This window comes from Collimonas antrihumi (assembly GCF_018304965.1).
In the GTDB taxonomy this organism is placed as follows: domain Bacteria; phylum Pseudomonadota; class Gammaproteobacteria; order Burkholderiales; family Burkholderiaceae_D; genus Collimonas; species Collimonas antrihumi.
This window is the reverse complement of the sequence record NZ_JAGQED010000015.1, coordinates 1-106,442: the sequence shown is the minus strand read 5'-3', so window position 1 is coordinate 106,442 and position 106,442 is coordinate 1. Positions and strand designations below refer to the sequence as shown.

The window sequence follows — 106,442 nt, the reverse complement described above, 5'->3', positions numbered from 1 at the left end:
TGTCGTTGTTTGCTTGCCTTGAGCAATGGACAGAAATGCGCAATTTACTGCGAGAACCTTCGCGAAAGAAACGTCATTATCAGCAGGATCAATTCAGAGGAGGAAAGTTTGGTTAGCGCGTATGGGGCTACCCCCGGCGCACGTACCCACGGAGTAGCTAGCGTTTTAATTAGCGACGAACCCTTGTCACATGCCACGAAACGTACTCCGTGGTCCGTCAATTGGGGTCAGAGTAATTTACGACGATAGGACTGTCGTAAAAAAACTCTGACCCCAAATGACTACATTAGAAGTAGCTTAGGCCTAGGGCTGCCTTGACTTCGTCGGCGGTTTTGGCTGCTACTTCACGCGCCTTGGCTGTGCCGTCTTTGAGGATCTGCATGACATGGCCTTTGTCCTTGGCCAGCTCTTCGCGACGAGCGCGAATCGGCGCCAGCAAGTCCTGCAGACAGGCTTCCAAACGCGCCTTCACCAAACTGTCGCCCAGACCACCGCGCACATAATGCGCCTTCATCTCCGCCAACCCATCCTTATCAAGATCAAACGCATCCAGATAAAGGAAAGCCACATTACCCTCCAGATGCCCAGGATCCTGCACCCGCAAATGCAAAGGATCGGTATACACCTGCTTCACAGCCGCCCGAATCTCATCCGCGGTAGCGCCCAGGTTAATCGTATTACCCAATGATTTACTCATCTTGGCCTTGCCATCAATACCTGGCAAACGACCAATCTCCGGCACCAAAGCCTTAGCCTCAACCAGCACATCACGCCCGACAGTACGATTAAACCGCCGTACAATCTCATTGGTTTGCTCAATCATCGGAATCTGATCCTCACCCACCGGCACCAGCGCCGCCTTGAACGCCGTGATATCAGCCGCCTGGCTAGCCGGATAAGTCAGGAAGCCCGCCGGAATATCCCGCTCAAACCCCCGCAACCGGATTTCTTCCTTAACCGTAGGATTACGCTCCAGCCGCGCCACGGTAACCAGATTCAGATAATAGAACGTCAACTCCGCCAGCTCAGGAATCTGCGACTGAATCAGGATCGTCGACAAGGACGGATCGATGCCAACCGCCAGGTAATCCAGCGCAACTTCCACCACATTCCGGTGCACCTTGTCGGTGTCCTCCATATTGTCAGTCAGCGCCTGGGCATCGGCCAGCATGATGAATTGCCGGTAAGTGTGCTGATAAGCAACCCGATTCCGCAAGCTGCCGACAAAATGACCCAGATGCAAAGGACCGGTCGGACGATCGCCGGTCAAAATCACGGCGGAATCCGGGGCGGTTGTTGGCAAACCTGCAGACAAACTCGTTGGCAAACTCATTAACATTCCTTTAGCAATATCCTGAAAACCCCGTATTGTGCCATTAGTAGTGCGAATCAAAAGAAAAAGCCGCCGGCAATTTCTCACCGGCGGCTTTTAAACATCTTACTGAGCTACAACTACCCAAAGGCTAGATTCAGGCGTTTTGTTCCACTTGCTCGATCCCTGCCAATATCCAACCGCCCTGACCTGCGGTTGGCTTGGACAAGTTCCAGATCTCGGCAAACGGCGCAGCAGCAGAAGCGTCGTCTTCCTTGATCATGCCGGTAAACTTCACGCTGGCCAGATAATCGCCATCGACAGTGTCGATCCCCAGCAATTCAGCATCCAGCGTCACGACATCGGTATGGTTATCCGATGCGCCACGCTCTTGCAACTGCATACGCAACTCGGCAAACATCTCCGGCGTGGTGAATTCACGGATATCGTTGCTATCAGCCTTATCCCACGCCGCTTGCAGACGCAGGAAATAAGTCTTGGAATGACGCAAGAAACCGACAGTATCAAAGTCCGCAGGCACACCCCAGCCACCAACGCCGGCAGCACCAGCCCCGGCACCCATCGCCGCCGCTGCAGGCGCAGCGTCAAACGCCGTACGTTGCATCGGCTGATCGATACGCGAAGCGATTTCCGGCGTGAAGCTGGAAGGCGCCGAGGTAGCAAACGCAGGCCGCATGCCGTTGTTGCCAGCGGTACCGTTACCCATCTTGCGGCGGACCAGCTTGTAAATGAACATGGCGGCAAACGCGAACAAGGCGATCATGATCATGTTGCTGATCATGCCGGCCATCGCACCGCCCAGACCCATGCTGGACAGCAACGCGCCCAGGCCCAAGCCCAGCAAAGCGCCGCCCAGCATGCCTTTCCACATGCTAGGTTTGGCGGCTGCAGCAGCGGCCGGTGCAGCAGCCGCCGCGGCTGGCTTGGCGGCATTGGCGGCTTGATTCTGCGCCGGCGCAGCTTGGCGATTCATGCTTTGCGATTTTTTGCCGAATGAACCGCCGCCGCCCATGCGCTTGGCTTCAACGGTCGACATCCCAGCTGACAACGTCATGGCTACGACGATCAGCGCCACGAATAATTTCTTCATACTTTCTCCTGAGATTTGATGCAATCACGGGCATATGTGGTCATACGCACCGCTCAATTTTGAAACTTCGCAGCCATCCCATGATGCTAAACGACCCGGAATTAAGACCAGATGCAAGATGCGCATCAGTCTGCCGATCAGCATCGTGGATGGATGGAATCGCCGGGAGCTTGCCCGGCAGATAGGAAGGCACCCGCCGCCAGCTGCTAAACAATGGCGGCGTAAAGGCGCTTAGGCTCTCGGCGGAGGTCCGGCCGGAGGCAAGAACGGAGGTTGGCGCGCTTTGTCGTTACTTAGCGCCGGTGTTGAAGCAATTGCCGCAGCGGCAAATATAAGGGGAAAAGCAGGTACCGTTTCATCGCCAAGATCGACATGCATCTCGATGTCGTCCACACCGCTATCCTGTGAATTGCAATCGCTGTCAGCGCTGCAGGCCGGCGTATGCTGCTGAACATCTTGGTAATCATCTTGCTGAACCGCGTATGCCAGCGTCGCCGCCAGGTTTGCCTGAGTGTTTGCTTTAAATTCGGACATGCCTGCAAAGACTTGCATAGGCAGCAGAAACATCAGCAAAAGAATCAGTAAACGTCGCATCAAAGTAGGAAAGCGGATCCAGGCCAGATTAGGTGGCAATGATTATACCAAACAGAAGCGCTAATTTTGCAACCGACCTTGCCGCAAAGAATGAAACGCCATAGACTACAACTAGAACCTTCCACTCACCGTATACGGAAACACCACTATCATGCGCATTTTGCTTGCCGAAGACGACAGTGTTTTAGCCGATGGACTGACGCGTTCGCTGCGCCAGTCGGGTTATGCCACCGACTGCGTGATGAACGGGATGGAAGCGGATTCGGCCTTGTCGACCCAGGATTTCGATTTACTGATCCTCGACCTGGGCCTGCCAAAAATGACCGGCCTGGAAGTGCTGCGCCGCCTGCGCGCCCGTAACTCGCGGTTGCCGGTACTGATCCTGACCGCCGCCGATTCACTCGAACAGCGGGTAAAAGGGCTCGATCTGGGCGCCGACGATTACATGGCCAAGCCATTTGAACTGTCCGAACTGGAAGCACGGGTACGCGCATTGACCCGGCGCGGCGCCGGCGGCGGCCCTACTGTCATCAAGCACGGCCCGCTCAGTTACGACCAGGTCGGACGGATCGCCTATATCAACGAACAGATGCTCGACCTGTCGGCGCGTGAACTCGGCTTGCTCGAAGTATTGCTGCAGCGCACTGGCCGTCTGGTCTCCAAGGAACAACTGGTCGATCACCTGTGCGAATGGGGCGAAGAAGTCAGCAATAACGCCATCGAAGTGTATGTCCATCGTTTGCGCAAGAAAATCGAAATCGGCGGTGTGCGGATTGCCACGGTGCGCGGTCTTGGCTACTGCCTGGAAAAAATCAGCGAACCGCAAATCAGTTCCGCAATTTCCGCAGCGCCGCTGTCCCCGGTGGATTCGTCCAGCCGCCGCTAATACTTGTCCATGCGCGACACTCAATCCCTGGCCGCGCAGCCAAGCCCGACCACTCCATCATCTGCACCAACCGAAGAACGGGTACAGCGCTCGCTGTTCGGTGAAATCCTGGACTGGATGCTGGTGCCGCTGTTGCTGCTATGGCCGATCAGCATCGCGATTACCTATGTCGTCGCAAAGTCGATCGCCAACCAGCCCTTCGACCAGGCGCTGGACGATAGCGTCACGGTATTGTCGCAGCAGGTCAGCGAAGTCAACGGCAAGGTGGTGACCCGTTTGACCAATCCATCGCGCGATTTCCTGCGTGCCGACGATGTCGATAATGTCTATTACCTGATCACCGGTCCGCATGGCGAATATGTCGACGGCGACCGCGACATGCATTTGCCGGTGACGGAAGAAGATCCCTTGCACCCGGGCACAGTCAGGTTTTGGGATAGCTCCGTGCATGGCACCGATGTGCGGATCGCCTACACCTATGTCGATCTGCGCAATGCGATCGATGCCAATGTCGCCGCTGGCAAGAAGGAGCCGCCACGGCTAGCGCTGGTGCAAGTGGGCGAAACGCTGGAAAAGCGCGCCCGGCTGGCGAACGAAATCATCAAGGGCGTGATCCTGCCACAATTCCTGATCCTGCCGATTGCACTGGCGCTGATCTGGTTTGCCTTGTCGCGCGGCCTGTCGCCATTATCCGAATTGCAGCAGCGGATCCGGGCCCGGCGCCCGGACGACCTGAGTCCCATCGATTCAGGCCAGGTGCCGGAAGAAATCTCGCCACTGGTACGTTCGCTCAACGATATGTTGTCGCGCCTGTCGCTCTCGATTCAAACCCAGAAGCGTTTCATTGCCGACGCTGCGCACCAGATGAAAACGCCGCTGGCCGGCATGCGCATGCAGTCCGAACTGGCGTTGCGGCAAACCAGCCACCACGATATTCATCGCTCACTAGAGCAACTGGCAAAGAGTTCGGAATCGGCGACCCGGCTGGTCAATCAATTGCTGTCGCTGGCGCGGGCGGAAAACCAGTCGCAGGAGAGCGCGCCGTTTGTGCAGGCCGATTTATCGGAATTCGCGCGCGCGGTGGTGCAGGACTGGGTCCAGGCTTCGTTCACCCAGCGTATCGATTTCGGCTTTGAACAGGCCGATCAAGCGTTGCCGGTCTTGTGTAACCCGCTCATGTTGCGCGAACTGCTTGGCAATCTGATCGACAATGCCCTGCACTACACGCCGGTCGAGGGCCGCGTTACGGTCCGCGTGCGCGGTGACGGGGTGGCAAACTCTGCGGCAGGATTGGCGATACTAGAGGTCGAAGATACCGGTGCCGGCATTCCGCCGGCCGAGCGCGACCATGTGTTCCAGCGCTTTTACCGCATCCTCGGCAGCGGCGGCGGCAACGGCAGCGGCCTGGGACTGGCGATCGTGCGCGAAATCGCGCAGCAACATGCTGCCGAGGTGACGATTTCCTATAATCCGCGCAGCACTGACCCGGAATTGCCCGGCAGCCTGTTCCGCGTCAGCTTTCGCTTGTTGGAAAATCCGGTTTCAGAATCCAATACCGATTTCCACTAACCACAATCACTAGCCACAGACCAGATATACGTATGCTTAAAACCCGCCCGCGCCAACCCGCCAGTCACTGGCAAAGCACCAGACGACTGACGTTGGGGCTGTTGCTGATCTGGTTTGTACTGACCTTCTCCGTCATCTTCTTTGCACGTGAGCTGTCGCGCATAAGTCTGTTCGGCTGGCCGCTGTCGTTTTACATGGCGGCGCAGGGATTGGCGCTGATCTACCTGCTGATCGTCGCGATATACACCTGGCAAATGAAAAAAACAGATCAACGCCAGCCGGATCGCGAGCAGCAATGAACGATAAATCTTTCTTCTGGCGGCTGGTACGCTATTACGGCTGGTATACCGGCGGCTTCATCCTCTTGCTGGTGGTATTGGCGATCCTGGAAAAAGAAGGCTTGCCGCGCACCTGGATCGGCTATCTGTTCATGTTTGCGACCATCGTCCTGTATGCGGGTATCGGCATCGTCAGCCGTACTTCTGATGTCTCCGAATACTATGTGGCCGGACGACGCGTACCGGGACTATTCAACGGCATGGCAACCGCAGCCGACTGGATCTCTGCCGCCACTTTCATCAGCCTGGCCGGCGGTCTGTATCTACAAGGCTTCGACGGCCTGGCCTACATCATCGGTTGGACCGGCGGCTATTGCCTGGTGGCGTTGCTGATCGCTCCGTATCTGCGCAAATTCGGCCAATACACGATCCCCGATTTCCTCGCCGCGCGCTACCGTGGCCACACCAACAGCAATCCCATACGGATAGTTGCGGTGGCGGCCACGGTAGTGATTTCCTTCATTTATGTGGTGGCGCAAATCTACGGCGTCGGCCTGATCACCTCACGCTTTACCGGCGTTGACTTTTCGGTCGGCATTTTCCTCGGCCTGGCCAGTATCCTGGTCTGCTCTTTCCTGGGTGGCATGCGAGCGATTACCTGGACCCAGGTGGCGCAGTACATCATCATCCTGTTTGCCTACCTGATTCCCGTCGTCTGGCTATCGGCGGTACATACGCACAACCCGGTAGCGCCATTTTCCTACGGCTCGGTGCTGTCGCAGATCGATACGATCGAAAAGAAACTCGATACCGATTCGAAAGAGATGGAAGTGCGGGCGATATTCAAGGCCAATGCCGATGACTTCGATACACGCCTGCATAACTTGCCAAAATCCTGGGAACAGGGACGCATAGAGGCACAGCATCATCTCGAGCTACTCAAGCGCAACAACAGCTCCCTGATCGAGATCCGTGCCGCCAATCGCGCCCTGAACAACTATCCGAAGACGCCGGAGGAAGCCGAACGCAAATGGCAGCAGGACAAAGCCGCCAACCTGGCGCGCGCCGAGCCGCCGCTGCCGCAGGTAACGCCATATCCCGGCGCCACCCGGGAGGTATCGGATATCAAACGGAATAATTTCCTGGCTTTGGTGTTTTGCCTGATGCTGGGCACGGCCTCCTTGCCGCACATCCTGATGCGCTACTACACCACGCCGTCAGTGCAGGAAACCCGCAAGTCTGTATTCTGGACGCTGTTTTTTATCGTGCTGATCTATCTCACGGTGCCGGCGCTGGCGGTGCTGGTGAAATACACCATCTACACCTCGCTGGTCGGCTCCGACTATGCACACCTGCCGGATTGGGTATCCTACTGGGCCAATATCGACAAGAGCAACCCCCTCGTCAGTATTGTCGATCTTAACCACGACGGTATTGTGCAACTGTCGGAAATCAACCTCGACGGCGACATGATCATGTTGGCGACGCCAGAAATCGCCGGCCTGCCCTATTACATTTCCGGACTGGTCGCAGCGGGCGGACTGGCAGCAGCGCTATCGACCGCTGACGGCTTGCTGCTGACGATTTCCAACGCCTTGTCGCACGACGTCTATTACAAGATGATCGATCCGCATGCTTCCAACGCCAAGCGCGTCACGGTATCCAAATTGCTGCTGCTGGTGGTGGCGTTGCTGGCGGCGTATACCGCCTCTTTGAAACCGGGCGATATCCTGTCGATGGTAGGCGCGGCATTTTCACTGGCGGCCTCGACCTTGTTCCCGGTGCTGGCGCTGGGTGTATTCTGGAAACGCGGCAACCAGCAAGGGGCGATTGCCGCCATCGTGGTTGGCTTCAGCACCTGCATCTATTACATGCTGCACACCTATCCGGCGCTTGGCGGTTCTGTTAGCGGCCAATGGTTCCACATCGCGCCGATGGCTGCCGGTGTTTTTGGCGTGCCGGCGAGTTTGCTGACGCTGATTGTTGTGAGTTTGCTGACGCCACCGCCGGATTCGCGCGCGGTTGCGTTGCTGCATCAGATTCGGGCGCCTTAAATCCGCTCTTTCTTAAAATACTTGAGCGATAGTCGTCAGCCAAAAATCATAAATAACATTAACCAACAATTGATATTTATTTGTCAATTGTTTTTCTTGCATCTCGTCATTCTCTATGCAATAGTCAGCACTCCCGCTCGCCATGAGGATGTGCCAAATGACCGCTATTTCCGACAAATTCGTTAGCAAAATCAGACCGCTCATCCTAAAAACACCCAATTCCTTTAGCTTAAGTCACTTGGTCGGCGACGCTGGCAGTTCAGTGTCCAGGCAACTCAGCGTGCGCAATGTCGGCGCTACTGCCCCAACATTTAACGACTTAACCTAAGGGGAAACTCCATGTATTTCGGTGTCGACCCACACCATCCCGAGTTAAACGATCTGATCCTGACTACCGCCGGCGAACTGGTCGAAAAATACGGCAAGCTCTATATGTATGCGCTGGTCGATGGTGCATTTGACGACGACGTAGGTCTCCGGCTTTGGAAACACAGCCAGCAAAGCGATAGCAGCGTGGTATCGCTGTATGACAATACGAGGCTAAGCGGATACGAAGAATGCTCGCCGTTTCTATTGAACTTGACGCAGAAGAATTTGCCACCGTTGCTGGCTGCTAGCGAAGGCAAGCCGATGTTCAGCATTTTGCAAAGCCCGCTGACCATCGATGCACTGCAACGGCACTTCGCCGCGTTTCTACAGATACGCACCACCTCAGACGGCTTATGCATGCTGGTACGCTTTGCCGATACCATGTGCAGCCAAAATATGCTGAACATGTTCAATGACGCGCAGCGCAGCGCGTTCTGTTCCGGCTTCACCGCGTGGCATTTGATCAACCGGAAAGGCACGCTTACCACCATTGACGGAACTTGCCTCGACGCAACTGCCTATACCCCGCCCGTTATCGGTGAAGACAACGCCATCGACATCACCGACAGGCAATACGTCGGCTTGATCGATAGCAGCGAGGCGGATTTTATCTTGTGCAATTTCGCCGAAACAGTTCCGCAAATTGTTGTGGGGCGTACAGCATCTACTCTCTACACGATGATTGCCGGCTTACTGAAAGAGATGGATCTGCGCGGCATCAAGAAGGATACCGATCGGCGAAATTTAATAGTGGATGCGTTGATGATGCCAGATAGGTATCAGGCATTGGCATTGCTGGATGCAGCACAGGAGCATGGTGTCGACGTCGCACTGCAACGTGCCAGCTAATTCATTCCAAATTTTTGGATCAGCAAAACTTAGTCAAAGGAAAGCCGTGCGCATTCAGCATCTACTACTATTTGCAGCTGCTCTGGCGCTCACTGCGTGCGCAACGCCGCCGCAAGTTACTACAGAAGCGCCAGCAAAAAAAACCTCCAAACTGCTCAATATTCCAATGGTGCCTGTATCAATAGGCTGCCTCAGTCATGATGGAGCGCCCTACATCAACGCATTTTATGTGCAAGAACCTTTTAGTTCGCGAATGGCAGGAGGGTTGAGTTGCGGCGGCATTGTCGCAGCCGGTTACATACTTCCGAAGCAATGGCAGCCAGGAATGAAAGTCAAGGTACGCTGGAAGCCTAACGGTCGCGACTGGATAGAAAAAACCACGACAATCAGACGGTATGAGAGGGCAGGAAATCTGTTCGCGCACTTTTTTATCAATGATGAAGTCCGAATAGTTTCATCGCTTCCTTATCCGGAAAGTCCCAAACATCCCATCCTTGAAAGTCTTACCGTTGCGCCACCAGAGGTGGATTAAATGAATTTGCCAATTCAATCCGCACCGCTAAGCATTTCCGATAACACAGTAACTGAAATGCTGCCGACCACTACCGAATGCCTCCAAGTGAAAGCGCCTGATCTGATTTTCTTGTACACATAAATTAAACCAAAGGAAAACCATGCGCATCCAATATCTCCTGCTATTTTCCGCAACGCTAGCGCTGTCCGCTTGCGCAATATCACCGGCAGTTACTACAGAAGCCCCAGCAAAAAAAACCTCAAAACTAGTAAATATTCCAATGGTACCTGTATCGATAGGTTGCTTTTCCCATCCGGGAGTGGGCTATATCTATTCTTTCTATGTGCAAGAGCCATTTAGTTCACGCATGGCAAGCGGTCTAGATTGTGGCGGTATTGTCGCCGCCGGTTACATACTTCCGAAGCAATGGCAGCCAGGAATGAAAGTCAAGGTACGTTGGAAACCCAATGGCCGCGACTGGATAGAAAAAACCACCACGATCAGAAGATATGAGAAGGCGGGAACGCTCGCGGTCCATTTTTTTGGAAATGATGAGGTGCGAATAGTTGCCTCGCCTATTTATGCTCCAGAAAGCTCCAAACATCCCATTTCCCCAGATAGTGTTACCGCACCGCCAGAGGAAGAATAAATGAATATTCCAATTCAATCCGCACCGTCGCATATTTCCGATAACGCTGAAAATGAAATGCTTCTGTCCACAGCAGAATGCCGCCACGTGCAAGGCATAGATGATCAGCCTGCAAAAAATGCACCTCCGTGCCAAAAATTCGTCAAGATCGGTTTGTTCTTCGATGGCACCAACAATAATATGATTCGTGATGAACCGTTGCAATCGCATACCAATGTCGTCAAATTATTCAAAGCGCATAAAGCTGCTGACCGCGCCGGTACCCTGAAAGCAACTGGGCATTACCGGATTTATGTTCCGGGTTTGGGCACACGTTTTCCAGAGAACCGAGAATGGCGCGAAAGCGCAGATGGCAAGGCCCTTGGCAAAGGTGGGCAAGCGCGGATTTTATTTGGATTACTTCAGGTTTATAACGCCATTCATCAAGCATTTAGCGACGGCGCCAGAATGTTTGAAGATAACGACATCCCCGCCAAAATCCAACAATACGCCCAAGACGTCGAAACCAACGACCCACTACGCGACGCCCATGAGCCGCGCCCCGACCGTCGCACCTGGTTTGACGCACTCAACAAAGAATTAAACGACAAGCTGGGTAAAGCGCGCGCAGCCAGACGATGGCCGGATATCCCAAAAATCACACTAAACGTATTCGGCTTTTCACGCGGCGCAGTGGAAGCTCGGGCTTTCTGCTATTGGTTTTCCGATATGTTGAAAGACGGGAAATTGGCCGGCATGCCGGCGGAGATTACATTTTTAGGTCTGTTCGATAGTGTGGCATCGATTGGATTGGCGAATTCTGCAGCAGAAAGCACACCGCTGTTCTTTGCCAACGGCCACTTTAGCTGGGCAGCGGAAACGCTCAAGCCATTGCCCCAATGCGTTAAAAAAACCGTGCACTACATTGCCGCGCACGAGCAGCGCCGTAACTTTCCGGTCACCCGGGTGACGGGTAACAACGTATCCGAATATATTTACCCCGGTGTGCATAGCGATGTCGGTGGCGGTTACGGCCCCGGCGATCAAGGGCGCGGCATGAAAACGGGTCTGATGTTGTCGCAGATTCCGCTACTGCACATGCATCACGCTGCTACTGTTGCGGGTGTACCGCTGGCGGCGTATTGCGTCATGCCGTCCGACTTGAGAGCAGACTACGAGATTGATCCGGTAATCAGCCGAGCCTGGAATACTTACATGGATTACGGCAAGGAACAATTCCAGAGCAACGATTACGACAAGATAGTGCGCGAACATATGCGTTTGCTTTACCTGTTCCGCAGCAGATGGCTCCATGATTTCACGCACATCCCGCCCTATACCCGTGCCAAGAATCCACAAGAGAAGGAAGATATCCGCAGCTACAATGATTTGCTCAAAGGCGATCTGGCTATATTGCGTAAGCGTATCTACTTTGCGCAGCAGGGTGGCCGTCACTATGACCTTCCGCTGGAACACGAAGAGATCGCCAATTCAAATCAGTGGCAACAGCAGTTATACAGAAACAAGGTAGCGCCACGCACAGATGAGTTATGGGCATTCAAACAGTTTGAGCGGCCGCCGGCGTCATTCGATGAGCCGTACATGCTGTTATTGCGTGACCAGGTGCACGATTCGCTGGCGGGGTTTTCGATGGTGGGGTATAGCGCCGATGAAGAAAAGGCCGAAAGGATATTGGATATGGTGCGCCAGTACAGCAAGAGCGGGCGCGGACCGACCTCGCCTTACGATCGGCAAGTGTGGAATAATTATCAAAATGCGATCAAGGACGCCCCCGGCATGGCGGCCATGATGCAGGAAAAACTCGATATTTGCCAAGAGGCAGAAAATGCGCCTGGCCATCGCGCTGAGCAATTCAAAGCGATGGAAAATGCCGAGCAGCAAACGCAGTTTGACCCGGTACAGCAACAAAAATTGGCGCAGCTTTTCCCGCTACAAACCGATGCCAATGTAGCGGATTTACGGAGTAAGTTCATCTCACCGCAAACCAATAAACGCCGCGAAGGCAGCGGCTATTTACGGCGGCGGATAGTGTTTTGATCGAATCCCGGCCAGATCAGCGTAGGTGATTGCCATCTCCACGACATGCTGATCAAATCTCCAAAGTATTGATTAATCAATGCTCTCCGAAAAACCTGCAGCCTCAAACCGCAAAACCAAACCCCGGCGCCTCATGTGCCGGCAATACCGTCACCGCCACATCCATGGTTTGCTGGCCGCCGCCGATCAGCACGCCGCGCAAGGGCGAAACGTCGAGAAAATCGCGGCCCCAGCCGAGCGTGATGTGGCCGGTGTCCGGAAAGATGCCGTTGGTCGGATCAGCATCTATCCAACTGCTGGGCTGGCCATCGAAGCTCGGACAATATACCGACACCCAGGCATGCGAAGCGTCGGCGCCGATCAAACGCGGCTGTCCCGGCGGCGGTTCAGTCAGCAGATAACCGCTGACATAGCGCGCCGCCAAACCCAATGTACGCAAGCATGACAGCATGAAGTGCGCGAAATCCTGGCAGACGCCGCGCCGGGTGGCAAACACCTCTGTGATCGGGGTGGATACCGTGGTCGCCAGCGGATCGAACGTGAATTCCTGGAAAATCCGCGTCATCAAAGCTTCCACTCCTGCCAGCAACGGCAATCCGGGCGTAAACGACTCTGCTGCGTAGGCCAGAAGTTCGCGCTTGATCCTCACGTGCGCCGATTCAAACAAGTAACGCGTGGCTTCCAGATCGTCAGGCAATAAGAACTGACCGGCGTGATACGAGAGTGCCGCGCGCGCTTGTTCCCAAGACGGTGTCACCGAAGGCAATTGGCGCGGCGTCAGCGTCACCCAGGATTCCGCCAGCGCGCGCAGATCGGTATGATCGCTTTCTAGCGAAAACGATTGCATCGGATTGCCGAAACTGTCCAGCAGCAATCGCAGGTTTTGCGGTTCGGGCGTAATGCTGATGCCGTGCGAAGTGCAGGTTTGCCATGGCAGCGAACGCGGCGTCAGGCGCAGCATCTGGTGCGACAAGCGCACCGCTTGCGAATACGCATAGTGCGTATCGTGACGGATGTGATAAGTGTGAGAGGGGTGCTCGCTCATCATGACACTCCCTGGCTCACCGGTGCGTTCAGCGGCGTAAAGAAATGCCGGGCCAATTCGTCGGACAGGGAAAAAGCACCGGCAATCGCATCCCGCATCAGTTGCACCAGACGCGCATGCGCATCTGCCACAAACAAGGAATCATGACTTAAATCCTGTAATTCAAATTCGCGCAGCAACGCCGATAAATGTGCCGGCGTATCCATGTTGAGGGTGCCGAGTTGTTCCGCGATATCGCTCAGATAGCGCTCCAGCATATGGAATTGGAATGCGATGCCATGCGGATTGCTGACGTCGAACACCAGCAGATGCAATACCGGCAGCCATTCCGGCGCACGCCGATAGCGCACGCGATAAGTGACCACGCTGTTGGCCGACTCCAGCAACCACGGCAAGGTCTGGTTCTGGCGCTCCGCCGGCAGCCGCAGGAACTGGCCGAACAAGGTCGCCAGATGGGTCATGCGTTCTATATGCCGGCCCAGCATCAGGAAATGCCAGCCTTCGTCGCGCGTCATATCGTCCAGCGCGTGTCCGGCCAGGCCGACGCAAGCCTGGATCACGTTGTTCAGCATGCTCAGCGCAGCGGCAGGCGTCACGCCAACCTGGCCACTGCTGTCCGCCGTCAGGCCAGGCATGCGATTAAGCGCCTGCCAGTTATCCAGCGAGAGGTGCTCACGCACCTGGTAACCGCAATGATGCAAATGACGCAGATTGGCGGCGATGCTGATGCTCGCGGTGGGATCGACTATGGCGGCAATCAGGCCTTGTTGCATGGCGTTGACGGTTGGCCGTCCTGCAGGCGTAGCGCTTGGCAGCGCAATCCCGAGGCCGCGGCAGATTTCACAGAGCTGGTAGAAAGTCTCGCGCGCTTCACCCTGCAGATCGGTGCTGCGTTGCAGAGTCGCCCTGAGCAGATGCGCCAGGTTGTCGCAGCGCTCGGCGTAGCGCCCCATCCAGAACAGGTTTTCGCCGGCATGCGATGAAATATCGACGGTGCTGTATATCGTATCCAATGCACGTTGCCGGCCATCGATAGCGTCCAGCGGCGCTGCCAATGATGCGGCCGCTTCGCTCGCCTCCGGTCGCACCGGGCTCAGCACCCACACATCTTTGCTGGCGCCGCCCTGCTGCATCGATACCACATCCTTGCGCTGACGCGGTGCGACACGTGTCAGGCCGCCCGGCATCACATGATAGCTGCCATCGGCAGCGGCGACCACGAATACCCGCAGGCTCACCGCGCGGCTCATCAAACGATATTCGCCGCTGCGCGACAATACCGGCGCCTGCGACAAGCGCACCCATTCCTGCGCCACATAGGCATGCGGCTGGGCCAGCAAGCTGTCGACCAGGCGCTGGCGCGATTGCGCGTTCAGGCTGTGGCCATAGACCGGTTGCATGCGCATGGATGGAAACGCCGGCATGATCACCAGCTGTTCCAGATTGGCCAGGGTGTAATCTAGCGCCGGCTTTTCACCGCACCACCACGATGCCACCGCCGGCAGCGCCAGCGGCTGACCCAGCAAGCGCTCGCAGATGGCTGGCAGGAAGCCGTGCAAGGCGCCGGATTCGAGCACGCCGCTTCCAAGTGAATTGGCGATCAGCACATTGCCAAGGCGTGCCGCCTGCACCAATCCCGGAATGCCGAGCGCTGAATCGGCGCGCAATTCGAGTGGATCGCAATAATCGTCATCCAGCCGCCGCAGGATCGCATGGACCCGTCGCAAGCCGCTCAGCGTCTTCAGGTACACCATATCGCCACGCACCATCAGGTCGGCCCCTTCGACCAGCGGAAAGCCCAGGGTATGCGCCAGGAATGCATGCTCGGAATAGGTTTCGTTATACGGCCCCGGCGTCAGCAATACCACCAGCGGCGGTTCACCGCCGGCCGGCGCCAGCGTGTTCAGGCTGTCGTGCAACGTATGGAAAAATTTCAGCAGGGATTGGACATGCATGTCGCGCACCGTATCCGGCAATGCGCGCGCCATGATCTGCCGGTTCTGCAAGGCATAACCGGCGCCCGAGGGCCCTTGGGTGCGATCCGACATGACCCACCAGTGGCCATCCGGCGAGCGTGCCAGATCGATCGCATACAGGTGCAAATGTATGCCTGCCGGCGGTTCGATGCCGCGGCAGGGCCAAAGGTAGCCATGCTGGCCGAACACCAATGCCGGTGGCAGCAATCCTTCGGAAAGCAGAGTTTGCGGGCCGTACAGATCGGCCAGCACCGCGTTGAGCAGACGCGCGCGCTGTGTTACCGCTGCGGACAAGGTCTGCCATTCATCGGCGGAGATGATCTGCGGCAACAGATCCAGCTCCCAAGGGCGGTTGGCGCCTTGCGGGTCGGCGTACACATTGTAGGTAACGCCTTCTGCAGCAATCGCTTCGCGCACCTCGCGCGCACGGCGCCGCAGAATCTCTGGCGACAGGCCTTCCAGCTGATCGATCAGCGTACGCCAATGCGGCCGCAGGCGACCGCCGGCTTCAAGCATTTCGTCGTAACGATCTGCCTCTGCTGGATAACTTTCGAGTAAACGCCGGTACATGGTTTATAGCTTGCGTCACTTGCAATGGTTAAACAACCTGCGCCAAAGATTCAGAACACTCTGCCCCGTCGTTGGCGACCCCGTCATTGGCGCCCGCGTTCGCGGGGATGACGGCGCTTTTTCTTGGAAGAATCCTTGACTACGCAGGTTGATCAGAAGTGACGTAAGTCTAACGTAAATGGGAACTCGATGGATGCTATCGGCTTGGTTACCTGCATCTGCCCCGGGGTGTGATTGAGCCGGAAATAACGCGCCAGACGCCGGCTTTCCGCTTCGAAAGCATTAACCGGGAACGTCTCGTAGCTACGCCCGCCCGGATGCACCACGTGATATTGGCAACCGCCCAGGCTACGGCCGTTCCAGGTATCCACCAGATCGAAGGTCAACGGCGAATCGATGCCGATGGTCGGATGCAGGGCCGACGGCGGTTGCCAGGCGCGATAACGCACGCCGCTGACAAACTCGCCGACGCGCCCTGTCGGTTGCAAAGGCACGGGCACGCCGTTGCAGGTCAGCACATAGCGATCCGGCGCCATGCCGTTGACTTTCATCTGCAATCGCTCGAGCGAAGAATCGACATAACGGGCGTTGCCGCCGGAACGGCTTTCCTCGCCCAGCACATGCCAGGGTTCCAGCGCCGTGCGCAGTTCGAGGGCGATGCCGTTGACGGCAAAATCTCCGATTTTTGGAAAGCGAAACTCGAAGTGCGGTGCAAACCATTCCGGCTTGAGCGCATAACCGGCCTGCTGCATGTCGTCCATCACATCGCAGAAATCCTGCCAGATGAAGTGCGGCAGCAGGAAACGGTCGTGCAACTCGGTGCCCCAGCGCACCAGGCGCGGCGGCTTGTACGGCGTTTTCCAGAAACGCGCTACCAGCGCCCGCAGCAGCAACTGCTGGGTCAGGCTCATGCGTGCATGCGGCGGCATTTCAAATGCGCGCAATTCCAGTAAACCAAGGCGACCGGTGCTGCTATCGGGCGAATACAGTTTGTCGATACAAAACTCGGCGCGATGCGTGTTGCCGGTTACATCGATCAGCAGATTGCGCAGCAGCCGGTCCACCAGCCATGGCGCGCAGCTGCCGGCGGCGATTTGCCGGTCCATTTCGGTAAACGCCAATTCCAGCTCGACCACGGCGTCGTTGCGCGCTTCGTCAACGCGCGGCGCTTGCGAAGTGGAGCCGATGAACATGCCGGAAAACAGATAGGACAACGACGGATGGTTATGCCAATAGCTGATCAGGCTACGCAACAGATCCGGACGCCGCAGGAATGGCGAATCGCTGGTGGTGGCGCCGCCCAACACCAGGTGGTTGCCGCCGCCGGTGCCGGAGTGATGACCGTCGAGCATGAATTTCTCGGTAGTCAAACGGGTCTCGCGAGCGACATCGTACAGATAGTTGGTATTGGCAACCAGCTCGCTCCAGCTATGCATGGGCTGGATATTTACTTCAATCACACCGGGGTCGGGAGTGACGCTGAACTTACCCAGGCGCGGATCGTTGGGCGGTTCATAGCCTTCCATCAACAACGGCTGCTTCAAAGCCTGCGCCGTGGCTTCGATCGCTGCCACCAGCTCCAGATAATCTTCCAGCCGGGCCAGCGGCGGCATGAACAAATACAGCACGCCCTGCCGTACTTCCGCGCACAAGGCAGTGCGGGCGATATCATCGGCCGACTCGAATGGCGCCGGTGCCGCTGGTGCTTCACTGGCGAACGCCGAACTATATTTCGACGCATCCGCCGCAGCCGTTTTACCCTTGCCGTTGGTAGAAGCCGGTGTCGCAAGGTGATGCCGGATTTGCTGTGCAATCGGTAGCGGCTGGAAGGCCTGCGTAGGATCGGGCTGATGCACGTAAGGGTAATCGCCGGTCTTGACCCATGGCTGCGAATCGAGCGGCAGCCGGTAGCCTAATGGTGAATCACCGGGCAGCAGATAGCAGAATTCGCCGCGCAAATACCAGCTGCCGCTTTTCCACTCGCGTTCATCGTTGCTGCGGGCCAGCGGCAGTACGTAGCCGGCAACTTTGCGCAAGCCTTGCGAAAAAACCCGCGCCAGCCTGGCCCGTTCCTGCTTGTCATCCAGCCGCGCGTCGGACGGATCGACATTGATCGCCAAACGGCGCTCACGCCACAGGTAGTAGTAGATATCCTCATAGGCGGCAAACACGTTTTGGCGATCCAGCGTCAGGCGCGCGGCAACGCCTTGTAGAAAGCGTTCAGCGACGTTGTCATCGCCGGCTTTCACCTGCACCTGGGTTTCGTCGGCAATCAATGCCGGCGTGGTCCAGATCGGTTCGCCGTCGCGCCGCCAGTAACAATTGAGCGACCAGCGTGGCAACTGCTCGCCCGGATACCATTTCCCCTGGCCGAAATGCGGCAAACCTTGCGCAGCATATTGCTGCCGCAGCCGATGATAGAGTTCTGCTGCCAGCGGTTTCTTGGTGGGCCCCATCGCGGCCGTGTTCCATTCCTCGCCATCCGGATGATCGCGCGCGACGAAGGTCGGTTCGCCGCCCATCGTCAGGCGGACATCGAACGTATCCAGGTCATCGTCGATAGCGTGACCCAACTCTTCAATCTCTTCCCATTGCTGCTCGCTATACGGCTTGGTGACGCGCGGCGATTCCCAGATGCGACGTACGCTCATGGCGTGTTCGAATTCCACTTCGCATGGCTCGACCATGCCGCTGACCGGCGCCGCCGATGATGGTTCCGGCGTGCACGACAGCGGGATGTGCCCTTCCCCGGCCAGCAAGCCGGAGGTTGGATCCAGGCCGATCCAGCCGGCGCCGGGCAGGTACACCTCGCACCAGGCGTGGAGGTCGGTGAAATCGGTTTGCGGTCCGGATGGACCATCCAGCGATTTCTGGTCAGCCGTCAGCTGGATCAGGTAACCCGATACGAAGCGCGCCGCCAAACCCAGATAACGCAGTATCTGCACCAGCAGCCACGACGAATCGCGGCAGGAACCTGAAGCAAGGCCGAGAGTCTGCTCCGGCGTTTGCACCCCCGGTTCCATGCGGATGGTATAGCTGATCATTTGCGCCAGTTGCTGATTCAGGCTGACCAGGAAATCCTCGGTGCGGATTCGTTCACGCGGCACCTGATCCAGAAATTTTTGCAGCAACGGCGTCAGCGGCAATTTCTTGCGATACGGCTCCAGTTCGTTCTGCAATTCCGGTGCGTAGGAAAACGGCACTTTCTCGGCATACGGCTCGAGAAAAAAATCGAAGGGATTGAGCACCGACATTTCGGCCACCAGATCGACCTCGATGCGGAATTCACTGGCCTTTTCGGGAAACACCAGCCGCGCCAGATAGTTGGCCTGCGGGTCCTGTTGCCAGTTGATGAAATGTGGTTCCGGCAATATCCGCAGCGAATAACTCAGGATGCGGGTGCGGCAATGCGGCGCCGGCCGCAAACGAATGATTTGGGGTCCCAGGCTGATCGGACGTTCGTAACGATAGGTGGTGAGATGATTGAGTGCTACGTGAATTGACATGGATATCCTCTGCGACAATCAATAATTTTTTCGTAGGGTGGGCACGCCTTTGTGCCCACGCGGAATTCACACCACGTATTTGCCTATTTCGACACTGCGTCGGTCCGTACTCCGACCATCACGGTCACGCGTGGGCACAAAGGCGTACCCACCCTACTGGTGGCTGTAAATAAATTCGCGTAGGCGCGGATAGATTTCCTTGTCCCAGCGGAGGCCGTTGAATACGCCATAGTGGCCGACACCGGTTTGCACATGATGCGCCTTCATGTACGGCCGTATGCCGCTGCACATATCCTGCGCCACCACGGTCTGGCCTACTGCGCAGATATCATCCTTCTCCCCCTCTACGGTAAACAGCGCGGTGCGGCGAATCGCTGCCGGTTCGATGGTACGCCCTAATGCCTGCATTTCGCCAAGTGGCAATGCGTGATCCTGGAACACGCTTTGTACTGTTTCCAGGTAAAACTCCGCCGCCAGATCCGACATGGCGAAATACTCGGCATAGAAAGTCTTGATGAGATTGGCTTTATCGTCTTCACCTTCCACCAGATAGTTGTACAGGTTTTGAAAGGCCTTGAGGTGACGTTCCGGGTTCATGCTCATGAACGCATTCAGCTGCAGGAACCCGGGATAGACCTGGCGCTGGCTGCCGGTGAAACGGCCGGGAACGGTGCTGACCAGGTTTTCTTCGAACCAGGTGATCGGCTTGCTTTTCGCCAGGTGATTGACCGCCGTCGGATTGATGCGGGTGTCGATGGGACCAGCCATCAGGGTCATGCTGGACGGCTGCGCCGGATGTCGTTCGGCAGCCATCAGCGATACCGCCGCCAGCGCCGCCACAGTTGGCTGGCAAACCGCCAGCAGATGTGTGCCGGGGCCGATCTTTTCGATGAAACGGATCAAATGCGCGACATATTCGTCGAAGCCGAAGCGGCCGTCGCGCAAGGCCACGTCGCGCGCGTTGTGCCAGTCGGTAATGTACACATCATGATCGCGCAGGAGCGTGGTCACGGTGCCGCGCAAAAGTGTGGCGAAATGTCCCGACATCGGCGCTACCACCAGTACGCGTGGCTGCTGCGTCGCATTTATTTCCCTCCGGAAATGCAACAAAGTGCAGAACGGCGTCTGGTCGGCCACCTCTTCGCGCACCGAAACTGTGCAGCCATTTTCCGCCACGCTATCTATCCCGAACGCGGGGCGTTGATGCGTCAACCGGGTGCAAGAAAACACTTCGCAGGCTGCAGCCAGCTTGCGCAGCGTCAGACTGTCGGGCCATCCTTGCCATTTGTAGCCGAACACCGGTGCGGCCATGCCGGCCCACACCCGCATCGGATCGCTGAGGTCCGAATAGCCCTGATACGCCTGGTAAATTTCTGTCATGGGACTACCCTGTTATTGGAATGCCGGCAAATGCTACGTCTGCAATATCCATGCCCAACTCTCTGGCACGGCCTTTGCTCAGTAGTTGTCAAACGGTTTGCCAATCAAAAATGCTTTCGATCCAATACGGAAGAATATTGCCATGCCTAAGACCACATTGAGCATTACCAGCAAAAATTATTCGTCATGGTCGTTGCGTGGCTGGCTGATGACGAGATTTTCCGGTCTTGAGTTCGAGGAAAACTTGATCTCGCCGGAAGATCCGGATGCACGTGCCGAAATCCTGCTGCTGTCGTCGTCGATCCTGGTGCCTTGCCTGTACCACGGCAATATCGTGGTGTGGGATACCTTGGCTATCGGTGAATATCTGCACGAGATCCGGCCCAAGGCCGGGCTGCTGCCGGCGGACCGCGCCGCGCGCGCCCACTGCCGCTCGATCTGCGGCGAAATGCACTCCGGCTTCAGCGCCTTGCGTTCGGCGCTGCCGATGAACATCAAAGCGCATTTCCCCGACTTCAAGGTTTGGTCGCGCGCCGAAGCCGACATTAAACGCATCACCACTATCTGGAAGCAATGCCTGGCGACCTACGGCGGGCCGTTCCTGTTTGGCGAACGCTCGATGGCCGATGCCATGTATGCACCGGTGACGACCCGGTTTTTGACGTACGATGTAAAACTGGATTCCGTCTGCAGCGCCTATTGCAAACGCATTATTGCGATGCCGGAAATGCAGGAATGGATCGAGGCCGCCAAGCTGGAACCGGACGATATCAATGAACTGGATGTAGAGTTTTGATAAAGGATAGCTGCGATGGATACAAACACAAGTACATCTGCCAGCCCGGCCGAGTCGTCGACCACCTTGTTCTCGCATGTCCGCGAGGGCGACACCGAATTCGAATCCGGCGGCCTGCGCGATTTTTTCCTGTATCGCGATCTCGGGATTGCCGCCGCCACCGGCGGCCAGGTGGTGGCGCATCTGGTGAAAGCCAACATGGCGCCCGAAGTAGGCACTGGCTGGCACCGGCATGAAGCCAATTTCCATATCGTCTACATGCTTAAAGGCTGGGCCCGTTTCATGTACGGCGATAAGGAAACGCTGGTCAAGGCCGGCGATTGCGTGCACCAGCGCCCAGGCATAGTGCATTTTTTATTCGACTACTCGAAAGACATGGAGTATCTTGAAATCGTCAGCCCGGCGGCGTTCACTTCGATCGACATGCCCGCACCGTGCGCCGTCCCGGCGCCGACGCCATGGGTTCAGACGACTTAGGCTACTTGCGCGGCATTTGAACACCAGGTTTTTGCAGTCAAAACAACATGGAGGACGCCACCCAGATTACGCAAAATTTGCTAAGTGCTGACACGGCATTGCTGAAAATAAAACCTGTTCAAATTACAACATAACATGTTAATTTTTGAATAATCTTTTTACACAGGCCAAAGCTTAAACGTCAGCCAGCAGCGTGCAACAGGCACGCTTCTTGATAGCTACTTGATAGTTTCCGATCAAACCACAGCAAAGCAAGATCATGGCAAATTTTTTCGATGAAATGTACTCCGATGGCAAATCGTCGGTGCGTCCGCACTACGACGAGTTTTCCAATTGGCTCAACGCTCAGACCGCTGAAACCATCGCCCGCAAACGCGCTGAGGCCGACCTGATTTTCCGCCGCGTCGGCATTACCTTTGCCGTCTATGGCAACGACGCCGGCACCGAACGTCTGATCCCCTTCGACATCATTCCGCGCATCATCCATGCGCAGGAGTGGGCCACGCTTGAAGCCGGCCTGATACAACGCGTCAAGGCGCTCAACATGTTCATCCACGATATCTATCATGGCCAGAACATCGTCAAGGCAGGTGTGATCCCCGCTGAACAGATTTTCCGCAACGCCCAGTATCGCCCGGAAATGCAGGGCATCTCGGTTGCCTCGGATATCTATGCGCATATTGCGGGTGTCGATATCGTGCGTGCCGGCCAGGGCGAGTTTTACGTGCTGGAAGATAATCTGCGGGTACCTTCCGGCGTGTCCTACATGCTGGAAAACCGCAAGATGATGATGCGGCTGTTCCCCGAACTATTCTTGCGCCACAAGATTGCCCCGGTCGATCACTACCCTGACCTGCTGCTGGACAATCTGCGTTCGGTGGCGCCGGTTGGCGTTACCGATCCGACCGTGGTGGTGATGACACCGGGGATGTATAACTCGGCCTACTTCGAACATGCGTTCCTGGCGCAGCAAATGGGCGTGGAACTGGTTGAAGGCCAGGATCTGTTCGTCAACGATAACGCGGTCTACATGCGCACCACGCGCGGCCCGAAACGGGTCGACGTGATTTATCGCCGGATCGACGACGACTATCTCGATCCGCTCGCCTTCCGTCCCGATTCGTCGCTGGGCGTGCCCGGTCTGCTGTCGGTGTATCGCGCCGGTAACGTCACGCTGGCGAATGCCATCGGCACCGGTGTCGCCGATGACAAATCGGTCTATCCGTTCGTGCCGGACATGATCCAGTTTTATTTGTCGGAGAAACCGATCCTGAACAATGTCCCGACTTACCAGTGCCGCAAAAAAGACGATTTGCAGTACACCCTGGATAACCTGAAGGATCTGGTCGTCAAGGAAGTGCATGGCGCCGGCGGTTACGGCATGCTGGTCGGACCGGCTTCCACCAAGCAGGAAATCGAAGATTTCCGCCAGCGCGTGATTGCCAAGCCGGATGGCTATATCTCCCAGCCGACCCTGGCTTTATCGGCTTGCCCGACCTATGTCGAATCCGGCATCGCGCCACGCCACCTGGACCTGCGGCCGTTTGTGCTGTCTGGAAAAAATGTCTCCCTGGTGCGCGGCGGCCTGACCCGCGTCGCCCTCAAGGAAGGTTCTCTGGTGGTTAATTCGTCCCAAGGCGGCGGCACCAAAGACACCTGGATTCTGGAGAAATAACATGCTCAGTCGCACCGCCGATCATTTATTCTGGATGTCCCGCTACACCGAGCGGGCAGAAAACACAGCACGCATGCTGGATGTGCACGTGCAAACCGGGCTGTTGCCGCAATCGGTTGAAGATGCGGAAATAGGCTGGCGCGCGATCCTTGGCATTTCCGAACTGCAGCAGGCTTTCGACAAAAAATATAGCGTGCTGACGCAAAAAGACGTGATTGATTTCATGGTGCGCGATCCGAGCAATTCCTCCTCGATCGCATCCTGCCTGAAACAGGCACGCGAGAACGCCCGCGCGGTGCGTGGCGCGCTGACTACCGAAGCATGGGAAATCCAGAACGCCACCTGGATCAAGATGCAGGGTTACTTGCAAACCGATGCGCTGGAGCGCAATCCGAGTGAATTTTTCGAATGGGTCAAACACCGTTCACATCTGTCACGCGGAGTGACCATCGGCACCATGCTCAAAGACGAAGCGTTTCACTTCATTCGCCTTGGCACATTCCTGGAACGCGCCGACAATACCGCGCGCATCATCGATGTCAAATTCCACGGCGCGAAAGAAGGCACGTACAAAAAGAATCACCAAAACGGCCAGCGGCAAAGCACTGAACAGCGGCACGCTGAGGAACGTAAAAAGGCGATCGCCGAACCGCAGGTCGATTTCTACTATTGGGCGGCGATCCTGCGTTCGGTGTCCGGCTTTGAAATCTACCGCAAGGTGTACCGCGATGTGATCACACCGGCTCGTGTGGCGGATTTGCTGATTCTGCGGCCGGACATGCCGCGTTCCTTGCTGGCCTGCATGACGCAAGTGGTGGGCAATCTGAAACATGTGCACAACGACATTTCCGCCGACACCGAGCGTTTCGCCGGAAAGCTGCATGCCGATCTCAAGTTCAGCAGTCTCGATGAGATTCTGGACGCCGGTCTGCATGATTACCTGACGCAGTTCTTCGAGCGAATTTTCGAACTCGGCAATCGCATCAGCCGCGATTTCCTGGTGCCCCTCAATACCTGATGCCCGACATGCTACTGACCATCCGGCATGAAACGGTTTACCACTACACCGCAGCGCTGACCTACACGATTCAGCAGCTGCGGCTGACGCCGCGCGCGGAAGTGCAGCAGCGTACCCTGGCCTGGAATATCCGCAGTTCAGGCACGCGCCATCCTTTCACCGATGCTTTCGGCAATCTGAGCCATACGCTGACCATCACCAGGCCGCACCACGAGGTCCGCATCATTGCCGAAGGCACGGTGGCGATCGCTCCCTTGCATCTGGGGCGCCTGCCGCAACCGGGTGAATTTTCGCCATTGGTATTTACGGTGCCGACACAACTGACGCAGCCCACCGCAGCCGTGATGGATTTTGCGCACCGGCACCTGCAGGCTGGCGCCGGCAACACGCAACTGCTGGACCTGGCGCAGGCGATCTGTGCTGCCGTGGCCTACCAGAGCGGATCGACTGCGGTGACTACCAGCGCTGACGATGCGCTGGCCTTGGGACAAGGTGTCTGCCAGGATCACGCACACTTGTACTTGGCCTGCTGCCACACGGCTGGCATTCCGGCGCGCTACGTATCCGGCTATATCGATCCTGGCAACACCAGCCATGCGGAAAGCCATGCCTGGGTGGACGTATGGGTTGAGGAACATGACTTTTCGGGCTGGATCAGTATTGATGTGACCCATGCGTGCTTCGCCAGCAACAACTATTGCAGGTTAGCAATTGGACGGGATTACGATTCGGCTGCGCCGGTACGCGGAGTACGGCGCGGCGGCGGCGAAGAGACGTTGACCGTACAAGTCAATGTTTCTGCATTGCCATCGGATCAATGAATCGTCAGCTTTAATTCGTGAAAATTTGCCACACAGTTAACAACTGAGTAACGAAGTGTGGCAATCTGACCAGGATACGGATTTGGCTTACTGTAAAATCTCGACTTTGTATTTTTCTCACACATCATGACTTACTGCGTAGCCCTGCGCCTCGATTCCGGCCTGGTTTTTCTTTCCGACTCGCGCACCAATGCGGGAGTCGACCATGTCGCCGTCGCGCGCAAGATGAGTGTGTTCGAAAACCCGGGCGAACGCCTGATGGTTTTCATGACTGCCGGCAACCTGTCTATTTCACAGTCGATCAAGGAAATCATCGGCGAGCGCGTGAATGCCGCCGGCAAGACCATCTGGACCGTCGACTCGATGTACGAAGCCGCGCAAATTGTCGGCGAGGCGATCCGCTCCGTCCATGACCGCGAAGCGGCGGCACTGGAAAAATTCGGTATCGATTTCAACGTCAGCATTATTTTCGGCGGTCAGATCAAAGGTGAGCGTTGCCGCCTGTTCCAGATTTATTCGGCCGGCAATTTCATCGAATCGCACAACGAAAACACCTACTTCCAGATCGGCGAATCGAAATACGGCAAGCCGATACTTGACCGCGTCATTACCCCCTCCTCATCGCTGGACGAGGCGGCAAAATGTGCGCTGATCTCGATGGACTCCACCCTGCGCTCCAACGTCTCGGTGGGCTTGCCGCTGGATATGCTGCTGTATGAAAACGATACGCTGGCAGTCACCCGCTTTGTCACGATCGGTGAAAAGAACCAATACTTCCAGATGATTCGGGAAAACTGGGGCAAGCAACTCAAAAGCGTGTTCGACGGCATTGCTGATCCAGTCTGGAACGCCAATCCGGAAACCACCTCCAACGTGCTGTCGGCAAAAGGTTCGCCCAGCGAACCGCTGGTGGTAATGCCGCCACAAGAACTGAGTACCGAGAGCCCGCCGCCACCGCTCCAAACGCTGGCACAGGGAAGCAACGGCAAGCAGCATTAATTCCGGTTCTTCGCGGATCACCGATAAACAACGGTAAAAATAGGAAGGACGCAGAGTGGGCACAAAGGCGTACCCACCCTACGAATAAAAAACTCAGAAGCAATGCTCAGGCGCCGGAAACGACTTGTCCTTTACCGCGCCGACATACGCCAGCACGGCCGCATCGATGCTGGTCTGGCCTTCCATGAAGTTTTTCACGAAGCGCGCTTTGTGGCCGGGGAAAACGCCCATCAGATCGTGCATCACCAGTACCTGGCCAGAGCAGTCCGGGCCGGCGCCAATGCCGATGGTCGGAATACGCAACAGATCGCTGACTTCCTTGCCCAGCGCTGCCGGAATCGCCTCCAGCACCAGCAAACTGGCGCCCGCTTCCTGTAACGCCAGAGCGTCGGCTTTCAACTGTTCGGCTGCCGCGGTCGATTTGCCTTGTACCTTGTAGCCCCCCATCTGATGCACCGATTGCGGCGTCAGGCCGAGATGGCAACAGACCGGAATCGCACGTTCAGTGAGGAAACACACGGTGGGCGCCAGCCAGGCGCCGCCTTCGATCTTGACCATTTGCGCGCCAGCCTGGATCACCGGCACCGCGTTCTCGAACGCACTTTCCGGTGTAGCGTAAGTGCCGAACGGCAGGTCGGACAGCACCAGCGCGGTACGGTTGCCGCGCGCCACGCTGGCGGTGTGATACACGATGTCTTGTATGGTTACCGGCAAGGTCGAGTTGTGGCCCTGGCAAACCATGCCGAGCGAATCGCCGATCAGCAAGGTTTCAACGCCGCAGCGATCCATCAAGGCGGCAAAGCTGGCATCGTAGCAAGTCAGCATGGTGATTTTTTCACCCTTTTCGCGCAAGGCTTGCAGGGCTGGAATGGTGATCGGTTTGCTGCGGGTATGTGATTTCGCTGCCGGATCGCTAGCTGGGTCGGTGCCTTGTATATATCCTGCCATTGTCATTCTCCACGATTGAAAAATTCACGCTTGCCGCGCATGCCGTCGATGCGTGCCAGCAATAAGCTGAAATCGGCTTCGTTGCCGGCCAGGTCCAGATGTTCGTTGTTGACGATCAGCAGCGGTGCATCGTCGTAGTGATAGAAAAAGCGGCTATAGCTTTCGCACAGGCGCGCCAGGTATTCTTGCGAGATTGCGGCTTCCATCTCGATGCCACGCTTTTTGATGCGCTCTCCCAAGGTTTCCGGCTCGGCTTGCAGGTAAATCACCAGGTCGGGCGTCGCCACCTGCGGCCGCAGATGTTCGTACATTTGCTGGTACAGCTTGAGCTCTTCATCGGCCAGCGTCAGGCTGGCGAAAATCGGATCCTTGGCCAACATGAAATCGGCAACCAGATGGCTGGGACTGTCGAACAAGTCATTCTGCGCCGATTCGCGCAGCTGGTTGAGGCGCTGGAACAGGAAGAACATTTGTGTCGACAGCGCATAACGCGGGGCGTCCCGGTAGAATTTTTCCAGAAAAGGATTGGCTTGCGGTTGCTCCAGCAATACTTTGCCGCCCAGGTGCATGGCGATCTTGTTCACCAGCGTGGTCTTGCCGACCCCGATCGGGCCTTCTACGACGATGTACTTGTAGCTATCTAAATTCATCTGTCTAAATTCATCTGTTTAAATTCACATCCAAGTGCGGAGTCCTGCATGCCTCAATAGGACAGTGTGCCAGAAGCTGACGCATCCGGCAGGCGACCATGCAGATTCTTATATTTTACGGATGGCCTGATCCGCGACCAGCGGGGCAAACTGATGTGCCGGACCGTGCTTGGGAATGACGATGAAGGGATCCAGCTGCAATAGCGGAATCAGGACGAAGGCACGTTGTGTCATGCGCGGGTGCGGTACCGTCAGCACTGCGTCCGCGATGGTCGACTGGCCATAGAGCAGCAGATCCAGATCCAGCGTGCGCGGAGCATTCGGATAAGGGCGCTGGCGACCGAAATCCTGTTCAATCTGCTGCAATCCCTGCAGCAAGGCATGCGCACTCAGGCTGGTTTTGACGCGCGCCACGGCGTTGATGTAATCGTCGCCGCCGGCGTCCAGCGGCGCTGTGCAAAACAGACTGGATTGTGCGTCCAGGCTGGTGTCGGGCAGCTTGCCCAGCTGCAGGATGGCGCGCTGGACCTGGGCGCTGGCATCGCCCAGATTAGCGCCGATGCCAATGTACGCCGTGACCAGTTCCGTAGAAGAAGGCGTAGCAGACGAGGCAGCAGAAACCCTCGCTGTCATTGACCGCCCTGCTCGTCATTGCTGCGGCCGCCTGGAGCGGCGGTCTTGGCGCCACTGCGCGAGCCACGTCGGCGCGGACGCTTTTTAGCCGGCGCAGCTTCAGCCGCCACTTTCGGCTTTTGCGCCAGCAGCACTTCACGTTCAGCGCCGTCGCCCTCCATGAAAGCGGTCCACCACTCGCCGATTTCGCTATCGATCTCGCCCGAGGCGCAGCGCAACAACAGGAAATCGTAACCGGCCCGCAAACGCAGATGTTCCAGCAGCTTGTAGGGCGCCTTGCCGGTCCGACGTTCAAAGCGCGGCTGCATGGCCCATATGTCACGCATGTCAGAGGCGATCTTGCGTTGCAAGGCCAGCTTCTCGGTTTGCGCTTCCAGGACATCGTCGGCGGCCAGATGCAGCGCCGGGATCGGGAATTCACCGGCCGCCTTATAGGCAGTCCACTTTTCCAGCACCTGATGCCACAGCAAGGAGGCGAACAGGAAACCGGGAGAAACCGGCTTGCCTTGTTGCACGCGGATGTCTGTATTGGCTAGCGCCAGCGTCACGAATTTCTCGCCTAGCGGCTGCTCCAGCACTACATCGAGTAAAGGCAGCAAACCGTGATGCAGGCCTTCCTTGCGCAATTGCTGCAGGCAAGCCAGCGCATGGCCGCTCATCAACAGCTTCAGCATTTCATCGAATACCCGCGCCGCCGGAACGTTATCGATCAGCGCCGCCATCACCGGTATCGGCGCCCGGGTGGCCGGATCGATCGTAAATTGCAGCTTGGCGGCGAAACGCACGATACGCAGCATGCGCACCGGGTCTTCCCGGAAGCGGGCTTCCGGATCGCCGATGATGCGCAAGGTCTTGGCGCGGATATCGTCGATGCCGCCGTGGTAATCGAGCACACTCTCGGTGGCCGGGTCGTAGTACATCGCGTTGATCGTGAAATCGCGCCGCACCGCATCTTCGTGCTGCTCGCCGAAAGTATTGTCGCGCAAGACACGGCCGTGCTCGTCTTTCGGCGAGCCGTCGGATGAAGCGCCGCGGAAAGTGGTGACTTCGAGCAGATCCTGACCAAACATCACATGCACGATCTGGAACCGCTTGCCGATGATGAACGCGCGCCGGAACAAACGTTTGACCTGTTCCGGCGTGGCGTTGGTGGCGACGTCGAAATCCTTCGGTTTCACACCCAGCAACAGATCGCGTACCGCACCGCCGACGATGAAGGCTTTGTAGCCGGCATCCTGCAGTGTCTTGGTGACACGGATCGCATTGGAGGAAACCAGTTTCGGATCGATGCCGTGCTGTTTCGGGCCGAGTATCAACGGTTGGGTGGGATCTTTTTTCTTTTTCCCAAGGATGGAGCGAATCAGCTTCTTGATCATTGCGCGTCGAATAAATTCAGGATAGGCCAGCCGTGTGCACTTGCATGCGCTTTCAACAGGGCGTTGGGGTTGGTGGCAACAGGGTCGGTGACCAGCAGCATCAACGGCAGGTCGTTGTGCGAATCGCTATAGAAATAACTGCGCGGGAAGCTGGCCAGCGTCATGTCCATGGTGGCCAGCCAGGCATGGGTATGGGTGACTTTGCCGGGGCCGTAAGTCGGCGTATCCGCCAGCTTGCCGGTAATCTCGCCGTCGCCGGTGGTTTCCGGGTCCGAGGCGATCAGGAAATCGACCCCCAGCGCCTTGGCGATCGGCTCGGTCACGAAGCTGTTGGTCGCCGTTACTATTGCCACCAGGTCGCCGGCATCCTGATGCTTTTGCAGCAAGGCGCGCGCCGCCGGGGTAATTTGCGGCTCGATCACTTGCTTCATGAATTGCGCATGCCAGGCATCGAGCTGCTTGCGCGGAAATTTCGCCAGCGTGCCGAACGCGAACTCCAGGTATTTGACCGGATCCAGCGTGCCGGCCTGGTACTGGGCAAACCACTCTGCGTTGCTCTTTTCAAAGGCGTTCGGATCTACCGCGCCGATGCGTACCAGGAACTGCCCCCATTCATAATCGGAGTCGACGGGCAGCAGCGTATGGTCAAGGTCAAATAGAGCCAGGTTCATGGTGATTGTTTATCTTCGGATTCGAGTTGCAACAAGCTGCGTAGCAAAGGCAGCGTTATGGGGCGCTGGGTCTCCAGCGAATAGCGGTCCAGCTCGTCCAGCATGGCCGATAAAGACCGCATATCGCGCCGGAAATGCGTAATGAGATAGGGTAACACGCCGCTCGACAAATGCAGGCCGCGCGCTTGCGCCGCATGCGTCAGTGCGGCGATTTTTTCTTGATCGCTCAAACCGTGCAACTGATAAATCAGGCCCCAGCCGAGGCGGGTCCGCAGATCTTCGCGCACGCTCAGCTCGGACGGCGGCAGCTCGCCGCTGGTGACCAGCCAGCCGCCATGCTCGCGAATCTGGTTGAACAGGTTAAAAGCTTCGATCTGGTCGTCCGCCGATAATTTATCGCAGTCGTCAATCAGGTAGCCGGGTACATCCGGCGAGAAATTGAACGCCTCGGCGTCGTCGTTGGGGCCGTGGATCAAGCGTGCCTTGGTGCTGCTGGCCAGTGCCTGCAGCACATGGCTTTTGCCGGCGCCGGCCTGGCCCCAAAGGTACACAAAACGGTCGCCCGGTGCGGTGAGGGATTTTGTCGAAGGCGCGACCAGACGCTGCAAGAACTGTAAGGCTTCTTGATTCTGCCCGACCACGAAAGTGGCCAGGGTCTGCGGCTCATCCGCAGTAATGTCCAGCGTTAGCTGCCTCATTCTTGTTTCTTCACTATTACGATTACTTATGTATTATAAAAACTACTTTTCAGGTAGTGCGCGCGGACATGTTTGACCACTACCGACATGATCGCTGAACATGGCAGCGCCAGCAGTATCCCGACGAAGCCGAATAGCTGGCCAAAGGCCATCAACGCAAAAATCACGACCAGCGGATGCAGGCCGATGCGCTCGCCTACCAGACGCGGCGTCAGGATAAAACTTTCGAGTACCTGGCCGATGCCATACACGATGGCAACTGCAATCAATCCATGCCAGCCACTGAACTGCAGCATCGCGGCGATCAACGCCAGCGCCAGTCCCAGGCCGAAACCGACATAGGGGATGAATACCAGCAAACCGGTAATAATGCCAACCGGCAACGCCACATCAAACCCGGCGATTGCCAGCCCGGTCGAATAATAAATCGCCAGAACCAACATTACCAGCAATTGGCCACGTAAATACTGCGCCAGCAGGCTATCCACCTCTTGCGTCATGTTGCCGGTCTTGCCTTGCCAGCGGCGCGGCACCAGCCGGCTCGCGCGCTCGACGATCGAATGCCAGTCCTGCAGCAGGTAAAACAGTACCACCGGCACCAGCAGGATTGTCGCCAGCCAGCCCAGTACGGCGGTGCCGCCAACCTTGACCGAGGCTAGTACCGAAGTCCAGATTTCATCGCCGCTGGTAGACAGTTGCTTGGTCAGCATTTCTTTGATGCCGGTGCCATCCAGGCGCACATTGATGCCGAAATCCTGCAAATGCGGGCCGATGAAACCATCCAGCTTGTTGAGGAAGTTCGGAATCTGGTCTTGCAATAGGGGGAATTCCTTGCGCAACACCGGAATCACGATCAGGATCACAGCCAGAATCGCGAATACCAGCAGCAGTATCACGACCAGCACCGCCAGCGCACGCGGAAAGGGATATTTGCCGATGCGCCTGCGTGAAAGCCAGTCGACCCCGGGATTAAGCGCGTAGGCGAGGATGGCGGAGGCGATGAAAGGCGTCAGGATCGGCCCCAACGCGACCATTAATGCCACAAGTAGTAGCCCAATTCCTAGCCACAAAGCCGTTTGTTTTTGTTCGTCGGTAAAAGAAAATGGCATGGAATCGAAAGTTTGATGGATCGGTTTGATAAAATACCGCTTTTACCGCGCAATAACCTGGCCGAAACCAAGCGATTGATAAGCTAAAAAACAAGACAAAACCCCGGGAAAAGCTGTATTTCCCGCTGTTTTACGGCTTGTTTGGCTGTTTTTGGCCGGTTATCTGATCTGATAGACAACGCTGAATCAGCAATGAATTTAGTGTTACCTGTCAGATGCGTGGCCGAATTTCTCCTATTTTACCGCCTCTGCCGCCAATCACATCATGACTTCCACTTCAAACGTTTCCAACGTTCCTCTCTCTTATCGTGATGCCGGTGTCGATATCGACGCTGGCGACGCCCTGGTCGAGGCAATCAAGCCTTTCGCCAAACGCACCATGCGTGAAGGCGTGATGGGCGGCATCGGCGGTTTTGGCGCCTTGTTCGAGATCAGCAAGAAATTCAAGGAACCGGTACTGGTGTCCGGCACCGACGGCGTCGGCACCAAGCTGAAGCTGGCATTCCACCTGAAACGCCACGACACAGTCGGTATCGACCTGGTGGCAATGAGCGTCAACGACATCCTGGTGCAAGGCGCCGAGCCTTTGTTTTTCCTCGATTACTTCGCTTGCGGCAAACTCGATGTACCGAGCGCCACCGACGTCATCAAGGGCATCGCCAAAGGTTGCGAGCTGGCAGGCTGCGCTTTGATCGGCGGCGAAACCGCTGAAATGCCAAGCATGTATCCGGACGGCGAATACGATCTGGCCGGCTTCGCGGTCGGTGCGGTTGAAAAATCCAAACTGATCGATGGCACCAAGATCGTACCGGGCGACGTGGTGCTGGGCCTGGCATCGTCTGGCGCGCATTCCAACGGTTATTCACTGGTGCGCAAGATCATTGAAGTTGCCAAGCCTGACCTGGATGCCGATTTCCACGGCCGCAAGCTGGCCGACGTGCTGATGGAGCCTACCCGCATCTACGTCAAGCCGTTGCTGGCGCTGATGGAATCCATGGAGGTCAAGGGCATGGTGCATATTACCGGCGGCGGCCTGGTGGAAAACATTCCACGCGTGCTGCAAGACAACCTGACTGCGGTATTGGACAGCACCAGCTGGACCATGCCACCGCTGTTCACGTGGCTGCAACAGCACGGCCAGGTAGCCGACGCCGAAATGCATCGGGTCTTCAACTGCGGTATCGGCATGACTGTCATCGTCGCCAAGGAAAACGCCGACGCTGCGATCGCGCAATTGCAAGCTGCCGGGGAAACCGTCAACCGGATCGGTGAGATTCGCGCGCGTGCTGAGGGCGAGGCGCAGACTATTGTGGTTTGATTGCGGCCTGAACTCCGGTTATCGCGGTCACGCGTGGGCATTCGTGCCCACCCTACGGCTGCCTGACCTCCTCCGTAACGTGGAATAAAAAAAGACGACCGGTAAATTGGTCGTCTTTTTTGTTTAATGATCGTAGCAAAGATTTTAGTCTTTGTAGCGCTTCAGACTTTCCGCCATGCCCTTGTCCAGATCGGACATGCAGCTGACGGTGACTTCCAGATCCCGTAACAAGCCGTCCCGCACGCTATACACCCAGCTATGAATGGTCAGGGGCTGGCCGCGCTCCCAGGCATCCTGGACGATCGTGGTGCGGCAGATATTGGCGACCTGCTCCATGGAATTGAGCTCGCACAGACGGTCATGACGCAGGCTTTCCGGCAACGCTTCCCCGAGGTAGCGCTCATGCTTTTGCTGCACATCCTCGACGTGGCGCAGCCAGTTGTCGGCCAGTCCCACGCGGCGCTTGGTCAGCGCCGCATGCACGCCGGAGCAGCCGTAATGACCAACCACGAATACGTGTTTTACCTTCAGTACATCCACCGCAAACTGCAATACCGACAAACAATTCAGATCGCTATGCGCGACCACGTTGGCAATATTGCGGTGAACGAATAACTCGCCCGGCAGCAAGCCCAACAATTCATTTGCCGGCACCCTGCTGTCGGAACACCCGATCCAGAAATACTCTGGCGCCTGCTGCGACGCCAGTACTTTAAAAAAATCCGGATCGCGAGCGATCATTCCCGCTGCCCATTCGCGGTTTCTCTGGAAAAGGTCTTCTCGGGTCAGGGATTGCTTGTTGTTTGCTGTCATGTTTTCTATTCAATAAAGTTCCGTCTGCATGTTGTTTTTACAATGCATGCACGACCTCCTAGGCCTTATTTTATAGAAAGTTGGCAAATCCCATCGGCTTTTATCCACTTTTTGGCCGATAGTCGCTATTCCCTTCAGCCTTACCTATCCCGGCTGACCTAACAAAGTGAGTTTCAATTTGCTGTCGGCCGGCCTTTCTCCCAGCCAGATTTTCAGTAAAGAGTTATAGAAAATCTGATCGGGTAAGGTCTCGGACACCGGCTTGCCGTTGAAGTGAATCTGCGTGCCAACCCCTGGAATCCAGTCCGTCGTCAAAACATCGCCCTTTTTCAGCTCTGGAATAGAAGCAAACAGTTCGCCAAATTTCAGCAACTGATTGATGATCTTCGATTTGTCCGCCTTATCCACATTGTTTTGGATGCCTGCCATGAACGCGCGACTGAAGTCTTCGCTGCTGACATCGCGCAACATGACCAGCTCGATACGCCGTGGCCCAGGCGCAGCCAGCACGTCCGGCACGGTGGTTTTCTTCTCGGATAAATATAATGCGGCGGTATAGACCTTGAAGATGACTTTATAGCGGATCCCGGCGCCGTTGAGCTTCAAGTCCTGGTTAGCGACTTTGGCTGTTTCGTCGATCTTGACGCCGGCTACATCCAGCGCAAATGCGCCCTGTGCCAACACCAGCGCGGACAATACGCAGGCACAAGCCCCTGCACGCTTCAAACGAGCAATTACTTTCATGTCTCCCCCTATGGTTTGTATATGGTGGGTGTGTGCTGATCGCAAATAAAAGAACGATCGTTTTATTATTGCACTATACAGAATAGAGAGCAGAACAAAATTATGCAATAAGGAATTTGTTAATCATCGCCGGAACATCAGCTAAAGCAACAAACGCAACCAAGGCAAAGAAAGCAAAATGAAAAAAAAAGCCGCCAACCTTGCACGGTTGGCGGCTTTCATCAGGTTCAGAGCGAGCACTTACTCGAAAAACTCTTTTACCTTGTCTTTCCAGGATTTGCTCTGCGGGCTGTGTTTGGCGCCACCTTCGCTGGTCAGTTGCTCGAACTCCTGCAGCAATTCCTTCTGCCTGTCGCTCAGCTTGACCGGCGTTTCCACCACGACGTGGCAGAATAGATCGCCGGCATAACCCGAGCGTACGCCCTTGATACCCTTGCTGCGCAGACGGAAGGTCTTGCCGGACTGGGTGCCGTCAGGAATCGTGAAGGAAGCTTTACCGTTCAATGTCGGCACTTCGATTTCACCGCCCAAAGCAGCTTTGGCAAACGAGATCGGCATTTCGCAATGGAGATCGTCGCCTTCACGTTGGAATACCGCGTGCGGCTTGATGTGGATTTCCACATACAGGTCACCGGTCGGCCCGCCGTTCATGCCTGGCTCGCCGTTGCCGGAAGAGCGGATCCGCATGCCGTCGTCGATGCCGGCCGGGATCTTCACTTCCAGTGTCTTGTTGCGCTTGATACGGCCGGCGCCGGCGCAGGCTGTACATGGCTCAGGAATGATCTTGCCGTTGCCGTGACATTTCGGGCAAGTCTGCTGGATGCTGAAAAAGCCTTGCTGCATCCTGACCTGGCCGTGGCCGCCGCAAGTCGGGCAAGTGATCGGTTCCGTGCCGGGCTTGGCGCCGCTGCCGTGGCAGGGTTCGCACTCATCCCAGCTAGGCACGCGGATAGTGGTGTCGAAGCCGTGTGCCGCTTGCTCCAGCGTGATTTCGAGGTTGTAGCGCAAATCGGCGCCGCGATACACCTGCGGGCCGGCGCCACGACCGCCGCGGCCACCGCCGCCGCCGAAAATATCGCCGAAGATATCGCCAAATGCATCGGCGAAACCGCCGCCACCGCCACCGCCGCCACCCATGTTAGGGTCGACGCCTGCATGACCATAGCGATCATAGGCTTCGCGCTTTTGCGGATCGGTCAGCATCTCGTAGGCTTCTTTCGCCTCTTTGAATTTGTCTTCCGCACCTTTGCTATCCGGATTACGGTCCGGATGATGTTTCATTGCGAGTTTGCGATATGCCTTCTTGATTTCATCATCAGAAGCATTTTTTGCAACACCCAGTATTTCGTAAAAATCACGCTTCGCCATCTTGTATATCCTTCTGGTGCTTCTAAAACTCCGTCATCCCCGCGCACGCGAGGATCCAAGCTACTGACCATGGATTCCCGCGTGCGCGGGAATGACGGGGTCGCCGAGATGCAGCGGGAACAATTCGGAGTCCCAATATCTAAGCGAAAACGCCGAACAGTGCTGCGATAGCATCTGCCCGGCGATTCCTCGCACTGGTTTGCCGATTCAAATTGCAGATTGAATATTGGCAAACCCGCGCTGACGAAGATCTTACTTGTCTTTCACTTCCTTGAAGTCGGCGTCAACTACGTCGTCCTCTTTCGGCTTGGCTTCTGCACCGGCAGCGCCGGCTTCAGCGCCGCCTGCTGCAGCTTGCTGCGCCTGCATGTCGGCATACATCTTTTCACCGAGCTTTTGCGCGGCAGTGGTCAGGGCGGCTGTCTTGTTATCGATGGCGGCCTTGTCGCTGCCCTTCAATGCTTCTTCCAGTTCCTTGATCGCAGCTTCGATGCTTGCCTTCTCGCCGGCTTCCAGTTTGTCGCCGTATTCCGTCAGGGATTTCTTGGTCGAATGGACCAATGCATCGCCTTGGTTATGCGCTTCGGCCAAACCCTTCAGGCGCTTGTCTTCTTCGGCATTCGCCTCGGCGTCGCGCACCATCTTCTGGATTTCTTCTTCGGTCAAGCCGGAATTAGCCTTGATCGTGATCTTGTTTTCCTTGCCGGTTGCTTTGTCCTTGGCGCCCACGTGCAAAATACCGTTGGCGTCGATGTCGAAGGTGACTTCGATCTGCGGTGTGCCGCGCGCTGCCGGCGGGATGCCTTCCAGATTGAATTCGCCCAGGCCCTTGTTACCGGCAGCCATCTCACGCTCACCTTGGAAAACCTTGATGGTGACGGCCGGCTGGTTGTCGTCGGCTGTCGAGAACACCTGGCTGAACTTGGTCGGGATAGTGGTGTTCTTTTGAATCATCTTGGTCATCACGCCGCCCATGGTTTCAATACCCAGGGACAACGGTGTCACGTCCAGCAGCAGCAAGTCCTTGCGGTCGCCCGACAAGACCGAACCCTGGATCGCAGCGCCAACAGCAACCGCTTCATCCGGATTAACGTCCTTGCGTGGATCCTTGCCGAAGAATTCCTTCACTTTTTCCTGCACCTTAGGCATACGGGTCATGCCGCCGACCAGAATAATGTCGTGAATGTCGGAAACCTTGACGCCGGCATCCTTGATCGCAATGCGGCAAGGCTCGATGGTCTTGGCAATCAGCTCTTCCACCAGCGACTCCAGCTTGGCGCGGGTCATCTTCAGGTTCAGATGGATCGGTGCGCCGTTCGCCATGGCGATGTACGGTTCGTTGATTTCGGTCTGTTGCGAGGATGACAATTCGATCTTGGCGCGCTCAGCCGATGCCTTGATGCGTTGCAGCGCAATCGCGTCCTTGCCGAGGTCGATACCGTTGATCTTCTTGAACTCGTCCAGGATGTAATCGATGATGCGTTGGTCGAAGTCTTCGCCGCCGAGGAACGTGTCGCCGTTAGTGGACAGCACTTCAAATTGCTTTTCGCCATCGACATCGGCGATTTCAATGATCGAAACGTCGAAAGTACCGCCGCCCAGGTCATACACGGCAATCTTGCGATCGCCTTTTTCTGCCTTGTCCAGGCCGAATGCCAGCGCAGCCGCTGTCGGCTCGTTGATGATGCGCTTGACGTCCAGGCCAGCGATACGGCCGGCGTCCTTGGTTGCCTGGCGTTGTGCGTCGTTAAAGTAAGCCGGCACGGTGATCACGGCTTCGGTGACTTCTTCGCCGAGGTAGTCTTCTGCTGTCTTCTTCATCTTGCGCAGCACTTCCGCGGCGATTTGCGGCGGCGCCAGTTTTTGATCGCGTACGGCAACCCATGCATCGCCGTTGTCGGCTTTGATGATCTTGTAAGGCATCAGCGCGATGTCTTTTTGTACTTCTTTTTCGTCGAACTTACGGCCAATCAGACGCTTGGTTGCGTACAGCGTATTGGTCGGGTTGGTGACAGCCTGGCGCTTGGCAGGAGCGCCAACCAGGATTTCGCCATCTTCTTGATAAGCGATGATGGAAGGCGTAGTACGTGCGCCTTCCGAGTTTTCGATCACTTTCGGTTGACCGTTTTCGATAACCGAAACGCAAGAATTGGTGGTCCCCAAATCAATGCCGATAATTTTACCCATGGTGTATGTCCTTTACTGAAATCTGATTAATGTTTTTGATGGTCTGAATATAGGGAGCAAAGCAGCGCTTTCAAGCACTAAAATGCGCACATGTTTTTTATTTTCCTTGGGCCACCACGACCAGTGCGGGCCGCAACAGACGGTCGGCAATGGTGTATCCCTTTTGCAGTACAGTCACCACGGTATTGGCGTCTTGCTCTGCCGGCACGGTTGAAATTGCCTGGTGTTTCATCGGATCGAGCTTTTCACCAACTTGCGGCGAGATTTCCAGCAAACGATTTCTTTCGAAAGCTGAAGACAGCTGCTTGAGCGTCATTTCCACGCCTTCCTTGAGCGACTCAAGCGACGGCGTTTCAATCTTCAGCGCCATTTCGAGGTTGTCCTTGACCGGCACCAGCGCTTCGGCAAATCCCTCAATCGCAAATTTATGTGCACGTGCAATATCTTCTTGAGCGCGGCGGCGAATGTTTTCTGCTTCTGCCTTGGCGCGCAAGAAAGCATCTTGCATCTCGGCGATCTTGGCTTGCGCTTCCGACAACTGGACTTCCAGCGCCGATTCAGGAATTACCGTTGCATCTTCGGCAACAGGATTTTTTTCCGTTTGCGCCTGGTCGTTCTGATTTTCCATGTGTTCCATTCAAAAATCTCCAACAATCAATAACTTACTAAGTATAGAAAGCCAAATGAGGCTATACCCTTATTTTTTCAAGGGTTAAATCAGGGGATAAAAACGCGCACCCGATTTTGTCTTGAGCTTCGGCCCGATTCCAATGAATAAAGGATCGCGGCAGCATCAACGCCCGGCAACAAATTGAAACAAAATTTACCTGCCAAGGGTTTGCTGCAACGCGACATTGGAACTATGCTGAAGGTGTGGACTCAAAGAGAAAAATTAACCCGTAGCAACGAAAAAAAGGGGAATATCGTGAAACTACCGTTAATATCCGCATTTCTGGTCGTTTATATTTTGCTGGCAGCAAGCTGGATCAGTTATTCGCAACTGGTCGCATTGTATTGACTTTAGCTAATTGATTCAGCACTTGCCAATTGCAAGATGAGCAACAATCGTTCATGCGCACCCGACACCGGGCGCTCATTATAATTGCGCCTTGCCGGAGCGGCGCACATACACTCAAAATTTCTATAGCAAACCAGAAGCTATTGGCTTGCGCCCAGACGCACAGCTTGCTGCCGCGACGCTTCAGCCTGTTGTTTCGACTCTTCCCGTTCGCTCTCTGTAAGATGCGTAGGCCAGCCGATCAGATTCTCCTCTGCCACACTAGCCATGGCTGAAATCCATGCCGGCGCCTGGTTCAGGCAAGCGATGAAATGAAATTCCTTGCCACCCGCCTTGAGGAAATCCTGTTTCGCCTCTATCGCGATTTCCTCCAGCGTTTCCAGGCAATCGCTGGTGAAACCCGGACACATCACATCGACACGGCCGATACCTTGTTTTGCCAGTTTCTGCAAAGTCGGCGCGGTATATGGCTGCAGCCATTCCGCCTTGCCAAAGCGCGACTGGAAAGTCAGTTGATATTGTTCAGGCCCCAGGCCCAGCTCCTGCGCTAGCAAGCGCGCGGTTTTTTGACATTCGCAATGATAGGGGTCGCCCAGCAATAAAGTACGCTTAGGCACGCCATGAAAACTCATGATCAGCTTGTCGGGCGTGCCGTGCATGGCCCAGTAAGCCAGCACCGATTCTTTCAACGCCTGGATATACCCTTCGTGATCGTGATAATGCTTGATGAAACGTAATTCGGGAACGTTGCGCACCTGCGCATAATGCGCAAATACCGCGTCATAAATCGACGCCGTGGTGGTGGCCGAATATTGCGGATATGCCGGCAAGACCAGGATCCGGTCGCAACCGTCTGCCTTCAACTGGTCCAGCACTTCCGGTATCGCCGGCGAGCCGTAGCGCATGGCATAAGCCACTTGCACCTGATGCCCGCGCTGGCCCAGGTAACCGCGCAACAAGATCGCCTGCTTGCCGGTGTGGACTTTGAGCGGTGAACCTTCATTGCTCCAGATAGAGGCGTATTTCTGGGCCGACTTGCTGGAACGGAACGGCAGAATCACGCAATGCAAAATCCACCACCAGATCGCCCCCGGAATTTCCACTACCCGGGGATCGGACAGGAATTGCTTCAGATAAGAGCGCACTGCTTTGGTAGTCGGTGCATCCGGCGTACCCAGATTGACCAGCAGCACTGCGGTTTTACCGGTCTTGCCATGCGTGAACGGAGGTTCTTTACGAAATGCCATGCGGGGAAACCCGAAAAATAAGAGCTGATTTAGAGTGCAAGTAGTTAGAGCGCCAATAATTCGCGCGCATGCTTGCGCGTAGTCGCGGTGATCTCCAGGCCACCCAGCATGCGGGCGATTTCTTCAATCCGGTTCTTGGCATCGAGGCCGTCAATCGCCGACACCGTCTTGTTGCCCAGGCTTTGTTTGCTGACCTGGAAATGCTGATTGGCCTGGCTGGCAACCTGCGGCAAATGGGTCACGCACAATACCTGGCGATCCTGGCCCAGGCGTTTCAACAAACGCCCGACCACTTCCGCCACGCCGCCGCCGATGCCGCTGTCGACCTCATCGAATATCAGGGTCGGGGTCGCGGTGGCGCTGGAGGTAATCACTGAAATTGCCAGCGCGATCCGTGCCAGTTCACCGCCGGAAGCCACTTTAGCCAACGGCCGCGGCGCCACGCCGGCATGGCCGGCAACCAGGAACTCGACTTGCTCGACGCCATAACTGGCCGCTTCGCAGGGATTCAAAGCAATCGCGAAACGGCCGCCGCTCATGCTTAAATCCTGCATCGCGGCGGTGACTGCCGACCCCAGCGCCTGGGCCGCCTTGGCGCGCGCTTTCGACATTTTTTGCGCCAGCGCCAGATACGCGGCTTTCAGCTTTTCTTCTTGCGCCCGCATGGCGTCGAGATCGCTGGCATCCGCCAGTTGGCGCAGTTGCGCCGACAATGTCTCCAGTTCCTGCGGCAGTTCATCCGGCGCCAGCCGGAATTTACGACCGGCCGAATGAATCGCCTCCATCCGGTCTTCAACCTGATGCAGACGCGCCGGATCAAGCTCGACCCGACTCAAATAATCGTTCAGCGCATAGACCGCTTCCTGCAACTGGATTCGAGCCGGCTCCAGCGCTTCCAGCACCGGCTTGAGGCTGCTGTCGACATCGACCAGCTTGCCGATTTTCTGATTCAATGTAGACAGCTGCGACAGCATCGGCGGGGTGTCGTTAGCATCGTTTTCGGAAATCACGTTGAGCGCTTCCTGCGCGCCTTCGATCAAACTGGCGGCATGCGACAAGCGACTGTGCTCATTGGTGATTTCATCCCATTCGCCAGGCTTGACCGCCAGCTTTTCCAGCTCGCCAACCTGCCACTCCAGCCGTTCGCGCTCCAGCAATACATTCTTGGCATTGGTCTCAAACTCTTCGCGTTGACGTGCCAGCGAACGCCAGCTTTTGAAGGCGCCGGCAAGCGCCAGCAAATCATCCTGCAGTCCGGCCTGACCATCCAGCAAGAGTCGTTGCGCCTCGCTCTTCAACAGCGACTGGTGCGCATGCTGGCCGTGAATATCGACCAGCATTTCGCCCAGTTCGCGCAATTGCGATGCGGTTGCCGCAACGCCGTTGATAAATGCTTTGGAGCGGCCGGCATTGTCGATCACGCGCCGCATCAGGATCACGCCATCCTCACTGGCGAACTCGTTTTGCTCCAGCCAGCTGTTGACATCTCCGGGAACCGCTCCGTCAGCCGCGCCGGCCAGCGTGAACTCCGCCGTCACATCGGCCTTGGCCGCGCCTTCGCGCACCACGCTGGCGTCACCGCGGCCACCCAGCGCCAAAGCCAGGGCGTCGATCAGAATAGACTTGCCGGCGCCGGTTTCGCCGGTGAATACGGTAAAGCCGGCAGCGAACTCAAGCTCGATGGCATCGACGATGACAAAATCGCGTATGGAAAGTGTGCGCAACATGGGAATGTGGGAGTGGCTTAAAGATAGATGTAAAAATAGCGTTGAAAAATGACTTGCGAATGACACACAAACGACTTACAAAAATGCGTTACTTGAGTTGCCCTTCCGCCGACGGATATTCGTTCCAGTGTAACTTTTGTCGCAAGGTATCGTAATAACTCCAGCCGGCCGGGTGCAGGAAGGTGATGGTGTGTTCGGAACGCCGTATCAGGATGCGGTCGCCATGCTGCAGGCTGGCCAGCGATTGCATGTCGAAATTGGCGCTCATGTCGCGGCCGTTCACAATCTCAATTACGATTTCACTGCTGTCCGGGATCACGATAGGCCGGTTCGACAGCGCATGCGGCGCGATCGGCACCAGCACGATACCGCCCAGCGAAGGATGCAACAAAGGCCCGCCCGCCGACAAGGCATACGCGGTGGAACCGGTCGGCGTCGCCACGATCAAGCCGTCGGAACGCTGGTTGTACATGAAGCGGCCATCAACCTCGACCATCAGTTCCGCCATGCCGGAAGCAGCGCCACGCGACACCACCACATCGTTGAACGCCAGGGCGCTGAAGATTTGCTTGCCGTCGCGCATGACCGCCCCTTGCAACAGGCTGCGGCGCTCCGATTCGACATTCCCGTCCAGCATTTCACCCAGCACCGGCAGCATCCGCTCCAGCGAAATATCGGTGATAAACCCGAGGCGCCCCTGGTTGATGCCGATCAAAGGCACATCATACGGCGCCAGCTGGCGGGCAATCCCGAGCATGGTGCCGTCGCCGCCGACGATAATCGCGGCGTCAGCCTGTTCGCCGATCTCGGCCGGGGTCATGGCGGCAATGCCGGCCATCGCAACATTCTGCGCAGTCTCGGCTTCGAGCACCACGTGATGACCGCGATCTTGCAAAAAATCGACGATTTCGGTCAGCGATTCGGAAATGCCGACCGCAAAATATTTGCCGACTATAGCAATGGTTTTCGGCATGGAGGTGGACGATCCGGGTTGAGAAGATGATTTTATAGGCCGCATGCTGGCGATTAGACCATAATTTAGGCTTGCAATGAAGGATACGCACATGGCGTTTGCTAATAATATTATGAATAATTCAACCATCTTCCCACCATCCCGCCCCGGCAAACCGCTTGCCATCAAGGCCGTGCTGTTCGATCTCGACGATACGCTGTGGCCGATCGCGCCGGTGATCGCACGCGCCGAACAACTGCTGTTCGACTGGATGCGCGAGCATGCCCCTGCTGTTACCCGCCAATTCACGATTGAAAGCCTGCGTCAGCAACGCCAGGATCTGGTGGCTAGCAACCCGGTGTTCAAATTCGACCTTTGGAAGTTGCGCCACGCGGCGCTGACCGCCAGCTTCGACAGCGTCGGCGAAGACATCGGCAAAGTGGATGCGGCGATGGCGGTATTTTCCGAGGCGCGGCATGCCGTGACGCCATTCGACGACGTCGAGCCGGTACTGGCCCGGCTGCAACAACGCCGACACCTGCTGCTGGGCACGATCTCGAATGGTTTCGCCGATCTTGACAAAATCGGCCTGGCCCGGCATTTCCAGACATCGATCGCAGCGCATAGCTTCGGCTGCGGCAAACCCGACCCGAGCATTTTCCATGCGGCTTGCGCAGCCTTGAATGTGGCGCCGGAAGAAACCGTATATGCCGGCGACGATCCCCTGCTGGACGTGGTCGGCGCCCAGCAGGCCGGCTTGCAAGCGGTCTGGATCAATCGCTTTGACCGCGAATTACCGGCCGGAGTCAGCGCGCAAGCCAGTTGCACCAGCTTGCACGAGCTGGAAGCATGGCTGGAACAAACTGCTATTAGCGGATAAAAACAGTGTATAAGTGCATTTATAAGCCGCTGGAAAAACACCACACTTCTGCGGCGCTCGCTAAAATAGACCACTATGCAACTAGATAATCGCGCTCAAACCCTGCTCAAAGCCCTGGTCGAAAGGTATATCGCCGACGGCCAGCCGGTTGGCTCGCGTGCCCTGTCCAAGATTTCCGGCCTGGAACTGTCGCCGGCGACGATTCGCAACATCATGGCGGATCTGGAAGAAATGGGCTTCGTCGCCAGTCCCCACACGTCTGCCGGCCGGGTGCCGACACCGCGCGGCTACCGCATGTTCGTCGATACCTTGCTGACGGTTGAACCAATCGACGAAAGCGCGCTGGAATCCAAAATGCAGGCAAGCCTGCAGCCAAATTCGCAACAAAAGATCATTACCAATGCGGCGCAGGTATTGTCTTCCCTCTCACATTTTGCCGGGGTAGTGCTGTCGCCACGGCGCGAATCGATATTCCAGCAAATCGAATTCCTGCGGCTTTCGGAAAAACGCATCCTGCTGGTAATCGTCAGCCCCACCGGCGACGTCCAGAACCGGCTGCTGCTGACCGATGTCGACTACAGCCCGGCCAAGCTGGTGCAAGCCGCCAATTACATCAACCAGCATTACGGCGGGCTCAGCCTGGACGACGTCCGCATGCGCCTGCAAGGAGAGTTGCGCAAGCTGCGCGACGACATGACCTGGCTGATGCAGGCGGCGGTGGAAGCCGGCAGCGACGCCATGACCGACAATAGCGACGAAGTCGTGATTTCGGGCGAGCGCAACCTGCTCAGCGTCACCGATCTCTCGTCCAATATGGATTCCTTGCGCAAACTGTTCGACATGTTCGAACAAAAGACCAACTTGATGCAATTGCTCGACATCTCCGGCAAGGCGACCGGCGTCCAGATTTTCATCGGCGGCGAATCGCAGCTGGTGCCGATGGATGAAATGAGCGTGGTGACCGCGCCGTATGAAGTCAACGGCAAGATCGTCGGCACGCTGGGCGTGATCGGCCCGACCCGGATGGCCTATGAGCGGGTGATTCCGATTGTGAATATCACCGCCAAATTGCTGTCGAATGCGTTGAGCCACAGCTGACGCTGTTGCTAATACAGTTGCCGATAGCATGTCCAGAGACGATCCGATCATCGACTATATCCGCGAGCTGCTGGCGCCGCTTGGCGCTGTCAACGCCCGCAGGATGTTTGGCGGCTATGGCATTTACTACGATAGTGTGATGATCGGCCTGGTTGCCGATGGCACCCTGTTTCTCAAGACTGATGAGGAAACCCGGCCGCAATTCGCGGCTGCCGGTTGCAGGCCTTTCGTCATCGAGAGCAGAGGGAGATCGATTGAAATAAGTTACTGGTCGGCGCCTGAAGACGCCATGGATGCCGCCGCTGCAATGACGCCATGGGCGCGGCTTGCTTATGCGGCAGCTATGCGCAAGGCTAATGCAAAGCCGGCGCCCAAACCTCGCAAACGCTCGTAGGGTGGGCACGCCTTTGTGCCCACGCGTGACCGCGATAACCGGAGTGCAGGCCCGTGTGATCCCGAAATTGGTGGAGTTAAATTCACGCGTGGGCACAAAGGCGTGCCCACCCTACCGTTAAATTACTGTCCCCCTTTTTTCTTGCGGCAATTCCGGCAATGCCCGTACAAAGCCAGCGCATGATCGGCGATTTCAAAGCCATGTTCCTTGGCAACGACTTTTTGACGTTTTTCAATTTCTTCGTCGTAAAACTCTTCAACCAGGCCACAATCCAGGCACACCAGATGGTCGTGATGCGAGCCTTCGTTGAGTTCAAACACGGCCTTGCCGGTTTCAAAGTGGTTGCGCTGCAACAATCCGGCTTGCTCGAATTGCGTCAGTACGCGATACACGGTTGCCAGGCCGACATCGAGATTGTCGTTCAGCAAAATTTTATAAACGTCTTCAGCGCTCAGGTGACGCACCTCGCTGTTCTGGAAAATTTCCAGGATTTTCAGGCGTGGCAAGGTGGCTTTGAGGCCGCTGGCTTTCAGTTCGGATGGATTGTTCGGCATGTTTTGGTCACAAATGGATGATCTGCTTTATCATATAGCGTTTTAGCACAGTTGCTCAATCAATTGAGATCCTTATGCGAATGTTGCTCTCCCCTGTCCGTACCTCCGCTTTGACCGCTGCAGTTGTTTTCATGGCCGCTTTGGCCGGCTGCGCTTCAAAGAATCCGCTGATTGATCAGTCTACCTCGCAGTCTACCTCGCAGTCCACCGCGCAGCCCGCTGCCCAGCCCGGCGGCGCCGCGGACACCGCGGCTACTGACACCAGCGGGGTTCAAACTATCAAGCATCGCCGCTTTCTGGGCATTTTTTCCCCTTATCGGATAGATATCCAGCAAGGAAACTTTGTTTCGAAAGAAATGTTGGCACAAGTCAAAGAAGGCATGACCCGCGAGCAAGTGCGTTTTGCACTTGGTACGCCGTTGGTGACCGACCTGTTCCATGAAGATCGCTGGGATTATGTATTCCGCCTGCAAAAAGGCAATGGCGAAGTCACCACCAGCCGCGTCAGCGTTTTCTTCAACGGCAACGTGCTGGCACGTGTCGATGGCGGTAACCTGCCTACCGAAAACGACTACCTGGACAAGATCTCAGGCGGCGCAGCAGAAGCCAAGAGGAGCCTCAAGAACCTCGAATTGGCACCGTCGGCGCCTGCCGCGCCGGCGCCAGGCAAAACTAATTATAAGTAATCAAAATTAACCAATCGTTCAGATCGTCGAATAAACAATGACTCAGATGAAAATAGCCGTTGCAGGTGCATCGGGGCGCATGGGGCGCATGCTGGTTGAGGCGATTCAAAACGCCGACGATGCGCAGCTTGCCGGTGCGCTGGATATGCCGGACACGCCGGAATTGGGAACCGACGCCGCCGCATTCCTGGGCCAGCCGGCCAACGTCCTGATTGAATCGGATCTGGCCAAGGGCCTGGCGCAGGCAGCTTTCCTGATCGACTTCACGCGCCCGGAGGGCACGCTGAAGCATCTGGACTACTGTGCCGCCCACGGCATCAAGATGATTATCGGCACCACCGGTTTCGATGAAGCCGGCAAGGCGGCGATTGCCGCCGCGGCAAAAAAAACCGCCATCGTATTTGCCTCCAACATGAGCGTTGGCGTCAATGTCACGCTGAAATTGCTGGAAATGGCGGCCAAGAGCTTTTCCCACGGCTACGACATTGAAATCATCGAAGCCCATCATCGTCATAAGGTCGATGCGCCATCCGGCACAGCGCTGATGATGGGTGAGGTCGTCGCCGATGCACTCGGGCGCAAGCTGGATGACGTCGCGGTGTATGCCCGCGAAGGCATCACCGGGGAACGCGATCCGTCCTCGATCGGGTTTGCCGCCATCCGCGGCGGCGATATCGTCGGCGACCATACGGTCCTGTTTGCCGGCATCGGCGAACGCGTCGAGATCACGCACAAATCCTCTAGCCGCGTTACCTACGCACAAGGCGCCCTACGCGCCGCGCGTTTCTTGCGCGACAAGAGCAGCGGCCTGTACGACATGCAGGACGTGTTGGGTCTGCGTTGAATATCTGAGTATCTGAATATATCTGAGTATCGGCGACCACCGGCAAACTGCATGTAGCATTCAGAGGCCGGCCCTCAACACACTACTCTCCCCAAAGTAATTTTCCGAACCCGGCGGCCGCCTGGCCTTACCGGGTTCGTCCCTTCCCCCGATCTGCCCCATCCTCCCGCAGACTCCCTCCGCCAGTCCGGCGCATCGCCCCGGCACCATATATTTCCACTTGGCAATTTAATAATTTCATCAAATAACATTCCCCCACAAATTTGCATGTAACATCCTGTTTTTATTTGTATCTTTATATGTCGCAAAGTAAGCAAACGAATATCGGCTCTAGTGATTGTATTTTGATCATGATTTCACACTGCTTCAATCCCCCTTTTAATCGCCCAAGCACATGACTCTGTCCTCTTACAATCACCTGTTGTGGTCGACATTCAATGGTCCTGCCGGGTTTATCGGCATTCCGTTCATGCTGGCGCTGGCGATCGCTGAATGGGGGGTATATCTGGTGCCGACCAGTCTTGCCGCCCTATGGATTAGCGGCAGCCGGACCACTCGTCTCCTTTCTCTCAAAGCCATCGTCACGACAGCTGCCGCGGTATTGGCCAGCAAAGCCATTGCGCTACTCTGGAGCGCCTTGGCGCCAACCGCGTGGAACGATTACCTGTACCAGGCCCAAAGCGCACACTGTGTTTCGCCTAACGTCACGATTGCCATCATCCTCGCCACAGGATTGACGCTGTGGACGGCAAAAACCATCAAGATCAAATGGGTTGGTGTATTGCTTGTATTACTGTCGGTTGCCGTAAGCTGGGCCAAGATCTTTCTTGGGATGCACTATCCGCTAGATCTTTTCGGCGCCGGCCTGATCTCTCTGGCGATGATGCTGGCCATGAACACCAGGTACGGCAAACTGATCAGCCATGAGGCCATCAGACTTCTCAACGGCCGCCTGCAAAACCTGACATTGCTGTCGGAGATATCCCATCTTTTGTACCTGCGGCCAGCCGTGCCCCACTCCAGCACCGGCAGCAGCCGGCCGCGGATTACTCTGCACACGTGCCTGAAGCATTCGCCGCGCGGCCTGTCGTATTTCGCCAAGCAGCTCAAACTGAGCGTCCGCACGGTGCTGTATTACCAACAGACGCAACGCTGGCTGGCCTATTGGAATACCACGCCGATGCATGCCAGGCTGGCGCAAGCCACGCCCAGGTTGTTGCAAAAAATCTACCGTCCCTACCAGTCGCTACGCCTGCGCAGCCAGGACCGCATGAATATCCTGGTCAGTCACTACGACTTCGTTTTCCGGCAAGGTCTCGGACCCCTGGTCCTGCACGCAACGCAAGCTCCGCTGCTGCTGGGCAGCTTCAGCGGCAAGTCGGGGACTACCTATGAACTCCGGCTGTCGGCAATTGACAGGCTAGACCGGGAGGGTGAACTGACGCTCGACCTGTGCAGCGATCAAAAACGCTTGTTCTCGATCGCCTTCACTTTCCATGGCAACGAACTGACCCCTTGCATCGGCATAGGTTGCCTGCAAGGTCCGCGCGGCAGCGATTCCCAGGAACGGGTGCGCAATGCCACCCGCGACATGTTCGGTCTGCGGCCGAAAGGCCTGATGCTGCGGCTGGTGAGGGAAATCGGCCGTGCTTATGGCTGCAAGAAGCTGATCCTGGTGGGAAATCAGAATCGCGTCATGTTCCATCAGATCCGCACAGGCCAGGTATTCGCCGATTATGATGATTTTTGGCAAGAAATTGGCGCCATCCGCCGACCGGACGGTGAATATCAGCTGTCGTGCGACGCCATTGCCACTACCAACCTGCAAGAAATTCCCTCGCATAAGCGGTCGGAAGCGCGCAAGCGCATTGATCTGACAGAACGTGCCATCCAGGCCACTCTGACAGGCTTTTCCCGCACATTCCACGACGCCTGAGCAGCCCGTTTTTCCGGCCGGGCATCAAGTATCGCCTGACTCCACGCGCACCGTACGCTAAAGCGGCATCCGAACCAGTATAATCACCGGTTCGGATGCCAAGAGTATTGGCTCAGCAAGTTCCCATTCCGATTCGCAACGACCAAAGCTATCAGATTCGTCCCATATGACTCACTGCTGACGACCTGACGCCTTGTTCTCTTTGCAATGCGGAATAACATTCACCTTTTAGCTCCCGTCATGCAAGAAAAATACAGCTCAACCGACGTCGAAAAATCAGCGCAAGACTACTGGCAATCCATAGACGCCTACAAGGCCGTCGAATATGCCAAGGACAAGAACGGCCAGGACAAAAAGAAATTTTATGCCTGCTCGATGCTGCCCTACCCTTCCGGCAAGCTGCACATGGGTCATGTGCGTAACTACACCATCAATGATGTGATGTACCGCTACCTGCGGATGAATGGCTATAACGTATTGATGCCGATGGGATGGGATGCGTTCGGCATGCCGGCGGAAAACGCTGCCATGGCCAATGGCGTGCCGCCAGCGCAATGGACCTATGCCAACATCGCCCACATGAAGAAACAGTTGCAGGCGATGGGACTGGCGATCGACTGGTCGCGTGAAATGACCGCCTGCACGCCGGAATACTACAAGTGGAACCAGTGGATGTTCCTGAAGATGCTTGAGAAGGGCATCATCTACAAGAAGACCGGCACCGTAAACTGGGACCCGGTCGACCAGACCGTGCTGGCCAACGAGCAAGTGGTTGACGGCCGCGGCTGGCGCTCCGGCGCGCTGATCGAAAAGCGCGAAATCCCGATGTACTACGCCAAGATCACCGACTACGCCGAAGAGTTGCTGGAACACGTAGAAACCAAATTGCCGGGCTGGCCGGAACGCGTACGCCTGATGCAGGCCAACTGGATCGGTAAATCGACCGGAGTCCGGTTCGCCTTCCCGCACAAGATCGAAGAAAACGGCCAACTGATTCAGGGCGGCAAACTGTGGGTATTCACCACTCGCGCCGACACCATCAAGGGCGTGACTTTCTGCGCCGTGGCGCCGGAACATGCACTGGCCACTTTCGCAGCAAAGAGCAATCCGGAACTGGCTGAATTCATCGCCGAATGCAAAAAGGGCAGCGTCATCGAAGCCGATATGGCAACGATGGAAAAGAAAGGCATGCCTACCGGCTTGTACGTCTCGCATCCGCTGACCGGCCAGCAAATCGAAGTATGGGTCGGCAATTACGTCTTGATTACCTATGGCGACGGCGCCGTCATGGGTGTTCCGGCGCACGACGAGCGCGATTTCGCATTCGCCCAGAAATACGTGCTGCCGATTCGCCCGGTCATCTCGGTACCAGGTAAAACCTACTCCGACGAAAGCTGGCACGAGTGGTATGGCGACAAGGAAAACGGCGTCTGCGTCGATTCCGGCAAATACGACGGCCTCAACTACCAGCAAGCAGTCGATGCGGTTGCCGCCGACCTGGCAGCGCACGGTCTCGGCGAAAAGAAAATCACCTATCGCCTGCGCGACTGGGGCATTTCGCGCCAGCGTTATTGGGGCACGCCGATCCCGATCATCCACTGCGGTGATTGCGGCGATGTGCCTGTGCCGGAAAAAGATTTACCGGTAATCTTGCCGGAAGACTGCGTGCCGGACGGCAGCGGCAATCCGCTCAACAAAAACGAAAAATTCCTGCACGTCGATTGCCCGAAATGCGGCAAGCCGGCGCGGCGCGAAACCGACACGATGGATACGTTCGTCGACTCGTCCTGGTATTACATGCGCTATTGCTCGCCGAAGAGCAACGACGCCATGGTCGATTCCCGCAACGATTACTGGATGCCGATGGACCAGTACATCGGCGGCATCGAACACGCCGTGCTGCATTTGCTGTATGCCCGTTTCTGGACCAAGGTCATGCGCGACTTCGGCCTGGTCAAGTTCGACGAGCCGTTTACCAACCTGCTGACGCAAGGCATGGTGCTCAACGAAACCTATTTCCGCGAAGACGCCAGCGGCAAGAAGACCTGGCATAACCCGGAAGATGTCGAGCTGACGTTTGACGACAAGGGCCGTCCGTTGACTGCCATCCTGAAAACGGATGGTGCACCAGTTGAAATCGGCGGCACGGAAAAAATGTCGAAGTCGAAAAACAACGGCATCGACCCGCAAGCCCAGATCGACCAGTACGGCGCCGACACGGCGCGCCTGTTCACCATGTTCGCCTCGCCACCGGAACAAACCCTGGAATGGTCCGGTACCGGAGTGGAAGGCGCGAATCGCTTCTTGCGCCGGGTCTGGGCCTTCAGTTTCGCCCGTGCAGGCAGCGTTGTACCAGGCGTCACCGCGGATTTTTCCGGATTGAGCGATGTCCAGAAAACCTTGCGCCGTGAAGTGCACAAGATCCTGCAGCAAGCCGACCATGACTTGAAGCGGATCCAGTACAACACTGTGGTCTCGGCCTGCATGAAAATGCTGAACACCCTGGAAGCCGCCAAACTCGACCAGTCGCCGGCCAGCAACGCGGTATTGACGGAAGGCTTGTCGATATTCCTGCGCGTACTCAATCCGGTGGCGCCGCACATCACCCACACGCTGTGGCAGGAACTCGGCTTCGCCGCAGTGCACGGCGATATCCTCGACGCCAGCTGGCCGCAGGTGGACGACAAAGCGCTGGAACAGAGCGAAATTGAAATGATGATCCAGGTGAACGGCAAGCTGCGCGGCAGCATCACCGTTGCGAAGGATGCCGACAAGGCCAGCATCGAGGCCGCAGCGCTGGCAAACGATAATGTTCAGAAATATCTCGAAGGGCCGCCGAAGAAAGTCATCGTGGTGCCTGGGAAACTGATCAATATCGTCGCCTAGCGTTGTAGTAAGTACTTCCAAAGTATGGCCGGATGCATGTGTCCGGCCTTCAATCTTGAAACAAGGAATGTCCGAATGTTGAATAGAATGCCTCTCAGAATGCCTGCGGATTCCGGCACATGGCTGCGCTGGCCGTTGATACTGATCATGACGGCGATGCTGTGTGCCTGCGGGTTTCATTTGCGCAGTTCGGCCAACTTGCCATTCAAATCCCTGTACATGACGTTTGCCCCTGCCTCGCCGTTGGGAATCGAGTTGAAACGCAATATTCTGGCCAGCGGCAATACGCAAGTGCTGAAAACTGCCGAGGGCGCCGACGCGATACTGGAAGTACTTGGCGAAACCCAGGAAAAAGTCATCCTGACCACCAACAGTTCCGGCCGTGCGAGCGAGTACATGCTGTATTACAGGCTGACTTTCCGCGTGACTGACGGAGAAAAGAAGGAATTGCTGCCGGCGACGCTGATCACATTGAAGCGCGACATCAGCTATAACTCGTCGCAAGAACTGTCCAAGGGCGCGGAAGAAGTGCTGCTGTACCGCGACATGCGAAGCGACATGGTGCAACAGGTTCTGCGCCGCCTGGCAGCGCTCAAGACAGCGCGGCCAACCCAGCCGGCTCAGTCAACCGAGCCGGCTGCGGAAATACCGGCTACCGCTCCGGCTACCGCTCCTGTCAAATAACGGGGTTAAAGGCTAAAAATGCAATTGCGGTTTGACGCGCTCGACGGCCATCTGGCGAAAACCCTGGCGCCCTTGTACGTGATCACCAGCGACGAGCATCTGCTGGCGCTGGAGGCATCCGACAAGATACGCAAAAGCGCGCGCAGCAACGGTTGCAGCGAGCGCGATGTGCTGGTGGTCGACCGTAGCTTCAAATGGGGAGAGTTGCTGGCTGCCAATCAGTCGCAATCGCTGTTCGGCGATAAAAAACTGATCGAGTTGCGCATTCCGACCGGTAAACCGGGCAAGGATGGCGGCCAGGCTTTGCAAAACTATACTGCAACGCTGAACCCCGATAACGTCACCATTATCAGCTTACCCAAGCTGGACTGGGCGACGCAAAAAGCCGCCTGGGTCGCCACGCTGCAGCAGAGTGCGGTATATATCGATATTCCGCTGGTGGAGCGGGCGCATTTGCCCAACTGGATCGGGGTTCGCCTGGCGGCCCAGCAACAAAGCGCAGACCGGCAATCGCTGGATTTCATCGCCGATCGGGTCGAAGGCAATCTGCTGGCGGCGCATCAGGAAATCCAGAAACTGGCTTTGTTGCATCCTCCCGGCAAACTGAGTTTCGAGCAGTGCCACGATGCAGTCCTCAACGTCGCGCGCTATGATGTCTTCAAGCTCAATGAAGCGATGCTGGTTGGCGATACGGCGCGCCTGGTGCGTATGATGGGCGGTTTGAAAGGTGAAGGCGAAGCCCTGCCGCTGGTGCTATGGGCGGTCTCCGAAGAAATCCGCACCTTGTTGAAATTGAAATCGGCAGCCAGCCAGGGGCGCCCGATAGCCGCGCTGCTGAAGGAATACCGCATCTGGGGACCGCGCGAAAAACTGATGGAGCCGGCACTGCGGCGCCTGAGCCTGGCGACGCTGGAAGCGGCATTGAAAGATGCGGCGCAAATCGACAAGATGGTCAAAGGCTTGCGTGCCAAAGCCTTCTCCGGCGATGCCTGGGACGCTTTGCTGCAACTGGGTTTAAAAGTCGCACATATTTGATAGTTGACAGAACATATGAACATCCAACACTACATGACCGAAGTCGGACAACGTGCACGCGCCGCATCGCGCGCCATGGCGCGTGCCGACAGCGCCGTCAAGAACCGCGCACTGAGCCTGATTGCCGCCGCCATCCGGCGCGATGCCGGCCTGTTGCGCGCGGCTAACCAGATCGATCTGGAAACGGCACGCGCCAACGGCCTGGCGCCGGCGATGCTGGATCGCCTGACGCTATCGGAGCAAGCCATCGCCACCATGATCGCGGGGCTCGAGCAAATTGTCGCCCTGCCCGATCCGATCGGCGAAATCTCGAACATGAAATACCGTCCCACCGGCATCCAGGTGGGCCAGATGCGGGTTCCGCTGGGTGTCATCGGCATCATTTACGAAGCACGTCCGAATGTCACCGTAGACGCTGCCGGCCTGTGCATCAAGAGCGGTAACGCCACCATCTTGCGCGGCGGCTCCGAAGCCCATCATTGCAACCAGGCGCTGGCCAGGCTGGTGCAAGAAGGCTTGGCGGGCGCCGGCCTGCCGCAAGATGCGGTGCAAGTGGTCGACACCACCGACCGTGCTGCGGTTGGCGCGCTGATCACGATGCCGCAATACGTCGACGTCATCGTGCCGCGCGGCGGCAAAGGCCTGATCGAGCGCCTGATCAAGGAAGCCACGGTGCCGATGATCAAGCATCTCGACGGCATCTGCCACGTCTATATAGATGACCAGGTCGATCTCGACAAAGCCGTGAGGATTGCCTTCAATGCCAAATGCCATCGTTATGGCACTTGCAACACAATGGAAACCTTGCTGGTGGCGCGGGCGATTGCACCACACGTACTGCCGCAGCTAGCCAAGCTGTATCAGGGTAAAGAAGTCGAACTGCGCGCCGACGATGAAGCGCGCGCCATCCTGGCCGGCTATCCTCACCTGGCCGCCGCTACCGAAGAAGATTGGCGCACCGAATATCTGGCGGCGATCCTGTCCGTCAAGATCGTGGCCGATGTGGATGAGGCGATCGCCCATATCAACACATACTCTTCACAGCATACCGACAGCATCGTCACCGAAAACCATTCGCGGGCGATGCGCTTCTTGCGCGAAGTCGATTCGGCCTCTGTGATGATCAATGCCTCGACCCGCTTTGCGGACGGTTTCGAATTCGGCCTGGGCGCTGAGATCGGCATCTCCAACGACAAATTGCATGCGCGCGGACCGGTCGGCCTGGAAGGCCTGACCTCGCTGAAATATGTGGTGTTCGGGCACGGCGAAGTACGCGAGTAACGCGCAACACGTACCATGTAGCATGCCAAAATGTGCTGCTACTGCTGTATTGATTCACTCTTTGCATCGGGGCCAGAGCGATTTCGCTGTATTTTCTCACAGCGAAAAACTCTGGCTCGATTACGCTATCGCCCAATATCCGTAGAACCGATTTGCCGGCACCATTGTCTTATATGCAACCGAACTCATCCTTCCCGCAATAGTCGCAACAATCGCAACAATCAAAAAAAGGAAATCCCCCATGCTTTGGATCAAGTCGCTGCATATTGTCTTCATCGCCTCATGGTTTGCCGGCCTGTTTTATCTGCCAAGAATTCTGGTCAACCTGGCGCAAGAAACAGATACCGCGGCAACCCAAAGATTGCTGTTGATGGCGCGCAAGCTGTATCGCTTCATGTCGATCCTGTCGCTGCCGGCGATTGTATTCGGCGCCTGGCTGTGGCTGGGTTACGGCATAGGCAAAGGTCCGGGCAATGGCTGGCTGCATGCCAAACTATTCTTGGTGATTCTTGTGATCGGCTATCACCATGCCTGCGGCAGCTTGCTGAAAAAATTTGAAAACGGGGTGAATACCCGCAGCCATACCTGGTTCCGGTGGTTCAATGAAGTACCGGTCCTGCTGCTGCTGGCCATTGTCATCCTGGTGGTAGTCAAACCGTTCTAATCGTTCTAATACCGTCCGAGGATTAGCCATGAGCAAGCTCTGTGAATATTATTTTGCGCCACACTCGCCTTTCGCCTACCTGGGGCACACACGCCTGCAGGCTTTGTCGAAACAGTACGACGTAAAAATCGCATTAAAGCCCTGCGACTTATCCAAGGTTTTCAACACCTCCGGCGGCTTGCCCTTGGCCAAACGCGCGCCTCAGCGCCAGGCTTACCGGCTGGAAGAACTGCGGCGCTGGAGCGAATACCTGCAAGTACCGCTGAACCTGCACCCGACTTTCTTCCCGGTACAGAGCGACGACGCCGCAAAACTGATCATCGCGACCCAACTGGCGCACGGCACGGAAGCCGCCATGGTATTGACCGGCGCTATAATGCGTGCAGTCTGGGCCGAACAGCGCAATATCGCCGATGGCGCCACCTTGATCGCGATCGCCTCGGAGCTTGGCCATGACGGCAAGACCTTGCTGAAATCGGCCGAAACCGCCAGCGTCCAGAGCGAATTCGATCGTTTTACCGAGGATGCAATTTCCGCCAATATCTTTGGCTCGCCCTGGTACGTAGTCGACGGCGAACCGTTCTGGGGCCAGGACCGGCTGGATTTTGTAGAACGCGCGCTCGCCAGATAGGCATTTTGTAGGGTGGGCATATCATGCCCACGCGGATGTGCAGCGCAACTACCGCGTGGACACCAGGCGCCCACCCTACGCAAAATTGTAGTATCGCAACTGTAGTACAACGGATAAAAGGTCCCCCCAATGTCACATAAATCTACCGATAAACACTCCTATTTTTGCCCCTGCCCGCGCGGCCTGGAAGGTGCATTGGCTGATGAGCTGAATGAAATAGCGCAGTTCAGCGCCCCCGACATCACCCTCAAGGTCCACACCCAGGTGCCCGGCGGCGTCCATTGCTCCGGTTTGCTGAGCGATGCCTGGCGCATCAACCTGCACTCGCGTATTGCCAGCCGCGTGTTGCTGCGCTTGACGCATGGCGCCTATAAGAATGAAAACGATATTTACGACATGACGCTGGAGCAAGAGTGGGAGAGCTGGTTCCCGGTCAGCCACACGATCCGGGTCGATGTCACCGCCGTGAAGTCGCCTTTACGCAGCCTGCAATTCACCACGCTCAAGATCAAGGATGGCATCTGCGACCGTTTCCGCGACCTGTGCAATGAACGGCCATCTGTCGACACCGGCACGCCGGACATGCGTATCGTCGGCTTTCTCGATGCCCACAATTTCACGCTGTACCTCGATACGTCCGGCGAAGCGTTGTTCAAGCGCGGTTGGCGCGCCGAAACCGGCGATGCACCGTTGCGCGAAAATCTCGCCGCCGGCCTGTTGCGTACCTCCGGCTGGAAACCGGGCACGGTCTTGTTCGATCCTATGTGCGGCTCAGGCACGATTTTGATCGAAGCGGCCCAAATCCTGGCGGGCATTCCCGCTGGTGCGCGCCGTCACTTCGCGTTTGAAAAATTCAACGATTTCGAAAGCGCAAAATGGCTGGCGATCAAAGGCAGCTTCAAGCCGAATCCATTGCCGGCCACACCGACCATCTTCGGCAGCGACATCTCTGGCGACATGGTGCAAATTGCAGCGAACAATCTGCGCAACGCCGGCATCCTGTTTGAAGTACCGATCAAACAGATCGAGGCACAGGAAGTCAAACCGCCAAGCGATGCCGAGCACGGCATCATGCTGACTAACCCCCCGTATGGCGAGCGGATAGGCGTGCGCGGCGATAGCACCTTGACCAGCGACGACTTGTTGACCGCTTTCTTCAGCGCATTCGGCACCACGCTGAAGCAGCGTTTTGCCGGCTGGAGCATATTTCTGTTCTCTGCCGACCTGACCTTGCCGAAGCTGTTGCGCCTGAAAGAAGCGCGCAAGACGCCTTTCTTCAATGGCGCATTGGAATGCCGTCTGTTCCGCTTTGATATGGTGGCCGGCTTTAACCGCCGTGAAGCGGCCAAGCCAAAGGCCGAGTAATAACCAAAAAACAACGAGCTACAGCACCGTCTCACTCAGTAATCCCTCCGTAAAACCAGCGCATTCTTTGCGCTGGTTTTACATCAAACAGTTTGGCCGGACGCCCTGTCCACCTCCCTCGGGAAGCCAAACCTGACATCCCTCACAAAAAACATTTCCCCGTGGCATCGCATGATACGCAACGCCAGACATTGCCTATTCGGCATCGCCTCTCAATTACCCAACACCCGGCACCAAAAGCGCTTGCATTCCCCGTCCAGCTGGCTAATAATACAAATACGAATTGTTCGCATTTACAGAAAGGACTATAATGAGCCAGACGATACGACGCGAAGCACAAGTTGAAAAAACACCTGTGTCCAGCATCACGAAGTCAGTTGCATCAGCAGTCACGCGAATCAAGAGCCAGGATCTGTTCAAGCAAATGCGCGAACTGGAAATTGATCATGGCGGCCGGATTTATAAGCTGCGGCTGACGCAACTGAACAAATTGATACTGACCGCTTAAGCAATGTAGTTTTTATTTGGCCGCATTTAGCGCATTTAATTTAACCGTAGCCAACCCTAGCCCGCCCGCAGTAGCCGCCAGCCAGCAAGATACTGATATAGGAGTGCTTGATGGTATCGGAAAAAATCAACCCGGCTTTGATAGAGCCAAACGGCGCACCGGCCCAGCCGGAGCTGCTGGTTTCGGCAGTGTTACACCTGATGTCGCATTACACCGCGCATCGCCAGGAAGCCAGCGGTTGCGTCAAGCTGGCGTCGGTGATTGAGCGCCACTTGAAGGCGCTGGCAGACTTGCCGAATCTGGCGCCGGTATTACGCGCAACCTGCCTGCAGCTGTCGGAGCAGTGGGGAACAGTAGTAGAGAACACCATGCCGCAGCCGGAAAAATACAATCTGTTCAGCAGATTTGTGGCCGCAAACAGGGTGTGCTGAAGCAGCATCGAGCAGTACCGCGCAGTATCGCGCAGTATCGAATAAGTGTTAATAACCGCCGCATCAACATCTTTGCCGGCTGATTTCTATCTTTTTAATCTGCCTTTAACTATGGCAGTAAGGTGCAAAATGATTGTTTGTATTTGCAATAACGTATCGGATCGAAAAATTCGGCAGGCAGTCGATGAAGGCATGTCTTCCATGTCTGAATTGCGCGAGAACCTGGGTATCGGCACCTGCTGCGGGAAGTGTCGCTCCTGTGCAAAAAGCGTATTGCGCGAATGCCTCGACAACCAGGCGCCTGCCGCCCTGCGACATGTTCAAGCCATGGTGTTTCAACAAAGCATACAAGCTGCGTAAGTTCGCAGGATGAGCGCAACCATGTCTTCAGCAGCAATCAGTTATCCTGCGCTTGCATGGAAACGAATCAAACGTATCGGGCCATTGGGAGCCATCCTCCTGCTGCACGTGGCTTTTTTCTGGGCCTTGAAAAGTGGCCTGATCCATCAGGCAGCACAAGCCATGCCGAAGGAAATCTTCGCCAGCTTCATCACGCCGGAAAAAGCGCCGGAACCAACACCGCCCAAACCGCAGCCGGTCGCACCTACGCCGGCCGCACCAAAGACCGTCGCCGTAGTAAAGAAAAACATCACCCCGCCGCGCCCCACGGCGGTAGTCAACAACACGCCGTCGGAAGCCGCCATTTCAGTGCCGGCACCGGCTCCGCAACCGCCGCAGCGTGAAGAACCGGCGGCAGTTGCGGCACCAGCTGCGCCTGCTGCAGTACCGGCGCAGCCGCGCACCATCACATCCGGGGTCGAATACATCCAGCCGCCTGATGTGAGATACCCGGCCGTCTCCAAGCGCATGGGCGAAGAAGGCAAGTCGATAATCCGCGTTCTGATCAACGAAAAGGGACGCGCCGAGCGCGCCGAGGTGCAAAAGTCTTCCGGTTCAAGCCGTCTGGATGACGCCGCCAGACAGGCGGTAATGCGGGCCTTATTCAAGCCATACATGGAAGACGGCAAGCCGATGCCGGTATTTGCCATCGTGCCTATCAATTTCCAGTTATCCAATTAATCAATGGCGCTTCTGGCGTTGCGCCAGAGCAGCCGCAGTCCATCTACAGCAGTTCATCTACAGCCGTTCATCTAAAGTACAAGGGGAATCATCATGGAAGTAAGTCCATACGGATTGGAAGCGCTCTGGGGCCAGGGCGATTTCGTCATCAAAAGCGTCGCCGTGCTGCTGGTGGCGATGTCAATTGCATCCTGGTACGTGATCCTGACCAAGGCTTTGCAAATCCTGCGTTTCCAACGTGCCGCGCATGCCGCAGGCCATCAGTTCTGGGATACCACCAGCTTGCCGGAAGGAATTGCCACGCTGGGCACGGAAAACCCCTTTGCCGAAGTGGCTCAGGCCGGCGTCTCCTCGATGCGCCATCACGCCGCCCACAAAGGACATTTGCACGACCAGCTGTCAGTCAGCGACTGGGTCACCTTGTCACTGCGCCAGGCGATAGACGAAGTCTCAGGCAAGTTGCAGACTGGCATGGCGGTACTGGCGTCGGTTGGCTCTACCGCACCGTTTGTCGGCTTGTTTGGCACGGTCTGGGGTATTTATCATGCGCTGGTATCGATCGGCACCTCCGGCCAGGCCAGTATCGACAAGGTCGCCGGACCGGTCGGCGAAGCGCTGATCATGACCGCGCTCGGCCTGGCCGTGGCGATCCCGGCTACCTTCGGCTATAACGCGCTGGTGCGCGGCAATAAAACCATCATCGCCAAGCTGAACAAATTCGGCTTTGACCTGCATGCGCTGTTTGTTACAGGTTCCCGCTCCAGCAATACCGAATCCGACAATCCGCACGGTTCGAACAATGGCGCCAGACTGGTCGCTGTGAAAGGTGCATGATGGGCATGGGTTCCCTGTCCGATTCGGACGACGATTTCAATCCGGAGATCAACACCACGCCGCTGGTCGACGTCATGCTGGTACTGTTGATCATCTTCATCATGACCATCCCGGTGATGAATCACGCGGTCAAGATCGATTTACCGCGCGCCACCAACCAGCCTGACCAGACCAAGCCGGAAAGCATCAATCTGTCTATCGATGCCGACGGCAAGCTGTTCTGGAATGAAGAAGCAATCGATCGTAACGAACTGAATTCGCGGATTGCCGTTGCGGCTCAAAAGCAGCCGCAGCCTGAACTGCATTTGCGCGCAGCGCGTACCGTGCAATATGAAAAAGTGGCTCAGGTAATGGCAGCGGCCCAATCCGGCGGGCTCGGGAAAATCGGCTTCGTTACCGATCCCGACGCCAAGTAAGCATGCACAAATCACAATGAAAATGATTCGCGCTATCTGATGATGAAAAAGCCTGGGGCATGCGCTATCATGGCTGCGATTTCGGTTGATTGCCGGTTGATTGTCGGTTGAGCGGCATACCGATCACGTGAGAAGCCAGCATAAAGTCCAGAATTCCCCGATTTTATCGCTGCGCGCTCCGCATCCCTAACATAGCGAGGTTCCCATGCAAGGCGAAAAACAAATCATCACGCTGCTCAACGCGCAGTTGACCAATGAACTGACGGCGATTAATCAGTATTTCCTGCATGCCCGCATGTACAAGCACTGGGGCCTGGAAAAGCTCGGCAAGAAGGAATACGAAGAATCGATCGGCGAAATGAAACACGCCGACAAGCTGATCGACCGCATCCTGATGCTGAATGGCCTGCCGAACCTGCAGGCATTGCACAAGCTGATGATCGGTGAATCGACGCCGGAAATACTGCAGTGCGACCTGAAGCTGGAGCAAGGCGCGCAAAAGACCGTCAAGGAAGGTATCGCCGCTTGCGAAAAGGCCGGTGATTATGTATCGCGCGAACTCTTCGTGGAAATCCTCGAAGATACCGAAGAACATATCGACTGGCTGGAAACCCAGCTCGACCTGATCGACAAAGTCGGGCTGCAGAACTATCTGCAAAGCCAGATGGACGCCTGACCAGCATCGACATCAGATCCAGGCTCGCGGCTTCCGACCTATCGTCGGAAGCCGTTTTTCTTTGTGCCTCGCTTACGCAACCAAAGCCAGCAAGCTGCGAATGACAGCGTCTGCCGTCAATGACGCGCCATGCACCTCGACAATTTTCCGCTTATTGGTATGGCCGTGGGTGATCGCGATCCTGCTGCGCGGCACATCCAGCAGTTCTGCCAGATAGCGAATCAGCGCTTCATTTGCCTTGCCCTCTATGGGTTGCGCCTGCAAACGCACTTTGAGCACGTCTTCCAGGGGGCCGATGACCTGACTTTTCCTGGCATTGGGCGTTACCTGCAGCGCCAGCCTGACGCCGCCGGCAATATCGGAGCACCATGCATGCAATCTGGCACCCTGTGCGGGTGCTGCGCCTGCAACGCTCATTTGCGACTCACGTCAGCGACATGATCAGATAATTCACCAGCTGATGCACCACTCTCAACAATATCAACGCTGCCAGCGGCGACAGATCGATATTGCCGATCAGCGGGATAATCCTGCGCAAAGGCCGCAACAACGGCTCATTCAGCGCTCGCACGAAAGGCGCCAGGGGAGCGTTCGGATTCACCCAGCTGAAGATCGCTTCAATAATCAATAGCGCAATCAGCCCATAAAATACCCATTGGAAAAACAGCAGCGCCGACAGGCTGAAAATCAATGTGGCACTCAATGCCGATCTGACGCCAAGCTCCAGCAAGATGCAGACGACGGCCACCAACACCGCGCCTATCAGGCTGGCCCAGTCATAGCCGCCAAGCCCAGGCAACAGGCGCCGCATTGGCCGCACAGCCCAGTCAGACAGGGTAAAGATGAACTGCGCCAGCTGTTGCGGCGGCCGCACCCGGACCGCCTGGATCCAGAATCGCAGCAACAGGACTCCGCCCAGGACGCTGGCGATAGTTTCGATAATCAAGGTGAAAATATTCTGCAACACGACGTGTTTTCCTTTCCAGATGAAGCAATGACTCAGGCTTGCGCACATCGGCCGATGGTGGCCGATCCCGCCAACAAACCAGTAACTTACCCGAATTCTGGCGCAAGATGTAATTCAGAGATGTGGGCGAATGAAAAGGTTCTTCACGGCTTACCGATAGACAACGGTAAAAACAGAAAGAAAGTGGGGTGGGCAAATAAAAACCCGCTGGACAGCGCCAGGCTGTACAGCGGGTGATACCTGAATTCAATCAGGTAAGCTGACAAACGCTAATTACGGGCGTGTGCCAGTTGGGAACGGCCAAGCTGCTGCCGGGTTGAGCACTGTCTTTACTGCTGGCTCAGCTGCAGGTTTTGCCACTGGTTTCTTGGCTGCAGGTTTAGCTGCGGCTTTTTTAACAGCTGGCTTAGCTGCTGCAGGTTTGGCGGCAGGTTTAGCTGCTGCCTTAGCTACCGGCTTTTTTGCTGCTGGCTTAGCCGCGACTTTCTTAACTGCCGGCTTTTTTGCCGCTGGTTTAGCTGCTGCTTTGGCTGCCGGCTTTTTCGCTGCTGGCTTAGCTGCTGCCTTAGCTGCAGGTTTAGCCGCTGCTTTCTTAGCTACCGGCTTTTTGGCCGCGACAGCTTTCTTAGCAACTGGCTTCTTGGCTGCTGGCTTAGCTGCAGGTTTAGCTGCTGCTTTCTTAGCTACCGGCTTTTTGGCGGCTACAGCTTTCTTAGCCACTGGCTTTTTGGCTGCTACAGCTTTCTTAGCTACTGGCTTTTTGGCTGCTACAGCTTTCTTAGCTACTGGCTTTTTGGCTGCTGCCGGTTTAGCTGCTGCTTTCTTAGCTACCGGTTTCTTAGCCGCTACAGCTTTCTTAGCAACTGGCTTCTTAGCTGCAGGTTTAGCTGCTGCTTTAGCTGCTGGCTTTTTAGCCGCTACAGCTTTCTTGGCAGCTGGTTTCTTAGCTGCCGGTTTTGCTGCTGCTTTAGCTACTGGCTTCTTGGCCGGTGCTGCTTTCTTCACAGCGGGTTTCTTCGCTGCGGGTTTCTTTGTTGCTGTTGCCATTTTGTTTCTCCTTCACGTGATGGAAAAAATCAAGCTCCAAGTTGGAAACCCGACGAACCCATCGCGATGGGAACGGCGGATTATTCATCGGCGCAATCAACTCTGCTTGCGCTAATGAATTCGGCACCAGCTGAACTGCTCCATCCCCTCATTGATGCAGCACTTCAGCCATAATCGGCTAAGGTCTTTTCCCGGTTTCCAGGACCGGGGAAGAGTCTCGAATTTCGAGTTTCGCGCCATCTGTCGGCTGCGATCCTTGGCCAAAAAAACGCCAGCGGCTAGGCCGGCGTCGGAATTCTGTTACAAAAACGTTTAGTTTTTTCCAAAGAAAACGCCGCCAAACCCGATTGAATCGGGGTAAGCGGCGACAACAGATAAGTACGTTTCTGTCTTTGGCTGTTCATTAAGTTTGGAAATCACCTTTCAGTTTGCAGACTTTTTTATAGTATTAAGCGCTGCAGGTCTCCAGCAACCTCTTCCATCCACCTCGTTATTCTTGTCCGAGATCTGAAGCCTTTATTCCCAGTTCAGTGCACCGCCGGTTTGATATTCGATTACACGAGTCTCAAAAAAGTTGCGTTCTTTTTTCAGATCGATCATCTCGCTCATCCAGGGGAAGGGATTTTCTTCCTGAGGGAACATCGGGTCCAGTCCGATTTGTTGCGCGCGGCGATTTGCGATGAACCGCAAATAACCTTTGAACATTGGCGCATTCAAACCGAGCACTCCACGCGGCATTGTATCCTCTGCGTAGCGATATTCCAACTCTACTGCGCTTAAAAACAACGCTTTAATCTCATCACGGAATTCCGGCGTCCACAAATGCGGATTTTCCATCTTGATTGTGTTGATCAAATCGATCCCGAAATTACAGTGCATCGACTCATCGCGCAGAATGTATTGATACTGTTCCGCCGCACCCATCATCTTGTTTTGACGGCCTAGCGCAAGGATCTGCGTGAAGCCGACGTAGAAGAAAAGTCCTTCCATGATGCAGGCGAACACGATCAGGGAGCGCAACAATTTCTGATCGTTTTCAGTAGTGCCGGTCTTGAATTCAGGATCGGTCAGCGTATTGATGAAGGGGATCAGGAACTCGTCTTTATCGCGGATCGATTTGACTTCGTGATAGGCGTTGAAGATTTCGGCCTCGTCCAGACCGAGCGATTCCACGATGTATTGATAGGCGTGGGTGTGGATTGCTTCTTCGAAAGCCTGGCGCAGCAAATACTGGCGGCATTCCGGCGCAGTGATATGGCGATACGTGCCAAGCACGATATTGTTGGCGGCGAGCGAGTCGGCGGTAACGAAAAATCCCAGGTTGCGCTTGACCAGGCGACGTTCATCATCCGTCAATCCGTTCGGGTTCTTCCACAGCTCGATATCGCGCTGCATGTTGATTTCCTGCGGCATCCAGTGGTTGGCGCAGCCGGCCAGGTACTTGTCCCAGGCCCATTTGTACTTGAATGGAACCAGTTGATTGACGTCGGTATGGCCGTTGATGATGCGTTTGTCCGCAGCATTGACGCGGTGCGTCACGTCGACTGCCGGTGCTGTCGCCGATTGCCCCATCAATGCCGGATCGAATGCAGTATCGGACATTTGCGGACGTGCTGAAGGTGCAAATGCCGCTGGCGCCGGCATAGGCGAGGTGCGAGGAGCGGGGGCCGAACTTTTTTCTTCATCCCAGGAGAGCATGCTTTATTCCTTTATCTTTCGTAGGGTAGGCGCCTGTGCCCACCCTACTTTCTTTGCAATTGTTTCGTTTTACCTGAACAGCTTTACTGGCAAGCTTCGCACTCTTCGAACCCAGGATCGCCAGGACGCATGGTGCACGCCGGCCCATCCAGTTCTTGTGGCGCAGCTGCAACAGCAGCTGTACCTGTACCGTAAGTCGCTGCCGCACCGCCGCTGGCGCCGCCATCTACCGAAACCGCATTCAACGCGCCGGTTTTGGAGGTCGATTTTTCAGTATGCGTTGCGCCAATGGTGCGCAGGTAATAAGTGGTCTTGAGACCGCGCAACCATGCCAGCTTGTAGGTTTCGTCGAGCTTTTTACCCGATGCACCTGCCATATAGATATTCAGCGATTGCGCCTGGTCGATCCATTTCTGACGACGCGACGCCGCTTCCACCAGCCAGGACGGTTCAACTTCAAATGCAGTGGCGTAAATCTCGCGCAGATCTTGCGGAATGCGATCGATCTTGGCCAGGCTGCCGTCGAAGTACTTGAGGTCGGAGATCATCACTTCATCCCACAAACCACGGGCTTTCAAGTCGCGCACCAGGTATTCATTGATTTCAGTGAATTCGCCGGACAGATTCGATTTCACGTACAGGTTCTGGTAAGTCGGTTCGATACAAGCCGATACGCCGATGATGTTGGAGATGGTGGCGGTCGGTGCAATCGCTACGCAATTCGAGTTGCGCATGCCGAATTCCTTGATGCGGGCACGCAACTCGGTCCAGTCCAGCGCTTCCGACATGTCGACTTCGAGATAGCCGCCACGCTCTTCAGCCAGCAGTTTCACGGAATCTTGCGGCAGGATGCCACGATCCCACAAGGAACCGCGATAGCTGCTGTAACGGCCGCGTTCTTCCGCCAGTTCGGTCGAAGCCCAATAAGCGTGGTAGCAAACCGCTTCCATCGAATTGTCGGCAAATTCAACCGCTGCTTGCGAGGCATAAGGTACGCGCATCATGTGCAGGCAATCCTGGAAACCCATGATACCGAGACCAACCGGACGATGCCGCAGATTGGAATCACGCGCCTTCTTCACTGCATAATAGTTAATATCGATCACATTATCCAGCATGCGCATTGCAGTATTGATGGTTTTCTGCAATTTGGCGTGGTCCAGCTTGCCGTCTTTCATGTGCGCCGGCAGGTTGACCGAACCCAGGTTACATACGGCGATCTCGGATTCGTTGGTGTTCAGCGTGATCTCGGTGCACAGGTTCGAGCTGTGGACCATGCCAACGTGCTGCTGCGGCGAACGGATGTTGCATGGATCCTTGAAGGTAATCCATGGATGGCCGGTTTCGAACAGCATCGACAGCATCTTGCGCCACAAATCGAGCGCCTGGATCTTCTTGAACAGGCGCAGTTCGCCACGGGCAGCCTTGGCTTCGTAGCCGGTGTAGGCTTCCTCGAAGGCCTTGCCGACCTTGTCGTGCAGGTCCGGCGCATCGCTTGGCGAGAACAGGGTCCACTCGCCCTTTTCCATGACGCGCTTCATGAACAGGTCTGGAATCCAGTTGGCTGTGTTCATGTCGTGGGTGCGGCGGCGATCGTCGCCGGTGTTCTTGCGCAGGTCGAGGAATTCTTCGATATCCATGTGCCAGGTTTCCAGGTAGGCACATACCGCGCCCTTGCGTTTGCCGCCCTGGTTGACTGCCACAGCAGTGTCGTTGACCACTTTCAGGAACGGCACCACGCCTTGCGATTTGCCGTTGGTGCCCTTGATATGGGCGCCCAGCGAACGCACCGGGGTCCAGTCGTTACCCAGGCCACCGGCATATTTGGCCAGCAAGGCGTTTTCCTTGATGGCTTCGTAGATGCCGTCGAGATCGTCGGCAACGGTGGTCAGATAGCAAGACGACAGTTGCGAGCGCAGTGTGCCCGAATTGAACAGGGTCGGTGTCGAGCTCATGAAATCGAAGCTGGACAACAGGTTGTAAAACTCGATTGCGCGTGCTTCGCGGTTGACTTCATTCAGCGCCAGGCCCATCGCTACCCGCATGTAAAACGCTTGCGGCATTTCGATGCGGATATCGCGGACGTGCAGGAAATAACGGTCGTACAAAGTTTGCAGGCCGAGGTAACCGAATTGCAGGTCGCGCTCCGGCTTCAATGCTTCGCCCAGTGCTTTCAGGTCGAACTGCGCCAGCTTGCTATCCAGCAGATCGGATTCAATACCCTTTTTGATAAATTTCGGGAAATATTCGAGATATTCCGCTGGTGCATCAGCTTGCGCCACTTCTTTGCCGAATACTTCCTTGCGGATTGTGTGCATCAGCAGACGCGCGGTGACCGTGCTGTAGGCAGGGTCTTTTTCCATCAGCGCACGGGCTGCCAGAATCGCCGATTTGTGCAGTTCTTCGACCGGCACGCCGTCGTAAAGGTTCTTGACGGTCTCGGCCAGGATGGCTTCAGCGTCGACGTGCTTTTCCAGACCGATACAGGCAGCGGTAATCAGGTCACGCACCTGGTTCATGTCCAACACGCGGCGTTGGCCATCTTCGGTCACAAACAATTCGGTGCCGGCTACGGTTGCCTTGGCGCCGCTCTGTTGTTGCGAACGCTCTTCCATGCGCTTGGCGCGATACAGCACGTAGGCACGTGCCACGTCATGCTCGCCGGAGCGCATCAGGGACAGTTCAACCTGGTCCTGGATGTCTTCAATATGGAACGTGCCGCCATTCGGCTGCCGGCGCACCAATGCGGCGACGACGTTGGAAGTCAATTGCTCGACCAGTTCGCGTACCCGTGCCGATGCAGCACCCTGGCCGCCATTGACTGCGAGGAATGCCTTGGTGACAGCGATCGAGATCTTGGATGGTTCAAAGCCGACCACGGCGCCGTTGCGGCGGATGATGCGGTAATCGCCGAAACTGCTGGAAACCTTGACGGGAGAGCCGCTACCGGTTGATGGCGGAACACCAGCGACGTCGGCTGATGATTTAACGGAAATTTCTTGAGTAGATTGCACTGAGCCTCCCGAGACTGTGAAAACAGGCGAAACAATTACGCCTGCTGTTATTAATTAGACCTTGGAACCGTTGATGGTTCAGATACTGCTATTGCTGCGTCACTCATTACTGCACCGACTACCTGTCGGCGGGCGTTCATGACAGATGCCCGAATTCAGATAGAAAGAGAAAAACAGCGTTGTTAAATATTGAAACTGCAATAGAAACTGCAATAGACCTGCAACAAACCCAGAGGCCGCTGAGCAGCCTGCCCGACACCTGCATTCATACTGATATGAGTACAAAAACAAAACACCACACGGTGGACAGACCATGCAAAACAAGCCACGGACGAGATACGAAAAACACTACATATAGGTTTCTGGATTTGATTTTTACTAATTGTAGTACCTAGACCGTGCCGATGCAATCCAAAAGTGGGATCTTTTTTATATGCAAAAAGAGACTATTCAATTGACTTTTTTATCTATGGCAGGAAAGCGCAAAGGCAATTTGCCGGAGGCCTGCTGCATATGCCCGGCTAAGGCTTGCTGGTATTGGGTCCAGTCAAAAAACGGACCTGGATCGGTCTTTCTGCCGGGCGCGATATGTTCATGCCCGGTCACTGCGGCGAGAGGGTAACGCAACTGCAAGGCATAGGTCAATGCAGCCAGCGCTCGATATTGCAATGCCGGAAACTGTTCGAAATCGGTGCCTTCCAGCTCGATCCCGATTGAAAAATCATTGCAGCGCTCGCGGCCTTCGAAACACGACACGCCCGCATGCCAGGCACGATCATTGGCAGAGACGAACTGGACCACTCCGCCGTCGCGCAGTATCAGGAAATGAGACGAAACCCTGAGCGGGCGCAACTGCTCGAAATAAGGATGGGCGTCATAATCCAGGCGATTGCCGAACAGGTCGGCAATATAATGGCCGCCAAACTGTCCCGGCGGCAGGCTGATGTTATGAATTACCAGCAAATCCGCTACGCAACCATCGGGCCGGACATCACAGTTGGGTGACGACTGGCGCACCACTTCCTCGGGACGGCACCAGCCGTCTGCACCGATTGAAAAACAGGGGGAAAGCGATGTCTGCTGCTCCGTCATTGTTACCTGGCCTTAATTCTAGTCTTGATCCTGCCCATTAATCCTGTTCATTAATCCTGCTCATGAATCGACAAGCGCTGCATCCGGTAGCGCAGCTGGCGAAAGCTGATGCCCAGCAAATCGGCTGCCTTGGTACGATTGAAATGCGTACGCGTCAGGGCTTGCCGGATCACGTCGCGTTCGATATCGTCTAGATAGTCCGGCAGCGATGGCGGCAGTTCGGCGCCGTTGAATTGCGCTGTAATAGCGGCCACCCCGGCCAGGCCAGCCACAAGCGGCTCCAGACTCATCGCCGTGGCACTGCCAGCCATCCCGGCTTCGTAGTACTGATGATCGCCAGGTTCCCGTATCTCTGCAGCTTCTGCGGGCCGCCCTTGGCTGCCCCCCTTCAAACCCAGATCCGCCACCTCTATCACGCCGTCGTTGGCAAACGCCAACGCGCGCTCCAGGATATTCTCCAGTTCGCGCACGTTTCCCGGAAATGCATAAGCACGCAGCGCCGCCAAAGCCGCCGGCGCCAACGTCACCTGCTCCGCCTGCGGGGTAAACGCCGACAAGCGTCCCAAGATCGCAGCGACCAGCAGACCGATGTCATCCAGCCGCTCTCGCAGCGGTGGCAGTTTTAACTCAATGACATTCAAACGATAGTACAAATCCTGGCGAAATCTACCTGATTCGACGCACTCGGCCAGATTCTGATGGGTGGCGCTGACCAGACGGACGTCCACCGCCTCCTCCACCGTGGCCCCGACCTTGCGCACCCGGCGCTCCTGGATCGCGCGCAACAGCTTGACTTGCATCGCCAGCGGCAGGTCGGCGACCTCGTCCAATAACAGGGTGCCGCCGTTCGCAGCTTGAAAAAATCCGTCGCGGTCGTCGGCAGCGCCGGTAAATGCGCCTTTACGGTAGCCGAAGAACTCGGCCTCCATCAAAGCTTCCGGAATTGCGCCGCAATTGACGGCGACGAACGGTTTGTCGGCACGCGGGCTGAGCGCATGAATATCCCGCGCCGCCAATTCCTTGCCGCTGCCGGATTCGCCGGTAATCGCCACCGGCGCCATGCTGCGTGCCAGACGGACGATCTGCGTGCGCAACTCTTGCATGGCGGCAGATTGACCGATCAGGCGTAACGCAGAGCTTGAGCGGATTTTGGCATCTGCTGCCGGGCGCTGGTTTTCGACCGGCTTACCGACACGCAATGCCGATTGCACCATCAAGCGCAGCTGATCGAGCGCCACCGGTTTCGACAAATAATCGAAAGCGCCGGCCTTCAACGCCATGACGGCATTGTCGGCACTGCCGTAGGCGGTAATCACGGCAATCGGTATGACCTTTTCGCCGGTAGTGACTTCGCGCACCAGTTCGATCCCCAGTCCGTCGGGCAGGCGCATATCGGTCAAGATCAAGGCATAGTCATTTTGCGCCAAATGGCTGCGCGCTGCGGTCAAGCTTTCTGCGCTATCAACATCCAGTCCCATTTTTACCAATGCTATTTCCAGCAGTTCGCGCAGGTGCGCTTCGTCATCAACGACCAGAATACGGGGTGAAGTCATGGCATTCGTCTTTTTCAGTCAAGTCTAATCGGCAAGGGACACCGGGTCGTGGGCAGCAAACGCAATAACAAAACGACCACTTACGTGGCTGGAATTCTGTCCTTGTACATCATGCCGGTATTCATAATCGAGCAGCGCGCCGTTATTCAAACACAACTCGCGCGCTAAAAACAAGCCTAATCCGGTGCCTTTGCTGGAAGTGGTATAGAACGGCTCGAACAGGTGCGCCCGGACCGCCGGAGAAATCGGTTCGCCATCGTCCTGCACATGCAATTCCAGGCGCTCCGCCACGCTGGACATGACGTGCAAGCGCATTGCGCCTGGCCGGGCACTGGCGTAACGTACTGCGTTCGACAACAGATTTGTCACTACTTCACGCAAATGCAGCGGGTCAAACCAGACACTCTGCCGATCTGCCGCATCGATCTGCAAGGCAATCGCAGCCGGCGCCACTGCATGGGTTTGCCTGAAATCCCTGACGATATCGTGCAACAAGGGTGCCAGCAGAATCGGCTCCAGCTGCCGCTGCGCCTTGCGTGACAGCTTCAGGATATCCTCAATCATGCGATTCAGGCGCGCCACATTGTCATCGATAATCGTCAGCAGGCGCATCTCGGCCGACTCGGTGGCATCTTCCGCCAGCAAAGTCGCGGCATACGAAATCGATGCCAGCGGATTGCGCACCTCATGCGCGATGCTGGCGGTCAGGCGGCCCATGGCAGCTAGCTTCAGTTGCTGCGCCTGGTTTTCAATTTCGCTGACATCCTGCAAAAAGATCACTGCGCGATACTCACTCAGTTCGCGCATCCTGACGGCGGCAAAACGCACTTTCAAATGCGCCGCCAGTTCGCGCCGCCCGCTCCAGCCGACAGCCGCCTCCTGGCCTTGGCCAAGATCATCGGTATGTTTAATGGTGACGAAAACCGCCTCTCCTACTGTCCGGGAAACCGTGCGCGGCAGGTCGCTTACATGTGATTCCCAAGCAAACAAGGCATCCGTGATTGGCGCCAGCACCGCATAATCGCTCAATTTGTGCTGCTGGTCTTCATCAGAGAGTGACAAACCCAGCATGCGCTCTGCCGCCGGATTTGCCATGATCAAAGTGCCAACCGGGTCGACCACCAGCAAACCATCGCCCATGTCCTTGATCGCAATGCGGTTAATGTCCATTTGCACCCGCAAATCCCTGCCGCGCTGAGTCGCCAGCTCCTCTTGCTTGATCAGTTTGTTGGCAAGGCGGTTAATCACCAGCACGGCAAAAAAGAAGGCGCCGCCATACAAGCCGGCTTGCAGGGTGGAGGCGTCCGGCGCCGACTGCAGAATCTGGTAACCGCTTTCCCCGAGCAATACGATGGTCGCAATTGAAACGAACAACAACGCCAACAGCAGCGGCGCCAGGATCGCGGCGCCGGCCAAAGGAAACAGATACAGGATCGCCAAACCGCCCTTGGCGCCACCAGCACCTATATACAAGATCGACACCGCGATCATGTCCACCGTGATCGGCAATACAATCTGCGCCATGTAATGGCGATGGTGATAGGCGGTGATCGCCGTGAAGACGCCGGCGCACAGCAGGTAGACGCTGCAAGTTTGCGGATTCGTAAACAGCTGAGAGAACCAGGTTTCGCTTTTGCTCTGGGTGCTGAGATAGGCCAGCATGACCATCGCAACCACGATCCGCGTCACGTTGAAGGTTTGCAGCGTGCGCCAGAACGTGTCCGGCTTATCGTTCAACGGGATGAGGTTGGAACTGTGGCTGGAACTCGTCATGCGTATATGTCCTGTCTCACGAAGCATGTTGAATTCGGCGGCACAATGGCCTCAAGCGCGCCGGCCTCGGCCCAAGGCCTGAAATAGTCGTCACGGCTCAAAGCGGGACAGGATCTAGGACGAATGCAGGCGGCGGTGCTCCGCACTGCAGAAAACCGTGCCGGATGCATCGGCAAGCGCTTCCGATGCGGGGAAATGCATGCCGCAATGGGCGCAGGCAACCATGGCTTCAACCTGCGAGGACTCGGCCGCAGCGGATTCGGCGGCGTTGGGGAAAGCCGATCCGCCTGAAGCTGCACGATCGGAACGATGCCGGCCAAGATTTTTCTTGAGACGCTGTAGCCAGACAATTACCGCCAGCACGATGACAATTAAAATAATCAGTTTCATACCAATACCCGATGCAACACAACCTCAAGCACGAAACGGCTCCCTACATACGCCAGTAACAAAATGGCAAATCCGGTCAGGGTAAAACTGAGCGCGGTACGGCCACGCCAGCCCTGCCATTTGCGGCCCGCCAGCAACAGGCCGAACAAGGCCCACGACAGCATGGTGAAAATGGTCTTGTGATCCCATTTGAAGGCCTGGTTAAACAACTCTTCAGAAAACACCACGCCCGACAGCACCGTCAGCGTTAACAAGAAGAAACCGAAAGCGATCAGGCGAAACAACAATTTTTCCATGGTCAACAGGGCCGGCAGGCGATCCAGCGCAACACCGAACCAGCCGGTTTTAGCTCCGCCCGGGCGAGTGTGCAAACGCGATTCCTGCAGCACCATCAATACCGCATGGAATGCGGCAATAGTCAGGGTGCTATAGGCCAGGATGGAAATGACGATATGCCACAAGAACACCGGCGACTTGCCGCCCAGAGGCACCATGTTTCCCGGGAAAACCGCCGGCAGGATCGCTGCCAGCGCCGCCATCGGCAGCACCAGGACCCGCAGGCCGTCCAACGTGTAGTTGCGATTTTCCAGCCAATAAGCGGCTACCGAGACCCATAAAGTTGCCGACAGCATCATCGAGAATCCGACGCGCAACTCTTGCGGCCCGACGACGTCGGCCCACAGCACGGCGCCATGCAGCAGCCATGCAGAAGCAACAAGGATGGAAATAGTCTGGCGTCGGCTCGACGGCAAAAAGGTGCAGCCTATATATAGCAGCGCCACCAGAACGAAAAGATATGTTTGCATCGTGTAAGTTTACAACATGTGGCGTCTCAACGGCGCGATGACTGCTACCAATCCCGATACAACAATATGTGCTCTGATTTTCAGCAGCTATGCCGGAAATTGACGAATAATCAACAAACACCAGGAAACCTCGGCCCGGGACTGGCAACAACGCAGAATTCGGCCGGCATCGGGTAAAATGTCTGGCTACAAGCATCATCGTATTCATTTTTAATGCGAATCGGCGTATTCATTACGCGAATCCGGTTCGTACCGGTTTGTTGCACCTCTTCTGGAAACGCTGTTACCCATGCTCGACAATCTTACCCAACGCCTCGCCAAAGTAGTAAAAACCATGCGCGGCGAAGCGCGCCTTACCGAAACCAACACCGCTGAAATGCTGCGCGAAGTACGTCTGGCCTTGCTGGAAGCCGACGTCGCCCTGCCTGCCGTGCGCGAGTTCATCGCCAACGTCAAGCAAAAAGCATTAGGCGAGGAAGTGATTGCATCGCTGACACCAGGCCAGGCCCTGGTCGGCGTGGTGCAGCGCGAGCTGGCCTCGCTGATGGGCGCCGATCTCGGTCCCGAGGCGTCGCAATTGAGTTTCGCCACTCAGCCGCCGGCGATCATCCTGATGGCGGGTCTGCAAGGTGCGGGTAAAACCACCACTGTCGGTAAACTCGCCAAATATCTGCGCGAACAAAAGAAGAAAAAAGTACTGACTGTCTCCGCCGACGTTTATCGCCCGGCCGCAATCGGCCAGCTGCAGACCGTAACGGCACAGGTCGGCGCCGACTTCTTCCCGACCGCAACGACAGACAAGCCAGTCGATATCGCACTGGCCGCGCTGGATTACGCCAAACGCCATTATCACGACGTATTGATCATCGACACGGCCGGCCGGCTGGGTATAGATGAAGCGATGATGAAGGAAATCAGCGCGATTCATGCTGCCGTGAATCCGATCGAAACGCTGTTCGTGGTCGACGCCATGCTCGGCCAGGATGCGATTAACACCGCCAAGGCGTTCAACGATGCGCTGCCGCTGACCGGCATCGTGCTGACCAAACTGGACGGCGACGCGCGTGGCGGCGCCGCGCTGTCGGTAAGGCACATCACCGGCAAGCCGATCAAGTTTGCCGGCACTGCCGAAAAACTGGATGGACTGGAAGCTTTCGATCCAACCCGCATGGCCAACCGCATCCTCGGCATGGGCGACATCCTGGCGCTGGTCGAAGAAGCGCAGAAAGGCGTCGATGTCGCGGCAGCCAAGGATCTGGCGCACAAAATCAAGGGCGGCGGCAAATTCGACCTGAACGACTTCAAGGCGCAACTCGGCCAGATGAAGAAAATGGGCGGTTTGTCGAACCTGATGGACAAATTGCCGGCGCAATTCCAGCAGGCGGCGGGCGGCGCCAATATGGACCAGGCAGAAAAACAAGTGCGGCGGATGGAGGGCATCATCAATTCGATGACCGCCCAGGAACGGGCCAAACCGGAGTTGATCAAGGCTTCGCGCAAGCGCCGCATCGCCATCGGTGCCGGGGTGCAAGTCCAGGAAGTCAATCGCATGCTGTCACAATTCGACCAAATGCAGTCGATGATGAAAAAGCTCAAGGGCGGCGGCATGATGAAAATGATGCGCGGCATGAAAGGCATGATGCCTGGGATGCGATAGCCCCTGTATCGATAACGGTCGCAGTACGGTCGAAGTACGCTCATTTCGCCCTCGAAAGCCTTGCAAGTCATTGACTTGCAAGGCTTTTCGCAAAATCGGGCCGGCTCCGTGAAGCCGCTAACCGGCAGCTGCGGACTTTGTTACCACCCCTGAATGCTGCGAAGAATAGCGAAAATCAGCACCAACCGGCCGCATAAGCCCGCCAACCGGCGTTTCTCCCAGCGTGGCCGGCGGCTCCGCTTCCGTATCAAATCCCGCACAAACCCGTAAAAAACGCTTGCATCGCCAGGAAAAGCGCAACACTATTAGCGATGCGTGCTTGACGCATTTTTTCACTATCCCTGAAGGAGGCTCAAAGATGGCCACAGCAGCAAAAAAACCAGCGGCAAAGAAAGCTGCAGCACCAGCAAAAGCACCGACTAAATCGGCGCCAAAGGCAGCTCCTAAAAAAGTGACTGCAACCGGTACTGTAGCGCGCAAGCCGAATGCAGCATTCATGAAACCACTGACACCATCAGCCATCCTGGCTGCGGTTGTCGGCGCGACACCGCTGCCACGCACAGAAGTTACCAAGAAGGTTTGGGAATACATCAAGAAGCACAATCTGCAAAATCCGGCAAACAAGCGCAATATCCTTGCAGATGAAAAATTGAAAGCTGTCTTTGGCGGCAAAAAAGAAGTGTCGATGTTTGAAATGACTAAACTCATTTCCGATCACTTGAAATAAAGCTTAGGGCCTGGCTGGACATTGTTCAACGCGTCGCCCTGAGTGCCAAACAAAAACGCCCGCATCACGCGGGCGTTTTTGTTTCTATAGATTCCGTAGGGGGTAGGCACGCATTTATGCCCACTCCCTACGGCTATTTCCCTCAATCCTTATCAAATTTGGTTCTCGAGCCCCTATGAAGATATTGGCGTCTTACTCGTCGTCTTCCGCCGTGTCCGCAGCATGTTCGTATCGCTTGCTTGCGAGTGATTGCAGTCGCGTCGCCTGTGCCAACAAAGTTCGCCGCAATCCCTTTTGAACTTTTCGCTCGCTAATGACCTGGGCGAGCTTAGCAAGCGTTGCCGCACGTCTGGCTATCCGCAAATCTGGATGATCTCTCAATTTGCTTACATCATCCGATACGATGCGCCCTCGAACTTCCTCCGGAATTTCTATCTTTACCGTTGGAGACGGGGGATCTTTCTCATTCAGAACTGCATTGAATTCCGACTGAGCAAGCAACCGCTTAAATACGGCATGCTCCAATGCGTTGAGGTGAGCAATAGCGGCAGAATTCTTGGCTACTGTCCCTTGAAAGTCTGGCAGGGGCCATACTGCTATCGTGTGAACCTCAAACGGATCAAGCACGTTCATCGCTACCGCATCCGTTCGTTGGTTTGTCAAATGGCGCCGAATCCGAGTCCCCAACATTTCCTTAGTTTGACCAACGTAGATTGGCTCATCATCGTAGTCAAAAAACGCATAGACTCCCCACTTGACCGCACCCAATCGCATTTTCGGCTTACCCGGAATTGGATAGGGCTGACCAAGGAATTTTGCAAGCTCTACCCTTAGCTGTTCCGTTTCGAAGGGCAGCTCTGTGGTCGTGAGAGTTGGCGCTGATACAGGAGCATCCAAGTTAATGGTTGCTGCTGGCGAGTCCTCGGTTCAAGTCTTTTTTGCTTTTTTAGGTTTTTTCACACTTGGTAGCGCCGATTAAAAATTCGCGGCGTCTTGTAATTGTTGGTTATTCCGCAGTATCGGAGAAAGGATGTGGTCATTCAGATGGGTGACGACGGGAACCACAACACCGTCACCCAGCAAGTGATAAGCATCGTTGTATCGTGCGGGTAGTCGATAGGTATCCGGCAGGCCCATCAGTCTGGCCATTTCGCGCGGCGAGATTAGACGCGTTCGCACGTTTGGACCATCGACCACCATGATTGTTTGCCTGCTCGACCCGCCTGCTGGGGTCCTTAAACATCCGGCCACGCCATCAAAGCGAACCTCCGCACGCTGCCCCCCTTCGCGAGTTCGGCGATAGATAGTTCCCACTTTCACGGTGCCATGCCGCTGCGCCTCCATGACTTTCCTCCGATTCAGATCGGTCATCATGGATATCAATTTTTTTGTTTCTTGCGGAGTATGCCACGCGACGCCAGCAGGATCGGCTTCTATGATGTCATCAAGAATGCCCGTCCTCTGATTTGGCGCCGGAGGATTCCACCATCTCCATGCTGTCTTGGCCGCAAGCGGCAACTGGTTATAGGCGCGAATAACCGCATCAGGATGCCATGTGGGTGTGGGCAGCCATGCGTGTATGTGTTCAGGAATGGCCAGACCAGCGTCAACGCCGATAATAAAAAGACGGGGCCTAGATTGCGGGGTGAAATGCACAGCATCCATAACAACGGCGCCAAACACATATCCCTCACACGCCACAGCTTTTGCGATCTGCTCAAAATCTTTGCCGTCGTGCGATGTCAGCGTTCCGTATACATTTTCAAGCACGATCACACGGGGCTTCCGCCCCTCGCGATTCAAGCTTCGTATTAGCTTCCAGAATCCCCAAAACGCGCCGCTGCGTTCTCCGTCGAGTCCTTTGCCGTTGCCAGCAAGAGAAAGGTCTTGGCATGGAAACGAACCCCACGCGAGGTCGGCGTGTCCAGGGAGTTGACGGGCTTTCACATCAAACACGTTGCCGACGTGCAGATGATCGCCGCCCCAATTTTCCTTGTATGCCGAAGCCTTCTTTTCGCTGATGTCGTTTGCAAAGAGGCAATCCCACTCAGGGCCGAGCCCAGAGCGGGCCATTCCTCCACCCGCAAAAAATTCGTAGTAGGTTCCCATGATTTTCTCGATTCAAGTTATCAATACTTTGCTCGCGGCGCCAATCGCGTCATTGGCGGGCGAGCTGAACAGCAATAAATTCCGCAAGCGCCATCATCGCCGAATTCTACGCAAATTAAAAGGTGAATCCATCCGCATTTGCGGCATGTCTCGCCACGCCTCGTCGGATCTATTCGCCTGCTTGCACTGCTACCTTGTGAGACCATACCGTCGAAATCGAAGCAGTAGCCGCCCGCGAGCCACCTCCGATAACTGATGCTCCCATATTCGAAGGATTTGCCATCCTTGCTTTTTCAGTTCCCTCGACACAAAACGGTCTCGTGCCGCATTGCGTTGAACCTTTTGATCCCAATACGACTGGTTGGATGAGGGGCGCCGGTAACACTTGGGACAGCCATGCCAAAAACAACCGTCTACAAACACACAAACACGGCACTCGCGAAAGACAAAATCCGGCTTCCCTAACAAATTTTGCCTTCGACGCCATCCGGAAACCTTGTTGGCCCGAAAAATTGCGATAAGCCGCCCCTCAGTCGAGAGGTTATCTTGTGAGCGAATACGCCCCATGACTTCCGAGCGTTTGGATACAGACCATACGTCAGTCATACTGTGCAGACTTCATCAAACTGTGGTGCCAGTCAGTATATCCGGTGCTGGACGGGCCGGCCACGCCTGGATGGCCGTCGGCCATAGGGAGAGCTACTGGCGGGCGGAAACCGTATGGATTGGCAGATCGTCCTTATATTCCCAGCGCTTCCACGCTGCCAACACCGCATTGGGATATTCAGGACGCCCGCGGCTGCCGTTGTAGCGGCCGAGCGCGAGATACAGGTTGCCCTTTTCCATATCGATGTACATCCGCAGAATCGAGCAGCCGTAACGCAGATTAGTCTGCATGTTGAATAATTTGCTGCGGTCGGCATCGCCGATCACGCGGGTCCAGAACGGCATGACCTGCATGTAGCCGTGGGCGCTGACACTGGATAGCGCGTACTTGCGGAATGCAGATTCGACCTGGATCAGGCCCAGTACCATGCCTGGATCGAGACCGGCGCGCTTGGCTTCATACCAGGCGGTTTCCAGGAATTCGATGCGCATTTGCGCATCCGGCAATTTCTTCTTCAGGCGCTCCGACATTTCGCCCAGCCAATACAGATACTGAATGCGCTGATCGATGTCGGAAAATTTGGGTTTCGGCGGACGGGCGTCACTGATGGCGCGCGACAAAGCCAGGCGGACCGAATCCGCCAGCTCTTCTTCTTTTTGATTGCCGGCATGCGCCATGCTGCCAAATAATAAAGGCAGCAATATCGGCAACAAGCCAAGCCAGCGAGACCAACGCAATCGACACTCCCCAAAACGCACTTTTATTTTGGGTCGAGTATACAAAGAAAGTACAAAGAAAACGCAAAGAAAACGGCGCAAAAACCCATTGCGCCGCCATTTTGTTGTTTTTAGGAAACTAGACGATTTTTAATAAACGCTGCCACCTCTGCCAGCGGCACTGTGGTGGCCTCGGTATCGCGTCGTCCCTGGTATTCCAGCTGGCCATCCTTGAGACCACGATCGCCGATCACCACGCGATGCGGCACGCCGATCAGCTCCCAGTCGGCAAACATCGCGCCCGGGCGCTCGCCGCGGTCGTCCAGAATCACGTCGACGCCAGCCGCCAACAGCGTTTCATACAATTTGTCGGTTTCGGCTTTGACTGCCTCGCTACGGTCATAGCCCATCGGGCACAAGACCACTTCGAATGGCGCGATAGCAGTCGGCCAGATGATGCCCTTGTCGTCGAAATTCTGTTCAATTGCAGCACCCAGGATGCGGGTAATGCCGATTCCATAACACCCCATCTGCAGCAGTTGCGGCTTGCCGTTCTCATCCAGGAAAGTCGCCTTCATCGACTCCGAATAGGCGGTTCCCAGCTGGAATACATGGCCGACTTCGATCCCGCGCAGGATGGCCAATGCGCCCTTGCCGTCCGGCGATGGATCGCCTTCAACCACATTGCGGATGTCGAACACCATCGGCTCGGGCAAGTCGCGGCCCCAGTTGACGCCGGTGAAATGGAAATCCACTTCGTTGGCGCCGCTGACGAAGTCATGCATGTTGGCGACGGTGACATCCGCCACCACGGTAACCGGCTTCTTGGTATTGACTGGTCCCAGATAGCCTGGCGGCGTGCCGAAATATTCGACGATTTCCTGTTCCGTGGCGAAACGATAACCGGCCAGGCCAGGGATCTTGTTGACCTTGATTTCATTCAAATCATGGTCGCCACGCAGCATCAGCAGCCAGACTTCCTTGCTTGCGGCTTCTTTATCGGTTGCTTCTTTCTCAACAGTCAGCACGATCGACTTGATGGTGTGCGTCAAAGGGATTTCCAGCAATTCCGCTACCGCTTCGCATTTAGCTTTGCCAGGTGTCGCCGTCTTGGTCAGCGCTTGGGTCGGCGCAGCACGGGTCGGGTTCAAAGGCAAGGATTCGGCCGCTTCCATATTGGCAGCGTAATCCGAGTTGGGACAGTACACGATGGCATCCTCGCCGGTAGCGGCGATAACGTGGAATTCGTGCGAACCGGTGCCGCCGATGGCGCCGTTATCAGCCGCCACCGCACGGAATTGCAAGCCAAAACGGTTAAAAATCCGCGTGTAAGCGTCATACATGATCTTGTAAGACTGCTTCAGTCCGTCCAGGTCGCGATCGAAGGAATAAGCGTCTTTCATCGTGAATTCACGCCCGCGCATCAAGCCGAAACGCGGCCGGCGCTCATCGCGGAATTTGGTCTGGATATGGTAAAAATTCACCGGAAGCTTGCGATAGGAGCGCAATTCGGTGCGGGCGATGTCAGTAATCACTTCCTCCGAAGTCGGCTGGATGATGAAGTCACGACCGTGGCGATCCTTGACGCGCATCAGTTCGGCGCCGTATTTTTGCCAGCGCCCGGTTTCTTGCCACAGTTCGGCCGGCTGCACCACCGGCATCAGCAGTTCCACCGCTCCGGAACGGTTCATCTCCTCGCGCACGATGTTTTCGACCTTGCGGATTACGCGCAAGCCCATCGGCATGTAGGTATAAATGCCGGAACTGATGCGTTTGATCATGCCGGCGCGCATCATCAGTTTGTGACTAACGATTTCAGCGTCGGATGGAGCTTCTTTGAGCGTGGACATAAAAAAACGGGAGGCGCGCATAACGATGAATTCTTTTTAAAAAGAGAGGGTTATAATCAACTCAATTTTAAAGGATTAGCTGGCTGATGCGCCTACTCTTTGCACAATTGATTAATGTTCTGGCCATTGTTGCGACAGGTCAGGACAAATTGCGCGCCTAGTCGGGCGAGGACCGAGCTCTGCACCTGGCCTTGACGGCTTTATGGCTCTGTTCCGCAATGATGACGGCAAGCAAGAATCTAGCAGAATAAGCAGTAGAGCCGCCCGGCCGCAGAAAGTTTTGAGGTAACAACATGCTTGACCGTGAAGGCTTTCGCCCGAACGTCGGCATTATCTTGCTCAACACCCAGAACGAAGTCTGGTGGGGCAAGCGCGTGCGTGAACATTCGTGGCAATTTCCACAAGGCGGTATCAAATACGGTGAAACCCCGGAGCAGGCGATGTTTCGCGAACTCGAGGAAGAAATCGGGCTGAAAGCGGAACACGTCAAGATCATCGGCCGCACGCGCGACTGGTTGCGCTACGAGGTGCCTGATCATTTTATCAAGCGTGATGTGCGCGGCCATTATCGCGGCCAGAAACAGATCTGGTTTCTGCTGCGCATGGTGGGACGCGACTGCGATGTCAACCTGCGCCTGACCGAACACCCCGAATTCGACGCCTGGCGCTGGCATGATTACTGGGTTCCGCTGGATGTCGTGATCGAATTCAAGCGGGATGTATACCAGCGCGCCCTGCAAGAATTATCACGTTTCCTGACCCGCCCGTTGCAAAATGTGCCGCATCACGCCCGTCATTTGCGCACCGGCCACGGGCCGCGCGCATCGACATCGACTGAATCTCCCCCGGCCTGTGCCGAACCCGAAAAGAAGTGAGCGCCTCCATGGTTTTTGATTTTGCCGTCCGTATTCCTGCTGCAAAGAAGATACTGGCACTGGCCGCCAGCCTGCTGTTGCTGGGCGCCGCTGCACACGTGCATGCCGCTACCGATCCGTTCTACCCAAGTGCTGTCCCGCAATCAAATCAAGGCTTGCCCGACGACGACGACGACGATGGAAAATCATGGCAGGAAGTCAAGACAGAAATCCCGCCAATCCCGCAGGCAGCCAATCTGGCGCAGCTTGACGTCGGCCCGACCGCGTCGATGAAATTCTTCATCGATATCAATTCGATATCAGTCGGCAGCGATGGCGTGGTCCGTTACACCTTGGTCAGCAAGAGCCAGGGCGGTGCTGAAAATATCAGCTACGAGGGAATCCGCTGCCAGACTGCTGAAAACAAGCTATACGCATTTGGCCAGAAGGATGGCAGCTGGTCGCGGTCACGCATAAGCGGCTGGAAACAGATCAGGGAAGTGTCCGGAAACCGGCAACATGCCGCATTGGCCAAAGACTATCTTTGCCAGGATGGTGCGGTGGCGGGAAAAGTTGCAGATATCCGTAACAGGCTGCGCAACAATCGCCCGATCAAACCGGGCAGCTGATCGGCAATCCCGGCTCCCCATATAAAAACGGCTCCTGCAATCTGGGGAGCCGTTTTTTATTGTCCGAGACTGTTATTAACCTCGCTTGCTGCTTATGTTGCTCAAAGCAAAACCATATTATCCCGATGAATCAGCTCCGACTCTTCGACGAAACCCAGGATCGACTGGATTTCCGCCGACGGATGGCGCATGATGCGGCGCGCTTCAGAACTGGTGTAATTGCTGATGCCGCGCGCAATTGCATGGCCATCTACATCGGTACAGGTAATGACGTCGCCACGGCCGAACTCTCCGGACACCGCAGTCACCCCGATCGGCAATAAAGATTTGCCCTCGTTGCGCAATTTTTGCACGGCGCCGGCATCCAGCATGACCTTGCCTGCGGTTTTCAAATGATCCGCCATCCACTGCTTGCGTGCGGTGAGTTGCGCCGTTTGCGCGGTCAATTGCGTGCCGATCGCCTCGCCACCGGCAAGCCGCGTCAGCACCGCATCTTCACGGCCCCAGGCAATCACAGTGTGGGCGCCCGAAGTCGCGGCGCGCTTGGCCGCCAATATCTTGGTAATCATGCCGCCGCGGCCGATGCTGGTGCCGGCGTCGCCCGCCATCACTTCCAGCGCCGGATCGCCGGCTTTCGCTTCATGCACAAACTCGGCATTCGGGTCTTTGCGCGGATCGGCGGTGTACAAACCCCGTTGATCGGTCAGGATGATCAAGGCGTCGCCTTCGATCAGGTTGGCAACCAGTGCGCCCAGGGTATCGTTGTCGCCGAACTTGATTTCATCGGTGACAACGGTGTCGTTCTCGTTGATGATCGCCACCACGCCAAAGCGCAACAGGGTAAATAGCGTCGAGCGGGCATTCAGGTAGCGTTCGCGATCGGCCAGATCGGCGTGCGTCAACAGTACCTGGGCGGTACGTATATTGTGGGCACGGAAACTGGTTTCATAGATCTGCGCCAGGCCCATCTGGCCAACCGCGGCGCAAGCCTGCAATTCGTCGATGCTGGTCGGCCGCTTATCGAAACCGAGCCGCTGCATGCCTTCCGCCACCGCACCGGAACTGACCAAAACCACTTCCTTGCCCATCGCCCGCAACTCGGCGATCTGGGTTGCCCATTTGGCAATGGCGCCGGCATCCAGGCCCTTACCGTCATTGGTTACCAGGGAGGATCCGACTTTGATGATGATGCGCTTGGCTTTTTGAATGACGGAATTCATATTTTCATCTATCGCGGCCACCTCGACCGATACCTGAATATTCGACAAGGCGGCAGAAAAAATAAGGCCAACGCCGACGGGTATCCAGATCAGAATCTCCGCCAGACATCAGCCGCCAACTACTTGCTTAGTCTAGTATCTTGAAGCGAGGATCGTCTGGATCGATCGACAGGATGGCTTGTGCTTCCGCCACCATATGCGTCTCTTCCGAGCGGGTTTCCTGCTGGCGCTTCTCGGCCAGATAGCCGTAGATTTCCGTCACCAGTTCCGGGCAGCCGTCGCGGTTGAGCGCGGAAATTTCAAATACCGGGCCTTTCCAGCCGAAACGCTTGATGAAATCCTTGACGCGCTTGACGCGCTCGCCTTCCGGGATCACGTCGATCTTGTTGAGCACCAGCCAGCGCGGCTTGTCGAACAGCGACTGATCGTACTTTTTCAATTCCTTGACGATCGCCTTGGCTTCCTTGACCGGATCGACCGTGTCTTCGAATGGCGCCAGATCGACAATGTGCAACAACAAGCCGGTACGCTGCAAATGCTTCAGGAACTGGATACCCAGTCCGGCGCCTTCCGCCGCACCTTCGATCAGGCCCGGGATATCGGCGATCACGAAGCTTTTTTCGTGGCTGACACGCACTACGCCGAGATTCGGATGCAGCGTGGTGAACGGGTAATCGGCGATTTTCGGACGGGCATTGGACACCGCCGTGATGAACGTCGATTTACCGGCGTTCGGCTGGCCCAGCAAGCCGACATCGGCCAATACTTTCAGCTCCAGCCGCAATTCGCGGCGTTCGCCTTCCTTGCCGTCGCTTTTCTGGCGCGGCGCGCGGTTGGTCGAAGACTTGAAGTGGATATTGCCCCAGCCGCCCTCGCCGCCCTTGGCCAGCAATACTTCTTGCCCGTGATCGGTCAGGTCGGCGATTGCTTCGCCGGTATTGACGTCAACGATCAGCGTGCCAACCGGCATGCGCAGCTTGATATCGTCGGCGCCCTTGCCGTAGCAATCCGAGCCGCGGCCGTTTTCGCCGCGACCGGCGCGATGCATCTTGGAAAAACGATAATCGACCAACGTGTTGATATTGCGGTCGGCAACGGCCCAGATACTGCCGCCTACGCCGCCATCGCCACCGTCAGGGCCGCCAAACGGGCGGAATTTTTCACGGCAAAAACTCGCAACCCCATTGCCGCCATCGCCGGCAATGACTTCGATTTTTGCTTCATCTATAAACTTCATTCGAAGGTCCTAATGAGGTTGGAGGTTAAATTCTTATTGAAAGACACAGGCAACTTTACCGATTTTTGGTAATCGTTGCAGCACAGGCTACAACCGGCATTGCAATAATGCCATTATTTTCAGATGCAACTCGCCACAGGCGGAGTGAGTAGGCTTCGCGTTCCAAGCTGTCTGAAGAGTGTTTTCAGTGTTTTACGACCAGAAACTAAAAAGGCTCTACCAGCGGCAGAGCCTTTCGCAACAAGGCTATACAGCCTTGCTTATGTCGAAGCTTAAAGAAACTTAAGCTGCTACGACAGTAACGTAGTTACGCTGGGTAGCGCCCTTGGTTACGAATTGTACTTTGCCGTTGATCAGTGCGAACAGGGTGTGATCCTTGCCCATGCCAACATTTTCGCCTGGATGCGTCTTAGTGCCGCGTTGACGAATAATGATGCCGCCAGCGTTGATCGCTTGGCCACCGTAGACCTTGACGCCGAGTCGCTTTGACTCTGAGTCACGGCCGTTGCGCGTAGTGCCGCCGCCTTTTTTATGTGCCATTTAAAACTCCTGGTATCTAGTTAAGTCAATCGACGCGATTAATTAACGCAATTAATTTACGCAATTAAGCGTTGATCGAAACGATTTGAATTTCGGTGTAATTTTGACGATGGCCTTGATGCTTCTGATAATGCTTACGACGACGCATTTTGAAGATCTTGACTTTATCGTGGCGACCTTGCGCCAATACCTTAACCGACACCGTAGCACCTTCGACCAATGGTGCACCAAACTTAATGGTGTCACCAGCGCCAACTGCGAGCACTTGATCAATAGTGAGTTCGGTGCCAATGTCTGCAGGTATCTGTTCTATTTTGAGTTTTTCGCCGGCAACAATCTTATATTGTTTGCCACCGGTTTTTATGACCGCGTACATATGAAACCTCATCGAAATGATTGAAGACTATTAAAAAAATTTCTTTCCTAAAACACCATAATCAGCGACAAACAAACACTAAATCGCTGGGCGGAATCGGGAGAACCTGAGATTGTACATGGACTCGGCACTTTCGTCAAAATCTCTTGACAAGTGCGGAATTCACCACACTTTCATGCTTCTTCGAGGCAATCTTGGTTGAATCCTGCTTGAATCTTGCCGTACAGCCATGCGTGAACACAGACTCACCAGCAGCACAACGGCCTTTTTCATATAATGACGGTATTCTGAAACTTTTTAAGGTATTGCCATGAGCGATGTACAAGCGTGGATCAAGGAAACCGTGACCAGCAACCCGGTGGTGCTGTTCATGAAAGGAACCGCGCAATTTCCCCAATGCGGATTTTCCGGCCGTGCGATCCAGTTATTGAAGACCAGCGGCGCTGAGAACATTGTCACCATCAACGTCCTGGAAGACCCGGTCGTACGCCAAGGCATCAAGGATTATTCCAACTGGCCTACCATTCCGCAACTCTACGTCAACGGCGAATTCGTCGGCGGCTCCGACATCATGAACGAGATGTTTGAATCCGGCGAACTGCAAACCTTGCTGAAGGCCTGAGACCGCAAGTGGTCTCGCCCCGCCCTGCCGTCGATGCCGTCCAGCCGCCGCGCCGCCTGATCGTCGGCATTACCGGCGCTACCGGCGTCATCTACGGTGTGCGGCTGCTGCAGCTGTTGCGCGACATACCTGGCGTCGAAAGCCATTTGATGATTTCCGACGCCGGCGTCCTCAACCTGCACCAGGAACTCGATATGCGCCGCAAGCAAGTCGAAGCACTGGCGCACGTGGCGCACAATGTGCGCGATATCGGGGCGGCCATCGCCAGCGGTTCGTTTCAATCGGACGGCATGATCATTGCGCCCTGCTCGATGAAAACGCTGGCCGCGGTTGCCAACGGCCTGTCTGACAATCTGATCACGCGCGCCGCCGATGTGGTCCTCAAGGAGCGCCGGCGCCTGGTCCTGATGGTACGCGAAACGCCCTTCAACCTGGCGCATCTGCGCAATATGACCAGCGTCACCGAGATGGGCGGCGTTATCTTCCCGCCGCTGCCAGGGTTTTACCATCGGCCGCAAAGCATAGCGGAAATGGTCGACCATACATTAGGGCGGGTACTGGATTTATTTGCCATCCAGCACACGCTGACGCCACGCTGGAATGGCTTGAAAGCCGATTAAAAAGGCCGAACAAACTGCTCCGGCTTTTTTTCAACAGTAGGGTGGGCACTTAACGTCCGCTACGCCCTGCCAGCCACGCAGTACGCAGCGCCGGCACCAGTGCCGGTTTCGCGTCTGCCTTAATGCCTATTTGCGGCGCGCTATCAGCCAGCAACCTGACTCTGAAAGTCATCAACTCATCGCGCCGAAAAGCGTGGATGGTGACAGTGTCGCCAACCCGGTAACGCGCCAGCAGCGCATCCAGACTGCCAGGCACCCGGATACCGTCGACCGCTATCAGCACGTCGCCGGCCGACAAACCGGCGCGATGGGCCGCGCCGCCTTCATACACATTCGCCAGTTTGCAATCGCTGCCATTGCGCGCAGTGCGCACGCCGAGCGAAGGTTTACCCGGCTTGCGGCTATCGCTCAGCACAATGCCGGTCGGCGCCAATAATTTCGCCAGTGGCAAATCATCGGTTGCACGCACATAACGATCGAAGAAACGTTTCAGCTTGAGGCCGGTTACCTCATCGAACAGAGCTTCGACCGCAGCCTCGCCGACGCCGCGGCCACTCAACGCATTGTCTGCGTAAAAATCGCGGCCATACCTTTGCCACAAGGCGCGCATTACATCGTCCAGCGATTTCCGGCCTTTGGTTTCGCCACGGATTGTCAGGTCCAATGCTAGCGCCACCAGCGAGCCCTTGGTGTAATAGCTGACAATCGCATTAGGTGCGTTTTCGTCCTGGCGATAATATTTAACCCAGGCATCGAAGCTGGAATCGGCCACGCTTTGCTTATGCCGGCCGCTGCCTAGCAGCACGCCGTTGATGGTTTTCTCAATCAACTTGAAATAAGCCGGTTGATCAATCAAGCCGCTGCGCAACAGCATCAGATCATCGTAGTAACTGGTGAAACCTTCGAACAGCCATAACAAAGGCGTGTAATTTTCGACCTGCAGATCATAAGGCGCAAATGCTGCAGGCTTGATGCGCTTGACGTTCCAGGTATGGAAATATTCATGGCTGCACAGGCCGAGGAATGTGCGGTAGCCATCGCTCATTTCCGCCTGTCCCCTGATCGGCAAATCGGCGCGCGCGCAGATCAATGCAGTAGAAGCGCGATGCTCAAGCCCGCCATAACCGTCACCCACCGCCAGCGTCAGGAACACGTAGCGCTGCATCGGCGCGCGCTTGGCAAATTTGCTGCCGGCTGGTTCGAAGAAGGCGATCTGGGTTTCGCAAATCTTTTTCAGGTCGGCGCTCAGGCGCGCCATGTCCAGATTCGGCACATTGCCGGTAATCGCGATGTCATGCGGCACGCCATGCGCCTTGAAACTGGCTAGCTGGAAGGTGCCCATTTCGACCGGATGATCGATCAGTTCGTCGTAGTTGGCGGCGACATAACTACCGAAAGAACCGCGCTTGGCTTTCAGCGTCGGCAACGCGGTAGCGATGCGCCAGGCGTCATACGCATCGCCTTGCGGACGCTGAATATCGACGATGTGCAGCGTATTCTCCTGGCCGACCACGCGCAAGAATACGCTGGTACCGTTAAAGAAACCGTGAGTCTGGTCCAGATGCGCGGTACGCACCGACAGATCCCACGCATACACCAGGTAATGCAAGGTCAACGGCCCGTCGCACGGCGCCGCTTGCCATGAGTGCTTGTCGAGTTTCTTGAGGGAGATCTTGCGGCCTTTCGATTCGGCGCGAATTTGTACGATATTGCGAGCAAATTCGCGGATCATGTAACTACCGGGAATCCACGCCGGCAAAGCGACGATCTGTCCGACTGCCGCTGGTTCAGCAATCGTCAGCGTAACGGCAAACAGATGCGCGGCCGGATCGGCAGCGATGATGCTGTAGTTGAGACCGCTGTTCAGGCCACTGCGGGCGGATTTGGTAATTAATCTGGTAGTATTTTTTTTCATCATTTATCCCCGAACGTTACCGGCAATCACGGTTAGCATCAGCGCCGCTACCGCCACACAAGTCAATCTGAAACGCAGTTCAATAAACCAGGTCGGCAAGCCGTACCATGGGAACAGGCGTTTGTCGGCCTGATAAGCCGCAATGAAACCTGCAATCAGCAAAGCGAAACCAAAACCGCCGGCCATGGTCGAGAACCAGGCAATGCTGGTCGGCGCCACGCCCCAGACCAGGGCTTTTTTCGTGTGATCCGCCGACAAGTCGGCCCGCAATACCACCGCGCCCCAGTGGATTCCACCTAGAAAAGACAAGGCGGCGATGCCATAGGCAAGCTGGCCGCGAATGAAATCGCGGAGCCAGTCGGCGTTGACCAGCCAGCATGCCAGCGTCAGCAGCACGAACGGAATCAATCCGGCATAACCGAGTAAATGAATAAGGCGTTTGTTCAGGAAATGTGGATTCATCTGGAGGCTTCGTCAGGGAACGTCGGTTTGCAGATTCGCACAGGCTAATCACCTGCTGCGCAAAAAAGACGCTAGTGTAGCGGGATTGTGTGGATTAGGCCTAACCTCTGCCGATCACTGTCGTATATCGGCGACGATGTCGATATCCTGATGGATGCCCGGATCATTCACCGCCACCTCGACCACAGGAAATGCCTGCAGCAAGCTGCGCGCACCTTGATCGCCGTGCAATGCCAGCAGTTGCGGCAAATGTTTGCGGCTGAAACCAACCGGATTGCCGCGCCGGCCTTGACAGGTCGGCACCGCAATGTCAGCGCCCTGACGCAGAGCCGATGCCAATGCCTGGATAGTGCTTGATTGAAGATAAGGCATATCGGCCAGGGCAATCACCCAGCCGGCGGCATCCACGGTTTGTTGCAAACCGCAGACCAGCGACGACGCCATGCCGTCGTCGGCAGTGTCGCACTGGACCCAGGCATGGCCGGCAATTTGCGTCACCAGATCAGCTACGCCAGGACGCAAGACAACGCATATCGGCAGCGCTGCAGCCAAATTGCCGGCAGCAGATGCCAGTACGGTCCGACCGGACGCGGTCGGCAGCGGCTGCAATAATTTGCTGCGAACACCGCTAGGATCAAAACGCCGGCCGCGGCCTGCGGCCAGCAATAGGCCGACGATTTGTCCACTATATTGTTGAGGGCCCATGACGGGTTTCAGAATAGGAATCCAGCCTATTTCAAAGAGCTGAATTTAGCTTCCATTGTTTTGGCGTCGACCCAGCCCGGCACGCGTGAGCCATCGGCAAAGATAATCGTCGGAGTGCCGGTCACGTTCAATTTTTGACCGAGCGCCAGCACTTTGTCATTCGGCGCCTGGCAAGATGCCGGCGCCGCTGCGGCAGCTTTGCCATCGGCCATCAGGTCGGTCCAGGCTTTGTTGCGGTCCGCGCTGCACCAGACATTCCTGGCCTTGACTGCAGAGTCTTCTGCCAGGATGTTATACAGGAAGGTATACACGGTAACGTTATCGATTTCCGGCAAAGTGGTCTTGTGGAAGCGTTTGCAATAGCCGCAGTTGGGATCTTCGAATACAGCGATTACACGTTTGCCGTTACCTTTGACTTTTTTCATGGCCAAATCCAGCGGCAAATCCGAAAAATTCACCTTGCTCAACTCGTCCACCCGCTCCCGGGTAAAGTCGCGCGAAGATTGTGCATCCATGATCCGGCCGACAAAGACATACTTGGCTGCGGCATCGGTGTAAAAAATATCCTTGCCGACACGCACTTCAAACAAGCCGGAATAAGGAGTCTTGGTCACTTCATCGACCTTGGCGCCATCTCCCAGGCGCGGTTCTATCAGTTTCTTAACCGCAGCTTCCTGCAAAGTCTCGGCGCCGGCAACGCTTACCGACAATCCCATCAGGGCCACCAAGGTCGCCACGGCCATATACATCGCGCTTATTTTTTTCATCATCATTCCAGTTATTCCGGTTATTCCGGTTATTCGCTATCGGCTGCCCGACCCAAAGCGTGGGTCATCAGTTGTCTTTTTAAGACCGGTACATTATTCAGCAAGTTCAACCCGAGATTGCGCAGCAAACGTAGCGGACCGATATCAACACCAAACAATCGTTCCAATCCGTCGGTAGTCATTTGCATCAACAATATTTCTTCCTTGCGCGCGCGGGCATAACGCGCCAGCACGCGTTCATCGCCGCAATCGCGATGAACACCACGCTCGGCCAGCACCTGAATCAAAGCCGTGACATCGCCAAAACCGAGATTCATGCCGTGCCCGGCCAACGGATGCACCACGTGACCAGCATCGCCGATCAAGGCAACACGCGGCGCCACCAGAGCATGGGTTTTGAGCAAGGATAAAGGAAACGCTTGCGCCAGTTCCGGCTGCAAGGGTTGCAATTGGCCCAGCTTGTCGCTAGCCAGCATTGACAGGCGCGCGGCCAGTTGCGACAACGGTTCCTCTAACAAGGAAAGCGCCAGTGCCTCCGGCGCCGACCAGACCAAAGAGACGCGCTGTCCAGGCAACGGCAATAAGGCGACGATGCCTTCGGTTTCGGTAAACCATTGATAGGCAATGCCGTGATGCGGCTGCTCACAAGCGAAATTGGCGACCACGCCGCGCTGCCTATATGAGCGGTAATCGATGCCAATCTGGCATTGCCCCCGCACCCAGGATTGCGCACCGTCAGCCCCCACAATCAAGGCAGCGTCGATGGTTTCACCCGATTCCAACTGCAAAGTCGCGGCCGTCGCATCCACTTGCATCGCCTTTACGCGGCCGCTGAGCACGCGCACATTAGAGGCAAATTTCAGCGCTGCATCCAGCGCCTGGTTCAGATTGCCATCTTCAACTATCCATGCCAACGCATCGACATGCGCGCTGTAAGCATCGAATGTGAGAGTCCCGGCTGCACTGTCAGTCCCGCCTTTGATCGCCATGCCTTCCACGGCGCTGATACGCGCCGGATCCAAGGCATCCCACACCTTGACCGTCGACAGCAAGCTGCGCGCCACATGATTCAGTGCGTACACGCGTGTATCCCACACATCTGCCGATGCGACAGATGCGGTTGCGGGCTGCGCCATCCCCACCAGGGCGACGCGCAAACCCGTCTGCGCCAAACCCAGCGCCGCAGCCTTGCCAACGGCGCCATTGCCCACAATACAAATATCGTATTTGACCGTCGGCGCGGCGCCGCCATTTTTCGAGATTGATCCGATATCTTTCATGCAGCCATTATAGCGACTACGCTTGCAATGGCTTGCGGGCCGCCATAAATAGACTCACTGCGAGACTCACTGCGAGAATCACCGCGAGAGAGCACCCTGGCACCGGACTCGATGTTGCTGCCCGATATTCAAGCAAAGAAATGAGCAATCGAAAGTTTTTTCAAGAAGTTGCAACAAGGGGCTTTGCGGATCGAAAATGTTTTGCTATACTCCTGTCCCTTGGCCTGGTAGCTCAGTCGGTAGAGCAGAGGATTGAAAATCCTTGTGTCGGTGGTTCGATTCCGCCCCGGGCCACCAAAATCGGAAAAGGGCTTAGCTTCGGCTAAGCCCTTTTTGCATTTGTGGCGCGATATGGAGAAACTCAGAGAAACTCAAAGAAACGCAAAACGCGGAAATCCGCCGTTAGCGCCGCCTGGCTCAGGTAAAGTTGCAGATGAGACCAATGTGGTGGGCAAGTGTTGGCAAGTAGTGACAAGTAAAGGCAGGTAACAACAGATAACGGCAATGCTTTTTTCGTGATCGCCCGGAGATTTGGTAAGATCACGAATTACGACAATATTTTATATACCGTTAAAGCGAACCAATTGCCGTCTAAACGTTCTATAAACCAATTCGCCAGCACTTTCCGCCTTGGTTTACCCATACACCTCACTGCTTTATGCTCAAAAACAAATCCCGCAAGCCGATTGAAATAAAAATTGCAACTGTGGTCGCCGTATCCGCCATCCTGCATGATTCCGATCCGATGGCATTAGAAGCTGCTCTGCAGGAGATGACCGGCGGCACCGCCGACTTCTTTGACAATGAGTTTGCGGTCATTGATGTGGCAGCGCTGGGATCGGACCGGCCGCCAATAGATTGGCCGCAATTGATTGCCCTTCTGAAGAAATATCGCTTGAATGCAGTTGCGGTGCGTAATGCCCCTGCAGAAATGGAAGACGGCATCATCGCCAGCGGACTGAGCATCGATCACGTCGTGGCCGCGCGCCAGGAACCTGCGGCCCCGCCCCCGCCGCCACCTGCCGCCGTCGCAATCCCTCCCCGCCCCGCCGCCAGCACCATGATTATCGATACGCCGATCCGGGCCGGACAACGGATTTATGCGCGCGACGCCGACCTGGTCATTACCGCCACGGTCAACAACGGCGCCGAAATCATTGCCGACGGCAGCATCCACGTCTACGCGCCATTGCGCGGGCGGGCGCTGGCCGGCGCCAGCGGCGATACCTCGGCACGTATTTTTGCGGCGAGCATGGAGGCCGAACTGGTTTCCATCGCCGGCGTGTATCGCACTTTTGAAAACGGCCTGCCGCCGGAGCAAAAGGGCCAGCCGGCACAAATTCGCCTGAGTGGCGACCGGATTGACGTACTATCGCTCAATTCCGCGTCACGTAATTAAGGAAATCTGCTCTTTATACTGGTCTTTATACATTAACCGTTTTATCTAATCAGTTGGGGACAGAGTCGCACGGAAAGTGGAATTCGCCGCGCTTCGTTGACTATCAGACTCTGTCCGGCAATGCATAACAAAGGAGCTCTTCGTGGCAAAAATCATCGTTGTTACGTCCGGCAAAGGCGGAGTTGGCAAGACCACCTCCAGCGCCAGTTTTGCATCGGGTCTGGCCATGCGCGGTCATAAAACGGCTGTGCTCGACTTTGACGTCGGCCTGCGCAATCTGGATTTGATCATGGGCTGTGAACGGCGTGTGGTGTACGATCTGATCAATGTGGTCAACAAGGAAGCAACGCTGACCCAGGCCCTGATCAAGGACAAGCATTGCGAAAACCTGTTCATTTTGCCGGCTTCGCAAACCCGCGACAAGGATGCCTTGACCGAAGAAGGTGTTGAGAATGTTCTCAACGATCTGGTTAAAATGGATTTCGAATACATCATTTGCGATTCGCCGGCCGGCATTGAACGCGGTGCCGTGATGGCGCTGACATTCGCCGACGAAGCGATTGTCGTGACCAACCCTGAAGTGTCGTCAGTGCGCGACTCGGATCGCATCCTTGGCATCATCCAGGCAAAATCGCGGCGCGCGCAAAACGGCGGCGAACCGGTCAAGGAACATTTGCTGATCACCCGTTATTCGGCGAAACGCGTCGACGCCGGCGAAATGCTGTCGTACACCGACGTTCAAGACATTCTGCGCATCCCTCTGGTTGGCATCATTCCTGAGTCGGAATCGGTATTGCACGCTTCCAACCAGGGCAACCCGGCGATTCACATCAAAGGTAGCGATGTCGCCCTGGCCTACGAAGACGTAGTGTCGCGCTTCCTCGGCGAAGAACTCCCCCTGCGCTTTACCTCCTATGAAAAGCCGGGTTTCTTGCACCGCATTTTTGGAGGGAAATAACATGGCATTGCTCTCGTTCTTGTTTAACAGCAAGCCCAAAACGGCATCGGCCGCCAAGGAACGTCTGCAAATCATCATTGCCCGCGAGCGCAATGGCCGCAACGGGCACGATTTCCTGCCTGCCTTGCATAAAGAGCTGATTGAAGTCATTTCGAAATACACCAAGGTAAACGCCGACGACATCAAGATTTCCCTCGATCGCCAGGGAAATCTTGAGGTATTGGACGTCAACGTGGTGCTGCCGGACGCGTAATCGCTCACGTAATAATCGCTCACGTAAGTTAGTTCGCATCTGACGATATCACAGGCTGAACTCGGCGCAACCCCGCGCCGGTAAATGTCGCACAACGACTTGGCCCGGATTCCTGACGCGAGCGGCAGCGCATTATTGCGTGCCGCTGGTGGAATTTTACTAATCCCGTCATAAACTGTATGCAACCTCTGTATGACAACCTCGTACATGACAACCTCGATCGTCGCCATAGCGCCAAAACAGACGCTATAGCGGCTAAAGTTTGGCAATGAACTGGTCAAACGCATCTGACACCACTGAACTTTTATTTTTTGTGGCAATTGCAATACATTGGGAAAAAATATAGAACATTTATCTACAGCAATGTAGCGATAAGATTAATATACTCCTTGTATTCGCCACAACACCGATGCCGGCCACCAGCGCTGACATCATCTAACATAGTTAATATATGAGAATTGCTGTCCTTGATGACGACCCCAGTCAAACCGATCTAGTTTGCCAGGTGCTCACATCCAGTGGGCATGTCTGCCATCCATTCCAGAGCGGGAAAGAAATATTGAATCAGCTGCGTAGGGAAAGCTACGACATGCTGGTTCTGGATTGGCAGGTCCCGGATCTCAGTGGCCCAGAGGTGTTGCGCTGGGTAAGAGAGAAGCTGCCCAAGACTATCCCGGTCCTGTTCATCACCAGCCGCTCCGGTGAAGACGACATCGTCGAAGGCCTGGCGGCCGGTGCTGACGACTACATGATCAAGCCGATCCGGCGCAGCGAGCTGGTAGCGCGCGTGCAGGCTCTGTTGCGACGCGCCTACCCGATCCAGAACTCGAGCGAACAAATCGTATTTAACGACTATTTGTTTGAAACGCGTTCTGGCCGCCTGACCCTGGCCGGCAAGCCGATTGAGATTACCCAAAAGGAATTCGACCTGGCTTTGTTGTTTTTTCGCAACCTTGGACGCCCTCTTTCACGCGCTTATATTCTCGAGGCAGTCTGGTCGCGCGATGTCGACATTCCCTCCCGGACCATGGATACGCACGTCTCGCGGGTACGGAGTAAGTTACAATTACGACCAGAAAACGGCTATCGACTCGCACCGGTTTATAGCTACGGGTATCGACTGGAACAACTAACAGGATAAGGCGCCTTTCGGTTGCGCTGATTCAGACAGAAATGTGGATATGCGCAGCACACTAAAAAAAACAGCTTTCCTGGCACTTTCCTTTGCTGCGTCCACGCTCTCGCTTGCAGCGCCACCTTCGGTTCCACCCGCAGCTTCACCGGCGCCGAATCCATCCTCGCTGCAAGTGGGTGCGGCAACCGTTACTTACCGCGCCCAGCCCGGCGATACCTTGAGCGTCATTGCAGAGCAACTGACTGCCAACAAGAACAACTGGGTGCAATTGGCAAAACTCAACCGCATCGGGAACGACCGCACGATTCCGGTCGGCACCGCCATCATCATCCCGGTAGCGCTGCTGCAGGACGATCCGAGCACGGCCCAGGTAGCCGCCATGTCCGGCAATATCGGCGCTGTCGCCGCCGATGGCCGCCCGATCGACATCAGCATCGGCGCCATACTGAGCGAAGGCACCATCATCAATACCGGCAGCAACAGCTTCCTGTCGCTCAGCCTGCCCGATCAATCGCATATCGCACTGCCCTCCAACAGCCAGGTAAAACTAAGCAAGCTGCGTACTGCACGTTACACCCGCAGCCCGCGCACTGAAATCACGCTGCTGAAAGGCCGGGTCGAATCCAAAGTCTCGCCGCTGGACAAAAACAAGGGCCGTTTCGAAGTCCGTTCGCCGTTGGCGGTTGCAGGTGTGCGCGGCACCGATTTCCGGGTCGGCCTGGTCGGCGACAGCGTCACGACCGAAGTGTTGAGCGGTGGCGTTGCGGTGGCACAGAAAAGCCAGCCGCCAGCACTGACCTTGCACCCGGGCCAAGGTAACGTGACCAATGCCAAAGGAGTGGGCAAGGCTGTCGCGCTGTTGCAGGCGCCGCAACTCAAGGGACAGCCACAATTGCAAGAACGGCCAACTGTGCGCTTTACCGTCGCTCCGATAGCTGGCGCACATGGCTATCGCGCGCAAATCGCCACCGACGCCGATGCGCGCAATATCGTTAGCGAGACCGGGTCGGACAATCCTGACATCAAGATCAACGGACTTGAGGACGGTGCATATTTCGTCCGCATCACCGCGCTCGACCAAACTGGCTTGCAAGGCATCCCGCAGATAACTGCGTTTAAACTGAAAGCGCGGCCAGAGCCGCCTATTTCGATCGAACCAAAAAATAAATCGCGCAGCGAAGATGTGATGTTTAGCTGGGCCGAAGTCGGCAACGCGCAAGCCTATCATTTGCAAGTCGCCAGCGACGCTGAATTCAAACAGCTGGTGGTTGACCAGGCCGCCCTCGCTGCGCCGCAATTCAACGCCGGCAAACTGCCGTTGGGGACCTACTACTGGCGCGTAGCGACCATCGTCGAGCAAACTAACGGCCGCGATCAAGGGCCTTACTGCGACCCGCACAGCTTTGACTTGCTGCCGGCGCTGCAAGTGCCCAAGATTGCCGATGCGATTGACGGCGACCTGTCATTCCGCTGGAGTGCAGAGCCGGGGCAAACATTCCTGGTCGAGATCGGCCGCGACGCCGGCTTCTCGGCACTGCTGTTGACGCAAACCACGACGACACCGGAAATCAACGTGCCGCGCCCAGCCAGCGGCATCTATTTCATTCGTATCAAAGCCACTGATTCGGACGGTTACGCGGGGCCGTTTTCGCCCTCGCAAAAAGTCTATATCGGCAGCCGCTGGGTCGCCGGCGACGGCTCGCCTTTGCTCAATGCCGGCGGCAATACCCAGGCTGGATATTAAATCAGCCTAAATCAACCTAAGCCAGCCGCAACCATGCAAATCCTCGCCAACCGGTCATGATCAAGCAGGTTATACCGCTCATCAAACGGGTGGCGTTTCGCCAATGGATGGCGATTACCATCCTGATGTTGATCGTGGCCGGCAGCATGGGTTATGTGAACGGCCTCGGCCGTCTCGACAGAACCTTGTATGACCAGTTCATGCGAGCCGATTCGCGGCCGGCGCGGGACGACATCATCATCGTCGCCATCGACGATTACAGCATCAGCAAACTGGGCCGCTGGCCATGGGACCGCAGTCTGCACGCCAAACTGCTGAACCGGATCATGCACGCCAACCCGCTGGCGATCGGGCTCGATGTCATCATGCCGGAAGCCGAGCAAGGGCAATCTCCCGGCCAACGAGGAGATGACCGCGCACTGGCCAAGGCGCTTGCGGCCAGCAAGCTGACGGTGTTGCCGATTGTCGTCGCCAGTGCCGGTCCCGGCCTCAAGGCTTTGTTGCCGACATCGGATTTTCTCGCTGCCACCCGCAGTGTCGGCCATATCCATCTGGAACTCGATCCGGACGGCGTCGTGCGCAGTGTCTTTCTGCAAGAAGGCCAGGACGGCAAATGGTGGCCGCATTTTTCGGTAGCGCTGGCCGGTGTCGCCGGACAAAAAATTACCCAGGCAGACGGCGGCCTGCCAGGTGCACGGGTAGGCAGCACGCCAGTTGACCCCGACCAGCACAAGGCAGACAGCTGGCAACGCGATTATCAAATCCAGATTCCGTTCGCCGGCAGCAGCGGCCATTTCCGCTCGGTGCCTTATGCCTCGGTATTGCGCGGCGATGTTCCCGATCAGTTTTTTACCGGCAAATACGTGCTGATCGGCGCCACGGCGCTCGGCATGGCGGATACTTTCCCGACCCCGGTATCGGGCACCTCCGGCGTCATGTCGGGCATCGAGATCAATGCCAACATCCTGGCGGGCCTGCTCGATCACAAAACGATCAGTATCGCGCGGCCTTTGCAGACGGCGTTGTTCAGCATCGTTCCGGTCCTGATCGCGCTATCGAGTTACTTGCTGTGGACGCCGCGCATTTCCTTGCTGATCACGGTAGCCCTGATGCTGCTGACGATGGCAGTCAGCTATTTCCTGTTGACGCTGGGGTTCTGGATCGCCCCGACCGCCGCTTTGATCGCGCTGGCCATCGCCCATCCCATATGGAACTGGATCCGCCTCGAATCGGCGATTTCCTATCTTGGGCAGGAATTCATGTTGCTGGACCAGGAACCGCATCTGCTGCCCGAAGTGAATTCCGAACCGGGGCCGCAACAGGTGGAAGACTTGCTTGAGCAACGCATCAATGCCATGCGCGTTGCCGCGCGCCGGGTGCGCGATTTGCGCCAGTTTATTTCCGATAGCGTGAATAGCCTGCCTGACGCCACCTTGATCACCACCATCGATGGCCATGTGCTGGTGTCCAATCAATTTGCCCGGGACTACTTCGCCGCAGCCGGCATACGGAATATCGACGGTGCGCTATTGCCCTATCTGTTTTCCAACATGAGTACGCCCCAGGCAAGCAATTCCTCGGCCGGCCATACCTTCAGCTGGTGGGACCTGATCGATCTCGAACACGTATCGACCCTGGCCAACGGCACCACGGTACAGGACCAGCAAGGACGCGACCTGCTGATCAAAAGCGGCCCCTGCCATTCTGCCCACCAGGTTCTGACCGGCTGGATCGTCAGTATTGTCGACATCACCGTTATCCGTGCCGCAGAACGCAGCCGGGATGAGACCCTGCGCTTTCTGTCGCATGACATGCGCGCGCCGCAAGCCTCGATCCTGGCGTTGCTCGAATTACAGGGAAATCCTTCCTCGGCATTGCCGCAAAAGGAATTCTTCGCCCGGCTCGAGCAAGCTGCGCGCAAGACCTTGGGACTAGCTGATAATTTTGTCCAGCTGGCGCGCGCCGAATCGTCCGAGTACCGGCTCGAAGTAGTGGATTTCCAGGATGTGCTGTACGACGCCGTCGATGAAATGTGGAGTCTTTCCAATAATAAGAAAATCGAGCTGATCACCGATATCGAAGGCCAGGAATTCCTGACCAATATCGATCGGTCGCTGATGGCGCGGACGCTGTGCAACCTGATTTCCAACGCCATCAGCTATAGCCTGCCGGATACCAGGGTTACCTGCACCCTGCGCCTGAAATACGTCAAATTGCTGCCACAGATAGTCTGCCGAATCAGCGACCGGGGGTTTGGCATTGCGCCACACGACCAAGCCAGGTTATTTCAGCGTTACCAACGTGTCAGCGCCCCCGGTCAGCCCCATACAGATGGCACCGGCCTCGGCCTGGTATTCGTAAAAACCGTGGTAGAGCGCCATTTCGGTGAAATCGCGCTGGAAAGCACTTTGGGCGAAGGCAGCACTTTCATTGTGACATTGCCAGCTCTCACCAGCTAAGTTGCTGCGAAACCACGACTGAGCCACGACTTAGCCACGGCTAAGTCACCATTAAGCAGCAATCGGCCATAGCCAGACTGGAACTTCTTCCTTGGCTACTAAGAGTATAATCTTGGGTTAACAATATTACGATTTTGCTATTCCCTGCTGCCAATTGCACCTATGCACCTGCTAACCGTCGGACTCAACCACACCACCGCGCCTGTTTCCTTGCGCGAAAAGGTGGCTTTCCCGGCTGACCAGATCGGTCAGGCGGTGATGGCGGCGCGCGCCTGGTTTGGCGGCGGCAACGGCCCCAGCATGTCGGATGAAGCTGCGATTCTGTCAACCTGCAACCGCACCGAACTGTATGCGGCCGGCAATTTTCAGCACGGCGGCGCCGATGCTATCGACACTTCGATTGACTCCACCGCACATTTCCTCGCGCATTACCATCAGCTGCCCTACGCCGACTTGCGGCCGCATTTGTACACATTGCCGCAAGACAATGCTGTACGCCACGCATTCCGGGTGGCTTCGGGACTCGATTCGATGGTGCTGGGGGAAGCGCAAATCCTTGGCCAGATGAAGGATGCGGTGCGCCATGCGGAAGCGGCCGGCGGACTCGGCACTTATTTGCACCAATTGTTCCAACGCACCTTTGCGGTCGCCAAGGAAGTGCGCAGCACCACTGAAATCGGCGCCCATAGCGTCTCCATGGCCGCCGCCGCTGTGCGTATGTCGGAACGCATTTTCGATACTATCGCCGGGCAGCATGTCTTGTTTATCGGCGCCGGCGAAATGATCGAGTTATGCGCCACCCACTTTGCTGCGCAAAATCCGAAATCCCTGACGGTAGCCAACCGCACCCTGGAACGCGCCGAATTGCTGGCACACCGTTTCGACGGCAAAGCGATACGGCTGGCTGATCTGCCGACGCAACTGGGTAATTTCGACATCATCGTTTCATGCACCGCGTCGAGCTTGCCGATTATCGGCCTCGGCATGGTCGAGCGCGCCGTCAAGGCACGGCGCCACAAACCGATGTTCATGCTGGATCTGGCGGTGCCACGCGATATAGAGACGGAAATCGGCCGTCTCGACGACATTTTCCTGTACACCGTCGACGATCTCGGTTCGATCGTGCAAACCGGCATGGAAAACCGCCAGGCCGCGGTGGCGCAGGCGGAAGCCATCATCGAGACCCGCGTGCAATCATTCATGCACTGGGTCGATAACCGGGCGGTGGTGCCGGTGATCCAGGACCTGCAGGAATCGAGCGAAGCCATGCGCCGGCTGGAGCTGGAACGGGCGCGCAAGATGCTGGCCAAGGGCGAAGATATCGAAGTCGTCCTGGAAGCTCTCTCCAAAGGCTTGACCGCCAAGTTCATGCACGGCCCGCAACAGGCTTTGCACAATGCCCAGGGCGACGAACGTGCGCGCCTGGCTGCACTCCTGCCGCAACTGTTCCGCACTAAACGTTAGCGCGCCTGCGCTATAGCCGCACGGCCGCGCCAGTCGCATGCCCTGCGCGTGACGTTTTTGTTGTTTTCTCCTTTGACTCACCCCTTATTTGCCTTATCTTCACTGAAACCCGCCATGAAACCATCAATGCTCGCCAAGCTCGATCAACTTGCCAATCGCCTGGTCGAAGTCAACGACTTGCTGATGCAGGAGGACGCCACCGCCAGCATGGACAGCTATCGCAAGCTGACGCGCGAGCATGCAGAACTGGGGCCATTGGTAGCGCTATACCAGTCCTATCTGCAAGCCGCCGCCGACATCGAAGCGGCGCAGGAAATGCAATCCGATCCCGACATGAAGGAATTCGCCCAGGATGAGATCCTGGCGGCGAAGGCGCGCATGGAACAACTTCAGGGCGACCTGCAAAAAATGCTGCTGCCCAAAGATCCTAACGACGAGCGCAATATTTTCCTGGAAATCCGCGCCGGCACCGGTGGCGACGAATCGGCGCTGTTCGCCGGCGACCTGCTGCGGATGTACACGCGCTTCGCCGAACGCAATCGCTGGCAAGTGGAAATGGTATCGGAATCGGCATCGGAAATCGGCGGCTACAAAGAAGTGATCGTGCGCGTCATCGGTTTTGGCGCGTACTCCAAGCTCAAGTTCGAATCCGGCGGCCATCGCGTGCAACGGGTGCCCGCCACGGAAACCCAGGGCCGTATCCATACTTCCGCGTGCACCGTGGCCATCATGCCGGAGGCGGATGAAGTCGGCGATGTCGACATCAACCCTGCCGATATCCGTATCGATACCTACCGCGCCTCGGGCGCCGGCGGCCAGCACATCAACAAGACCGATTCGGCCGTACGCATCACCCACATGCCGACCGGCATCGTGGTTGAATGCCAGGACGACCGCAGCCAGCACAAGAACAAGGCATCCGCCCTGAAAGTGCTGGCGGCCCGCATCAAGGACGGCCAGCTACGCGCACAGCAATCGAAAGAAGCCGCCACCCGCAAATCGCTGATCGGCTCCGGCGACCGCAGTGAACGGATTCGCACCTACAATTTCCCGCAGGGCCGGATGACCGATCATCGCATCAACCTGACCTTGTACAAGCTCGACTTCATCATGGATGGCGATCTGGAAGAGCTGACCAATGCGCTGGCTGCAGAGCATCAGGCCGACTTGCTGGCGGCACTGGGCGACGCGGTGTAAGCCGCAGTGTCAACATTCCCCAGGCAATCTATAATCGCCTAGGCTGGGATCAGGTGAGGAACCAAGCGCCGCAGCCGTCATCTGATGCACGACATAGTTGTTTTTTCCGACCCACCATCATCGACTAAAAATGAAAACATCCAAATCCGTTTTGCTTGCAGTCGCTTTCATCGCCCTGGCCATCTTGGCTGCCGCACTGTATCTGCAGCACTTCCAGGATATGCAGCCGTGTCCACTGTGCGTGATCCAGCGCTATGCATTCGCGGCGATCGCGCTGGTTTGCCTGATCTGCGCCAGCCTGCCAAGCGGTGCTCAAAAAGCCGGCGCCGGACTGGGTATTCTGGCGGGACTGGGCGGCGCCGGCACTGCCATCTGGCATTTGTGGATCATCGCTCACCCATCGACTTCATGCGGCAGAGATGCACTGGAAGCGCCAATGAACGCACTGCCACCGGCCACCTTGCTGCCATCCGTGTTCAAGGTTGACGCTTATGCACTCTGCTCGACTCCTTACGACCCGATCCTCGGCCTGTCGATACCGCAATGGTCACTAGTGTGGTCTGTGGTGCTGGTCGTGATCCTGGTTGCCACGCTGTTCAAGGGCAACGGTAGCGGCAATGGCCGCTATTAACACCAGCCAACTCCGGTCGCGGTTAATTTAATGCCTGGGATTTCCGACACTTTTGCGATACCAGCCGGCAGCAGCATTGCCGCGGTATTGAAGCAGGCGCCGCTGGATCCGCTGGAGAACCGCATTCTGCTGATGCATGCGCTGGGGTTGACACGGATACAGCTGATTACCCAGGACGAGCGGGTTATCGATGCCCAGCAAGCACAACAACTTTCAGCCTTGTTTCAACGACGCCTGATGGGTGAGCCGATTGCCTATATCGTCGGCCAACGCGAATTTTACGGCTTGCAGCTCGAAGTCACGCCGGACGTCTTGATCCCGCGCCCGGAGACTGAATTGCTGGTCGATCTGGCGTTACAGCATCTGCCCGCTGCCGATACCCGGAACACGCCGAGCGTGCTTGATCTGGGCACCGGTTCGGGCGCCATCGCGATTGCCATTGCTCATAGCCGTCCTGACCTGAAGGTAACGGCACTGGATGTCAGCGCGGCTGCGTTAGCCGTAGCCAGCCGAAACGCGGCACGCCACCTGACGCCAGGCCACTCCCGACTACAGCTATTGCAAAGCAGCTGGTATAGCGCGTTAGCGGACCAAGGTTTCGATGTGATCGTTGCCAACCCACCGTATATCGTTGCCGGCGATAGCCATCTCGCCCTAGGTGACTTGCGCTTCGAACCGCAAGATGCGCTGACCGACCACGCGGATGGCTTGAGCGCGCTGCGCAGCATTATCGACGGCGCCGGCCGTCACCTGAAAGATGGCGGCTGGTTGTTGATGGAGCACGGCTACGACCAGGCCTCGGCAGTACGCACGTTGTTGCAGGCGCAGCAGTTCGATGCGGTGCAAAGCTGGACGGATATTGCGGCTATCGAACGCGTCAGCGGCGGTAGATATAAAGCACCGTAAAGCGCTCCGCGAAGTGCACCGCAAAGCACAGTAGATTAGAAAACAAAAAGCGCGGCAGGCCGTAATGCCGTTCAGTTAAGTGATATGACGTGGCCAGCCGCCACGGCGGCTCCGTCATCCCCGCGAACGCGCACTGCTGTCCGGAATAATTTTATTGACATTGTCATCAGAATAGTCCTGGCTGGAGTTGTGCTATTTGACTAGCTTCGCGTCTTCGTCGTCGATAGCTTGAATCC

99 protein-coding genes and 1 tRNA gene are annotated in these 106,442 nt (G+C 56.2%); 53 read left to right on the top strand and 47 right to left on the bottom strand.

Translation table 11 applies throughout. The annotated features are described in order from the left end of the window. Positions 1-286: 286 nt before the first annotated feature. From trpS to KHU29_RS14095, 3 genes are all read right to left on the bottom strand, one after another. A complete protein-coding gene (trpS, locus tag KHU29_RS14105; protein WP_246542025.1) occupies positions 287-1,333 on the bottom strand; it encodes a tryptophan--tRNA ligase in 1,047 nt (348 codons plus the stop codon). 136 nt (positions 1,334-1,469) lie between these two features. Continuing rightward, entirely contained in the window at positions 1,470-2,423 is a 954-nt protein-coding gene (locus tag KHU29_RS14100; protein WP_211453419.1) for a Tim44 domain-containing protein, read from the bottom strand. Positions 2,424-2,654: 231 nt separating this feature from the next. Then, complete coding sequence (locus KHU29_RS14095; RefSeq protein WP_211453418.1) at positions 2,655-3,056, bottom strand: hypothetical protein; 402 nt, start codon at positions 3,054-3,056, stop codon at positions 2,655-2,657. Between the two features lie 112 nt (positions 3,057-3,168). Between KHU29_RS14095 and KHU29_RS14090 the strand changes: the two genes are divergently transcribed. The 8 genes from KHU29_RS14090 to KHU29_RS14055 all read left to right on the top strand — a co-directional run bounded on the left by KHU29_RS14090 (position 3,169) and on the right by KHU29_RS14055 (position 12,222). Next, positions 3,169-3,903 carry a response regulator transcription factor gene (locus KHU29_RS14090; RefSeq protein ID WP_211453417.1) on the top strand — a complete coding sequence of 245 codons (735 nt, stop codon included), beginning with the start codon at positions 3,169-3,171 and terminating at the stop codon, positions 3,901-3,903. Between the two features lie 9 nt (positions 3,904-3,912). Continuing rightward, complete coding sequence (locus KHU29_RS14085) at positions 3,913-5,472, top strand: sensor histidine kinase (RefSeq protein WP_211453416.1); 1,560 nt, start codon at positions 3,913-3,915, stop codon at positions 5,470-5,472. A 32-nt stretch (positions 5,473-5,504) separates the two neighbouring features. Continuing rightward, on the top strand, positions 5,505-5,771 hold the full coding sequence (locus KHU29_RS14080) for a DUF4212 domain-containing protein (protein WP_211453415.1): 267 nt from the start codon (positions 5,505-5,507) through the stop codon (positions 5,769-5,771). Then, on the top strand, positions 5,768-7,804 hold the full coding sequence (locus KHU29_RS14075) for a sodium:solute symporter family protein (protein ID WP_211453414.1): 2,037 nt from the start codon (positions 5,768-5,770) through the stop codon (positions 7,802-7,804). Before KHU29_RS14080 ends, KHU29_RS14075 begins: the two co-directional genes overlap by 4 nt. A 339-nt stretch (positions 7,805-8,143) precedes the next feature. Continuing rightward, entirely contained in the window at positions 8,144-9,022 is an 879-nt protein-coding gene (locus KHU29_RS14070; protein ID WP_211453413.1) for a DUF4123 domain-containing protein, read from the top strand. After that, a complete protein-coding gene (locus tag KHU29_RS22240; protein ID WP_211453412.1) occupies positions 9,012-9,554 on the top strand; it encodes a DUF3304 domain-containing protein in 543 nt (180 codons plus the stop codon). The genes KHU29_RS14070 and KHU29_RS22240 overlap by 11 nt, the downstream gene beginning before the upstream one ends. Before the next feature lie 142 nt (positions 9,555-9,696). Then, the gene (locus KHU29_RS14060; protein ID WP_211453411.1) at positions 9,697-10,185 is read left to right on the top strand and encodes a DUF3304 domain-containing protein; all 489 of its coding nucleotides are present in this window, start codon (positions 9,697-9,699) and stop codon (positions 10,183-10,185) included. Further along, the gene (locus KHU29_RS14055; RefSeq protein WP_246542024.1) at positions 10,186-12,222 is read left to right on the top strand and encodes a phospholipase effector Tle1 domain-containing protein; all 2,037 of its coding nucleotides are present in this window, start codon (positions 10,186-10,188) and stop codon (positions 12,220-12,222) included. Positions 12,223-12,325: 103 nt separating this feature from the next. Here KHU29_RS14055 and KHU29_RS14050 read toward each other — a convergent pair whose 3' ends face one another. From KHU29_RS14050 to KHU29_RS14035, 4 genes are all read right to left on the bottom strand, one after another. Then, complete coding sequence (locus KHU29_RS14050; protein ID WP_425514477.1) at positions 12,326-13,270, bottom strand: transglutaminase family protein; 945 nt, start codon at positions 13,268-13,270, stop codon at positions 12,326-12,328. After that, complete coding sequence (locus KHU29_RS14045; RefSeq protein ID WP_211453409.1) at positions 13,267-15,813, bottom strand: circularly permuted type 2 ATP-grasp protein; 2,547 nt, start codon at positions 15,811-15,813, stop codon at positions 13,267-13,269. The genes KHU29_RS14050 and KHU29_RS14045 overlap by 4 nt, the downstream gene beginning before the upstream one ends. Positions 15,814-15,965: 152 nt before the next feature. Then, on the bottom strand, positions 15,966-19,319 hold the full coding sequence (locus tag KHU29_RS14040) for a transglutaminase family protein (protein ID WP_211453408.1): 3,354 nt from the start codon (positions 19,317-19,319) through the stop codon (positions 15,966-15,968). Between the two features lie 153 nt (positions 19,320-19,472). Then, on the bottom strand, positions 19,473-20,699 hold the full coding sequence (locus KHU29_RS14035) for a polyhydroxyalkanoate depolymerase (RefSeq protein WP_211453407.1): 1,227 nt from the start codon (positions 20,697-20,699) through the stop codon (positions 19,473-19,475). A gap of 142 nt (positions 20,700-20,841) precedes the next feature. Here KHU29_RS14035 and KHU29_RS14030 point away from each other — a divergent pair, with 142 nt between their 5' ends. The 6 genes from KHU29_RS14030 (at position 20,842) to KHU29_RS14005 (ending at position 26,485) form a co-directional block, all read left to right on the top strand. Then, a complete protein-coding gene (locus KHU29_RS14030) occupies positions 20,842-21,495 on the top strand; it encodes a glutathione S-transferase family protein (protein WP_211453406.1) in 654 nt (217 codons plus the stop codon). 15 nt (positions 21,496-21,510) lie between these two features. Continuing rightward, complete coding sequence (locus KHU29_RS14025) at positions 21,511-21,972, top strand: cupin domain-containing protein (protein WP_211453405.1); 462 nt, start codon at positions 21,511-21,513, stop codon at positions 21,970-21,972. Positions 21,973-22,231: 259 nt separating this feature from the next. After that, positions 22,232-23,647: a circularly permuted type 2 ATP-grasp protein gene (locus KHU29_RS14020; protein ID WP_092415339.1), complete on the top strand. Its 1,416-nt coding sequence runs from the start codon at positions 22,232-22,234 to the stop codon at positions 23,645-23,647. A gap of 1 nt (position 23,648) precedes the next feature. After that, positions 23,649-24,665, top strand: a complete 1,017-nt coding sequence (locus KHU29_RS14015; protein ID WP_211453404.1) for an alpha-E domain-containing protein — start codon at positions 23,649-23,651, stop codon at positions 24,663-24,665. A gap of 8 nt (positions 24,666-24,673) precedes the next feature. Beyond that, complete coding sequence (locus KHU29_RS14010) at positions 24,674-25,486, top strand: transglutaminase family protein (RefSeq protein WP_211453422.1); 813 nt, start codon at positions 24,674-24,676, stop codon at positions 25,484-25,486. A 126-nt stretch (positions 25,487-25,612) separates the two neighbouring features. Then, entirely contained in the window at positions 25,613-26,485 is an 873-nt protein-coding gene (locus KHU29_RS14005; RefSeq protein ID WP_211453403.1) for a proteasome-type protease, read from the top strand. Between the two features lie 93 nt (positions 26,486-26,578). On the opposite strand, the gene panB is transcribed toward KHU29_RS14005, so the two are convergent. From panB to KHU29_RS13970, 7 genes are all read right to left on the bottom strand, one after another. After that, positions 26,579-27,433, bottom strand: coding sequence for a 3-methyl-2-oxobutanoate hydroxymethyltransferase (gene panB, locus KHU29_RS14000; protein ID WP_211453402.1), 855 nt, complete (start codon positions 27,431-27,433; stop codon positions 26,579-26,581). 2 nt (positions 27,434-27,435) lie between these two features. Next, positions 27,436-28,083: a deoxynucleoside kinase gene (locus KHU29_RS13995; RefSeq protein ID WP_211453401.1), complete on the bottom strand. Its 648-nt coding sequence runs from the start codon at positions 28,081-28,083 to the stop codon at positions 27,436-27,438. A 108-nt stretch (positions 28,084-28,191) separates the two neighbouring features. Next, positions 28,192-28,716, bottom strand: coding sequence for a 2-amino-4-hydroxy-6-hydroxymethyldihydropteridine diphosphokinase (gene folK, locus KHU29_RS13990; RefSeq protein ID WP_211453400.1), 525 nt, complete (start codon positions 28,714-28,716; stop codon positions 28,192-28,194). Next, entirely contained in the window at positions 28,713-30,092 is a 1,380-nt protein-coding gene (gene pcnB / locus KHU29_RS13985) for a polynucleotide adenylyltransferase PcnB (RefSeq protein ID WP_211453399.1), read from the bottom strand. The genes folK and pcnB overlap by 4 nt, the downstream gene beginning before the upstream one ends. Beyond that, the gene (locus tag KHU29_RS13980) at positions 30,089-30,763 is read right to left on the bottom strand and encodes a histidinol-phosphatase (RefSeq protein WP_211453398.1); all 675 of its coding nucleotides are present in this window, start codon (positions 30,761-30,763) and stop codon (positions 30,089-30,091) included. The genes pcnB and KHU29_RS13980 overlap by 4 nt, the downstream gene beginning before the upstream one ends. After that, positions 30,760-31,461 (bottom strand): DnaA regulatory inactivator Hda, encoded by a 702-nt coding sequence (gene hda, locus KHU29_RS13975; RefSeq protein ID WP_211453397.1) that lies wholly within the window; start codon positions 31,459-31,461, stop codon positions 30,760-30,762. The genes KHU29_RS13980 and hda overlap by 4 nt, the downstream gene beginning before the upstream one ends. A 26-nt stretch (positions 31,462-31,487) precedes the next feature. Then, entirely contained in the window at positions 31,488-32,570 is a 1,083-nt protein-coding gene (locus KHU29_RS13970) for an AI-2E family transporter (protein WP_211453396.1), read from the bottom strand. A 265-nt stretch (positions 32,571-32,835) separates the two neighbouring features. Here KHU29_RS13970 and purM point away from each other — a divergent pair, with 265 nt between their 5' ends. Next, positions 32,836-33,888 carry a phosphoribosylformylglycinamidine cyclo-ligase gene (purM, locus tag KHU29_RS13965; RefSeq protein WP_211453395.1) on the top strand — a complete coding sequence of 351 codons (1,053 nt, stop codon included), beginning with the start codon at positions 32,836-32,838 and terminating at the stop codon, positions 33,886-33,888. 144 nt (positions 33,889-34,032) lie between these two features. Here the strand turns inward: purM and can are convergent, their stop codons facing one another. The 5 genes from can to grpE form a co-directional block, all read right to left on the bottom strand. Continuing rightward, positions 34,033-34,701 (bottom strand): carbonate dehydratase, encoded by a 669-nt coding sequence (gene can / locus KHU29_RS13960; protein ID WP_211453394.1) that lies wholly within the window; start codon positions 34,699-34,701, stop codon positions 34,033-34,035. A gap of 144 nt (positions 34,702-34,845) precedes the next feature. Continuing rightward, the gene (locus KHU29_RS13955; protein WP_246542022.1) at positions 34,846-35,445 is read right to left on the bottom strand and encodes a chalcone isomerase family protein; all 600 of its coding nucleotides are present in this window, start codon (positions 35,443-35,445) and stop codon (positions 34,846-34,848) included. 240 nt (positions 35,446-35,685) lie between these two features. Then, positions 35,686-36,813: a molecular chaperone DnaJ gene (dnaJ, locus tag KHU29_RS13950; protein ID WP_211453392.1), complete on the bottom strand. Its 1,128-nt coding sequence runs from the start codon at positions 36,811-36,813 to the stop codon at positions 35,686-35,688. Positions 36,814-37,065: 252 nt separating this feature from the next. Further along, the gene (gene dnaK, locus KHU29_RS13945) at positions 37,066-39,000 is read right to left on the bottom strand and encodes a molecular chaperone DnaK (protein WP_092355323.1); all 1,935 of its coding nucleotides are present in this window, start codon (positions 38,998-39,000) and stop codon (positions 37,066-37,068) included. A 97-nt stretch (positions 39,001-39,097) separates the two neighbouring features. Beyond that, positions 39,098-39,637: a nucleotide exchange factor GrpE gene (gene grpE, locus KHU29_RS13940; RefSeq protein WP_211453391.1), complete on the bottom strand. Its 540-nt coding sequence runs from the start codon at positions 39,635-39,637 to the stop codon at positions 39,098-39,100. A gap of 174 nt (positions 39,638-39,811) precedes the next feature. Between grpE and KHU29_RS13935 the strand changes: the two genes are divergently transcribed. After that, positions 39,812-40,018 (top strand): hypothetical protein, encoded by a 207-nt coding sequence (locus tag KHU29_RS13935; RefSeq protein ID WP_211453390.1) that lies wholly within the window; start codon positions 39,812-39,814, stop codon positions 40,016-40,018. A 140-nt stretch (positions 40,019-40,158) separates the two neighbouring features. Here the strand turns inward: KHU29_RS13935 and hemH are convergent, their stop codons facing one another. The 3 genes from hemH to KHU29_RS13920 form a co-directional block, all read right to left on the bottom strand. Next, positions 40,159-41,265 (bottom strand): ferrochelatase, encoded by a 1,107-nt coding sequence (gene hemH / locus KHU29_RS13930; protein ID WP_211453389.1) that lies wholly within the window; start codon positions 41,263-41,265, stop codon positions 40,159-40,161. A 44-nt stretch (positions 41,266-41,309) separates the two neighbouring features. Further along, positions 41,310-42,992 (bottom strand): DNA repair protein RecN, encoded by a 1,683-nt coding sequence (gene recN / locus KHU29_RS13925; RefSeq protein ID WP_211453388.1) that lies wholly within the window; start codon positions 42,990-42,992, stop codon positions 41,310-41,312. 88 nt (positions 42,993-43,080) lie between these two features. Next, complete coding sequence (locus KHU29_RS13920; RefSeq protein ID WP_211453387.1) at positions 43,081-44,010, bottom strand: NAD kinase; 930 nt, start codon at positions 44,008-44,010, stop codon at positions 43,081-43,083. 67 nt (positions 44,011-44,077) lie between these two features. Between KHU29_RS13920 and KHU29_RS13915 the strand changes: the two genes are divergently transcribed. From KHU29_RS13915 to KHU29_RS13905, 3 genes are all read left to right on the top strand, one after another. Continuing rightward, positions 44,078-44,824, top strand: coding sequence for an HAD family hydrolase (locus KHU29_RS13915; protein WP_246542019.1), 747 nt, complete (start codon positions 44,078-44,080; stop codon positions 44,822-44,824). 75 nt (positions 44,825-44,899) lie between these two features. Further along, the gene (hrcA, locus tag KHU29_RS13910; protein WP_211453385.1) at positions 44,900-45,922 is read left to right on the top strand and encodes a heat-inducible transcriptional repressor HrcA; all 1,023 of its coding nucleotides are present in this window, start codon (positions 44,900-44,902) and stop codon (positions 45,920-45,922) included. A gap of 28 nt (positions 45,923-45,950) precedes the next feature. Further along, the gene (locus tag KHU29_RS13905; RefSeq protein WP_211453384.1) at positions 45,951-46,316 is read left to right on the top strand and encodes a TfoX/Sxy family protein; all 366 of its coding nucleotides are present in this window, start codon (positions 45,951-45,953) and stop codon (positions 46,314-46,316) included. A gap of 122 nt (positions 46,317-46,438) precedes the next feature. On the opposite strand, the gene fur is transcribed toward KHU29_RS13905, so the two are convergent. Continuing rightward, a complete protein-coding gene (gene fur, locus KHU29_RS13900; protein ID WP_211453383.1) occupies positions 46,439-46,870 on the bottom strand; it encodes a ferric iron uptake transcriptional regulator in 432 nt (143 codons plus the stop codon). 80 nt (positions 46,871-46,950) lie between these two features. Here fur and KHU29_RS13895 point away from each other — a divergent pair, with 80 nt between their 5' ends. From KHU29_RS13895 to bfr, 17 genes are all read left to right on the top strand, one after another. Then, complete coding sequence (locus KHU29_RS13895; RefSeq protein ID WP_425514476.1) at positions 46,951-47,556, top strand: outer membrane protein assembly factor BamE; 606 nt, start codon at positions 46,951-46,953, stop codon at positions 47,554-47,556. Between the two features lie 37 nt (positions 47,557-47,593). After that, entirely contained in the window at positions 47,594-48,400 is an 807-nt protein-coding gene (dapB, locus tag KHU29_RS13890; protein ID WP_211453381.1) for a 4-hydroxy-tetrahydrodipicolinate reductase, read from the top strand. Positions 48,401-48,794: 394 nt separating this feature from the next. After that, on the top strand, positions 48,795-50,336 hold the full coding sequence (locus tag KHU29_RS13885; protein ID WP_211453380.1) for a DUF535 family protein: 1,542 nt from the start codon (positions 48,795-48,797) through the stop codon (positions 50,334-50,336). A gap of 240 nt (positions 50,337-50,576) precedes the next feature. Next, on the top strand, positions 50,577-53,222 hold the full coding sequence (leuS, locus tag KHU29_RS13880; RefSeq protein WP_211453379.1) for a leucine--tRNA ligase: 2,646 nt from the start codon (positions 50,577-50,579) through the stop codon (positions 53,220-53,222). A 75-nt stretch (positions 53,223-53,297) separates the two neighbouring features. Then, positions 53,298-53,906 (top strand): LPS-assembly lipoprotein LptE, encoded by a 609-nt coding sequence (locus tag KHU29_RS13875; RefSeq protein ID WP_211453378.1) that lies wholly within the window; start codon positions 53,298-53,300, stop codon positions 53,904-53,906. 18 nt (positions 53,907-53,924) lie between these two features. Next, a complete protein-coding gene (holA, locus tag KHU29_RS13870; protein ID WP_211453377.1) occupies positions 53,925-54,941 on the top strand; it encodes a DNA polymerase III subunit delta in 1,017 nt (338 codons plus the stop codon). Between the two features lie 15 nt (positions 54,942-54,956). Further along, complete coding sequence (locus KHU29_RS13865) at positions 54,957-56,222, top strand: glutamate-5-semialdehyde dehydrogenase (RefSeq protein WP_211453376.1); 1,266 nt, start codon at positions 54,957-54,959, stop codon at positions 56,220-56,222. Positions 56,223-56,463: 241 nt separating this feature from the next. Then, the gene (locus tag KHU29_RS13860) at positions 56,464-56,886 is read left to right on the top strand and encodes a CopD family protein (protein WP_211453375.1); all 423 of its coding nucleotides are present in this window, start codon (positions 56,464-56,466) and stop codon (positions 56,884-56,886) included. Between the two features lie 28 nt (positions 56,887-56,914). Next, entirely contained in the window at positions 56,915-57,517 is a 603-nt protein-coding gene (locus KHU29_RS13855; RefSeq protein WP_211453374.1) for a 2-hydroxychromene-2-carboxylate isomerase, read from the top strand. 129 nt (positions 57,518-57,646) lie between these two features. After that, positions 57,647-58,882 carry a THUMP domain-containing class I SAM-dependent RNA methyltransferase gene (locus KHU29_RS13850; protein WP_211453373.1) on the top strand — a complete coding sequence of 412 codons (1,236 nt, stop codon included), beginning with the start codon at positions 57,647-57,649 and terminating at the stop codon, positions 58,880-58,882. A 310-nt stretch (positions 58,883-59,192) separates the two neighbouring features. After that, complete coding sequence (gene hemP, locus KHU29_RS13845; protein ID WP_092415282.1) at positions 59,193-59,390, top strand: hemin uptake protein HemP; 198 nt, start codon at positions 59,193-59,195, stop codon at positions 59,388-59,390. 110 nt (positions 59,391-59,500) lie between these two features. Beyond that, complete coding sequence (locus KHU29_RS13840; RefSeq protein ID WP_211453372.1) at positions 59,501-59,821, top strand: hypothetical protein; 321 nt, start codon at positions 59,501-59,503, stop codon at positions 59,819-59,821. Between the two features lie 129 nt (positions 59,822-59,950). Then, positions 59,951-60,181, top strand: coding sequence for a (2Fe-2S)-binding protein (locus tag KHU29_RS13835; protein ID WP_211453371.1), 231 nt, complete (start codon positions 59,951-59,953; stop codon positions 60,179-60,181). Positions 60,182-60,202: 21 nt separating this feature from the next. Further along, the gene (locus KHU29_RS13830) at positions 60,203-60,901 is read left to right on the top strand and encodes an energy transducer TonB (RefSeq protein ID WP_246542017.1); all 699 of its coding nucleotides are present in this window, start codon (positions 60,203-60,205) and stop codon (positions 60,899-60,901) included. 93 nt (positions 60,902-60,994) lie between these two features. Next, positions 60,995-61,735 (top strand): MotA/TolQ/ExbB proton channel family protein, encoded by a 741-nt coding sequence (locus tag KHU29_RS13825; RefSeq protein WP_211453369.1) that lies wholly within the window; start codon positions 60,995-60,997, stop codon positions 61,733-61,735. Then, complete coding sequence (locus KHU29_RS13820; protein ID WP_211453421.1) at positions 61,735-62,151, top strand: ExbD/TolR family protein; 417 nt, start codon at positions 61,735-61,737, stop codon at positions 62,149-62,151. The genes KHU29_RS13825 and KHU29_RS13820 overlap by 1 nt, the downstream gene beginning before the upstream one ends. Before the next feature lie 205 nt (positions 62,152-62,356). Next, positions 62,357-62,827, top strand: coding sequence for a bacterioferritin (bfr, locus tag KHU29_RS13815; protein WP_211453368.1), 471 nt, complete (start codon positions 62,357-62,359; stop codon positions 62,825-62,827). A gap of 72 nt (positions 62,828-62,899) precedes the next feature. On the opposite strand, the gene KHU29_RS13810 is transcribed toward bfr, so the two are convergent. From KHU29_RS13810 to KHU29_RS13765, 10 genes are all read right to left on the bottom strand, one after another. Beyond that, the gene (locus KHU29_RS13810) at positions 62,900-63,244 is read right to left on the bottom strand and encodes a DUF167 domain-containing protein (RefSeq protein ID WP_211453367.1); all 345 of its coding nucleotides are present in this window, start codon (positions 63,242-63,244) and stop codon (positions 62,900-62,902) included. A 7-nt stretch (positions 63,245-63,251) separates the two neighbouring features. Further along, entirely contained in the window at positions 63,252-63,794 is a 543-nt protein-coding gene (locus KHU29_RS13805) for a YggT family protein (protein ID WP_211453366.1), read from the bottom strand. 273 nt (positions 63,795-64,067) lie between these two features. Then, positions 64,068-64,841 carry a histone H1-like repetitive region-containing protein gene (locus tag KHU29_RS13800; protein ID WP_211453365.1) on the bottom strand — a complete coding sequence of 258 codons (774 nt, stop codon included), beginning with the start codon at positions 64,839-64,841 and terminating at the stop codon, positions 64,068-64,070. A 516-nt stretch (positions 64,842-65,357) separates the two neighbouring features. Then, a complete protein-coding gene (locus tag KHU29_RS13795) occupies positions 65,358-66,539 on the bottom strand; it encodes a ribonucleotide-diphosphate reductase subunit beta (protein ID WP_211453364.1) in 1,182 nt (393 codons plus the stop codon). Positions 66,540-66,622: 83 nt separating this feature from the next. Next, on the bottom strand, positions 66,623-69,553 hold the full coding sequence (locus KHU29_RS13790; protein WP_211453363.1) for a ribonucleoside-diphosphate reductase subunit alpha: 2,931 nt from the start codon (positions 69,551-69,553) through the stop codon (positions 66,623-66,625). Positions 69,554-70,003: 450 nt separating this feature from the next. Continuing rightward, the gene (ampD, locus tag KHU29_RS13785; protein ID WP_211453362.1) at positions 70,004-70,645 is read right to left on the bottom strand and encodes a 1,6-anhydro-N-acetylmuramyl-L-alanine amidase AmpD; all 642 of its coding nucleotides are present in this window, start codon (positions 70,643-70,645) and stop codon (positions 70,004-70,006) included. 50 nt (positions 70,646-70,695) lie between these two features. Continuing rightward, positions 70,696-72,198, bottom strand: a complete 1,503-nt coding sequence (locus KHU29_RS13780; protein ID WP_211453361.1) for a sigma-54-dependent transcriptional regulator — start codon at positions 72,196-72,198, stop codon at positions 70,696-70,698. A gap of 24 nt (positions 72,199-72,222) precedes the next feature. After that, positions 72,223-73,971: a sensor histidine kinase gene (locus KHU29_RS13775; RefSeq protein WP_211453360.1), complete on the bottom strand. Its 1,749-nt coding sequence runs from the start codon at positions 73,969-73,971 to the stop codon at positions 72,223-72,225. A gap of 114 nt (positions 73,972-74,085) precedes the next feature. Next, the gene (locus tag KHU29_RS13770; RefSeq protein WP_211453359.1) at positions 74,086-74,361 is read right to left on the bottom strand and encodes a PP0621 family protein; all 276 of its coding nucleotides are present in this window, start codon (positions 74,359-74,361) and stop codon (positions 74,086-74,088) included. Further along, on the bottom strand, positions 74,358-75,167 hold the full coding sequence (locus tag KHU29_RS13765; protein WP_211453358.1) for a cytochrome C assembly family protein: 810 nt from the start codon (positions 75,165-75,167) through the stop codon (positions 74,358-74,360). Before KHU29_RS13765 ends, KHU29_RS13770 begins: the two co-directional genes overlap by 4 nt. A 289-nt stretch (positions 75,168-75,456) precedes the next feature. Here KHU29_RS13765 and ffh point away from each other — a divergent pair, with 289 nt between their 5' ends. Both ffh and KHU29_RS13755 read left to right on the top strand, forming a co-directional pair. After that, positions 75,457-76,824 (top strand): signal recognition particle protein, encoded by a 1,368-nt coding sequence (ffh, locus tag KHU29_RS13760; protein WP_211453357.1) that lies wholly within the window; start codon positions 75,457-75,459, stop codon positions 76,822-76,824. Positions 76,825-77,182: 358 nt separating this feature from the next. Next, a complete protein-coding gene (locus KHU29_RS13755; RefSeq protein ID WP_092415250.1) occupies positions 77,183-77,551 on the top strand; it encodes an SWIB/MDM2 domain-containing protein in 369 nt (122 codons plus the stop codon). Positions 77,552-77,743: 192 nt separating this feature from the next. Here KHU29_RS13755 and KHU29_RS13750 read toward each other — a convergent pair whose 3' ends face one another. The 5 genes from KHU29_RS13750 to KHU29_RS13730 form a co-directional block, all read right to left on the bottom strand. Then, complete coding sequence (locus tag KHU29_RS13750) at positions 77,744-78,448, bottom strand: GIY-YIG nuclease family protein (protein ID WP_211453356.1); 705 nt, start codon at positions 78,446-78,448, stop codon at positions 77,744-77,746. A 78-nt stretch (positions 78,449-78,526) separates the two neighbouring features. After that, the gene (locus tag KHU29_RS13745) at positions 78,527-79,660 is read right to left on the bottom strand and encodes a DNA cytosine methyltransferase (RefSeq protein WP_211453355.1); all 1,134 of its coding nucleotides are present in this window, start codon (positions 79,658-79,660) and stop codon (positions 78,527-78,529) included. Positions 79,661-79,849: 189 nt separating this feature from the next. Further along, positions 79,850-80,266, bottom strand: a complete 417-nt coding sequence (locus KHU29_RS22550) for a very short patch repair endonuclease (RefSeq protein ID WP_211453354.1) — start codon at positions 80,264-80,266, stop codon at positions 79,850-79,852. A gap of 93 nt (positions 80,267-80,359) precedes the next feature. After that, complete coding sequence (locus tag KHU29_RS13735) at positions 80,360-80,944, bottom strand: lytic transglycosylase domain-containing protein (protein WP_246542042.1); 585 nt, start codon at positions 80,942-80,944, stop codon at positions 80,360-80,362. A gap of 170 nt (positions 80,945-81,114) precedes the next feature. Next, positions 81,115-82,854 (bottom strand): proline--tRNA ligase, encoded by a 1,740-nt coding sequence (locus KHU29_RS13730; protein WP_211453352.1) that lies wholly within the window; start codon positions 82,852-82,854, stop codon positions 81,115-81,117. Between the two features lie 272 nt (positions 82,855-83,126). Between KHU29_RS13730 and KHU29_RS13725 the strand changes: the two genes are divergently transcribed. Further along, entirely contained in the window at positions 83,127-83,708 is a 582-nt protein-coding gene (locus KHU29_RS13725) for an RNA pyrophosphohydrolase (RefSeq protein WP_211453351.1), read from the top strand. A gap of 8 nt (positions 83,709-83,716) precedes the next feature. Beyond that, complete coding sequence (locus KHU29_RS13720; protein WP_211453350.1) at positions 83,717-84,316, top strand: CNP1-like family protein; 600 nt, start codon at positions 83,717-83,719, stop codon at positions 84,314-84,316. 101 nt (positions 84,317-84,417) lie between these two features. On the opposite strand, the gene proB is transcribed toward KHU29_RS13720, so the two are convergent. The 4 genes from proB to rplU form a co-directional block, all read right to left on the bottom strand. After that, positions 84,418-85,536 (bottom strand): glutamate 5-kinase, encoded by a 1,119-nt coding sequence (gene proB / locus KHU29_RS13715; protein WP_211453349.1) that lies wholly within the window; start codon positions 85,534-85,536, stop codon positions 84,418-84,420. A gap of 127 nt (positions 85,537-85,663) precedes the next feature. Continuing rightward, positions 85,664-86,773, bottom strand: a complete 1,110-nt coding sequence (gene obgE, locus KHU29_RS13710) for a GTPase ObgE (protein WP_211453348.1) — start codon at positions 86,771-86,773, stop codon at positions 85,664-85,666. 282 nt (positions 86,774-87,055) lie between these two features. Further along, positions 87,056-87,313, bottom strand: a complete 258-nt coding sequence (gene rpmA, locus KHU29_RS13705; protein WP_092355440.1) for a 50S ribosomal protein L27 — start codon at positions 87,311-87,313, stop codon at positions 87,056-87,058. Between the two features lie 64 nt (positions 87,314-87,377). Next, a complete protein-coding gene (gene rplU / locus KHU29_RS13700; protein ID WP_038493216.1) occupies positions 87,378-87,689 on the bottom strand; it encodes a 50S ribosomal protein L21 in 312 nt (103 codons plus the stop codon). A gap of 310 nt (positions 87,690-87,999) precedes the next feature. On the opposite strand from rplU, the gene grxD reads away from it, so the two are divergent. Both grxD and KHU29_RS13690 read left to right on the top strand, forming a co-directional pair. Further along, on the top strand, positions 88,000-88,311 hold the full coding sequence (grxD, locus tag KHU29_RS13695; RefSeq protein ID WP_061944363.1) for a Grx4 family monothiol glutaredoxin: 312 nt from the start codon (positions 88,000-88,002) through the stop codon (positions 88,309-88,311). Positions 88,312-88,319: 8 nt separating this feature from the next. After that, positions 88,320-88,931: a UbiX family flavin prenyltransferase gene (locus KHU29_RS13690; RefSeq protein ID WP_211453347.1), complete on the top strand. Its 612-nt coding sequence runs from the start codon at positions 88,320-88,322 to the stop codon at positions 88,929-88,931. Positions 88,932-88,980: 49 nt separating this feature from the next. Here KHU29_RS13690 and KHU29_RS13685 read toward each other — a convergent pair whose 3' ends face one another. The 5 genes from KHU29_RS13685 to KHU29_RS13665 all read right to left on the bottom strand — a co-directional run bounded on the left by KHU29_RS13685 (position 88,981) and on the right by KHU29_RS13665 (position 94,060). Then, positions 88,981-90,846: a M61 family metallopeptidase gene (locus tag KHU29_RS13685; RefSeq protein ID WP_211453346.1), complete on the bottom strand. Its 1,866-nt coding sequence runs from the start codon at positions 90,844-90,846 to the stop codon at positions 88,981-88,983. A 3-nt stretch (positions 90,847-90,849) separates the two neighbouring features. Beyond that, complete coding sequence (locus KHU29_RS13680; RefSeq protein ID WP_092415226.1) at positions 90,850-91,308, bottom strand: DUF3429 domain-containing protein; 459 nt, start codon at positions 91,306-91,308, stop codon at positions 90,850-90,852. A 114-nt stretch (positions 91,309-91,422) separates the two neighbouring features. Continuing rightward, positions 91,423-92,013, bottom strand: coding sequence for a nucleotidyltransferase family protein (locus KHU29_RS13675; protein ID WP_211453345.1), 591 nt, complete (start codon positions 92,011-92,013; stop codon positions 91,423-91,425). A gap of 26 nt (positions 92,014-92,039) precedes the next feature. Continuing rightward, the gene (locus KHU29_RS13670) at positions 92,040-92,780 is read right to left on the bottom strand and encodes a DsbC family protein (RefSeq protein WP_211453344.1); all 741 of its coding nucleotides are present in this window, start codon (positions 92,778-92,780) and stop codon (positions 92,040-92,042) included. Positions 92,781-92,809: 29 nt separating this feature from the next. Continuing rightward, positions 92,810-94,060, bottom strand: a complete 1,251-nt coding sequence (locus KHU29_RS13665) for an FAD-dependent monooxygenase (RefSeq protein ID WP_211453343.1) — start codon at positions 94,058-94,060, stop codon at positions 92,810-92,812. Between the two features lie 221 nt (positions 94,061-94,281). Here KHU29_RS13665 and KHU29_RS13660 point away from each other — a divergent pair. From KHU29_RS13660 to prmC, 11 genes are all read left to right on the top strand, one after another. Further along, a tRNA-Phe gene (locus KHU29_RS13660) sits at positions 94,282-94,357 on the top strand. Positions 94,358-94,718: 361 nt separating this feature from the next. Further along, on the top strand, positions 94,719-95,459 hold the full coding sequence (minC, locus tag KHU29_RS13655) for a septum site-determining protein MinC (protein ID WP_211453342.1): 741 nt from the start codon (positions 94,719-94,721) through the stop codon (positions 95,457-95,459). Positions 95,460-95,601: 142 nt separating this feature from the next. Next, positions 95,602-96,417, top strand: a complete 816-nt coding sequence (gene minD, locus KHU29_RS13650; protein WP_092415216.1) for a septum site-determining protein MinD — start codon at positions 95,602-95,604, stop codon at positions 96,415-96,417. A 1-nt stretch (position 96,418) separates the two neighbouring features. Further along, positions 96,419-96,670, top strand: a complete 252-nt coding sequence (gene minE, locus KHU29_RS13645; RefSeq protein ID WP_092415214.1) for a cell division topological specificity factor MinE — start codon at positions 96,419-96,421, stop codon at positions 96,668-96,670. Between the two features lie 451 nt (positions 96,671-97,121). Further along, positions 97,122-97,811, top strand: a complete 690-nt coding sequence (locus KHU29_RS13640; protein ID WP_211453341.1) for a response regulator transcription factor — start codon at positions 97,122-97,124, stop codon at positions 97,809-97,811. A 40-nt stretch (positions 97,812-97,851) separates the two neighbouring features. Next, a complete protein-coding gene (locus KHU29_RS13635; RefSeq protein WP_211453340.1) occupies positions 97,852-99,549 on the top strand; it encodes a FecR domain-containing protein in 1,698 nt (565 codons plus the stop codon). Positions 99,550-99,605: 56 nt separating this feature from the next. After that, positions 99,606-102,008 (top strand): CHASE2 domain-containing protein, encoded by a 2,403-nt coding sequence (locus KHU29_RS13630; RefSeq protein WP_211453339.1) that lies wholly within the window; start codon positions 99,606-99,608, stop codon positions 102,006-102,008. A gap of 162 nt (positions 102,009-102,170) precedes the next feature. Then, complete coding sequence (gene hemA / locus KHU29_RS13625; protein ID WP_211453338.1) at positions 102,171-103,472, top strand: glutamyl-tRNA reductase; 1,302 nt, start codon at positions 102,171-102,173, stop codon at positions 103,470-103,472. A 114-nt stretch (positions 103,473-103,586) separates the two neighbouring features. Continuing rightward, the gene (gene prfA, locus KHU29_RS13620; RefSeq protein WP_092355473.1) at positions 103,587-104,669 is read left to right on the top strand and encodes a peptide chain release factor 1; all 1,083 of its coding nucleotides are present in this window, start codon (positions 103,587-103,589) and stop codon (positions 104,667-104,669) included. A 130-nt stretch (positions 104,670-104,799) separates the two neighbouring features. Next, a complete protein-coding gene (locus tag KHU29_RS13615) occupies positions 104,800-105,300 on the top strand; it encodes a disulfide bond formation protein B (RefSeq protein WP_211453337.1) in 501 nt (166 codons plus the stop codon). Between the two features lie 30 nt (positions 105,301-105,330). Then, complete coding sequence (gene prmC / locus KHU29_RS13610; protein WP_211453336.1) at positions 105,331-106,206, top strand: peptide chain release factor N(5)-glutamine methyltransferase; 876 nt, start codon at positions 105,331-105,333, stop codon at positions 106,204-106,206. The last annotated feature ends 236 nt before the right edge of the window (positions 106,207-106,442 follow it).

Excerpts from the sequence above, each read along its gene's own strand:
- KHU29_RS13730 (WP_211453352.1), bottom strand. The coding sequence starts at position 82,854 with ATGCGCGCCTCCCGTTTTTTTATGTCCACGCTCAAAGAAGCTCCATCC.
- minC (WP_211453342.1), top strand. The coding sequence starts at position 94,719 with ATGCTCAAAAACAAATCCCGCAAGCCGATTGAAATAAAAATTGCAACT.
- fur (WP_211453383.1), bottom strand. The coding sequence starts at position 46,870 with ATGCCGAACAATCCATCCGAACTGAAAGCCAGCGGCCTCAAAGCCACC.
- dnaK (WP_092355323.1), bottom strand. The coding sequence starts at position 39,000 with ATGGGTAAAATTATCGGCATTGATTTGGGGACCACCAATTCTTGCGTT.
- KHU29_RS13665 (WP_211453343.1), bottom strand. The coding sequence starts at position 94,060 with ATGAAAGATATCGGATCAATCTCGAAAAATGGCGGCGCCGCGCCGACG.
- KHU29_RS14040 (WP_211453408.1), bottom strand. The coding sequence starts at position 19,319 with ATGTCAATTCACGTAGCACTCAATCATCTCACCACCTATCGTTACGAA.
- grpE (WP_211453391.1), bottom strand. The coding sequence starts at position 39,637 with ATGGAACACATGGAAAATCAGAACGACCAGGCGCAAACGGAAAAAAAT.
- KHU29_RS14060 (WP_211453411.1), top strand. The coding sequence starts at position 9,697 with ATGCGCATCCAATATCTCCTGCTATTTTCCGCAACGCTAGCGCTGTCC.
- proB (WP_211453349.1), bottom strand. The coding sequence starts at position 85,536 with ATGAATTCCGTCATTCAAAAAGCCAAGCGCATCATCATCAAAGTCGGA.
- can (WP_211453394.1), bottom strand. The coding sequence starts at position 34,701 with ATGACAGCAAACAACAAGCAATCCCTGACCCGAGAAGACCTTTTCCAG.
- KHU29_RS14090 (WP_211453417.1), top strand. The coding sequence starts at position 3,169 with ATGCGCATTTTGCTTGCCGAAGACGACAGTGTTTTAGCCGATGGACTG.
- leuS (WP_211453379.1), top strand. The coding sequence starts at position 50,577 with ATGCAAGAAAAATACAGCTCAACCGACGTCGAAAAATCAGCGCAAGAC.
- KHU29_RS13995 (WP_211453401.1), bottom strand. The coding sequence starts at position 28,083 with ATGAATTTAGATAGCTACAAGTACATCGTCGTAGAAGGCCCGATCGGG.
- KHU29_RS13795 (WP_211453364.1), bottom strand. The coding sequence starts at position 66,539 with ATGCTCTCCTGGGATGAAGAAAAAAGTTCGGCCCCCGCTCCTCGCACC.
- KHU29_RS14035 (WP_211453407.1), bottom strand. The coding sequence starts at position 20,699 with ATGACAGAAATTTACCAGGCGTATCAGGGCTATTCGGACCTCAGCGAT.
- KHU29_RS14020 (WP_092415339.1), top strand. The coding sequence starts at position 22,232 with ATGGCAAATTTTTTCGATGAAATGTACTCCGATGGCAAATCGTCGGTG.
- KHU29_RS14055 (WP_246542024.1), top strand. The coding sequence starts at position 10,186 with ATGAATATTCCAATTCAATCCGCACCGTCGCATATTTCCGATAACGCT.
- grxD (WP_061944363.1), top strand. The coding sequence starts at position 88,000 with ATGAGCGATGTACAAGCGTGGATCAAGGAAACCGTGACCAGCAACCCG.
- KHU29_RS13885 (WP_211453380.1), top strand. The coding sequence starts at position 48,795 with ATGACTCTGTCCTCTTACAATCACCTGTTGTGGTCGACATTCAATGGT.
- KHU29_RS13775 (WP_211453360.1), bottom strand. The coding sequence starts at position 73,971 with ATGACGAGTTCCAGCCACAGTTCCAACCTCATCCCGTTGAACGATAAG.
- KHU29_RS14100 (WP_211453419.1), bottom strand. The coding sequence starts at position 2,423 with ATGAAGAAATTATTCGTGGCGCTGATCGTCGTAGCCATGACGTTGTCA.
- KHU29_RS22550 (WP_211453354.1), bottom strand. The coding sequence starts at position 80,266 with ATGACTGACGTATGGTCTGTATCCAAACGCTCGGAAGTCATGGGGCGT.
- hda (WP_211453397.1), bottom strand. The coding sequence starts at position 31,461 with ATGAGGCAGCTAACGCTGGACATTACTGCGGATGAGCCGCAGACCCTG.
- KHU29_RS13630 (WP_211453339.1), top strand. The coding sequence starts at position 99,606 with ATGATCAAGCAGGTTATACCGCTCATCAAACGGGTGGCGTTTCGCCAA.
- recN (WP_211453388.1), bottom strand. The coding sequence starts at position 42,992 with ATGTTGCGCACACTTTCCATACGCGATTTTGTCATCGTCGATGCCATC.
- KHU29_RS13920 (WP_211453387.1), bottom strand. The coding sequence starts at position 44,010 with ATGCGGCCTATAAAATCATCTTCTCAACCCGGATCGTCCACCTCCATG.
- KHU29_RS14030 (WP_211453406.1), top strand. The coding sequence starts at position 20,842 with ATGCCTAAGACCACATTGAGCATTACCAGCAAAAATTATTCGTCATGG.
- KHU29_RS13955 (WP_246542022.1), bottom strand. The coding sequence starts at position 35,445 with ATGAAAGTAATTGCTCGTTTGAAGCGTGCAGGGGCTTGTGCCTGCGTA.
- KHU29_RS13830 (WP_246542017.1), top strand. The coding sequence starts at position 60,203 with ATGTCTTCAGCAGCAATCAGTTATCCTGCGCTTGCATGGAAACGAATC.
- purM (WP_211453395.1), top strand. The coding sequence starts at position 32,836 with ATGACTTCCACTTCAAACGTTTCCAACGTTCCTCTCTCTTATCGTGAT.
- KHU29_RS13970 (WP_211453396.1), bottom strand. The coding sequence starts at position 32,570 with ATGCCATTTTCTTTTACCGACGAACAAAAACAAACGGCTTTGTGGCTA.
- prfA (WP_092355473.1), top strand. The coding sequence starts at position 103,587 with ATGAAACCATCAATGCTCGCCAAGCTCGATCAACTTGCCAATCGCCTG.
- KHU29_RS13865 (WP_211453376.1), top strand. The coding sequence starts at position 54,957 with ATGAACATCCAACACTACATGACCGAAGTCGGACAACGTGCACGCGCC.
- KHU29_RS13840 (WP_211453372.1), top strand. The coding sequence starts at position 59,501 with ATGGTATCGGAAAAAATCAACCCGGCTTTGATAGAGCCAAACGGCGCA.
- KHU29_RS13685 (WP_211453346.1), bottom strand. The coding sequence starts at position 90,846 with ATGAAAAAAAATACTACCAGATTAATTACCAAATCCGCCCGCAGTGGC.
- KHU29_RS13635 (WP_211453340.1), top strand. The coding sequence starts at position 97,852 with ATGCGCAGCACACTAAAAAAAACAGCTTTCCTGGCACTTTCCTTTGCT.
- KHU29_RS13745 (WP_211453355.1), bottom strand. The coding sequence starts at position 79,660 with ATGGGAACCTACTACGAATTTTTTGCGGGTGGAGGAATGGCCCGCTCT.
- KHU29_RS13615 (WP_211453337.1), top strand. The coding sequence starts at position 104,800 with ATGAAAACATCCAAATCCGTTTTGCTTGCAGTCGCTTTCATCGCCCTG.
- KHU29_RS13855 (WP_211453374.1), top strand. The coding sequence starts at position 56,915 with ATGAGCAAGCTCTGTGAATATTATTTTGCGCCACACTCGCCTTTCGCC.
- KHU29_RS14005 (WP_211453403.1), top strand. The coding sequence starts at position 25,613 with ATGACTTACTGCGTAGCCCTGCGCCTCGATTCCGGCCTGGTTTTTCTT.
- hemP (WP_092415282.1), top strand. The coding sequence starts at position 59,193 with ATGAGCCAGACGATACGACGCGAAGCACAAGTTGAAAAAACACCTGTG.
- minE (WP_092415214.1), top strand. The coding sequence starts at position 96,419 with ATGGCATTGCTCTCGTTCTTGTTTAACAGCAAGCCCAAAACGGCATCG.
- KHU29_RS13720 (WP_211453350.1), top strand. The coding sequence starts at position 83,717 with ATGGTTTTTGATTTTGCCGTCCGTATTCCTGCTGCAAAGAAGATACTG.
- KHU29_RS13820 (WP_211453421.1), top strand. The coding sequence starts at position 61,735 with ATGGGCATGGGTTCCCTGTCCGATTCGGACGACGATTTCAATCCGGAG.
- KHU29_RS14085 (WP_211453416.1), top strand. The coding sequence starts at position 3,913 with ATGCGCGACACTCAATCCCTGGCCGCGCAGCCAAGCCCGACCACTCCA.
- dnaJ (WP_211453392.1), bottom strand. The coding sequence starts at position 36,813 with ATGGCGAAGCGTGATTTTTACGAAATACTGGGTGTTGCAAAAAATGCT.
- panB (WP_211453402.1), bottom strand. The coding sequence starts at position 27,433 with ATGGCAGGATATATACAAGGCACCGACCCAGCTAGCGATCCGGCAGCG.
- hemA (WP_211453338.1), top strand. The coding sequence starts at position 102,171 with ATGCACCTGCTAACCGTCGGACTCAACCACACCACCGCGCCTGTTTCC.
- obgE (WP_211453348.1), bottom strand. The coding sequence starts at position 86,773 with ATGAAGTTTATAGATGAAGCAAAAATCGAAGTCATTGCCGGCGATGGC.
- KHU29_RS13765 (WP_211453358.1), bottom strand. The coding sequence starts at position 75,167 with ATGCAAACATATCTTTTCGTTCTGGTGGCGCTGCTATATATAGGCTGC.
- pcnB (WP_211453399.1), bottom strand. The coding sequence starts at position 30,092 with ATGATCAAGAAGCTGATTCGCTCCATCCTTGGGAAAAAGAAAAAAGAT.
- KHU29_RS13825 (WP_211453369.1), top strand. The coding sequence starts at position 60,995 with ATGGAAGTAAGTCCATACGGATTGGAAGCGCTCTGGGGCCAGGGCGAT.
- KHU29_RS14075 (WP_211453414.1), top strand. The coding sequence starts at position 5,768 with ATGAACGATAAATCTTTCTTCTGGCGGCTGGTACGCTATTACGGCTGG.
- dapB (WP_211453381.1), top strand. The coding sequence starts at position 47,594 with ATGACTCAGATGAAAATAGCCGTTGCAGGTGCATCGGGGCGCATGGGG.
- KHU29_RS13680 (WP_092415226.1), bottom strand. The coding sequence starts at position 91,308 with ATGAATCCACATTTCCTGAACAAACGCCTTATTCATTTACTCGGTTAT.
- rpmA (WP_092355440.1), bottom strand. The coding sequence starts at position 87,313 with ATGGCACATAAAAAAGGCGGCGGCACTACGCGCAACGGCCGTGACTCA.
- KHU29_RS13780 (WP_211453361.1), bottom strand. The coding sequence starts at position 72,198 with ATGACTTCACCCCGTATTCTGGTCGTTGATGACGAAGCGCACCTGCGC.
- KHU29_RS13875 (WP_211453378.1), top strand. The coding sequence starts at position 53,298 with ATGTTGAATAGAATGCCTCTCAGAATGCCTGCGGATTCCGGCACATGG.
- trpS (WP_246542025.1), bottom strand. The coding sequence starts at position 1,333 with ATGAGTTTGCCAACGAGTTTGTCTGCAGGTTTGCCAACAACCGCCCCG.
- hrcA (WP_211453385.1), top strand. The coding sequence starts at position 44,900 with ATGCAACTAGATAATCGCGCTCAAACCCTGCTCAAAGCCCTGGTCGAA.
- KHU29_RS13860 (WP_211453375.1), top strand. The coding sequence starts at position 56,464 with ATGCTTTGGATCAAGTCGCTGCATATTGTCTTCATCGCCTCATGGTTT.
- KHU29_RS14080 (WP_211453415.1), top strand. The coding sequence starts at position 5,505 with ATGCTTAAAACCCGCCCGCGCCAACCCGCCAGTCACTGGCAAAGCACC.
- KHU29_RS13810 (WP_211453367.1), bottom strand. The coding sequence starts at position 63,244 with ATGAGCGTTGCAGGCGCAGCACCCGCACAGGGTGCCAGATTGCATGCA.
- holA (WP_211453377.1), top strand. The coding sequence starts at position 53,925 with ATGCAATTGCGGTTTGACGCGCTCGACGGCCATCTGGCGAAAACCCTG.
- ffh (WP_211453357.1), top strand. The coding sequence starts at position 75,457 with ATGCTCGACAATCTTACCCAACGCCTCGCCAAAGTAGTAAAAACCATG.
- KHU29_RS14045 (WP_211453409.1), bottom strand. The coding sequence starts at position 15,813 with ATGTACCGGCGTTTACTCGAAAGTTATCCAGCAGAGGCAGATCGTTAC.
- KHU29_RS13640 (WP_211453341.1), top strand. The coding sequence starts at position 97,122 with ATGAGAATTGCTGTCCTTGATGACGACCCCAGTCAAACCGATCTAGTT.
- KHU29_RS13980 (WP_211453398.1), bottom strand. The coding sequence starts at position 30,763 with ATGAACCTGGCTCTATTTGACCTTGACCATACGCTGCTGCCCGTCGAC.
- rplU (WP_038493216.1), bottom strand. The coding sequence starts at position 87,689 with ATGTACGCGGTCATAAAAACCGGTGGCAAACAATATAAGATTGTTGCC.
- KHU29_RS14010 (WP_211453422.1), top strand. The coding sequence starts at position 24,674 with ATGCTACTGACCATCCGGCATGAAACGGTTTACCACTACACCGCAGCG.
- KHU29_RS13800 (WP_211453365.1), bottom strand. The coding sequence starts at position 64,841 with ATGGCAACAGCAACAAAGAAACCCGCAGCGAAGAAACCCGCTGTGAAG.
- ampD (WP_211453362.1), bottom strand. The coding sequence starts at position 70,645 with ATGACGGAGCAGCAGACATCGCTTTCCCCCTGTTTTTCAATCGGTGCA.
- KHU29_RS14070 (WP_211453413.1), top strand. The coding sequence starts at position 8,144 with ATGTATTTCGGTGTCGACCCACACCATCCCGAGTTAAACGATCTGATC.
- KHU29_RS14050 (WP_425514477.1), bottom strand. The coding sequence starts at position 13,270 with ATGATGAGCGAGCACCCCTCTCACACTTATCACATCCGTCACGATACG.
- KHU29_RS13725 (WP_211453351.1), top strand. The coding sequence starts at position 83,127 with ATGCTTGACCGTGAAGGCTTTCGCCCGAACGTCGGCATTATCTTGCTC.
- KHU29_RS14025 (WP_211453405.1), top strand. The coding sequence starts at position 21,511 with ATGGATACAAACACAAGTACATCTGCCAGCCCGGCCGAGTCGTCGACC.
- KHU29_RS13770 (WP_211453359.1), bottom strand. The coding sequence starts at position 74,361 with ATGAAACTGATTATTTTAATTGTCATCGTGCTGGCGGTAATTGTCTGG.
- KHU29_RS13735 (WP_246542042.1), bottom strand. The coding sequence starts at position 80,944 with ATGGCGCATGCCGGCAATCAAAAAGAAGAAGAGCTGGCGGATTCGGTC.
- KHU29_RS13675 (WP_211453345.1), bottom strand. The coding sequence starts at position 92,013 with ATGGGCCCTCAACAATATAGTGGACAAATCGTCGGCCTATTGCTGGCC.
- bfr (WP_211453368.1), top strand. The coding sequence starts at position 62,357 with ATGCAAGGCGAAAAACAAATCATCACGCTGCTCAACGCGCAGTTGACC.
- KHU29_RS14015 (WP_211453404.1), top strand. The coding sequence starts at position 23,649 with ATGCTCAGTCGCACCGCCGATCATTTATTCTGGATGTCCCGCTACACC.
- prmC (WP_211453336.1), top strand. The coding sequence starts at position 105,331 with ATGCCTGGGATTTCCGACACTTTTGCGATACCAGCCGGCAGCAGCATT.
- KHU29_RS13915 (WP_246542019.1), top strand. The coding sequence starts at position 44,078 with ATGAATAATTCAACCATCTTCCCACCATCCCGCCCCGGCAAACCGCTT.
- KHU29_RS13755 (WP_092415250.1), top strand. The coding sequence starts at position 77,183 with ATGGCCACAGCAGCAAAAAAACCAGCGGCAAAGAAAGCTGCAGCACCA.
- KHU29_RS13895 (WP_425514476.1), top strand. The coding sequence starts at position 46,951 with ATGTTGCTCTCCCCTGTCCGTACCTCCGCTTTGACCGCTGCAGTTGTT.
- folK (WP_211453400.1), bottom strand. The coding sequence starts at position 28,716 with ATGACAGCGAGGGTTTCTGCTGCCTCGTCTGCTACGCCTTCTTCTACG.
- KHU29_RS13835 (WP_211453371.1), top strand. The coding sequence starts at position 59,951 with ATGATTGTTTGTATTTGCAATAACGTATCGGATCGAAAAATTCGGCAG.
- KHU29_RS13905 (WP_211453384.1), top strand. The coding sequence starts at position 45,951 with ATGTCCAGAGACGATCCGATCATCGACTATATCCGCGAGCTGCTGGCG.
- KHU29_RS13850 (WP_211453373.1), top strand. The coding sequence starts at position 57,647 with ATGTCACATAAATCTACCGATAAACACTCCTATTTTTGCCCCTGCCCG.
- hemH (WP_211453389.1), bottom strand. The coding sequence starts at position 41,265 with ATGGCATTTCGTAAAGAACCTCCGTTCACGCATGGCAAGACCGGTAAA.
- KHU29_RS13670 (WP_211453344.1), bottom strand. The coding sequence starts at position 92,780 with ATGAAAAAAATAAGCGCGATGTATATGGCCGTGGCGACCTTGGTGGCC.